The sequence below is a fragment of the Desulforadius tongensis genome (assembly GCF_016907915.1).
GTDB lineage: Bacteria > Bacillota > Desulfotomaculia > Desulfotomaculales > Desulfohalotomaculaceae > Desulforadius > Desulforadius tongensis.
The window spans coordinates 1-96,918 of the sequence record NZ_JAFBCW010000009.1 but is presented as its reverse complement, the minus strand read 5'-3'; the positions used below and the strand labels follow the sequence as shown (position 1 = coordinate 96,918).

At 46.5% G+C, this 96,918-nt stretch carries 99 protein-coding genes and 2 riboswitches; of the genes, 81 read left to right on the top strand and 18 right to left on the bottom strand.

Features of this window, described 5'->3' with window-relative positions:
• Nucleotides 1–292 precede the first annotated feature (292 nt).
• The 8 genes from JOC37_RS05370 (at nucleotide 293) to JOC37_RS05335 (ending at nucleotide 6,547) form a co-directional block, all read left to right on the top strand.
• Complete coding sequence (locus JOC37_RS05370) at nucleotides 293–1,186, top strand: copper transporter (protein ID WP_204616876.1); 894 nt, start codon at nucleotides 293–295, stop codon at nucleotides 1,184–1,186.
• On the top strand, nucleotides 1,179–1,877 hold the full coding sequence (locus JOC37_RS05365; RefSeq protein WP_204616875.1) for a glycosyltransferase family 2 protein: 699 nt from the start codon (nucleotides 1,179–1,181) through the stop codon (nucleotides 1,875–1,877). The genes JOC37_RS05370 and JOC37_RS05365 overlap by 8 nt, the downstream gene beginning before the upstream one ends.
• Before the next feature lie 57 nt (nucleotides 1,878–1,934).
• A complete protein-coding gene (locus JOC37_RS05360; protein ID WP_204616874.1) occupies nucleotides 1,935–2,801 on the top strand; it encodes a hypothetical protein in 867 nt (288 codons plus the stop codon).
• A gap of 401 nt (nucleotides 2,802–3,202) precedes the next feature.
• The gene (locus tag JOC37_RS05355; RefSeq protein ID WP_204616873.1) at nucleotides 3,203–3,883 is read left to right on the top strand and encodes a hypothetical protein; all 681 of its coding nucleotides are present in this window, start codon (nucleotides 3,203–3,205) and stop codon (nucleotides 3,881–3,883) included.
• An 85-nt stretch (nucleotides 3,884–3,968) separates the two neighbouring features.
• On the top strand, nucleotides 3,969–4,187 hold the full coding sequence (locus JOC37_RS05350) for a 4Fe-4S binding protein (RefSeq protein WP_204616872.1): 219 nt from the start codon (nucleotides 3,969–3,971) through the stop codon (nucleotides 4,185–4,187).
• Nucleotides 4,184–5,251, top strand: a complete 1,068-nt coding sequence (locus JOC37_RS05345; protein ID WP_204616871.1) for a 3-methyl-2-oxobutanoate dehydrogenase subunit VorB — start codon at nucleotides 4,184–4,186, stop codon at nucleotides 5,249–5,251. Before JOC37_RS05350 ends, JOC37_RS05345 begins: the two co-directional genes overlap by 4 nt.
• Nucleotides 5,251–6,000: a thiamine pyrophosphate-dependent enzyme gene (locus JOC37_RS05340; RefSeq protein WP_420797276.1), complete on the top strand. Its 750-nt coding sequence runs from the start codon at nucleotides 5,251–5,253 to the stop codon at nucleotides 5,998–6,000. The genes JOC37_RS05345 and JOC37_RS05340 overlap by 1 nt, the downstream gene beginning before the upstream one ends.
• Before the next feature lies 1 nt (nucleotide 6,001).
• A complete protein-coding gene (locus tag JOC37_RS05335) occupies nucleotides 6,002–6,547 on the top strand; it encodes a 2-oxoacid:acceptor oxidoreductase family protein (RefSeq protein ID WP_204616870.1) in 546 nt (181 codons plus the stop codon).
• A gap of 117 nt (nucleotides 6,548–6,664) precedes the next feature.
• Here the strand turns inward: JOC37_RS05335 and JOC37_RS05330 are convergent, their stop codons facing one another.
• On the bottom strand, nucleotides 6,665–6,835 hold the full coding sequence (locus JOC37_RS05330) for an alpha/beta-type small acid-soluble spore protein (RefSeq protein WP_204616869.1): 171 nt from the start codon (nucleotides 6,833–6,835) through the stop codon (nucleotides 6,665–6,667).
• A 238-nt stretch (nucleotides 6,836–7,073) separates the two neighbouring features.
• Here JOC37_RS05330 and JOC37_RS05325 point away from each other — a divergent pair, with 238 nt between their 5' ends.
• Complete coding sequence (locus JOC37_RS05325; protein WP_204616868.1) at nucleotides 7,074–8,189, top strand: M20/M25/M40 family metallo-hydrolase; 1,116 nt, start codon at nucleotides 7,074–7,076, stop codon at nucleotides 8,187–8,189.
• 17 nt (nucleotides 8,190–8,206) lie between these two features.
• Complete coding sequence (locus JOC37_RS05320; RefSeq protein WP_204616867.1) at nucleotides 8,207–9,286, top strand: DUF3866 family protein; 1,080 nt, start codon at nucleotides 8,207–8,209, stop codon at nucleotides 9,284–9,286.
• Nucleotides 9,287–9,292: 6 nt separating this feature from the next.
• Here the strand turns inward: JOC37_RS05320 and mciZ are convergent, their stop codons facing one another.
• Nucleotides 9,293–9,430 (bottom strand): Z-ring formation inhibitor MciZ, encoded by a 138-nt coding sequence (mciZ, locus tag JOC37_RS05315; RefSeq protein WP_204616866.1) that lies wholly within the window; start codon nucleotides 9,428–9,430, stop codon nucleotides 9,293–9,295.
• Between the two features lie 82 nt (nucleotides 9,431–9,512).
• Between mciZ and JOC37_RS05310 the strand changes: the two genes are divergently transcribed.
• The 25 genes from JOC37_RS05310 to ytfJ all read left to right on the top strand — a co-directional run bounded on the left by JOC37_RS05310 (nucleotide 9,513) and on the right by ytfJ (nucleotide 33,741).
• The gene (locus JOC37_RS05310) at nucleotides 9,513–10,175 is read left to right on the top strand and encodes a hypothetical protein (RefSeq protein ID WP_204616865.1); all 663 of its coding nucleotides are present in this window, start codon (nucleotides 9,513–9,515) and stop codon (nucleotides 10,173–10,175) included.
• Between the two features lie 66 nt (nucleotides 10,176–10,241).
• Nucleotides 10,242–10,871 carry a stage II sporulation protein M gene (spoIIM, locus tag JOC37_RS05305; RefSeq protein ID WP_204616864.1) on the top strand — a complete coding sequence of 210 codons (630 nt, stop codon included), beginning with the start codon at nucleotides 10,242–10,244 and terminating at the stop codon, nucleotides 10,869–10,871.
• A 16-nt stretch (nucleotides 10,872–10,887) separates the two neighbouring features.
• Nucleotides 10,888–11,151, top strand: a complete 264-nt coding sequence (locus tag JOC37_RS05300; RefSeq protein WP_204616863.1) for a hypothetical protein — start codon at nucleotides 10,888–10,890, stop codon at nucleotides 11,149–11,151.
• A gap of 81 nt (nucleotides 11,152–11,232) precedes the next feature.
• Nucleotides 11,233–12,123: a site-specific tyrosine recombinase XerD gene (xerD, locus tag JOC37_RS05295; RefSeq protein WP_204616862.1), complete on the top strand. Its 891-nt coding sequence runs from the start codon at nucleotides 11,233–11,235 to the stop codon at nucleotides 12,121–12,123.
• Between the two features lie 106 nt (nucleotides 12,124–12,229).
• A complete protein-coding gene (locus JOC37_RS05290) occupies nucleotides 12,230–13,420 on the top strand; it encodes a phosphopentomutase (protein ID WP_204616861.1) in 1,191 nt (396 codons plus the stop codon).
• On the top strand, nucleotides 13,421–14,731 hold the full coding sequence (locus JOC37_RS05285) for a pyrimidine-nucleoside phosphorylase (RefSeq protein WP_204616860.1): 1,311 nt from the start codon (nucleotides 13,421–13,423) through the stop codon (nucleotides 14,729–14,731). It begins immediately after the preceding gene.
• Between the two features lie 97 nt (nucleotides 14,732–14,828).
• Nucleotides 14,829–16,004: a D-alanyl-D-alanine carboxypeptidase family protein gene (locus JOC37_RS05280; RefSeq protein WP_204616859.1), complete on the top strand. Its 1,176-nt coding sequence runs from the start codon at nucleotides 14,829–14,831 to the stop codon at nucleotides 16,002–16,004.
• Between the two features lie 233 nt (nucleotides 16,005–16,237).
• Nucleotides 16,238–16,576: an anti-sigma F factor antagonist gene (gene spoIIAA, locus JOC37_RS05275; protein WP_204616858.1), complete on the top strand. Its 339-nt coding sequence runs from the start codon at nucleotides 16,238–16,240 to the stop codon at nucleotides 16,574–16,576.
• 17 nt (nucleotides 16,577–16,593) lie between these two features.
• The gene (gene spoIIAB, locus JOC37_RS05270) at nucleotides 16,594–17,037 is read left to right on the top strand and encodes an anti-sigma F factor (protein ID WP_204616857.1); all 444 of its coding nucleotides are present in this window, start codon (nucleotides 16,594–16,596) and stop codon (nucleotides 17,035–17,037) included.
• A 12-nt stretch (nucleotides 17,038–17,049) separates the two neighbouring features.
• Nucleotides 17,050–17,826 (top strand): RNA polymerase sporulation sigma factor SigF, encoded by a 777-nt coding sequence (sigF, locus tag JOC37_RS05265; RefSeq protein ID WP_204616856.1) that lies wholly within the window; start codon nucleotides 17,050–17,052, stop codon nucleotides 17,824–17,826.
• 151 nt (nucleotides 17,827–17,977) lie between these two features.
• Complete coding sequence (locus JOC37_RS05260; protein WP_338017341.1) at nucleotides 17,978–18,172, top strand: dodecin family protein; 195 nt, start codon at nucleotides 17,978–17,980, stop codon at nucleotides 18,170–18,172.
• Nucleotides 18,173–18,184: 12 nt separating this feature from the next.
• A complete protein-coding gene (gene spoVAEA, locus JOC37_RS05255) occupies nucleotides 18,185–18,781 on the top strand; it encodes a stage V sporulation protein SpoVABEA (RefSeq protein WP_274380920.1) in 597 nt (198 codons plus the stop codon).
• Nucleotides 18,756–20,294, top strand: a complete 1,539-nt coding sequence (locus tag JOC37_RS05250; RefSeq protein WP_207754915.1) for a spore germination protein — start codon at nucleotides 18,756–18,758, stop codon at nucleotides 20,292–20,294. The genes spoVAEA and JOC37_RS05250 overlap by 26 nt, the downstream gene beginning before the upstream one ends.
• Before the next feature lie 231 nt (nucleotides 20,295–20,525).
• On the top strand, nucleotides 20,526–21,527 hold the full coding sequence (locus JOC37_RS05245; protein ID WP_204616854.1) for an acyl-CoA dehydratase activase-related protein: 1,002 nt from the start codon (nucleotides 20,526–20,528) through the stop codon (nucleotides 21,525–21,527).
• Nucleotides 21,528–21,550: 23 nt separating this feature from the next.
• The gene (locus JOC37_RS05240) at nucleotides 21,551–22,657 is read left to right on the top strand and encodes a CoA protein activase (protein WP_204616853.1); all 1,107 of its coding nucleotides are present in this window, start codon (nucleotides 21,551–21,553) and stop codon (nucleotides 22,655–22,657) included.
• 94 nt (nucleotides 22,658–22,751) lie between these two features.
• A complete protein-coding gene (locus JOC37_RS05235; protein ID WP_204616852.1) occupies nucleotides 22,752–23,732 on the top strand; it encodes an acyl-CoA dehydratase activase in 981 nt (326 codons plus the stop codon).
• Between the two features lie 323 nt (nucleotides 23,733–24,055).
• A riboswitch (Lysine riboswitch) is annotated at nucleotides 24,056–24,237 on the top strand.
• Between the two features lie 156 nt (nucleotides 24,238–24,393).
• Nucleotides 24,394–25,734 (top strand): diaminopimelate decarboxylase, encoded by a 1,341-nt coding sequence (gene lysA, locus JOC37_RS05230; protein WP_204616851.1) that lies wholly within the window; start codon nucleotides 24,394–24,396, stop codon nucleotides 25,732–25,734.
• A gap of 96 nt (nucleotides 25,735–25,830) precedes the next feature.
• Nucleotides 25,831–28,467 carry a CBS domain-containing protein gene (locus JOC37_RS05225; RefSeq protein WP_204616850.1) on the top strand — a complete coding sequence of 879 codons (2,637 nt, stop codon included), beginning with the start codon at nucleotides 25,831–25,833 and terminating at the stop codon, nucleotides 28,465–28,467.
• Nucleotides 28,460–29,095 (top strand): site-2 protease family protein, encoded by a 636-nt coding sequence (locus tag JOC37_RS05220; protein ID WP_204616849.1) that lies wholly within the window; start codon nucleotides 28,460–28,462, stop codon nucleotides 29,093–29,095. Before JOC37_RS05225 ends, JOC37_RS05220 begins: the two co-directional genes overlap by 8 nt.
• Nucleotides 29,096–29,109: 14 nt before the next feature.
• Nucleotides 29,110–30,096 (top strand): tryptophan--tRNA ligase, encoded by a 987-nt coding sequence (gene trpS, locus JOC37_RS05215; protein ID WP_204616848.1) that lies wholly within the window; start codon nucleotides 29,110–29,112, stop codon nucleotides 30,094–30,096.
• Nucleotides 30,097–30,200: 104 nt separating this feature from the next.
• Nucleotides 30,201–30,962 (top strand): segregation and condensation protein A, encoded by a 762-nt coding sequence (locus tag JOC37_RS05210; protein WP_204616846.1) that lies wholly within the window; start codon nucleotides 30,201–30,203, stop codon nucleotides 30,960–30,962.
• Nucleotides 30,943–31,494 carry an SMC-Scp complex subunit ScpB gene (gene scpB / locus JOC37_RS05205; RefSeq protein ID WP_204616844.1) on the top strand — a complete coding sequence of 184 codons (552 nt, stop codon included), beginning with the start codon at nucleotides 30,943–30,945 and terminating at the stop codon, nucleotides 31,492–31,494. Before JOC37_RS05210 ends, scpB begins: the two co-directional genes overlap by 20 nt.
• A gap of 76 nt (nucleotides 31,495–31,570) precedes the next feature.
• The gene (locus JOC37_RS05200; RefSeq protein WP_204616842.1) at nucleotides 31,571–32,461 is read left to right on the top strand and encodes a Gmad2 immunoglobulin-like domain-containing protein; all 891 of its coding nucleotides are present in this window, start codon (nucleotides 31,571–31,573) and stop codon (nucleotides 32,459–32,461) included.
• Nucleotides 32,462–32,606: 145 nt separating this feature from the next.
• Nucleotides 32,607–33,290, top strand: a complete 684-nt coding sequence (locus JOC37_RS05195; RefSeq protein ID WP_204616840.1) for a DUF2953 domain-containing protein — start codon at nucleotides 32,607–32,609, stop codon at nucleotides 33,288–33,290.
• A gap of 31 nt (nucleotides 33,291–33,321) precedes the next feature.
• The gene (gene ytfJ / locus JOC37_RS05190; RefSeq protein WP_204616839.1) at nucleotides 33,322–33,741 is read left to right on the top strand and encodes a GerW family sporulation protein; all 420 of its coding nucleotides are present in this window, start codon (nucleotides 33,322–33,324) and stop codon (nucleotides 33,739–33,741) included.
• A 59-nt stretch (nucleotides 33,742–33,800) separates the two neighbouring features.
• On the opposite strand, the gene JOC37_RS05185 is transcribed toward ytfJ, so the two are convergent.
• From JOC37_RS05185 to JOC37_RS05165, 5 genes are all read right to left on the bottom strand, one after another.
• Nucleotides 33,801–34,499 (bottom strand): LytR/AlgR family response regulator transcription factor, encoded by a 699-nt coding sequence (locus JOC37_RS05185; protein ID WP_204616837.1) that lies wholly within the window; start codon nucleotides 34,497–34,499, stop codon nucleotides 33,801–33,803.
• A gap of 64 nt (nucleotides 34,500–34,563) precedes the next feature.
• Nucleotides 34,564–34,686: a cyclic lactone autoinducer peptide gene (locus tag JOC37_RS05180; protein ID WP_204616836.1), complete on the bottom strand. Its 123-nt coding sequence runs from the start codon at nucleotides 34,684–34,686 to the stop codon at nucleotides 34,564–34,566.
• A 13-nt stretch (nucleotides 34,687–34,699) separates the two neighbouring features.
• Nucleotides 34,700–35,296, bottom strand: a complete 597-nt coding sequence (locus JOC37_RS05175) for an accessory gene regulator ArgB-like protein (protein WP_204616834.1) — start codon at nucleotides 35,294–35,296, stop codon at nucleotides 34,700–34,702.
• Nucleotides 35,286–36,140 (bottom strand): sensor histidine kinase, encoded by an 855-nt coding sequence (locus JOC37_RS05170; RefSeq protein ID WP_204616832.1) that lies wholly within the window; start codon nucleotides 36,138–36,140, stop codon nucleotides 35,286–35,288. Before JOC37_RS05170 ends, JOC37_RS05175 begins: the two co-directional genes overlap by 11 nt.
• 31 nt (nucleotides 36,141–36,171) lie before the next feature.
• On the bottom strand, nucleotides 36,172–36,630 hold the full coding sequence (locus JOC37_RS05165; protein WP_204616831.1) for a hypothetical protein: 459 nt from the start codon (nucleotides 36,628–36,630) through the stop codon (nucleotides 36,172–36,174).
• A 329-nt stretch (nucleotides 36,631–36,959) separates the two neighbouring features.
• Here JOC37_RS05165 and JOC37_RS05160 point away from each other — a divergent pair, with 329 nt between their 5' ends.
• The 9 genes from JOC37_RS05160 (at nucleotide 36,960) to JOC37_RS05120 (ending at nucleotide 44,789) form a co-directional block, all read left to right on the top strand.
• Entirely contained in the window at nucleotides 36,960–39,065 is a 2,106-nt protein-coding gene (locus JOC37_RS05160) for a PAS domain S-box protein (protein WP_204616829.1), read from the top strand.
• Nucleotides 39,066–39,196: 131 nt separating this feature from the next.
• On the top strand, nucleotides 39,197–39,787 hold the full coding sequence (locus JOC37_RS05155) for a nucleoside recognition domain-containing protein (RefSeq protein WP_204616827.1): 591 nt from the start codon (nucleotides 39,197–39,199) through the stop codon (nucleotides 39,785–39,787).
• Between the two features lies 1 nt (nucleotide 39,788).
• Nucleotides 39,789–40,325 carry a spore maturation protein gene (locus tag JOC37_RS05150; protein WP_204616825.1) on the top strand — a complete coding sequence of 179 codons (537 nt, stop codon included), beginning with the start codon at nucleotides 39,789–39,791 and terminating at the stop codon, nucleotides 40,323–40,325.
• 90 nt (nucleotides 40,326–40,415) lie between these two features.
• Nucleotides 40,416–41,183 (top strand): pseudouridine synthase, encoded by a 768-nt coding sequence (locus JOC37_RS05145; protein WP_204616823.1) that lies wholly within the window; start codon nucleotides 40,416–40,418, stop codon nucleotides 41,181–41,183.
• 84 nt (nucleotides 41,184–41,267) lie between these two features.
• Complete coding sequence (locus JOC37_RS05140; RefSeq protein ID WP_204616821.1) at nucleotides 41,268–41,507, top strand: hypothetical protein; 240 nt, start codon at nucleotides 41,268–41,270, stop codon at nucleotides 41,505–41,507.
• 83 nt (nucleotides 41,508–41,590) lie between these two features.
• Nucleotides 41,591–42,052 carry a hypothetical protein gene (locus JOC37_RS05135; protein ID WP_204616819.1) on the top strand — a complete coding sequence of 154 codons (462 nt, stop codon included), beginning with the start codon at nucleotides 41,591–41,593 and terminating at the stop codon, nucleotides 42,050–42,052.
• Between the two features lie 61 nt (nucleotides 42,053–42,113).
• Nucleotides 42,114–42,584 (top strand): hypothetical protein, encoded by a 471-nt coding sequence (locus JOC37_RS05130; RefSeq protein WP_204616817.1) that lies wholly within the window; start codon nucleotides 42,114–42,116, stop codon nucleotides 42,582–42,584.
• A 164-nt stretch (nucleotides 42,585–42,748) separates the two neighbouring features.
• Nucleotides 42,749–44,020 carry a double-cubane-cluster-containing anaerobic reductase gene (locus JOC37_RS05125; RefSeq protein ID WP_238480766.1) on the top strand — a complete coding sequence of 424 codons (1,272 nt, stop codon included), beginning with the start codon at nucleotides 42,749–42,751 and terminating at the stop codon, nucleotides 44,018–44,020.
• Nucleotides 44,021–44,024: 4 nt separating this feature from the next.
• Nucleotides 44,025–44,789 carry an acyl-CoA dehydratase activase gene (locus JOC37_RS05120; protein ID WP_204616816.1) on the top strand — a complete coding sequence of 255 codons (765 nt, stop codon included), beginning with the start codon at nucleotides 44,025–44,027 and terminating at the stop codon, nucleotides 44,787–44,789.
• A 75-nt stretch (nucleotides 44,790–44,864) separates the two neighbouring features.
• Here the strand turns inward: JOC37_RS05120 and JOC37_RS05115 are convergent, their stop codons facing one another.
• A complete protein-coding gene (locus JOC37_RS05115; protein WP_204616814.1) occupies nucleotides 44,865–47,057 on the bottom strand; it encodes a bifunctional diguanylate cyclase/phosphodiesterase in 2,193 nt (730 codons plus the stop codon).
• Nucleotides 47,058–47,544: 487 nt separating this feature from the next.
• Nucleotides 47,545–47,787 (bottom strand): hypothetical protein, encoded by a 243-nt coding sequence (locus JOC37_RS05110; RefSeq protein ID WP_204616812.1) that lies wholly within the window; start codon nucleotides 47,785–47,787, stop codon nucleotides 47,545–47,547.
• 183 nt (nucleotides 47,788–47,970) lie between these two features.
• On the opposite strand from JOC37_RS05110, the gene JOC37_RS05105 reads away from it, so the two are divergent.
• The 3 genes from JOC37_RS05105 (at nucleotide 47,971) to aroH (ending at nucleotide 49,822) form a co-directional block, all read left to right on the top strand.
• A complete protein-coding gene (locus JOC37_RS05105) occupies nucleotides 47,971–48,876 on the top strand; it encodes a patatin-like phospholipase family protein (protein WP_204616810.1) in 906 nt (301 codons plus the stop codon).
• Nucleotides 48,877–48,979: 103 nt separating this feature from the next.
• Nucleotides 48,980–49,411 carry a HutP family protein gene (locus tag JOC37_RS05100; RefSeq protein ID WP_204616808.1) on the top strand — a complete coding sequence of 144 codons (432 nt, stop codon included), beginning with the start codon at nucleotides 48,980–48,982 and terminating at the stop codon, nucleotides 49,409–49,411.
• Between the two features lie 36 nt (nucleotides 49,412–49,447).
• Nucleotides 49,448–49,822: a chorismate mutase gene (aroH, locus tag JOC37_RS05095; protein ID WP_204616806.1), complete on the top strand. Its 375-nt coding sequence runs from the start codon at nucleotides 49,448–49,450 to the stop codon at nucleotides 49,820–49,822.
• A gap of 20 nt (nucleotides 49,823–49,842) precedes the next feature.
• Here the strand turns inward: aroH and JOC37_RS05090 are convergent, their stop codons facing one another.
• Nucleotides 49,843–50,103, bottom strand: coding sequence for a hypothetical protein (locus JOC37_RS05090; protein WP_204616804.1), 261 nt, complete (start codon nucleotides 50,101–50,103; stop codon nucleotides 49,843–49,845).
• A gap of 273 nt (nucleotides 50,104–50,376) precedes the next feature.
• Between JOC37_RS05090 and trpE the strand changes: the two genes are divergently transcribed.
• From trpE to aroF (JOC37_RS05050), 8 genes are read left to right on the top strand one after another with little or no spacing between them, the layout of a single operon-like run.
• Nucleotides 50,377–51,954 carry an anthranilate synthase component I gene (gene trpE, locus JOC37_RS05085; RefSeq protein ID WP_338017340.1) on the top strand — a complete coding sequence of 526 codons (1,578 nt, stop codon included), beginning with the start codon at nucleotides 50,377–50,379 and terminating at the stop codon, nucleotides 51,952–51,954.
• Nucleotides 51,938–52,507, top strand: coding sequence for an anthranilate synthase component II (locus JOC37_RS05080; protein ID WP_204616802.1), 570 nt, complete (start codon nucleotides 51,938–51,940; stop codon nucleotides 52,505–52,507). Before trpE ends, JOC37_RS05080 begins: the two co-directional genes overlap by 17 nt.
• Before the next feature lie 42 nt (nucleotides 52,508–52,549).
• Complete coding sequence (gene trpD, locus JOC37_RS05075; protein WP_204616800.1) at nucleotides 52,550–53,587, top strand: anthranilate phosphoribosyltransferase; 1,038 nt, start codon at nucleotides 52,550–52,552, stop codon at nucleotides 53,585–53,587.
• Nucleotides 53,584–54,378, top strand: coding sequence for an indole-3-glycerol phosphate synthase TrpC (gene trpC, locus JOC37_RS05070; protein WP_204616798.1), 795 nt, complete (start codon nucleotides 53,584–53,586; stop codon nucleotides 54,376–54,378). Before trpD ends, trpC begins: the two co-directional genes overlap by 4 nt.
• Nucleotides 54,371–55,009 (top strand): phosphoribosylanthranilate isomerase, encoded by a 639-nt coding sequence (locus tag JOC37_RS05065; protein ID WP_204616796.1) that lies wholly within the window; start codon nucleotides 54,371–54,373, stop codon nucleotides 55,007–55,009. Before trpC ends, JOC37_RS05065 begins: the two co-directional genes overlap by 8 nt.
• 32 nt (nucleotides 55,010–55,041) lie before the next feature.
• Nucleotides 55,042–56,232 carry a tryptophan synthase subunit beta gene (gene trpB / locus JOC37_RS05060; RefSeq protein WP_204616880.1) on the top strand — a complete coding sequence of 397 codons (1,191 nt, stop codon included), beginning with the start codon at nucleotides 55,042–55,044 and terminating at the stop codon, nucleotides 56,230–56,232.
• Entirely contained in the window at nucleotides 56,232–57,023 is a 792-nt protein-coding gene (gene trpA, locus JOC37_RS05055; RefSeq protein WP_204616795.1) for a tryptophan synthase subunit alpha, read from the top strand. The genes trpB and trpA overlap by 1 nt, the downstream gene beginning before the upstream one ends.
• A gap of 13 nt (nucleotides 57,024–57,036) precedes the next feature.
• Nucleotides 57,037–57,864 carry a 3-deoxy-7-phosphoheptulonate synthase gene (aroF, locus tag JOC37_RS05050; RefSeq protein ID WP_204616793.1) on the top strand — a complete coding sequence of 276 codons (828 nt, stop codon included), beginning with the start codon at nucleotides 57,037–57,039 and terminating at the stop codon, nucleotides 57,862–57,864.
• Between the two features lie 15 nt (nucleotides 57,865–57,879).
• Here aroF (JOC37_RS05050) and JOC37_RS05045 read toward each other — a convergent pair whose 3' ends face one another.
• Both JOC37_RS05045 and JOC37_RS05040 read right to left on the bottom strand, forming a co-directional pair.
• The gene (locus tag JOC37_RS05045) at nucleotides 57,880–58,461 is read right to left on the bottom strand and encodes a CBS domain-containing protein (protein WP_204616791.1); all 582 of its coding nucleotides are present in this window, start codon (nucleotides 58,459–58,461) and stop codon (nucleotides 57,880–57,882) included.
• 334 nt (nucleotides 58,462–58,795) lie between these two features.
• Nucleotides 58,796–59,986 (bottom strand): pyridoxal phosphate-dependent aminotransferase, encoded by a 1,191-nt coding sequence (locus JOC37_RS05040; protein ID WP_204616789.1) that lies wholly within the window; start codon nucleotides 59,984–59,986, stop codon nucleotides 58,796–58,798.
• 314 nt (nucleotides 59,987–60,300) lie between these two features.
• On the opposite strand from JOC37_RS05040, the gene aroF (JOC37_RS05035) reads away from it, so the two are divergent.
• From aroF (JOC37_RS05035) to JOC37_RS04960, 16 genes are all read left to right on the top strand, one after another.
• On the top strand, nucleotides 60,301–61,323 hold the full coding sequence (gene aroF / locus JOC37_RS05035) for a 3-deoxy-7-phosphoheptulonate synthase (RefSeq protein ID WP_204616787.1): 1,023 nt from the start codon (nucleotides 60,301–60,303) through the stop codon (nucleotides 61,321–61,323).
• A 1-nt stretch (nucleotide 61,324) separates the two neighbouring features.
• Complete coding sequence (locus JOC37_RS05030; protein WP_204616785.1) at nucleotides 61,325–62,422, top strand: prephenate dehydrogenase; 1,098 nt, start codon at nucleotides 61,325–61,327, stop codon at nucleotides 62,420–62,422.
• 32 nt (nucleotides 62,423–62,454) lie between these two features.
• Nucleotides 62,455–63,741: a 3-phosphoshikimate 1-carboxyvinyltransferase gene (gene aroA / locus JOC37_RS05025; RefSeq protein WP_204616783.1), complete on the top strand. Its 1,287-nt coding sequence runs from the start codon at nucleotides 62,455–62,457 to the stop codon at nucleotides 63,739–63,741.
• 272 nt (nucleotides 63,742–64,013) lie between these two features.
• Complete coding sequence (cmk, locus tag JOC37_RS05020) at nucleotides 64,014–64,691, top strand: (d)CMP kinase (RefSeq protein ID WP_204616781.1); 678 nt, start codon at nucleotides 64,014–64,016, stop codon at nucleotides 64,689–64,691.
• Nucleotides 64,692–64,737: 46 nt separating this feature from the next.
• Nucleotides 64,738–65,337 (top strand): lysophospholipid acyltransferase family protein, encoded by a 600-nt coding sequence (locus JOC37_RS05015; RefSeq protein ID WP_204616780.1) that lies wholly within the window; start codon nucleotides 64,738–64,740, stop codon nucleotides 65,335–65,337.
• A gap of 50 nt (nucleotides 65,338–65,387) precedes the next feature.
• Complete coding sequence (locus JOC37_RS05010; protein WP_204616778.1) at nucleotides 65,388–67,436, top strand: bifunctional 4-hydroxy-3-methylbut-2-enyl diphosphate reductase/30S ribosomal protein S1; 2,049 nt, start codon at nucleotides 65,388–65,390, stop codon at nucleotides 67,434–67,436.
• 378 nt (nucleotides 67,437–67,814) lie between these two features.
• Nucleotides 67,815–68,834 carry a coiled-coil domain-containing protein gene (locus tag JOC37_RS05005; RefSeq protein ID WP_204616776.1) on the top strand — a complete coding sequence of 340 codons (1,020 nt, stop codon included), beginning with the start codon at nucleotides 67,815–67,817 and terminating at the stop codon, nucleotides 68,832–68,834.
• A 164-nt stretch (nucleotides 68,835–68,998) separates the two neighbouring features.
• A complete protein-coding gene (gene spoIIP, locus JOC37_RS05000) occupies nucleotides 68,999–70,327 on the top strand; it encodes a stage II sporulation protein P (protein WP_204616774.1) in 1,329 nt (442 codons plus the stop codon).
• A 132-nt stretch (nucleotides 70,328–70,459) separates the two neighbouring features.
• A complete protein-coding gene (locus tag JOC37_RS04995) occupies nucleotides 70,460–71,344 on the top strand; it encodes a DUF1614 domain-containing protein (RefSeq protein ID WP_204616772.1) in 885 nt (294 codons plus the stop codon).
• Nucleotides 71,344–72,585 (top strand): stage II sporulation protein P, encoded by a 1,242-nt coding sequence (spoIIP, locus tag JOC37_RS04990; protein WP_204616771.1) that lies wholly within the window; start codon nucleotides 71,344–71,346, stop codon nucleotides 72,583–72,585. The genes JOC37_RS04995 and spoIIP (JOC37_RS04990) overlap by 1 nt, the downstream gene beginning before the upstream one ends.
• A gap of 80 nt (nucleotides 72,586–72,665) precedes the next feature.
• Nucleotides 72,666–73,571 carry a YIEGIA family protein gene (locus JOC37_RS04985; protein WP_420797278.1) on the top strand — a complete coding sequence of 302 codons (906 nt, stop codon included), beginning with the start codon at nucleotides 72,666–72,668 and terminating at the stop codon, nucleotides 73,569–73,571.
• A 29-nt stretch (nucleotides 73,572–73,600) separates the two neighbouring features.
• On the top strand, nucleotides 73,601–73,783 hold the full coding sequence (locus tag JOC37_RS04980; protein ID WP_204616767.1) for a capping complex subunit for YIEGIA: 183 nt from the start codon (nucleotides 73,601–73,603) through the stop codon (nucleotides 73,781–73,783).
• Nucleotides 73,784–73,842: 59 nt separating this feature from the next.
• Complete coding sequence (locus tag JOC37_RS04975; protein ID WP_204616765.1) at nucleotides 73,843–75,156, top strand: DUF512 domain-containing protein; 1,314 nt, start codon at nucleotides 73,843–73,845, stop codon at nucleotides 75,154–75,156.
• 63 nt (nucleotides 75,157–75,219) lie between these two features.
• The gene (gene der / locus JOC37_RS04970) at nucleotides 75,220–76,542 is read left to right on the top strand and encodes a ribosome biogenesis GTPase Der (RefSeq protein ID WP_204616764.1); all 1,323 of its coding nucleotides are present in this window, start codon (nucleotides 75,220–75,222) and stop codon (nucleotides 76,540–76,542) included.
• Between the two features lie 21 nt (nucleotides 76,543–76,563).
• A complete protein-coding gene (gene plsY / locus JOC37_RS04965; protein WP_204616762.1) occupies nucleotides 76,564–77,163 on the top strand; it encodes a glycerol-3-phosphate 1-O-acyltransferase PlsY in 600 nt (199 codons plus the stop codon).
• A gap of 19 nt (nucleotides 77,164–77,182) precedes the next feature.
• Nucleotides 77,183–78,217: an NAD(P)H-dependent glycerol-3-phosphate dehydrogenase gene (locus tag JOC37_RS04960; RefSeq protein WP_204616760.1), complete on the top strand. Its 1,035-nt coding sequence runs from the start codon at nucleotides 77,183–77,185 to the stop codon at nucleotides 78,215–78,217.
• On the opposite strand, the gene JOC37_RS04955 is transcribed toward JOC37_RS04960, so the two are convergent.
• Nucleotides 78,147–78,812: a MarR family winged helix-turn-helix transcriptional regulator gene (locus tag JOC37_RS04955; protein WP_204616758.1), complete on the bottom strand. Its 666-nt coding sequence runs from the start codon at nucleotides 78,810–78,812 to the stop codon at nucleotides 78,147–78,149. The genes JOC37_RS04960 and JOC37_RS04955 overlap by 71 nt on opposite strands.
• A gap of 439 nt (nucleotides 78,813–79,251) precedes the next feature.
• Between JOC37_RS04955 and spoIVA the strand changes: the two genes are divergently transcribed.
• Nucleotides 79,252–80,730, top strand: a complete 1,479-nt coding sequence (gene spoIVA / locus JOC37_RS04950) for a stage IV sporulation protein A (protein WP_204616756.1) — start codon at nucleotides 79,252–79,254, stop codon at nucleotides 80,728–80,730.
• An 85-nt stretch (nucleotides 80,731–80,815) separates the two neighbouring features.
• On the opposite strand, the gene JOC37_RS04945 is transcribed toward spoIVA, so the two are convergent.
• The 3 genes from JOC37_RS04945 to kamA form a co-directional block, all read right to left on the bottom strand.
• Nucleotides 80,816–81,949 carry a DUF362 domain-containing protein gene (locus JOC37_RS04945; protein WP_204616754.1) on the bottom strand — a complete coding sequence of 378 codons (1,134 nt, stop codon included), beginning with the start codon at nucleotides 81,947–81,949 and terminating at the stop codon, nucleotides 80,816–80,818.
• Between the two features lie 99 nt (nucleotides 81,950–82,048).
• The gene (gene ablB / locus JOC37_RS04940) at nucleotides 82,049–82,921 is read right to left on the bottom strand and encodes a putative beta-lysine N-acetyltransferase (RefSeq protein WP_204616752.1); all 873 of its coding nucleotides are present in this window, start codon (nucleotides 82,919–82,921) and stop codon (nucleotides 82,049–82,051) included.
• Nucleotides 82,908–84,182 (bottom strand): lysine 2,3-aminomutase, encoded by a 1,275-nt coding sequence (gene kamA / locus JOC37_RS04935; RefSeq protein ID WP_204616750.1) that lies wholly within the window; start codon nucleotides 84,180–84,182, stop codon nucleotides 82,908–82,910. Before kamA ends, ablB begins: the two co-directional genes overlap by 14 nt.
• Before the next feature lie 375 nt (nucleotides 84,183–84,557).
• A riboswitch (cyclic di-AMP (ydaO/yuaA leader) is annotated at nucleotides 84,558–84,689 on the bottom strand.
• Between the two features lie 448 nt (nucleotides 84,690–85,137).
• On the opposite strand from kamA, the gene JOC37_RS04930 reads away from it, so the two are divergent.
• The 8 genes from JOC37_RS04930 to JOC37_RS04895 all read left to right on the top strand — a co-directional run bounded on the left by JOC37_RS04930 (nucleotide 85,138) and on the right by JOC37_RS04895 (nucleotide 92,677).
• Nucleotides 85,138–85,590 carry an ACT domain-containing protein gene (locus JOC37_RS04930; RefSeq protein WP_420797277.1) on the top strand — a complete coding sequence of 151 codons (453 nt, stop codon included), beginning with the start codon at nucleotides 85,138–85,140 and terminating at the stop codon, nucleotides 85,588–85,590.
• Between the two features lie 30 nt (nucleotides 85,591–85,620).
• The gene (locus tag JOC37_RS04925) at nucleotides 85,621–86,913 is read left to right on the top strand and encodes a homoserine dehydrogenase (RefSeq protein ID WP_204616746.1); all 1,293 of its coding nucleotides are present in this window, start codon (nucleotides 85,621–85,623) and stop codon (nucleotides 86,911–86,913) included.
• Between the two features lie 6 nt (nucleotides 86,914–86,919).
• Nucleotides 86,920–87,822 carry a homoserine kinase gene (gene thrB, locus JOC37_RS04920; RefSeq protein WP_204616744.1) on the top strand — a complete coding sequence of 301 codons (903 nt, stop codon included), beginning with the start codon at nucleotides 86,920–86,922 and terminating at the stop codon, nucleotides 87,820–87,822.
• A gap of 59 nt (nucleotides 87,823–87,881) precedes the next feature.
• Nucleotides 87,882–89,096, top strand: a complete 1,215-nt coding sequence (locus tag JOC37_RS04915) for an aspartate kinase (RefSeq protein ID WP_204616743.1) — start codon at nucleotides 87,882–87,884, stop codon at nucleotides 89,094–89,096.
• A 152-nt stretch (nucleotides 89,097–89,248) separates the two neighbouring features.
• On the top strand, nucleotides 89,249–89,596 hold the full coding sequence (locus JOC37_RS04910; protein WP_204616741.1) for a DUF134 domain-containing protein: 348 nt from the start codon (nucleotides 89,249–89,251) through the stop codon (nucleotides 89,594–89,596).
• An 81-nt stretch (nucleotides 89,597–89,677) separates the two neighbouring features.
• A complete protein-coding gene (clpP, locus tag JOC37_RS04905) occupies nucleotides 89,678–90,268 on the top strand; it encodes an ATP-dependent Clp endopeptidase proteolytic subunit ClpP (RefSeq protein ID WP_204616739.1) in 591 nt (196 codons plus the stop codon).
• 152 nt (nucleotides 90,269–90,420) lie between these two features.
• Entirely contained in the window at nucleotides 90,421–91,629 is a 1,209-nt protein-coding gene (ilvA, locus tag JOC37_RS04900) for a threonine ammonia-lyase (protein WP_204616737.1), read from the top strand.
• A 112-nt stretch (nucleotides 91,630–91,741) separates the two neighbouring features.
• Nucleotides 91,742–92,677, top strand: a complete 936-nt coding sequence (locus JOC37_RS04895; RefSeq protein WP_204616736.1) for an alpha/beta hydrolase — start codon at nucleotides 91,742–91,744, stop codon at nucleotides 92,675–92,677.
• 43 nt (nucleotides 92,678–92,720) lie between these two features.
• Here the strand turns inward: JOC37_RS04895 and hcp are convergent, their stop codons facing one another.
• Nucleotides 92,721–94,007 carry a hydroxylamine reductase gene (gene hcp, locus JOC37_RS04890; protein WP_204616878.1) on the bottom strand — a complete coding sequence of 429 codons (1,287 nt, stop codon included), beginning with the start codon at nucleotides 94,005–94,007 and terminating at the stop codon, nucleotides 92,721–92,723.
• Between the two features lie 273 nt (nucleotides 94,008–94,280).
• On the opposite strand from hcp, the gene JOC37_RS04885 reads away from it, so the two are divergent.
• Nucleotides 94,281–96,341, top strand: a complete 2,061-nt coding sequence (locus JOC37_RS04885; RefSeq protein ID WP_204616734.1) for a RecQ family ATP-dependent DNA helicase — start codon at nucleotides 94,281–94,283, stop codon at nucleotides 96,339–96,341.
• A 52-nt stretch (nucleotides 96,342–96,393) separates the two neighbouring features.
• Here JOC37_RS04885 and JOC37_RS04880 read toward each other — a convergent pair.
• On the bottom strand, nucleotides 96,394–96,918 hold a 525-nt coding region (locus JOC37_RS04880; RefSeq protein ID WP_238480765.1), incomplete at its 5' end, for a LysM peptidoglycan-binding domain-containing protein.

Genomic DNA, 96,918 nt, shown 5'->3' with positions numbered 1-96,918 from the left:
TTTTAGATTTTTCGTCGATGAAGTGTCGCAAAGACACGCAGTGAAAGTCGGGCGCAGAGACGGAAAACTATTTCAGGTAGAGGTAACACCTCTCTCAGGGTAGTACGGCTGAACCTCGCGTTCAACGGCGGGACATTCTTTGGAATGGCTCACCCTTTGCATATCCGAAAGGGTATGACCTAGCAGTTGAAGCCTGTGACGCTGCCGCCCGTTTTATTCGGAACGGGTGAAAAACTCTATCATTGCTTAACTTTTGTTAGCTTTTGATAGGTTTTAGAAACCAGGTAAAAAAGTGATATTAGACTTCCGCTATCACATTGTTACCCTGGTGGCAGTGTTTTTAGCCCTGGGAATTGGAATTATTATTGGAAGTGCACTCTTAGGTAACGATGCCATTGTACAGCAGCAAAAAGAAATTACCGACCGGTTGGAACAGCAATTGCAGGAAATCCGTTTAGAAAACAAGGCAGTACAGGCTAAGCTGAACGAAATGGAAGTAGACAGAACCATCCAGCAGCAGTTTGAAAAACAGGTACTGCCGGCTCTTGTTTCCGGTAAACTGGCCGGTCAAAACGTAGCCATTATTGAAACCAACAACTACGGGTTAAGAGATGAGCTGCTCAATACGCTGGAAAAGGCCGGGGCTAAAGTTTCTTCTATTACAACGATATTGAACGGCTTAAGTTTGGGGAACCGGAAAGATGAACTTGCGGCCGCTTTAGGTCTGCAGGATGGTAAGGAAAATGATGTGATTAAAGAATTATCCAGGATATTGGCTGAAGGAATTTCCACCGGTGAAAAACAGGTGGTGTTAAACACTTTAGCCCAGGCAGAGCTGATTAAGAGCGTTGGCGAGTATGGGGTGCCGCTGAACGCGGTGATTGTGGTGGGTGGAAGCACCAGTAAGTCACTAATTAAAACAAAAGTGATAGATAATGTGATAATTGATTATTTTCTAGCCCATGGAATACCGGTCTTTGGGGTTGAAGAGTCCGGGGTTACATACTCATATATGAAAGATTATCAGAGATTTAATATTAGTACGGTGGATAACATAGAAACAGCAGCGGGTCAGCTGGCTTTGGTTTACGCCATGAGCGGCAAACCCGGGCATTATGGGGAAAAGCCCACCGCAAAGCGCCTGCTGCCTACCCTGGATAATCCGGAGGCGGTAAACAATGAGTAATTATCCCCCGGTGTCGGTGGTTATACCTGCTTATAATGAATCAAAGTACATATATCACACCGTCAGCGCGGCCAAGAATATTCCGGAAGTTACCGAGGTAATAGTGGTGGACGATGCTTCACAGGATGATACCGCTTTGAAAGCCGAACAAGCGGGAGCCCGGGTAATAAAATTAGCTTCAAATTTGGGCAAAGGCGGCGCGTTAACCCGGGGTGTGCAGGAAGCAGTGGGAGAAGTACTGCTGCTGATGGACGGCGATTTAGGTGATACTGCCCGCCAGGGCAGGGAACTGCTGCTGCCTGTTCTGGAAGGGAATGTCGATATGACGGTGGCTAAGTTTCCCCGCTCCAACAAAAAGGCCGGTTTTGGATTGGTAAAGGGGTTGGCCCGGGCCGGCATCCGGTATTTTGCCGGTATAGAGGTGGAAGCCCCGCTATCCGGTCAAAGGGCTATGACCCGTAAAGTGGCGGAGGATATTATGCCCTTTGCCTCCGGTTACGGGGTAGAAGTTGGTTTAACCATAAAGGTAGCCCGGTTGGGTTATAAAATAATGGAGGTTCCGGTGCAAATGACCCATGCCGAAACCGGCCGGGACTGGGCCGGGTTTAAGCACCGGGGCAGGCAGTTTATACATGTGGCCAAAGAGCTGGCCTTTTGTATGCTGCGGTACGGCAAACTGCCCAGTCGTTAAACCGGTGCCGGCGGTATTTGAATTTCAGTTTAAAGACTAAGGGTAGGTGCTTGATTATTGTTTGCCACTGATAATTTAAGCCCGGCAGTGCTGTTTTTACTGAACCTTATATTGGGCATTGCCGCTGCCGGTATAGTAACCTCACCGGTGGTAAAAATGGTGTACCGTTCTGAATTTGTCCGGCCTAACTTTAAAGGTGACCCCATTCCGGTGGGAGTGGGTTTTATCTTTCTTTTGACAGCTTTAATTGCCCTAACGGTGGATTACCTGCTGTTACCCGGTCTGCTGGGAAATAGGGGAACAATATTTATACTGGGCCTATCTGTTATTACCTTCTTGGGCTTTGTGGATGACACGCTGGGTAACCGTCAGGCATCCGGTTTAAAGGGCCATTTTAAGGCCCTGTTAAAAGGAGAATTAACCACCGGTGGGCTGAAAGCCCTTGGGGGTGGTGTGCTGGCCTTATTGATTACTTTAATTGACTACCGGGGAAAATTTGGTTTGGACGTTTCAATTATTAACATAATAGTAAGCACTTTAATTATTGCTCTTTCTATTAATGCCGTCAACCTGCTGGATTTGCGCCCGGGCAGGGCGGGAAAGGGCTTTTTATTATTGGCGGTGGTGATTATAATACTGTCATGGGGGAGTTATGATATACTGCCCCTGGCGTTGATAACGGGCAGTTTGTTAATTTATCTGCCCTGGGATTTAAAAGCCAAAACCATGATGGGCGATACCGGATCCAATGCTTTGGGATTAACCATTGGCGTTACTGCTGCCTGGTCATTTGACAGTGCCGCAAAATTAATTTATCTCGGCTTTTTGATTTTCTTTCACCTGTTTACTGAAAAATATTCCTTGACTAAAGTCATTGCCGGTAATAAAATACTAAATTACTTAGATAAGCTGGGACGGGAATAGTGTCCGAATACTGGGTGTCAGTATTCGGACATTTTTTAACCAAAATAATTTAAAGGTATTTTCTGAATTCACGTCGAACTTTAGTTTTAAAATAACATTTTTCAGGGTAGACATTCATGCCATAAATGGCACCAACAGAGGATGAAAAGCAGGTGGTCTTTTGTACAAGTGAACGTTTATGGATGAGCCGCTGCCAAACTAAGCGAGGGATGACGGTGAAGGCAGGGGGCCGCACAGGAAGTGCGGCACCGGTATCTGAGTCACGGACGACGAATATGCCGGGGGCCCTGCCGGAAGCGGCAGACCCAGCGCTAAGTTTGGCCGGCGAAGGAATTTCAGCGAACATTACAAAAGCTACCGGCTTAGCAGGATAACATTTTTCAGGATAGTAGGTGTTGTAAATGGAACTTGTACCACGCCCGGTAACTATTTTTACCGGCAATTTAGGCAGCGGCAAAACGGAAATTGCTATAAATTTTGCCTTAAACCTGCTTCGGCAGCAGCAGAAAGTTTCCCTGGTGGATTTAGACATTATTAACCCTTACTTTCGCACCAGGCTGGCCAGGGACTGCCTGGCGGGAGCCGGGTTAAATGTGGTCTGTCCAACAGCAGAGCTGGCCAATGCCGATGTGCCTGCCCTGTCACCGGCCATTCGCGGTGCTCTGCAGGTTGAAGACGGTTACTGCGTCTGCGATGTGGGCGGTGATGATGTGGGAGCCGTTGCGCTGGGTCGGTTTAAACCTTACCTGCCTACCGGACGGTTTAATTTTTACTTTGTGGTTAATGCCTGCCGCCCCCTAACCGGAACGGTGGAGGATATACATAAAATGCTTCATAGTATTGAAAAAAGTGCCCATCTTAAAGCCACTGCTCTGGTGAACAACACCAATTTGGGTGCGGAAACCGACGCCCAGGTGGTATTGAACGGTGAAAAAGTGGTGCGGCAGGCAGCAGACAAGTTAGGTCTGCCGGTGGCCTTTACCGCCGCCCGCAGGGAAATAGTGCCCCGGCTGCGGAAAGAAGGTTTACATAAAATATTACCGCTGGATTTTTATATGCTGCCCCCTTGGAAAAGAGAATAAAGGCAATCAACCGGTTGTCTTTATATAAATAGCAAATTTTTAAAATCAACCAGTTAGTTAACATAATCCAAAGGAGGTTGTACAGTTGGCGCGGGTTACATTTCGAGAAGAACGCTGTAAGGGCTGCGAGTTATGTATAGCAGTGTGCCCCGAAAAAATTATTGTGCTGGCGGAACACATCAACGCCATGGGTTTTCACCCCGCAACGGTGGTAGAGCAGGAAAAATGCAAAGGTTGCGCCATGTGTGCCAGAATGTGTCCTGACGTAGTTATAGAGGTGGAAAGAGAGGTGGCAGAAGCGTGAGTAAAATACTGATGAAGGGTAACGAAGCCATAGGCGAGGGGGCCATCAGGGCCGGCTGCCGGCATTTCTTCGGCTACCCCATTACACCCCAGAGTGAGCTGCCCCACTATTTGGCCAAGCGAATGCCTGAGATAGGCGGGGTGTTTTTGCAGGCTGAAAGTGAAGTTTCGGCAATTAATATGGTATATGGTGCCGCCGGCGCAGGCATGAGAGTGATGACTTCCAGTTCCAGTCCCGGTCTTTCATTAATGCAGGAGGGTATTTCATACCTGGTGGGTGCTGAACTGCCCTGCGTTATAGTTAACATAATGCGTGGGGGCCCGGGATTGGGCAACATTGCCCCGGCCCAAAGTGATTACTTCCAGAGCACCAAAGGCGGTGGCCACGGTGATTACAAGCTCATTACGCTGGCACCGGAATCGGTACAGGAAATAATTGACCTAATGGCCAAAGCCTTTGATTTAGGCGACCAGTACAGAACCCCGGTGATGCTGCTTGGAGACGGTATACTGGGGCAAATGATGGAACCGGTGGAACTGGGTGAAATACAAGAAGTTAAACAAGCCGCTAAACCCTGGGCGGCCACCGGCATGAGGGGACGGGGTAAACCCAATATAATTAACTCCCTGTACATTGACCCGGAAGATTGTGAAAACATCAATAAAAAATTGTTTGCTAAATATGCTCAAATTGCGGCCAAAGAACAAATGTGGGAAGAGTACCAGCTGGAAGGGGCGGAAATTGTACTTACCGCCTACGGTACTGCGGCCAGAATTTGCAAATCCGCAGTTGACAAGGCCAGGGCGAAAGGAATTAAAGCGGGTTTAATTCGCCCCATTACACTTTGGCCCTTCCCTGGGAGTGTAATAGCCCGGGCTGCAGAGACTGCCAAGTGTTTCTTAACGGTGGAAATGAGCATGGGTCAAATGGTAGAAGATGTGCGTTTGGCGGTAAACGGTACGTGCCCGGTATATTTTTACGGCCGGACCGGCGGTGTGGTGCCGTTGGTGTCTGACGTGCTGGCCGAAATAGAAAAACTGGTGGATGGAGGTGACCGGGAGTAATGATGAAAAAAGTATTTACCAGGCCCAAGGCTTTAACTGATAAACCCTTCCACTACTGTCCCGGTTGTACCCACGGCATCATTCATCGCCTGGTGGCTGAAGTAATTGATGAGCTGGGTGTGGCTGACAACACGGTGGGTGTCTGCCCCGTTGGGTGCTCAGTGTTTGCATATAACTACTTTAATGTGGACATGTTTCAGGCTTCCCACGGCCGTGCCCCGGCGGTGGCCACAGGTATCAAACGTTCACTGCCGGATCGCGTGGTTTTCACTTACCAGGGGGACGGTGATTTGGCATCCATCGGTACGGCAGAAATAATACATGCTGCTGCCAGATCGGAAAAATTTACCACTATTTTTGTCAACAACGCTGTTTACGGTATGACCGGCGGTCAAATGGCTCCCACCACACTGCTGGGACAAAAAACCACCACCACTCCCAAGGGCCGGGATAAAGAACAGGCCGGTTTTCCTGTTAAAGTGGCGGAAATGTTAAGTACACTGGATGGTGCGGCCTATGTGGCCAGGGTGTCGGTGCACAATCCAACCCATGTAAATAAAGCCAAAAAGGCCATTAAAAAAGCCTTTGAAGTACAGATCAGCGGCCAGGGCTTTGCCTTGGTGGAGGTACTGTCTACCTGTCCCACCAACTGGGGAATGCCGCCCAACGAAGCACTAAAGTGGCTGGAAGAAAACATGATCCCCTATTATCCATTGGGCATATATAAAGAGCCGGCGGAGGTGAAATAAAATGTTAGAAGAAATTTTAATTGCCGGTTTTGGCGGCCAGGGCGTGCTGTCCACCGGGCAGCTGCTGGCCAATGCCGGAATGATTGAAGATAAACATGTGGCCTGGATTCCTTCCTATGGCCCGGAAATGCGCGGCGGCACGGCTAACTGCGGTGTTACCATATCTGATGAGCCCATCAGCTCCCCGCTGGTTACCGAACCGACCACATTAATAGTGATGACCCGGCCCGCTTTAGAAAAATTTGAAAAGGCAGTGGTGCCCGGCGGGAGAATTCTCATCAATTCATCGCTGGTGGAGCAGGACGTTAAGCGGGATGACGTTACGGTATTAAAAATACCGGCCAACCAAATAGCTGAAGAAATAGGGAATCCCAGGGTGGCCAACAGCGTTATTTTAGGGGCTCTAATTAAGCTCACCGGCATTGTAACCATTGAATCGGTGGTGGAATCGCTGAAAAAAGTGCTTCCCCCCAGAAGGCACAACATGATTCCCGCCAACCGGGAAGCATTGGAGCGGGGTGCCCAGCTGGCAGAGGAACTGGGATAAACGGCACAAAGCGGCATTATCAGAGAATAAAAACACCGGCATCCATTTACAGGAGTGAACGCTCTTGCAAATGGGGCCGGTTTTTTTATAGGAGTGTGTTTTACGCTATTTTTATAATTAAATCATGTTTTCTTCAGCCTTTTGAACGGCCAGCTTTACAAAATACCCACATTCCCGGGAAGTTAAATTGCCGTAGTCTGAAGTGGCCCCCATTATTTTGTGTTCTACACCCATTTCCCTGGCCAGCAGATGTTTTGCTGCCGTGGATAATATTTTTTGCCTGGCCATGGTAATATCACCCCTTTAATAAATAGTTTTTTATAGTATCACAAAAAAACGGAAATAATATATTACTATTTACCTGGATTTAAATATAAAAAGTTCCACTGGTGTAAAAATAATTGAATTGCAGTTTAATAAATGCTAACATTTTCCTATACACTGTTATAAAATCAGCTTTTAATACCCGGAAGTAAATATGGTTATGTTATTATTGATTAGTAAACTTTTACAGGGGTGATATTTTTTGATTAACCGGGAACGAGTAGTGGAAGAATTCTTAGAACTGGTGAAAATTGACAGTCCATCGGGGCATGAAAGGGAAATAGCCCGGGTGCTGAAAAGGAAGTTAACTGATCTGGGGTTTGAGGTATATGAGGATAATGCCGGCGGCCAGGTGGGGGCCTCTGCCGGTAACTTAATTGCTGCGCTGCCCGGTAGCGGTAAGGGACCGGTGCTGTTTTTATGTGCCCATATGGATACAGTGGAGCCCGGGCGGAATATTAATCCGGTGATAAAAGACGGGGTTATTACTTCCCAGGGTGAAACGGTACTGGGAGCCGATGATAAAGCCGGAATTGCCGCCATATTGGAAGCAGTGAGAACCATTAAAGAAAATAATATAGAGCATGGCGGTTTAGAGGTGATTTTTACCATTTGGGAAGAAGGAGGCCTTAAAGGCTCCAAAGCCCTTGATTACAGTAAAATAAAGGCCAAAATGGGCTACGTGCTGGACAGTGACGGTGAACCGGGCACGATAATAATTACTGCGCCGGCTCAAAACTCCATTGTAGCCACCATCAAGGGTAAAGCTGCCCACGCCGGTCAGTGCCCGGAAGACGGTATTAACGCTATTCAGGTGGCCTCCCGGGCCATTGCCAAAATGAAACTGGGCCGAATTGATGAAGAAACCACCGCCAACATCGGCATTATCCGGGGAGGAAAAGCCACCAATATCGTGCCGGATAACATTTATTTGGAAGGGGAAGCCCGCAGCTTGAGCCTGGAAAAATTAGAGGCGCAGACAAAACACATGTGCCAGGTGCTGCAGCAGGAAGCAGAGGCAGCGGGAGCAGAAATCAAAATAGATGTGGAAAAACAATACCATACAATTAATTTAAGTGCCGATGACCGGGTGGTGCAGCTGGCGGTGGAAGCAGCCGAAACCCTGGGGCTGAAACCGGTGTTGACCGGTACCGGGGGCGGCAGTGATGCCAATATCTTCAACGGTAAAGGTTTTGCCTGTGCCAACCTGGGTATAGCCATGAATAAGGTTCACACCACCGAAGAAAGTATTAAAGTGGAAGACCTGTGCAAAATGGCCGAATATGTTACAGAAATAGTAAAGGCTGCAAATAAATAAACCTTGGAGGGGTTGTTTTGATTCGCATTAGGCAGGGTGAGGTGGTGAAAATACTGGCTCAAAGGCCGGAAATCACTGAAATACTGGTTAATGTAGACGGCCGGCATCAAAGGGCGGTTAATTATGATCACCTCACCGGAACGGTTCAGGTTGGGGATACGGTGGTGCTCAATACCACCGCCGTGCATAAAAAACTGGGTACCGGCGGCAGCCATTTTGTAATGGCCAATTTGAACCAGCAAAGTACAGACCCGCCGGAGGCGGGGCATATTATGAAACTCAGGTATACCCCCTGCCAGGTTAAAGTGCTGTCGGTGGAAGAGGATGACAGCCCTTATTCTCAAGTGATGAAACAAATCACTTCACTGGAGGGAATGCCGGTGGTGGCGGCCACACTGCACAGCATGCTCCCCGCCGCTGCCGCGGCCCTGCACAGGTTAGGACGGGGGCGCTGGCGGGTGGCCTATATTATGACTGACGGGGCGGCCCTGCCCATTGCTTTGAGCAGCATGGTAAAGCTGCTGAAAGAAAAAAAGATCATTCATCATACCATAACCTGCGGTCATGCCTTTGGTGGAGATTTAGAAGCTGTAAACATATACAGTGCCCTTCTGGCCGCCAAGGCGGTGGCCAAGGCTGACGTGGCAGTGGTGGCCATGGGACCGGGTATTGTGGGTACAGGTTCTAAATACGGCTACACCGGCCTGGAACAAGGCCAGGTGGTAAATGCCGTTCACACCCTGGGGGGACGGGCGGTGGCTGTACCCCGCATCAGCTTTGCCGACCGGCGGGAACGCCACAGAGGGCTCAGCCATCACACAGGCACCGCTTTGGGTGATGTGGCCCTGGCCAGGTGTACTGTGGCCCTGCCCCGGTTGGAAGGTGAAAAAAAAGCTCTGGTTGAGCAGCAGTTAAAGACCAGCGGTATCAGTGAAAAGCATGACATAATAGAAGTGGATGCCACCCCCGCCATCGAAGCATTAAGGGAGGCCGGGATAAATGTGACCACCATGGGCCGCACCATAGAACAGGACCGGGAATTTTTCCTGGCGGCAGGGGCAGCGGGAGTTGTGGCGGCCCGGTTTTTAAATAAATGAACAACCTCAATTCAGCCGGGTTTTTATTAGTTCGTAAACTGTATCATAACTGCCGGCATATTCAGCCAGCAGCTTACGCACATCCCTTACTTTGCCAATGATAAAGAGGCCGTTACGGTAAACATATACTTCAGTTAAATTCATAACTTAAAGCTCCTTTCACTGGATATGTTCCAGTATATGAACAAGCAGCAAAAGTTATGACCAGAAAGGTTGTTGAAATCAAATGGCAGCGACGGTTAACTTAACTGTTAACGCCAGCGGTGCAGCGGCTGCTGCCCAAAACGGCCAGGTGGTGGTGATTGTAGATGTTATCGACATGTCTACCACCTGTGAAGCAGCACTGGATGCCGGTGCGCTGGCGGTATACGGTGCGGCGCCGGATAATGCCCGCTGCCCGGTGCAGATAAATCCTCAAAATATAGGGGAAATTGCCGGTAGGCGGGCCGTTGAGGCCGGTACCGATATAGTTTTAGTGGCCGAACCCAGAGTGGGCAGTGATTCTGAAAGGTTAAACACCGTGTCAAAGGTGGTTAGCGGCATAAAAAAATCCGGGGCCCGGGTAGGGGCTGTACTGCCAAACCTGGGGGCCGAAACGGCCAAGCTGGCGGATTTAAAAGGACGGGTTTTGGTGGCTGCCACCGGAACCGGTGGGGTGGCCTACGACGCTGCTGTTACCGCCGGTGCTCCGGCGGTGTTAACCGCCACGGTGGCCAGAACCATGCAAAAAAAAGGAGTTACCCCCGCCAGGGAAGGGGCCCGGAGGGCACTGGCCGCGGCCAGAGATTTAAATACCGGCATCACAGTGGTGGCTGCCACCGCCAACTCACTGGAAGACATACTGGCGGCAGAGTACCTGGTAAAGCTCATAATTATGGGACAAGCTTGAGGTTCTATAACCACGCCCCCGTGCATAACATGTATGGACAGGTTATTATGCACAGGGGGCGTTGTTATGTCCAATATTCAGAAAATGTGGCTGGCCTCACTTCGTGCCCACTGGTTATACCTGCTGATAGTGCTGCTGTTTTTTGGCTTTGGCTGCACATTGGGTATATTAGCTGTTGATTATCTTGATAATGATCAAGTGAACAAACTGGGTTCATATTTAGATACTTTTATTGAACAAGCAGCCACCATCAATATAGATTCCCAGCGGGCGGTTAAATCCAGTATAATGAACAATTTAATTGTTGTGCTGGCTGTGTACCTGATGGGTTTAACGGTGTTAGGTATTCCCATGGTATTGGCACTGCTTTTTTTCAGGGGGTTTGTACTGGGGTTTGCCGTTGGTTTTTTAACCAAACAAAAGGCCTGGCAGGGCACGCTGCTGGCAGTGGTATCCATTTTGCCTCAAAATCTATTTTATATACCTGCTTTACTTATGGCCGCGGTGGCATCACTGTCGTTTTCGGTGCTGCTGGTAAAGAGGTACTTTAATACGCAGCTGGCTGTTTGGCCTAGTTTTCTAGGGTATAATTTGTTAATGCTCATTGCTGCCGCGGCGGCGGTGGGAGCGGGATTTGTAGAGGCATATTTCACGCCCTGGTTAATAAAAACTTCTGCTGCGGTATTAACAGGGTAGATAATGGAGGGGTATCATGATTATTATAGTGGCCAAAAAATTAAGATACAGAGTAATACAGGTACTGCGCATGCTGTTTGCATTGGCAATACTGATTGTTTTAGTTGCTCAACTGATAAATACCATTAAATCTGCCGGCATTTCTAAAGAGTTAAACAACCGGTATCCCGGTGGCAGTTCCATAAAAGTGGAACAGGAGGTTATCACAGACCGGGAGGAACATAAAAATACCCTGGATAAACTGTTAGAGAAATTAAAAGCATATCACCGCGGCCAGTAAAAAGATAACAGAGGATTTTAAGCATTTTATGTGGAAATAGTCTGTCAACAGGACTATTTCTTTTTTTAAGGGGGTTGCCGGGTGGAGAAAATAATTAACTCTTTTATACATTATTTATCGGTGGAAAGAGGGCTGTCTAAAAATACATTGTTATCGTACCAAATGGATTTAGAGCAGTATACCGCCTATCTACGTCAGCAGGGCGTGACCGGGCTGGAGAACACCTCTAAAAGCAGCATTATTGGTTATTTAATGCATCTGCAAAAGCAGGGCCGGGCACCGGCCACCATTTCCCGCCGGTTGGCGGCGTTAAAGGCGCTGTACCGCTTTATGCTCAGTGAAGATTTAATTAGTGAAGACCCCGCTGCAAATTTAGAATCACCCCGGCTGAGCCAGCGACTGCCCCAGGTATTAACATTCCAAGAAGTGGAAACGCTGCTGGAACAACCGCAGCTGGATCAACCGGCGGGACAGCGGGATAAAGCAATGTTAGAACTGCTTTATGCTACCGGGATAAGAGTATCGGAGCTGGTGTCATTAAACCTAGAAGATGTTAACTTAGAAATGGGATTTGTACGCTGTTTCGGCAAAGGGTCAAAGGAAAGGATCGTTCCCCTGGGTTCGGTGGCCGCAAAGTATGTGGAAGTATACTTGACTAGGGGAAGGATAAAACTAACCAAGAATAAAAAAGAAGAAAAAGCACTGTTTGTTAATCATCACGGGAAAAGATTAACCCGCCAGGGTTTTTGGAAAATCATAAAAAAATATGCCCGTAAGGGCGGCATAGGTAAATCAATTACACCGCATACCCTGCGGCACTCATTTGCCACGCACCTGCTGGAAAACGGTGCCGATTTGCGCTCGGTACAGGAAATGCTGGGACACTCTGATATAACCACCACACAGATTTATACGCACCTAACCAAGAGCAGGTTAAAAGAAGTATATTCCCAAACACATCCCAGGGCGTGAGTACCCGGCAGTACAGCGGGATACGCCTTTCAAGGCAGGCATTCATGCTCCCTTGCGGCACCATCAGGGGATGTAGACTATTATAGATTTAAGGAGTGTATTATAAATGACTCAATACAACATCAACCGCGTTATATTAATTGTACTGGATAGTGTGGGTATTGGCGAACTGCCAGATGCTGCAGAATACGGCGACAGCGGCAGCAACACCCTGGCCAACACGGCCAAAGCAGTGGGCGGGCTTAATTTACCCAACATGGCCAATTTAGGCCTGGGCAACATTGCCGAAATTGACGGAGTTCCGCCGGCCGCCAGCCCTGCCGGGGCCTATGGCAAGATGGGTGAGAAATCACCGGGAAAAGATACCACCACCGGGCACTGGGAATTATCCGGGGTCATATTGGACGAGCCTTTTCCGGTTTTTCCCAATGGTTTTCCCGCTTCCTTTATTGAACAATACCAAAAACGCATCGGCAGGGAAATACTGGGCAACAAACCTGCGTCCGGAACTAAAATTATTGAAGAATTGGGCCGGCAGCATATGGAAACGGGTAAACCAATTGTTTACACTTCCGCGGACAGTGTGTTTCAAATTGCGGCCCATGAAGAAATAATCCCGCTGGATCAGTTGTACCATTTTTGTAAAATTGCCCGGGAAATGCTCACCGGTGACCTGGCGGTGGGTAGGGTAATTGCCCGTCCATTCCTGGGTCAACCCGGCAGTTTTAAACGCACTGCCAACCGCCATGATTATTCCTTACCGCCTGTAAAAACAACAATACTGGATGTGCTTACAGAAAACAATATTGATGTTATGGCAGTGGGAAAAATAGTGGATATATTTGCCGGACGGGGAATAACTGATTACGTGCGCACCAAAAGCAATATGGACGGGGTGCACAAAACCATAGAGTACATGCGCGGTGACAACAGGGGATTAATCTTTACCAACCTGGTGGAATACGACCAAATGTACGGCCACCGCAACGACCCCCAGGGTTATGCCAAAGCATTGGAAGAATTTGATGCCCAGCTGCCGGAAATTATAAATGCATTAAATGACGACGATATTCTCATAATAACTGCAGATCACGGGTGCGACCCCACCACCGAGAGTACGGACCATTCCCGGGAATATGTACCGCTCTTGGTTTATGGTCCCCGGGTACGGGGTGGGGTTAACCTGGGAGTGCGCAGCACCTTTTCCGATGTGGCGGCAACCATAGCAGAAATTTTTAACGTTCCCTTTACAGTGGGCACCGGTTTTGCCGGTAAAGTATTAAAGGGGGGAAAATAAATGCGCATGTACGACCTGATAATGAAAAAACGGCAGGGTGAGGAATTGTCCGCTGAAGAAATTGACTTTATTGTTCAGGGTTATACCAGGGGTATAATTCCGGATTATCAAATTGCTGCCTGGTTAATGGCCGTTTATTTTCAAAAACTTTCCGCCAGGGAAACGGTAGATTTAACCATGTCTATGGTGAACTCCGGGGAGAAGTTAGATTTAAGTAAAGTACCCGGCCCCAAAGTGGACAAGCACAGCACCGGGGGTGTGGGGGATAAAACAACGCTGGTGCTGGCTCCCATGGTTGCTGCGGCGGGGGTACCGGTGGCCAAGATGTCCGGGCGGGGATTGGGCCATACCGGGGGAACCATCGATAAACTGGAATCCATCCGGGGCTTTAATGTATCATTAACTCAACAGCAGTTCTTCCAACAGTTAGAGAAAGTGAAAGTGGCCGTAGTGGCCCAAACCGGGGAACTGGCTCCAGCTGATAAAAAGTTTTATGCCCTGCGGGATGTTACCGCCACGGTGGACGATATTTCTCTGATCAGTTCCAGCATTATGAGCAAAAAAATAGCGGCAGGGGCGGAATCCATTGTTTTGGATGTCAAAGTGGGCAGTGGTGCTTTCATGCGCAATATTGACGATGCCTTTAAACTGGCCCGCACCATGGTGGAAATCGGGAATAGTGTGGGCCGGAATACCGTGGCTTTGGTCACCGATATGGATCAGCCCCTGGGTTTTGCGGTGGGCAATGCCGTGGAAGTGGCTGAAGCCATTGACACGCTGAAGGGCAGGGGCCCCCGGGATTTGTATACCCTGTGCTTGGAGCTGGGTGCTCAAATGATTGCCATGGCCGGGGTGGTTCCCAATGTGGAAGAAGGGAAAAAACACCTGCAGCAGCTGGTGGACAGCGGTGCGGCATTGGAAAAAATGAGAGAATTTATCACTGCCCAGAACGGTGATGCCGGTGTTGTGGACGACCCGGGTAAACTTCCCCAGGCCAAATATCAAGAGCAGGTATTGGCCGGGGATGACGGTTATGTACAGGCCATTGCTGCCGATGAAGTGGGTAAAGTGGCCATGCAGTTGGGAGCAGGCCGGGCTGCCAAAGAAGATAAAATTGATCATGCCGCCGGTTTGATATTACATAAAAAAATCGGTGATAAAGTGCAAACCGGGGAACCGCTGGCCACTCTGTACACCAATGATTCAAGCAGGATGCCCCAGGCCAAAGAGATGCTGTTAAAAACCTATACCATAGGTGCCCGGCAGCCCGAGCCCAGGAATATTATCCACGGGTTGGTAACCGGGCAGTAATAACTGTTTAATATCCAAAATGTACTAAACATTAAGTTTGTCCCCCTGTACCATAATATTGTCAATAGAAATGTATATTTCCAAGGGGGTAAAATTAATGTTAAAAAAAGCAACATCAATGCTTGTAACCTTAACGCTGCTGTTTGGCTTATTAATTTCCGCTGCCTGGGCCGGGCCCGAAAAGTTGGCGGAAGATAAGAAACCTGCCCTGGAAACCAGCGCTGAAGCAGCTATATTACTGGACTATCATTCCGGGCAGGTAATGTTCAGTAAGAATGCGGACAAAAGACTGCCCATGGCCAGCGTAACCAAACTTATGACCATGCTGCTGGCCTGTGAAGCCGAAGCAAAGGGTGAAGTGAAATTAAATGATGTGATAACGGCAAGCGAACACGCTGCGGGCATGGGCGGTTCGCAAATATATTTGGAACCGGGTGAAGAGTTTACTTTCCAAGAAATGATGATTGCCATTGCCACGGGGTCGGCAAATGATGCCAGTGTGGCGGTGGCGGAGCACATTGCCGGCAGTGAAGAAGCCTTTGTGCAAATGATGAATGATAAGGCTGAAGAATTGGGGCTTAACAACACCCATTTTACCAATCCCACCGGTTTACCGGCTGAAAACCATTACACCAGTGCGGCAGACATGGCGGTAATTCTGAGAGAAGCCCTTAAATATCCGCTGTTTAGAAAAGTTTCCGGTATTTATGAATACGATCTGCGAGATGGTGAATTTAAATTATGGAATACCAACAAACTTCTCAAGTGGTACCGGGGCTGTGATGCGGGAAAAACCGGCTGGACCAGTGAAGCCAAATACTGCTTGGCTGCCTCGGCGGAAAGGGATAACCTCAGGCTGATTTCAGTTGTACTGGGCTGCCCGCAGCCGAAAACCCACTTCCAAGAAACCATTAAGCTGTTTAACTTTGGATTTGCCCGCTACCAGGCAGTGGTACTGGCTAAAAAAGCGGAAAAAATAAAAACCGCAGCGGTGGAAAAGGGCATGGTAGACAGTATTGATGTGGTAACAGCTGAACAGGTTTCCGTGGTGGTTCCCCGGGGCGGGGATAAGGACATCAAAGGAAAGATTAAATTAACCCCTAGATTGGTGGCGCCGGTTGAAAAGGGGCAGGTTGTGGGTGAGTATACAGTGGTAAAGGACGGAAAAGAATTAAAAAAGGTAAACCTGGTTGCCGCAGCCGGTGTGGCCAAAGCATCACCTTTCCGGTTGATGGGCAAAGTGATGAATAAGGTATATAGTATGAATAAATGATGCCGGGGCTTAGTAAGATAACCTTTTCAGGGTAGATACCCGTGCCGGGTACGGCACCATCAGGCAGTAAAAAAGCAGGTGGCTTTAAAACGCAGTGGCGGGCTTGTGCAGGACTTAGGTAAGCCTGCCATTTTTTTGTATTTCGACATTTATTGTAGCGATCCAGGGCAGGAAAAACCGCTCATTAATAGAAAACATTATAAAATATTAATGGTAAAAATTGGGGGATGCTTATGCAGTGGAATTTTGAAGTAGATGCCAATACCCTGGTGGTAAGATTAGCCGGGGAATTTGACCTGGGTGCTGCCGATAAAATAAGAAGGGAATTGGATGATGCCCTTGATTCTTCAGAGGCCAGACATATCATCTTTAACCTCAGCAGCGTTACATATATTGACAGCACCGGTTTGGGAGTAATGTTAGGGCGGTATAAACGTATCTCTCAATACGGCGGGAAAATGGCGCTGGTTAATCCCCAGCCCCAGGTAAAACGGATATTAGAACTATCCGGGCTGCTGAGTATTATCACTGAGTACAGCGATGAAACAGAGGCACTGGCTAAAATTGACTAAGGAGGAAAACAGAAGCCTTGAAACTAATTAATCAATTCAAGTTACAATTTAAAAGTATAGCTGAAAATGTAGCCTTTGCCCGGGTAACGGTAGCTGCCTTTGCCTCTCAACTGGATTATACGCTGAACGATCTGGAAGAAATAAAAGTTGCCCTGTCCGAGGCGATAACAAATGCCATTGTGCATGGCTATGAGAATGACCATCAGCAAATTATTGAATTAACGGTTTCACTGACCGATGCAGGTATGGAAATACGGGTAGAAGACAAGGGAAAGGGCATAGAAGATATAGCCCGGGCCATGGAACCTACATATTCCACCGATCCCGAAAGAATGGGGCTTGGCTTTGTATTTATGCAGTCCTTTATGGATGAGTTTCAGGTGGATTCAGCCCCGGGCAAAGGCACCACAGTGGTAATGTTTAAAAAAGTAAACTCTGCTGCTGCAAATCCGGAGCATTAAGGCGGGTATTAAATGAGCGGAAGACTGCTGGAAATGAACCTACCCCGTTTTCCCCTGCTCAAAGATGAAGAAATGCGGGCATTAATAAAGAGAGCTCAATCGGGAGATACCGAAGCCCGGGACAGATTGGTAAACTGCAACCTAAAACTTGTTTTTAACTTGGTGCAGCGCTTTCAAAACCGTGGTTATGAAATGGAGGATCTCTTTCAAATCGGTACCATTGGTTTAATGAAAGCAATAGATAAGTTTGATTTAAGTTATGATGTAAAATTTTCCACCTATGCTGTACCGATGATTGTGGGGGAAATCAGGCGTTTTTTGCGGGATGACAGTCCCGTAAAGGTGAGCAGGTCATTAAAAGAAGCAGCGTACCGTATTCAAATGGTGAAGGAACAGCTTACCGCCAAGTTGGGGCGGGAACCATCGGTGGGGGAAATTGCCGACGAGCTGGGCTGCAGAAGGGAAGAAGTGGTTACAGCCATGGAAGCAGCCCAAACTCCCACTTCAATATATGAAACACTGCACCAGGATGACGGCGACCCGATATTTATATTAGACCAGCTGAGCAGTGAAGAGGATGGGGAAAATCCCTGGCTGGATACACTGGCAATAAAGGAACTGCTGATAAAACTTCCCGAGCGGGATCGAAAAATTATCCTGTGGCGCTTTTTTGAAGACCTAACCCAATCAGAAGTGGCTCAAAGATTGAATATATCCCAGGTGCAGGTATCGCGACTGGAAAGACAGGCCTTAAAAAAACTAAAACAACTGGCGTCTAACGACAGTTAAAGCGGGATGATGTAATTATTCATCCCGTTTTTTATGTGTGCCGCTAATGATGCTGGAGGATACTTAACCCCACATACCCTGTATAAAAACCACCGCAGAACAAATAATAGCTATGAATTGATAAGCCAAAACAAAGGAGGCAGTTAAGGCAGTGAAGCAGGCATACATAATTGAACTTACCGGCGAATCACCGGACAGCTGGCGTTTGGCAGTGCAAAACGCCATAACTGAAGCCGGTAAAAGTTTTGATAATATTACCGGGGTGGAAATTACCAGTTTAAAAGCCAAAGTGGAAAATGGAAAGCTGGTTAGATACAGTGCCAATATGAAGATAACTTATTTATAAATATTTGGGGGTATGGGATTGGCGGATAAAAAAAAGGTTATTCTTGTTACCGACGGGGACCGGATTGCCAAAGAAGCAGTGGAAGTGGCTGCTAAAAATATTGGTGCCCGCTGCATATCCTGCTCGTGGGGAAATCCCACCCGGTTAACGGGAGAACAGCTGGTGGATCAAATCATCAAGGCTCCCCATGACCCGGTGGTGGTAATGGTGGATGACAGGGGGTTTCAGGGAGAGGGGCCAGGTGAAAGCGCCATGCGCTATATTGTCCAGCATCCCGATATAGAAGTGCTGGGTGTTCTGGCAGTGGCTTCAAATACCGGTGGAGTGAAAGGGGTTTTAATTGATCAATCTGTCACCAACCAGGGAGTACTGGTTAACGGGCCGGTGGATAAAAATGGTTTTTGCTGTGTTGATGGCAGTACCGGCCTGCACGGGGACACCGTTGAAATACTGCGGGAAATAAAACTGCCGGTAGTTGTGGGTATTGGGGATATAGGCAAAATGTGCGGGGAAGATGATGCCAACTGCGGTGCCCCAATTACTACTAAAGCCTTACAAGAAGTATTGAACAGGAGTGGATATTTTGGGAAAAGTGACAATACCCGATGAGGCAAAACTGACAAAACATATAGATAAAAACATTGATACACTGAATGAAGCCCTGGGTGTGGGAAAAAGTTACGATTTAATATGCCGCAAAATGACCATTGCCGGAAAGAAAAAAATAGCACTGTACTATGTTAACGGCATGGTTAAAGAAGATATTATGACCATGATTTTACATAACCTTGATGAATTGGACCGGCAGGATATTTCGGTGCATACCCTGGAAAAGCTGCTTAACGAGCACATCAACCACATTCAGGTACAGAAAGAAAGCAAACTTACCACCATTATTAACAATGTTATGTCTGGGCCGCTGGCGCTGGTGATAGATGGTGAAGATCAGGCCCTGGTAATTGATGTTCGTAATTACCCCGGGCGGCAGCCCCAGGAGCCGGACTTGGAAAAGGTGGTTCGCGGTTCCCGGGACGGCTTTGTGGAAACAGTGCTGCTCAATACCGCCCTGCTCCGCCGCCGTATTCGAGATCCCAGGCTGCGTTTTGAAGTGATGCAGAGCAGTATTCGTTCTAAAACGGATATTATCATTGCCTACATAGAAGATGTGGCCAATGAGGAAACGGTGGAGCGGATCAAAGAACGGATAAAATCAATTAATATTGATGGACTGCCCATGGCGGAAAAGGCTGTGGAAGAATTAATTACCCCGGGCAGCTACTGGAATCCCTTTCCCAAAGTACGCTACACCGAGCGTCCCGATGTAGCTGCAGCACACCTGTTAGAAGGACGGGTGCTGGTGATGGTGGATACATCTCCCAGTGTAATCATCGCACCGGTTACCCTGTGGGATCACATGCAGCATGCTGAAGAATTCAGGCAGAATCCAGCGGTGGGTGTCTATGTCCGGTGGGCCAGGTATCTTGGTATTTTCACTTCAATATTTTTACTGCCTGTGTGGCTGTTATTTGCCCTTCAGCCGGAACTGCTGCCCCCGGATTTAAGGTTTATCGGGCCGAACGAGCCGGGGAAAATACCGTTAATAGGACAGTTTTTAATTGCTGAGGTAGCGGTGGACTGGATAAGAATGGCGGCCATTCACACGCCCACCCCGCTGGCCACGTCATTGGGTATCATTGCCGCGCTGCTGATTGGAGATATGGCCACCCAGGTCGGTTTATTTACTGCCGAGGTGATTATGTATACAGCGGTGTCAATGGTAGGGGTGTTCTTAACCCCCAGTTTCGAATTATCCTGGGCCAACCGCCTGGTGCGTTTGTTTTTACTGCTGGCGGTGGCGATATTCCGTCTGCCGGGCTTAATAATTGCTACCCTGGCTGTGTTTGCATACCTGGCCAACACCAAATCTTTCGGCGTACCCTACCTGTGGCCGGTAATACCGCTGAATTTCCAATACCTAAAAACAATTTTTGTACGCACACCTGTGTCCATGCAAAATACCAGGCCCAGTATCTTAAAGCCTAAAGAAGCAATACGCCAGGGAACAAATCAGGCTGCTCCGGAACCGGCAAGAAAGCCTGAGGAGCGTAAGAAACGCAAATAAAGATAACATTTTCCGTGCCGTTTTGTGAGCCATGGAGGGCGAATATGCCGGGAACCCTGCCGGAACGGACAGGCCGAGCGCTAAGTTTGGCCGGCGAAGGAATCAGGGTAGAATAAATCCCCGTTTAATCAAACCAAACGGGGATTTATTCTACTTTTTTATATCTGTTGCGGGCATATTATTGCGCCAAAATGTTCATACTAACAAAAAACTGTGTTTGGAGGGATATGCATGCCTGCCGGGGTTGGTATACCCAGAGCATTGCTATATTACTACTATTATCCCCTGTGGAAGGAATTTTTCAAAACACTGGGCTGTGAAGTGATAATTTCGGATAAAACCAACAAAGCCATTTTAAACGACGGGCTGAGCCATTGTGTGGACGAAGCCTGCCTGCCGGTAAAGCTGGCCTTTGGCCACGTTTTGAATCTGGCGGCTAAAAAAGTTGATTATATTTTTATTCCCCGCCTGGTCAGTGTTGCCAAAGGGGAATACATATGCCCCAAATTTTTAGGATTTCCCGATATGGTTAAACACAGCTTGACGGGTCTGCCCGAAATTATTGATGTAACCATAAATATGAGGTTAAAACACCGGGAATTAAGTAAAGCCTATACACAGGTGGGAAAATTATTTACCGGCAACCGGGTTAAAATATGGCAGGCTTACCGCCGGGGAGAAAAAGCCCTAAAAAGGTACAATCAGCTGCTTTTGGAAGGCTGCCTGCCGGAGGAAGCCTTTGCAGTTATGGAAGGCAAACAGAAACAGAGCAAATTAAACAGCCATGATTTAAAAATAGCTGTTATAGGACATCCCTACAACATTTACGACCCGTACATAAGCATGAATATCATTAAGCGCTTAAACAGTATGGGTGCCCGGGTGGTGACTGCCGATCAGCTGCCAGAAGAAGTGGTGCGCCGGGAAGCAGCAAACCTGCCCAAAAAACTTTTCTGGACTCTGGGTCAGCGTATGGTTGGTGCTGGCTATAGTTTTGTAAAGGACAATAATATTGATGGCATCATTAACATTGTTGCCTTTGCCTGCGGCCCTGATTCCATGACCGGTGAATTGATAGCACGCAGCAGCAGAAAAGCCGGGCAGACGCCGTTTTTAAACCTTACTTTGGATGAGCATACCGGTGAAGCAGGGGTGGTAACCAGAATAGAAGCCTTTTTGGATATGGTGCGCTGGAAAAAGTCCCAACAGGCAGCCGGGTTAGGCAGTGCTTAAAATAACATTACTGGAGGTAAATAATGAAAGTTACTTTTCCCCATATGGGCAACCTGTATATCTGCGTTAAAGGGATGCTGGAGTTTCTGGATATCGAAGTTATTTTGCCGCCTGCATCCAGCAAGCGCACCCTTACATTGGGAGCAAAATACAGTCCCGAGTTTGCCTGTATGCCGCTGAAACTTAATCTGGGCAATTTAATAGAGGCCAGTGAGTTGGGTGCGGATACCATAATGATGGCCGGTGGGTGCGGCCCCTGCCGCTTTGGTTATTACGCCCAAATTGAGCACTCTATATTACAGGATCTGGGTTATAAGTATAACCTGGTGGTATTGGAACCGCCGGAAAAGCACATTACCGAGCTGACATCCCGGGTTAGACAAATCACCGGTAAAAAGTCTTGGTGGAAAGTTATTCAGGCCATTAAATACGGGTATTTAAAAAGCCGGGCGGTGGATGAAGTTGAATTAATGTCTTTTAAAATTCGCCCCCGGGAGTTGGTAACGGGAGAAACCGACCGGGCACTGGCTGAGGCATTGAAAGAAATAGACCGGGCCGGTAATATGCAGGAATTAAAACTGGCGGAAGTGCGGGGTAAAGAAATAATGAATGACGTGGCCGTAGATTCCCGCCGCCCGGTAATTAAGGTCGCTTTAACCGGTGAAATATTTACCCTGCTGGAACCCTTTGCCAACCTTAATATTGAACGTCACTTGGGACGCCTGGCGGTGGAAGTGGATCGTTCCATTTACTTAAGTGAATGGATTAATGACCACCTGTTTATGGGACTTTTAAAGGGTATACGCAGTACCAAAGAGTACTGCCGCAGCGCGGCCCCCTATTTAAATCATTTTGTGGGCGGCCATGGTTTGGAAACGGTGGGCAGTATTCCCGTGTATGCCCGGCAGGGCTACGCAGGGGTGATTCAAGTGTTTCCCTTCACCTGTATGCCGGAAATAGTGGCGGAAAGCATCCTGCCAAAGGTATCGGCGGCCAACGACATACCGGTGATGACGCTGATTATGGATGAGCATACCGGGGAAGCGGGAATGGTCACCAGGTTGGAAGCCTTTGTAGATCTGCTGGAACGAAGGCAGAACCGGGGGTACACAATGAAGAATGCAAAGTGAAAATTGAGCTTCCGGCGGACTGCTGCCGGGATTACATATCAAATAAACTGCTGTGCGGTATAAATACATAAAATTTAGGAGGCGTTTTCAAAAGGTGACAGGTTATTTGGGAATTGATGTGGGATCGGTAAGTACGAACATAGTTTTTATGAATGAAGATAATCATGTGCTGGAAAGCATTTACCTGCGTACCCAGGGGCAACCGGTAAAAACCCTGCAGCTGGGACTGAAGAAGCTGGCTGAAAGTCTGCCGGCCAGCACCGTTATAAAAGGTGTGGGTACCACCGGCAGCGCCAGGCATTTAAGTGCTGTAATGGTGGGGGCCGATGTGGTAAAGAACGAAATAACCGCCCATGCAGTGGCGGCACTGCAGCAGGTGCCCGGTGTGCAGACGGTATTGGAAATAGGGGGCCAGGATTCTAAAATAATTATCCTGCGCAAAGGAGTGGTGGCAGACTTTGCCATGAACACCGTATGTGCCGCCGGCACCGGCTCGTTTTTGGATCAGCAGGCCGGCCGCTTAAATATCCCCATAGAGGAATTTGGTGCTTTGGCTTTAAAAGCCCGTACCCCGGTGCGCATAGCCGGTCGCTGCGCGGTATTTGCCGAATCGGATATGATTCACAAGCAGCAGATGGGTTTTGAACTTCCCGATATACTGGCGGGATTGTGCGAGGCACTGGTGAGAAACTATTTGAACAATGTAGGTAAAGGCAAGGAAATACTGGAACCGGTGGTATTCCAGGGCGGAGTGGCGGCCAACATTGGCATGAGGAAAGCCTTTGAAAAGGAGCTGGGATTAAAAATTAACATTCCCCGCTATTATAATGTGATGGGCGCTTTGGGTGCTGCACTGCTGGCCAAAGAAGCGGCGGCCAAAGGTAATGCTACCAGGTTTAAAGGTTTTAGAGTAGCCGATATGAATTTCAGCACCGGCAGCTTTGAATGCAGCGGGTGTCCTAACATGTGTGAGGTAATTGAAATCAGCGAAGAGGGCACAGTGATAGCCCGCTGGGGAGACAGGTGCGGCAGGTGGAGTAATGCACTGGCCAGGGAACAAGTTCAGATTAGTTAGTATAGACATTCATGCCGCTTTACGGCACTATCAGGGAATAAAAACCCCGGCACACCGCTGTCAAAAAGGTGGCCGGGGTTTTTCTTTAAAAAAGCCCGGGGGGAGAACCCGGGAAGTACGAAGATGATGTTAAGGGAATACATAATTTAAAATACCATAAAGTAGATGTTAATTCTGCAATGCAGACGACAAATTAGGTATTTTTACCTGGTGCTTCAAGTATACAATATTTAATAGCTTATGCGGTTGAAATAGGGCGGCAAATCAAATATAATTAGGTCCAATAAAAATTAAATAACAGGTACCTCATCTCTCTTTACCACGGGTGGGGTAGAGGTGCGGGCAGGCAATAGTACTCTCGAGGAGAAGCGGTTTGATGATGCGGGAAGAAAGGGCCGTCCGCCGAAGTCCTGCAGTATACCGTATCTGCTGGGCTGGGCCGGTATTCGAACAGGTGCCGGACTGTCACACAGTTTTAACTGCTGTGTGGAGCGCTATCACATTGGTAGGAGAGGTATTCTTAGATCAGTAACGGTCCAATGGATACCTGCCCTTGGGTCGTTTTTGTATTTATGCCAATATTTTCATGGGTTATATGTCTGCTTCCAATGCACAACTTAGTACCTTGTGAGCGTAATATTTCTTTGAGGGGGTCTAACTGATGAAGCTTTATGGTACTATGAAAGTTAACGATAAAGGGCATTTAGAAATCGGCGGCTGTGATACCGTAGAACTGGCCCAAGATTATGGCACACCCTTATATGTGCTGGATGAAGAGCACTTTCGCCAAAATTGTAAAAATTTCTACCATGCCTTTACCCAGCAGTACGGGGCGGAAGTTATTTATGCCGGTAAATCACTGCTGACCCTGGCAGTTTGCCGGATGATTGATGAAGAAGGTTTAAGTTTAGATGTTGTCTCCGGTGGTGAGCTGTATACCGCAATTAAAGCTAATTTTCCAATGAACCGGGTATATTTCCACGGTAATAATAAAACAGCTGAAGAAATTCAGATGGCTTTAGAACATAAAGTGGCCCGTATAATAGTTGACAGCATTTACGAGCTGGAACTGCTGAATAAAATAGCCGGTGAACTGCGCGCAAAAGTTAAAATACTGCTGCGGTTAACCCCCGGTGTGGAAGCACACACCCATGAGTATATTAAGACCGGGCATATTGATTCTAAATTTGGATTGGTGGTGGAAAACGGCCAGGCAATGGAAGGGGTGAAACGGGCCCTGGAACTGGAAAATATTGAACTTCGGGGTTTCCACTGTCATATCGGCTCGCAAATTTTTGAACTGGAATCCTATGCCCATGCCGCTGCAGTGATGATGGAATTTATCAGTGAGGTACAAAAGGAAACCGGCTTTAAAGCATCCCAGTTAGACCTGGGTGGCGGTTTAGGCATTTATTATTATCATGGTGATAAGCCCCAGTCAATAAAGGAATATGCTGATATTGTAATGAATACAGTAAAAAAACAGGCGGAAAAATTCAACCTGCCAATGCCCAAGGTAATGGTGGAACCGGGACGATCCATTGCCGGGCCTGCCGGTATTACACTGTACCGGGTTGGTTCTGTGAAGGACATTCCCGGTGTGCGCAAGTATGTTGCCGTTGACGGCAGTATGGGTGATAATCCCCGCCCGGCGTTATACCGGGCTAAATATGAAGCCTATACGGCAAACCGCATGAATGAAAAGCCAGCGGAGATTGTTTCTGTTGCCGGGAGGTGCTGTGAATCCGGGGATATGTTGAACTGGGATTTGCCCCTGCCCAGGGTTCAACCGGGGGACATTTTGGCAGTTGCCGCCACCGGGGCGTACACTTACTCTATGTCCAGCAATTACAATCGTTTGCCCCGGCCGGCCATGGTACTGGTTAATAACGGCAGGGTAGACTTGATAATCAGGCGGGAAACCTATGCTGACCTTCTGCGCAATGATTTGCTGCCCGATAGATTGAGGAAAAAAGTATTAAATATTGCCAGTGCAAGATAACGAGCTTTCCTGCAGCACCCTGTACGGGTGCTTTTTTTCTTACCTTTATTATGCTATAATGTAATGTATTGCAAAATGGGAGAGGTAGGTTTTTATATGGATATAATTACCACCCACACAAATACAGATTTTGACGGCCTGGCGGCTATGGTGGCGGCTCAAAAGTTGTATCCCGGTGCAGATATAGTATTTCCGGGGAAAATTTCCCGCAATGTAGAAGAGTTTTTAGCTTTACACAAGGATATGCTGAAAATAAAGCCGCTCAAACTGGTAGATTTAAAGAAAGTCCGCCGGCTGATTGTTGTTGACAACCACAATCCCAAGCGCATAGGTAAGCTGGCCAAGCTGATGGAAGATCCTAAGGTGGAGGTACATGTATATGATCACCACCCGGCCACAGAGTGTAATTTAAATCATAAAACCTTTGTGCTTGAACCCCTGGGAGCAGCGACAACGCTGTTGGTGGAACGGATAAGGGGGAAAAATATACCCATTACCCCTTTAGAAGCCACCATCTTAGCTCTGGGCATTTATGATGATACCGGCTGTATGGTCTTTGCCAGCACCACTCCCCGGGATGTGGAAGCTGTGGCCTACCTGCTGGACAAAGGTGCTAACTTAAGCGTGGTGTCAGAGTTTTTAGGGCGCCCCCTTACCCAAGAACAGCAGTCACTGTTGAAAAAGCTGCTGGTATCTTCCCAGCGGCATAATATTAATGGTGTAAAAGTGCTGATAGCCAGTGCCGATACCGGGGAATTTATCGACGGGCTGGCGCTGTTAACCCATAAGCTGTCGGAAATAGACCAGGCAGATGCCGTTTTTGTGGCGGTGGAAATGGAAGACCGGATACACGTGGTGTCCCGGGCTTCGGTGCCGGAAGTAAACTGCCGTGAAATAATGGCCAGCTTTGGCGGCGGTGGCCACGTTGCTGCTGCTTCGGCCAGCATAAAGGGTTTGGCGATAAATGATTTAAAGGCAGAACTGCTGGAGATAATCAAACAGAAAGTACGCCCCATGATGACCGCCCGGGACATTATGTCCAGCCCGGTTAAAACGGTATATCCTGAAACTAAAATTGAAGAAGCCAACCAGGTTATGCTGCGTTATGGCCATACCGGGCTGCCGGTGGTACGGGGGTTGGAATTGGTGGGAGTTATATCCCGCAGGGATGTGGAAAAAGCCATGCACCACGGCTTGGGCCATGCACCGGTTAAAGCCTATATGAATGTAAATGTTCATACCACCACTCCTGATGCACCTCTATCCCAGGTGCAGGATATGATGATTGAGTTTGACATCGGCCGCCTGCCGGTGGTTGAAAACGGCAGGGTGGTAGGTATAGTGTCACGCAGTGATGTGCTGCGCACCTTACACGGAGATTTCCAGGGCCGCTATTACACCATGTTTAATAAGGGTTCTTCCAACCATGTGCGTTATAAAAACATGATGAAAAGGGTTCTGCCTGAAAATATTATGGAAATACTGTACCTGGTTGGTGAATTGGCCCAGCAGTATGGTTATAAAGTTTATGCCGGCGGCGGCATAGTGAGGGATATTATATTAAACGTAGAAAACCTGGATGTTGATTTAATAGTGGAGGGTGATGCCATTACTCTGGCCAGGGCGCTGGGGGAAAAACTGGGCGGCAAAGTGCGGACCTATGAAAAGTTCGGCACCGCCGAGGTTTCCTTAAAGAACGGTTCCTGGATAGATTTGGCCACCGCCCGGGTGGAATTTTACGAATACCCGGCGGCACTGCCCACTGTGGAGACATCATCCCTCAAGCATGATTTGTACCGGCGGGACTTTACCATCAACGCCATGGCCATTTCGTTAAACCCGGGCACCTTTGGTGAACTGGTGGACTTTTTTGGCGGCCGGGAAGATTTGTATGCCGGTATCGTCAGGGTGCTGCACAATTTGAGTTTTGTAGAAGATCCCACCCGGCTTTTAAGGGCCGTGCGTTTTGAACAGCGCTACCAAATGCACATGGACCCCCAAACGCTGCGCCTGCTGGAGGAAGCGGTGCACGAGCAGTTGATTACCAGGGTGTCTAATGAACGGATTTGGTACGAAATGAAAATAATTTTAAATGAACCGGAACCGGCTGACGTGCTGCACCGCCTGTGGGAGCTGGGACTTTGGGAACAGATTTTCCCTGAAGTGACCTACTGGGAGGTACAGCCGGTGTTGGAAGAGATACCCCAGGCATTGATGGTGCTGCGCAACTGGGGCTGGGATGAACCGGCTGAAAAATGGCTCGTTTATTTTATAGCCATACTGCATTGGAATGATGTGCAAACAGCCACCAGGGTTTGTGAAAGATATACGCTGGGGCGGCGGCAGACAGAAAAGGTGCAGGACACCATAAAGCACTGGCGGAATGCTTTGAGAGATCTTTCGTCGCCGGAAAACATGAAAATTTCTCAGCTGGCCCGTATACTGCAGGTACTGCCCCGGGAAGCATACCCCATGTTTTTAGCCCTGATGGAGGATAGAGTGGCCATTCAGCGCTTCCGCAAGGTGATGGAAGCGGTACGCAGCAATAAACCCACTATCAACGGCAAAGACCTTAAGGCCATGGGCTTTAAACCGGGACCGCTGTTTCGCAAAGCGCTGGACGCGGTATGGCAGGCCAGGTTGGATGGTTTGGTTAAAACCAGGGAAGATGAACTGAAACTGGCGGAACAATGTATGTATAAATTGCAGAAAGGGGAACAATCCTGTGTTTAATTTTCCCACCCCTTACGAAATTGGTATAATGCTGCCGGCCGTAGTTATCGGCCTGACATTCCATGAATATGCCCATGCTTGGGCGGCGGATAAACTGGGAGATCCCACCGCCCGGTACATGGGTCGGTTAACCATTAACCCCATTTCCCATGTGGATCCCATTGGGCTGTTAATGCTGTTTTTTGCCGGTTTCGGCTGGGCTAAACCGGTGCCTGTAACGCCCTATAGATTAACGGGCAGCATGAGACGCAGTTTAATGCTGGTATCCATAGCTGGCCCGGCCACCAATATGATAATAGCCATCACTGCTTCGCTGCTGTTTGGCTTGGCGGCTACCTTTAATTCTGTACCGCTGATAGAAATCATGAAGAACATTATTACTATTAATGTGGTGCTGGCAGTTTTTAATCTGCTGCCGGTGCCCCCGCTGGACGGCAGTAAAATTTTAGCCGGCATACTGCCCGGTGAACAGCGTTGGTTGGATTATATGGAACAGTACGGTACAATTATATTACTGCTGTTGTTATTTACCGGAATATTAAGCCCCATATTGTGGACAATTATCAGTCCCATTTTAAGTTTGATGAATGACATCGTGTATTTCAGCAACAGCATATTTTTATATTAGAAAGGAGACCGGATATGGCTAAAGACGTAATTTTAAGCGGCATGCGTCCCACCGGCAGACTGCATATTGGACACTTGAGTGTGCTGGAAAACTGGGTGCGCCTGCAGGAAGAGTACGATTGTTATTACACCATTGTGGACTGGCATGCTTTAACCACCTCATTCCAAGAAACTGAATCCATTAAAGACAACATCAAAGAAATGCTGGTGGATTGGCTGGCAGCCGGGCTGGATCCGGAAAAAAGCACTATTTTTGTGCAGTCCCATGTTCCCCAGCATGCGGAACTGCATCTGATGTTTTCTATGATTACACCGCTGTCCTGGTTGGAACGGGTGCCCACTTACAAAGACCAGGTACAGCAGTTGGGTAAAATGGGCAAAGACATCAACACCTATGGATTTTTAGGTTATCCACTGCTCCAGGCCGCAGACATTTTGGTGTACCGGGCCGATGCAGTGCCGGTGGGCGAAGACCAGCTGCCCCATTTAGAACTGTGCCGGGAAATAGCCCGCCGTTTTAACTATATGTATGACCGGCAGGTATTCCCTGAACCCCAGGCTTTGCTGTCCAAAGTGAAACTGCTTCCCGGGGTAGACGGGCGGAAAATGAGCAAGAGTTATCTAAACGTAATCTCACTGGCTGCGGAGCAGGAAGAAATTAAAAAGCAGGTTAACGCCATGGTTACCGATCCAAACCGGATTCGCAAAACCGACCCGGGCAACCCCGATGTCTGTGTGGTGGACAAGTACCATGGTATCTATGCTGCTGCAGAGCACGAAGACATCAGGGAGCAGTGCCGCAAAGGTGCAATTGGCTGCGTGCAGTGTAAAAAACGACTGGCCCAGGCCCTGGAGGAGCAGCAGGCTCCCTTGAGAGAAAGACGAAACAAAATTTTAAATAACCGGAGCTACTTGGAGGACGTCTTGGCCGAAGGTGCCAAAGCGGCCCGGGAGGCAGCGGAAAAAACAATGGAACAGGTACGGGAAGCGGTAGGTATTTAAGCACTCTTTGTGCTGCAAACAGCATCAGCAGAGGATGAAAAGCCGCCGGCTCAGCAGGATAACTTTTTTAGGGTAGGATCAACTAATTTGGAGGTCAATTTGGCATGGCTTATACCGTGCGGTTACCGGCCTTTGAAGGACCGCTGGATTTGTTACTGCACCTAATTGAAAAAAACCAGCTGGAAATTGAAAATATTCCCATTGCCTCCATTACCGCCCAATACCTGGAGTACCTGGATACCATGAAAGAACTGGATTTAGAAGTGACCAGCGAATTCCTGGTGATGGCCTCTACACTGCTGGCCATTAAAGCCCGCACTTTACTGCCTAAACCCAAACCGGATAACGAAGGGCAGGAAGAAGAGGGCCCGGATCCCCGGGAAGAACTGGTACAGCGCCTGCTGGAATACAAGCGATTTAAAGAAGCGGCAGTGTTTTTAAAAGAACGCCAGCAGGTACACGGCAGAGTGTATACCAGACCCAACAGTATAGAAATGTACCAATCCCTGCTGCCCTGCCCCGAGCCGTTAGCCGGTGTTGATATGCCCAAATTGTTGGATGCCCTGCGGCAGGTGCTGAAACGGGCGGTAAAGGTTGAACCGCCCAAAGTAAGGGCGGCGGAAATAAGGGTGCAGGATAAAATGGCCCAGGTTACCAGGAAATTAGTATTGTATCCCAAAGGAATGCCCTTTACATCTGCTTTTTCTAAAAACGCCAGTCGCGGGGAAATAGTAGTTACCTTTTTGGCTATTTTAGAACTTTTACGCTTGAGACAGGTAGAACTGATACAAAACGGGCATTTTGCAGAGATAATTATACTGCCGGCAAAAGGAGATAACTCCGAACATGACGGTACTGTTTCGTGATCATGCTAAAAGTGTCATAGAAGTACTGCTTTTTGTAACCCCCGAACCGATTTCACTGGCCAGCATCTGCCGCATTGCCGAGCTGGAGGAAGAGGATGCTTTACAGCTGCTTTCAGAACTGCAGCAGGAATACCGGCGCAGCAGCCGGGGGCTGCAGGTGGTGGAAATGGCCGGTGGTTGGCAGCTGACCACAAAACCTGAATTTGCCTCCTATGTGGAAAGACTGTACAAAAAGCAGTCCAGCACAACGCTGTCCCGGGCGGCCCTGGAGACGCTGGCCATCATTGCCTACCGCCAGCCGGTTACCAGGGCGGAATTGGAAATGATTCGCGGTGTAAAGTCAGACAGCAGTCTAAACACACTGCTGGAGCGGGGGTTAGTAGAGGAAAAAGGCCGCCGGGAGGCACCGGGAAAGCCGGTGCTGTACGGCACCACCAGTGTCTTTTTAGCACACTTCGGATTAAAAGATATATCGGAACTGCCGGATTTAGACAGTTTTATACAAGAGGCGGAGCAGTTGGAAACTTTGTAACTGTGCGGCGTACTGTGTATAAATATATCCCCCCGGTTGAAAAATAGGTAACAGCAGGATTACTGGGGGGATTTTTTTGGGTTCAAAAGTGAAATATTTGCTGCAGTTACTGGTGATACCGGCGCTGCTGGTTAGTGCTTGTACCGGGGGAAAAAAACCGGAACAAAAACCGGAAACTTTGATAGTACCGGAAGTGTCCAGCATTCCCTTTGAAACCATTAAATTAGACGAAGCACCACCGGTGGTGAAAAAAATGGCCCGGGCAATGTCTGATCAGGACTATATAACCTGGGCCAGTGTTAATGGCAGTGGATATGTAATTATTTTTCCGGGGGCAAATAATCAAAAAACCACTGTGGAAATAGACAAAATTGAACACCGGGTGCCGGACCGGAATCATTCCTGGTTAAACGTAAAATTAAAATATTCCCACCGGCAGAGGCCGGATAACGGGGCAGAACCCATAGTGGCAAAGTTTGATTTGGAAAACAGTCCCAACGCCATGGGCTTTCAATTGTCAGGCGTGGGCACAATGGCACAGCTAAATCAAGAACAAGTGATAGAAGAAGGGCCGGTTGAAAGAAAAAATGAAGTAAATATAAAGATAAATAAAATAGAAAATAATGAAGTAGAAAACAAGGATAAAAGGAAAGAAATAATCGAGGGCCCGGCCATTAGAATAACCCAACCGGCTGCCGCGGAAGCAGTTACCAGCCCGGTAACAGTAACCGGGGTGGTAGCCCTAAAGTACGGTAATGTTGGTGTACGGGTTAAAAACTCCTCCGGGCAGGTGCTGGCAGAAAAGCCGGTGGAAGTAACAAAATCAAGCTTTGAAACAACAGTATCCTTTTCACCCCCTGCAGAACAACAGCAGGGATTTATAGAAGCCTTTTTAATTGATCCCGAAGACAATACCGAAATAAGCCGGGTTTCTGTTTCGGTGCTGTTGGAGCCTAAGCAGGAATAATGCAGCCGGTGATTAAAACCGCAGCATTTTTCAGGGCAGACTTAAAAATCGAGGTGCTTGCACCTCGATTTTTAATATTCACCATGTATAAGCATTGGTAAATAAGAAAAAATAAGTTAATAGCTTATTTTGGGGAGGGCGGCCAATGCAGTTATTATTAATAATTGTTTTATTAATCATATTACTGCTGGGCACCTTTACCCTTATACCCCTGCGCATTAGAATTCGTTACCGGCAAAAAAACCTTGACAATTTAATAACTGTGGAAATGCGGCTGTGGAAACTGCCGCCCTTTAAATTAGAAACCCCGGTTATAGATCTGCAGACAAAAATGTCCGGTTTGGAATTGAAAATTCGCAGCAGCACCCAAAATTCCGGTGCGGCAGTGCGAAAAATTGTTACTACTTTGTTGAGTATTCCCCATGAAAAAGATGACGTGGCTGATGCAGATAAAAATTTAAAAATACCTTTTAATTGGAAGAAAATACAGCATAAAATTAATAGGCAAAAAAAATCGTATCATCGTTACTGGCCAATAATTAAATACTTATTGAGTCATGTGCACTGCCGGTATTTAAAGTGGTACACAAAATTCGGTATGGGAGATGCGGCCGTCACCGGTGTAACAACCGGCTTGGCCTGGGCCGGAAAAACGGTATTATTGAGCAGACTGTTTAAAATTATTAATCCCCCTCCCAGGCATCCGCAGCTGGAAATTCACCCTAATTTTAACAACAATGAATTAATTATGGATATTGACTGCATATTTGAAGTACGTATCGGCTATATTATGGTTACTGGTACAAAAATACTGTTAGCTAAAAGATAGGTTTTTATAAGTGGAACAGGGGGTGAAGTAATTGAGCGAACATCCAATTGAAGGCTTAATGAAAAATGCCATGGAGAGCATCAAAGAAATGGTAGATGTAAACACTGTAGTGGGTGACCCGGTAGAAACCCCTGACGGCAGTGTGATAATACCTATTTCCCGGGTGGCCTGTGGATTTGCAGCCGGTGGTGGCGACTACCAAGCCGGTGAAGGAGGCAGGGGGCAGGAATCCCCGCCGCCGTCCTTTGGTGGAGGAAGCGGAGCCGGTGTATCAGTTCAGCCAATGGGCTTCCTGGTGGTGGGTAACGGTCAAATAAGATTGCTGCCGGTAGATGGCAACGCTATGTATGACCGTTTAATTGATATGATGCCCAATCTGATCGATAAATTACAGGCAATATGTAATAGGGATAAAAATAAAGAACAGGGGACAGATACACCCGTAATATGAAAATAAGGGGGCATCCCCTTATTTTTTTGCTTAAAATAAGGCAGTTTTGTTGTTAAAGGTTAATTGGTAATCATTGATTTTACAACCGGGGCATAGTTGCGGCTGATTAAAACCTCTTCTTTGGTACCGTTCATCACCGCTAAATATGATTTGTCTCCCCAGGGAATCATTTTAGTTACTTTTTTAGTGTTGATAATAAAACTTTTATGTGAACGAACAAATCCCGCATCTTTCAACTTCACTGCATAGTCACTTAAAGTGCCGTTAATTTTGTATTTTTTTTCTTTGGTATGAATAATCACTTTTTTACTGAGGGGCTCCTTTTCCAGGAAGATGATTTCACTGCTTTTAAGGAGTATTGTTTCACCCTTAATTTTAATGGGTAATCTCTGCACATGATTATTATTAGCCAACCACTTTCTTATACGCTGCAGGGTTATTTTAAACCGCTTTTCTTCAATGGGTTTTAAAAGATAGTCCACTGACCCGATATCAAAGGCATCAACGGCATAATTGTTATGGGCGGTTATAAAAACGATCACTAATTTATTACCAACTTTTTTCGCTACGTCTAAACCGGTAATGCCGGGCATGGTAATATCTAAAAAAGCGGCGTCTGGATTGTATTTATTAATCTTTTCCAGGGCATCCCGGCCGTTAACGGCCTCGCCGATTATTTTAATATCTTTTTCGTTATTTAATAAGTTTTTTATGTATGCCATTTCCCTGGGGTTATCGTCAGCTAATATGATTTTCAATGATTTCCCCTCCCAGATAAGTGCGGGACAAAGGTTTAGATATCCTTTGTCCCTTTTAACGGTGCTATTTGATTAAATCTTCTGGAATTTCGGGTTGATATAAACTAACCCAACTGCTTGGATAAATACCTATATATGCTACCATGCTAGCTAGTCCAACAATAATTTTTAAAAAGTATTTTTTCATAACCAGCCTCCTTTCATAATATTTTATCTACTAAACGAAAGAATTTGTGTCCTAAGTTAGTTAGTGTGAAGGTATGAAAAAGAATAGACATACTGCTGGCTAATATAATATCACTTGAAAGGTTAAAAATATTGAATACAACAAGATAAATAAACGGCATTAAGCAAGAAATTATTTTTAAGATTTTTCTTCTTGTATCACAGCGAATGGGCTTTTCCTTAACATCAACTGGTGCTAACTTAATAAATGTAATAAGTGCAGTTAAAAGTGAAAACCATAAGAAAAAGTGAACAGGTAATTTAAAAGTTACAAGATACTTTGATATTGCTGCAATAAATAGGAATAATAGTAAAGAAGATATTAAGCATCTGTAATAGGCTGAACAATGTACTCCACCTGAGGGAAGTCTTAAAAAAGCAGAGCTTAAAAATGCGGCTATAAACTGAGGAAATATGCCAAACAACCATGGTATAGAAATGAAAACTAATATTTTAATTGTCCCACCAATTAAAACCTCTAAACCGTATGCTATCACCGCTTGTCTGCTTCTATCAAGGTTTAGCTCATAACTTAAATATTTTGCCAATTGTACAGAGTATTTATGTATCATAGCAACTCACCTTTTTTGGTCTTTTGGGTATAATTACAGAAAATCCGGCAGAGTCACTATCATAAACTATTTGTCCATCATAACTTTCCACAGTTTTTTTAACAATTGATAATCCATAGCCCCTACTTTTGTGTTTGGTTGAAAAACCAGGTTCATACATTTTTTTTTGAATATCTTCTGATATAGGCGGTCCGGTATTTGCAATCCAAAAATAATAATGATTTTCTGTTTCTCCAATATCTAGACTAATAGATTTTTTAGAATTATCATCTATTGTTTTTACTGCGTCGATAGCGTTATCTATTAAGTTGCCAAACACGGCAGTAATTGCAGAAGGTTTTAAGATGAAATTTTCTAGGTTGCCTTCAACATTTATTTGTATGTCAATTCCTTTTTTTTGAGCAATTGAAATTTTGTTTTGAAGTATTACACGGAGTGTAGGGTTAGATATCTTTAACAACAGACTGTTTAGTCTGCTTGCTGTAGATATATCTTCTAAATATCTTTTTGCCTCTTCGTTTTCACCGTTTGCAATTAACCCGTATATGGCCTGTAGGTGATTAATAAATTCATGCCTTTCAGCACGCATTAAATTTATGTTCTCATTTATTAAATTAGTATTATCTTTTTGGGATGTTAATAATATATCATGACAATTACTTATAAAGTGTCGAATTGCAATAATGGTAAAAAAGAAATTTAAAGCAGAAATGATGGCGAATAAGAGGTTTATAAGAGAGACTTGCTGTTGATAATAGTTTAAACTTCTAGATGCTAAAGTTATAAAAAAAGTTTCTAGTAAGATAAAAATAATTATAAATTCTAAAATATTTTTTTTACCCATAACTGCTATCACTAACTTTCATAATATATACCTATAATTTAAAATATATTTTTTTCTTGTATAAGAAAAGAATTATTAAAGCCCATATTATAAGATGGGGCCAACCAGTTAATATTCTAAGTACTGTATCACTCCAGAGTTCAGTTAAGTTACCTATATTTAATTTATACTCAATAAAATATAGAGAAATATTTTCTAATGATATTAGTGTACCTAAACTAACAATTGTTACAACAAGGCTATACTTATACGAAACTTTAAGTACTAAAGAAAATATGATAAATACTACAATAACTCCAATTAAAGTATGTATTCCGAAGGGAAATGGCAGCAATCGAACAAAATAAGAAGCTACAACGGAAGTCAATACCGCTGTGGTTACTCTTTTAAAATCAACTTTTTCCCCAATAATTACCAAACCATATATGAAAATTAAATAACTTTCTGGTACAGAGTAAAATATTATTGCCAATAAGGGCATTTTATCCATTGTTATCATACCTTTTTTTTATATACTGTCGACTGATAGTCCTTCCTTTGTGCTTTAAAATGCACTTTATGGGTTTTTACCTGCCCGGGGGATGTAAAATTTTTTCCAATTATTTCATTTCCCGGGCTTTTAATTACTATTTTAAGGCATTATGCGACTATTTAAAAGGAATTTTGCCCATGAAATCAGAAAATTTGAATAAAATTTTTGTATACAAAATCCTGGGAATTTAGTTTGGGGATAAAAAGGAGTTGTAATATTTCACAGGGAATAAAAATTATTAATTTTGGCAATTGGCTAATTGTTAAATATTTTAGGAGGGCGTTCTTATGTCTGGTAGTTATTATGTCAACCTTGAAGATGAAAATGTTCAAGAACAAATTGCTGCTCAAAAGGATAGGTTTATAGCCGGACTGGCGATAGATAAATTTTTTCTAAGGCCGGAAGTTTTACAATCCTGGCAGCGCTGTAAAGAAATGAATGTAAATTGTAAAAAGATAACTAGAAAGCGGTTATATACCAGGCAGGAGCTTGAGGAGGCGATTAATAAAAATAAAGATATGCTGCGGGCGGCCAAGCCTTTTTTAGATATCGTTGAACAAACAGCAATAAATACGTTTCCCGTATATCATTTAGTCATTGCCGACAGCAAAGGGTACTTGCTGGAAGTTAGGTGTGATAAAAAAACATTAAGCAGCCCGGATAGCTATATTGTTCCCGGGGCTTGTTTTACAGAAGATATTACCGGCAACACATCCCTTGGTACAACATTACATACAAAAAAACCAACATATTTTATTGGCCATGAGCATTACATAGAGCAGTTTAAACAGTATACCTGCTTTGGTGCACCGATTTTTAACCTGCATCAGGATTTAATAGGGGTAGTATTGCTTGCTACTCCAAGCTATATCATGCCTGTATTCGGTTTTAGCTTAATAATATCCATAGCCCAGGCAATTACTAATGAAGTTAAATTGATTGAAAATAAAAAAATTAAAGACCGGCAGAGGCGGGAGAGCCTGCAGTTTATATCAAATATGTTTGACAATATGCCGGTGGGTATATTTATATACGACGAGCATGGAAAGTTACAATTTATAAATAAAGCGGCAGCGGATATAACGGGCTATTGTCTGGCCGAACTGCAGGGTAAAAGTGGTTTGGAAATTGCAAAATTACTTTTTCCCAAAGATGATACGGGTTCCCACGTCACCCAAATATTAAAAAATAACTGCCGGATCATTGGTATAAAGAAAAAACTTTGTCAGAAAAATGGTTGTTTCATTGATATAACTGCAGATATTTACCCGCTTAATTACACTGAAGATCAATTAAACGGCGTGCTTATAATTTTCAGGGACCTTTCTTTAGAGCAGGAGGTAGAAAGACTGCAGCTTTTTACCAATGCTTTTATAGATTCTACCAGCTCAATTATTTTAGCTGTTGACCATGAAAGGAAATTAACTATAGTTAACAGGCGGGCTGAAGAGGTACTGCAGATTGATGCTCAAAAATCCATTGGTAAAAATATTGAAGAGGTTATTCCCCACTGGCCGGAGGAAGACAGGCTGATCACTAAATCGCTGCAGTATGGCAAAGGATACAGGCTGCGGGAAGTTAATGTGGAAATTAACGGGGAGAAAAGAGTATTTCTAAGCAGTTCGGAGCTTTTGCACTCTAAAGACGGGCAGTTTTTAGGGGCCATAGAAGTGCTGGATGACATTACCGAGTTAAAGCGCCAGCAGAAAATGCTTTTTCACCAGCAAAAGCTGGCTGAAGTGGGTCAGATTGCGGCCGGTTTGGTGCATGAAATTAAAAACCCCATCACCACCATTAGCGGGTTTACAGAACTAATACGGGCCAAATTAACAAAGGAACAAAAGAAGGAAGCACAGTACCTGGATATTATTTCATCCGAACTGGAGCGGGTCAGACAGATATTGTACAGTTACCTACAGCTGGCCAGCCCAAGGTCTCCCAAATTAGCAGTGCTTTCATTGAACAATATTATAAAAGATATAAGTTTACTGCTTGATGGGCATGCCAAAATACACAATATCAGTATTGTTAATCAACTGGATGATGAGCTGCCCCGTTGTAGTGTGGACAGTAATCAAATAAAACAGGTACTTTTAAACCTGGGCCAAAACGCCATCCACGCCATGGAGAACGGGGGCCGGTTGGTATTTAGAACGGTTTACTTACCTGATTTAAAGCAGGTGCGGATAGATATAGAAGATAACGGTACGGGGATGGATGAAGAACAGCTGGAAAAACTGGGTACTCCCTTCTTCACCACCAAAGAGGATGGCACCGGCCTTGGTATATCTGTATCCTATTCCATAATAGCCAAGCACAACGGTTATGTTGATGTGTACAGCAAACCGGGGGAAGGAACCAGGTTTTCTATATTTTTACCCGCTGCTGAATAAAGTATGGACGATCCGGGAGGGATCGTCTTTTTAAATGTAATACCTGCCTTGTACATTTTTTGTTCTAATTAATACCCCGCAGTCATAGTCTTTTAAAAAGGACAAGACTGGCGAGCAGTGGGGGTGTTTTTTTGGTTAATTACATATGGTTGGGCATGATTGTAATGAGCATAGTTGTGGCCGGAGCCCAGGGAAACATAGAAGTGATAACAAAAGCCGCCTTCGAGGGAGCGGATACAGCGGTTGAAGTTAGTTTGAGCCTCATTGCCATTATGACCTTTTGGTTGGGAATTATGAAGCTGGCAGAAGCCGCCGGTTTAGTCAAGGCACTGGCCAGGCTGGTACAGCCGGTTACTGCTTTTCTGTTTCCCAGCATCCCCAGAAATCACCCGGCGCTGGGCGCCATTGTAATGAACCTGTCGGCCAATGTGCTGGGGCTTTCTAATGCCGCCACACCCATGGGCTTAATAGCCATGCAGGAATTGCAAAAACTTAACGGCAACTCCCGAACAGCATCTGAAGCCATGTGTACATTTTTAGCGTTAAATACATCCTGCTTAACTTTAATACCCACTACAATAATTGGTATCAGGCTGATGTATGGTTCCCAGGATCCCACCGCCATAGTTGGCACCACCATTTTTGCCACCGCCTGCGGAATGACGGTGGCCATAATTGCTGACCGTACGTTTAGAAGAATATATAACTGGCGGAGGAGTTAATATGTTTGAATTAATCAACCAAATATCACGCTGGGCCATCCCCGTTGTTTTACTGGTGATACCGCTGATCGCATTTATCAAAAGGGTGCCGGTTTTTGAAACTTTTGTGGAAGGGGCCGAGGAGGGCTTTTCCACAGCCATAAAAACTATTCCCTACCTGGTGGCCATGCTGGTGGCGGTGAGTGTTTTTCGCGCTTCGGGAGCAATGCAGCTGATGGCAGATTATTTTTCGCCGCTGTTAGATAATGTGGGTTTTCCGGCAGAAGTGCTGCCCCATGCCATAATGCGGCCGCTGTCCGGTGGGGCGGCACTGGGTATTGCCACAGACTTAATTAAAACCCACGGGCCGGATAGTTTTATCGGCAAGCTGGTATCCACTATGCAGGGCACCAGCGACACCACCTTTTATGTGTTAACACTGTATTTTGGCTCTGTGGGAGTGCGCAGGTACCGCTATGCCGTGGCCACAGGTCTTTGTGCGGACATAACCACACTGGTGGCCTCACTGTTTATTGCCCATGTTATGTTTACTACTTGAAGGAATTTATAGTTTGATGTAGAAGTCAGTATGCCCGGTATTAATACCGGGCAGTATATGTTCTTAGGATAGATTGTAATGGGGGATAATATGGAACGGTTACAAAAATTTTTGGCTCATGCCGGGGTGGCCTCCCGGCGGAAATGCGAAGAACTGATATTAGAAGGAAGAGTGAAAGTTAATGGTAAAGTGGTGCGGGAGCTGGGCACCAAAATAGATCCCGATAAAGATAAGGTACAGGTGGATGGCCGCTGGATAAAACAAAAGGAAAAATATGTCTACCTGATGATGAACAAACCCAGGGGTTACGTGAGCACCGTCAGCGATGAAAGAGGACGGAAAACGGTAATGGACCTGCTTAAAGACGTAAAAGAACGGGTTTACCCTGTGGGGCGGCTGGACTATGATTCCGAGGGTTTGCTGCTGTTGACCAACGACGGGGAGCTGACCCAAGCCCTTACCCATCCCAAGCATCAAATTGCCAAAACTTATAAAGTCAGGGTGGAAGGGGTGCCCACGTTGGACAATTTAGAAAGGCTGGCCAACGGGGTAAAGCTGGAAGACGGGGTGACAGCTCCGGCCAGGGTATACTTAACGCACATAAAAGATGGCAATGCGCTGCTGGAAATTACCATCAGAGAGGGTAAAAACCGCCAGGTGCGCCGCATGTGTGAATATATCGGTCACCCGGTAAAAAGACTGGTACGCACCCGCATAGGCCCGCTGGAACTGCGCAACATGTCCAGCGGTGAAGTGCGGGAATTAAACAATGCCCAGCTGAGGGAACTGTTTAAAGCTGCAGGTATTAAAAGATCCAAGCCGAAAGGGAGAAAAAACGCCCGTAATAAAAGGGGATAATCTTTCGGCTGATAAATGTATATCGTATTACAAAAGATGCCATATTATCTAATATCACACCGATTACTTAAGGGAGGATTGCTTATGCCTCGTTGCCGGCGCTGTGGTAATGATAATAGTTTGGCATCTTCTTTATTTCCACCGGCTTCAGATACTGCCAATGCTCCCCCTTACGGTTTGGTGGCAAATTTTAAAAAAGACGGCAGTTTGACCACTATGGAATGCCAGGGGGCCAGTCTTGATGATGCCCAAGAAGCCTATGAAGACCCGGAGCACTACTTTGATACCTGCCCGGTGTGCGGGGCCAAGGATATTGAATGGTAAATGACAGCAGGATTTTTCTTCACCGAACAGAATTACTATATACCTGATTGTTGAAATTAGACGAACCTTAGGGGGGACGTTTTTTGAATAACAACGGAAACGGTGAAGAAAATTTGAAAGGCGGGGTACGGGCGAAAATACGGCTTGATTTTAAAGGGATTGGCAAACCGGGCAGATTATTTTTTGGAGGCAGAAATACCGAAAAAGCGGCCGAAGAAGTTAGAGACCAACAGGTGGCCATGTTTCGCAACGTGCCGATACAGGGCATTTCCATTGAAGATATAGACATGAGTATTGAGGTGTATACAGTTTATGATGACATCAACCATACTGAAATTGCCTATGCACCGGTGGAAATAATGGTGGCCGCAGATACGCTGCAGGATTTGCTGCGCTTTGTAGTACGGGAAGATTTTCGCAAAGTAGAAATATTGGAACCGGCCCAGGTACAGCTTTCTAACTATGAAATAGAGCGCCTGTTGTTCCGTTTTTCCGAAGAAATGAAGGACTACCGCGAATACCTGGAGCGCAAGTACAACCGTTAAGGAATAGTTTGACAAGGCTGTGCATATATAACAACAAACCGCTTAAAAGGAGAGTTGTTATATGCGGCGCGGCAGGTCAACAACGGGAATAATGGAAAAAGCTGAAAAATTTATTATGAGGTTGGTTATCCTCACCGCAGTGCTGCTGGTGGTGGTACAGGCACTGGTGGTGAATGATCCCTTTAGAACGGTAACGGCCATGGTGGGGGCTGATACCGCCGCCACCGTAAATTCCACTTCCGTTCGCTGGAGCGAACCGCACATAACGCTGTACTTGGAAAATTACAGCGCGCTGCCCCGTTTGAGCGTATTGGTGAACGGTGACAAAGCAGGCCAATTTAACCACCGGTATGTGACAATACCGGTGCATGACGGTGATGTGGTGGAAATTGACGGCAGCTTTTACAATCGTGAAGTAATAGTAAGGGTGTTAAATACCACCGGGGAGGTGGTTGAACCGGTGGTGGATAAACAATTAAGAATTAAAGGTCAGCTGACAACTGTAAGTACCGTTAAATTAAAACGAAACTAATATATAAGGGGCTGTTTAACAGCCCCTTATATATTTATAACCAGGGGGCATTAAGGATGGTTTTGTGATTTGTTATAATATTATTTTATAATTTGCATAACAGGTAATTATTCGTTTGTATAGAACATTGTACGGGAGTTAAAAATTTTAGGAGGGGTTTTGCGTTGGCGGATTATCGAAAAATGTGGCAAGACCTGGGTATGGATTTGGAAAAACACGATGAATTTTTGGCAGCGGTACCGGATATTTACGGCGAATTGTTTGTTAGTCAGCAAAAACGTCCTGCGGGAATGGAATACTTTGACTTTGTTATGTCAGAGGTACATGGTTTGAGGGTAAAAGAACTGCTGGACAAAAAGGCTGAAGGTAAAAAAGTGGTTTCTTCATTTTGTGTGTTTGTACCGGAGGAGTTTGTTTTGGCCGCCGGCGGTGCCTGTATAGGTTTGTGTGCCGGGGCCCAGTATTCCGTACCCATTGGGGAAAAGGTTTTACCCCGGTCACTATGCCCGTTAATTAAATCATCCCTTGGTTTTAAACTGGGCGGCCTGTGCCCTTATTTTGAAGTGTCAGATTTTGTGGTGGGTGAAACCACCTGTGACGGCAAGAAAAAAGCCTGGGAAATTTTAGCCCAGTATCATCCCACCTATGTGATGGAACTGCCGCAGAAAAAAGGTGAGGCAGATAAAGAGCTGTGGTTAAAAGAGGTATACAAATTTAAAGAAAAGGTAGAGGCAGAAACCGGTGTTACCATTACTCCGGAAAGTCTCAGCGAAGCAATAAAACTGGCCAACAGGCGCCGGAAAGTGCTGCAGCGGTTATATGACACCCGCAAGCATGACCCGGTGCCGATCAGCGGCAAGGATGCCATGCTGATTACCCAGTTGAGCTTTTTTGACGACCCAGAGCGGTTTATTGAAAAAACAAGTGCCCTCTGCGATGAATTAGAAGATAGAGTGGCTAAAGGTGAAGGTGCAGCGCCCAAGGGTGCGCCGCGGATTTTGATTACCGGCACCCCAATGCCGCTGCCCAGTTGGAAGATGCACCACATTATAGAGAGCAGCGGTGCGGTGGTGGTATGTGAAGAATCATGTACCGGCACCAGGAGTTTTGAAACCCTGGTAGATGAAACAAAAACCGGCTTAAATGAGCAGGTGGAAGCAATAAGCCGGCGGGCATTGAATATTAACTGTGCCTGTTATACACCGAACACCGGCCGCATTGATGACATTCTGCGCCAGGTGAAAGAATATAAGGCCGACGGTGTGGTATATTACTCACTGCAGTTCTGCCAATCCTACAGTGTTGAATACCACCTGGTGGAAAAGGCGCTGCAGGAGGCCGGTATTCCGGTTATGCGCATTGAGAGTGACTACAGCGATGAGGATGCAGGTCAGCTGCAGACCAGAATAGAAGCCTTTTTGGAGATGATTAAGTAACCAGATGATTACAGCAGGTATTGATGTGGGTTCTACCGCAGCTAAGGCGGTTTTACTAAAAGATAAAAAGATTTTAGGCTGGGCAATGATTCCCACCGGTTGGAGTCCCCAAAAAGCGGGAGAAGAGGTTTTACAAAGGGCGGTGGATGCTGCCGGAATTACCGCTGCAGACATTCACAGGGTGGTGGGTACGGGTTACGGCCGGGTGGCTTTAGATTTCTTGGATAAGGCTGTTACTGAAATATCCTGCCATGCCATGGGAGCCAATTACTATTTTCCGGAAAACAAAATGGTAATAGATATCGGCGGCCAGGACAGCAAAGTGATACTGGTAAATAAACAGGGTAAGGTAATTAACTTTTTAATGAACGACAAGTGTGCCGCCGGCACCGGCAGGTTTTTGCAGGTAACGGTAAACGGTTTGGGGCTGGAACTGGATCAGCTGGACCGGTTACCGCCGGCAGAGCCGGTTAACATCAACAGCATGTGCACCGTTTTTGCCGAATCGGAAGTTATCAGCCTGCTGGCGGCGGGAACGGCAAAGGAGAGTATCGTAGCTGGTTTATTAAAATCCATTGCCAAACGCGTATCCACCATGGCTGGTTCGATACAAGAAAATGTCAATGTTACCTTTACCGGTGGCGTGGCTCAAAACAGGTTATTAAGAGAAATGCTGGCCCGGGAATTAGGAGTAGAGGTGATGGTACCCCCGGTGCCCCAAATAATTGGCGCGTTGGGTGCCGCCATTATAGCCCGAAATATTGGTTGATTTTAAAAACCTACCGTACTGCCCTGCGGGTAAAATTACGGTAGGTTTTGTTTTTAAAACACGGGATACCATTTTTCAGGGTAGGTGAGTAGGGTGAGGAACAGGCCTGCCTAGATAATAGCCCTGCCCGTAATCTATTCCCATTTCCAGTAATATTTTCAATATATCTTCGGTTTCAACAAATTCAGCTATTGTCTTCTTGTCCAGGGTTTGAGCTATGGCGTTCATGGCCTGAACCAGCGCCCGGTGGGTGAGGTCTTTATCAATGTTGCGGACAAAAGAACCATCAAGCTTAAGGTAATCCACCGGCAGCAGGCGGAGATAAGAAAACGACGAAAATCCTTTCCCAAAATCATCCAGGGCAAAATTACAACCTAAATCTTTAATTTTTTGAATCCATCGCTCTGTCAGCGATAAATTCTTTACAGCGGCGGTTTCTGTGATTTCAAAACCAACCCGGGAGGGGTCTATACCACTGCTGCAGATATTATTTTTGATAAATTCCAGCAGCGAATCGTCTCCTATGCTGGTGCCGGAAAGGTTAATAAAAAGATTTAAGTTCTTGTTTTGGCGGAACATTTTTATTGACCTCTTTATCACCCAGCGATCTATTTCCGTAATCAGGCCGGAGCGTTCAGCCGCGGGAATAAAGCGGCCCGGGGCAATCAGCTTCCCGTCGTCACCGGGCAGTCTTAATAATACTTCGTGGTGAATTATTTTTCCGCTGTCTATTTTAACAACGGGTTGGAAAAAAAGCGTAAACCTGTTTTCATGCAGAGCTTTTTTAATCAAATCAATTAATTTATTAGCTGTGCATTGTTTAGCGCCGATAAACTTGCCGGGCTGCATAAATATAATCTTGTTTCGTCCCTCTTCTTTGGCTGAATAAAGGGCGTTATCTGCCAGGGAGAGAATTTTTTGCGGGTCAAAATTTCCGTCGATCATAACAATACCGATGCTGATAGTGAGGTTAAAACTAGTCCTATATATCGACAGGCATAACTGGCCGTCATCCAGCACCCGGCGCAGTTTTTCAGCCACTATCTTGGCCTCCTCGGCGGAAGTATTCTCAAGCAGTACAACGAATTCATCGCCGCCAAAACGGAAGAAAAGATCTTTTTTTCGCAGGCTCTTCTTTAAAAGGTTGGTCAGTGTAATTAACACCCTGTCGCCGGCAGCGTGCCCCAGGGCATCATTAACCAGCTTGAAATTGTCCAAATCTATGAAGAGAAGGGCACTTTTTTCCCCCCGTTTTGCCTTTGCCACTGCCCGTTTTAAATGCTTCTCCAGTGAATACCTGTTGGGGATGTCGGTTAAAAAATCGTACATGGCCAGGTGCTGCAGCTGGTTTTCTATTTTTTTGCGCTCGGTAATGTCCCGCATTGTTTCTATAGCCCCAACCAGCTTCCCGCTGCTGTCCAAAAGGGGTGATGCTGCCACCCATAAAAATACTTCCTTTTTTTCAGGTAAGGGCAGATAAGTTTCTGCAAACAATGTATTTCCTTTTTTGGTTACATAATCGTATTTCAATTCTACTTCTTTGTCATTGGAAAATATTAAATCAATTAAGGTTGGCCCTGGTGGATTGTAGAAAGGTAGAGCCTGGGAGTAATCGGTCTTACCGATAATTTCATTTTTATGTACTCCTGTCAGTTCTTCAATAGCCCTGTTCCAGGCAATAATCTTTCTGCTGCTGTCCACGACGAAAGTGGCGTCGGGAAGAAATTCAATGATGTCTAAAAGCTGCCGCTGGGCGGCCCGCAGTTCTTCCTCCGTTCGCTTACGTTCCTCAAGCTCAAGCAGTAATTTCCTGTTGGCCTTTTTTAATTCCGCTGTACGTTCAGCTGCTTTTATTTCCAGCTCTTCTTTAGCTTTTTTTAGTGCTTCTTCTATTTTTTTGTGCTGGGTTATTTCCATTGTGATCTTAAAGATGCCCCTTACACTGCCTTTGCTGTCTTTGACGGGGTAACTCCGGGTGAACCACGCCCTGCCGTCAGGGGTAATTATTTCACCCGTTTGCGGTTGACCGGTCTTTAATGCTTTAAAGGTTGAGCAGTTTGGGCAGGGGTTGACCTGCTTTTGCCATAACCGGTAGCAGTGATGTCCTACTAATTGTTCGGGAGTAAGACCAATGGATTCCCCTGCTGCCCTGTTGGCCCACAAAACTTTCATTTTTGTATCAAAATATATTAACCCTTCCCTGACGCTCATCAGTGTATTATATAACTGACTGATGATTTGTTCTTGGGTTTTGCCTGTATCTTTCATTTTTTCTACCCCCATGGATAAACTATTGGCCATGGGCCTGTAATTTGATAATCACCGGGTAGATACCTTCAGGAAATATGTCGAAATATATTTTATATTTAGAAAATATTATGAGTGATTATTGATATCTATTCTTGATAATCAATAAAGCAGCCGGGGTATAATCAACGAAATAATTGTTGTAACACTTTTTACTTGCCCAACATATGATGTCATTGATTAAAATCAAAAAAGGAGGTCGAGATAATGGGTTACTACGGTGGATATGGTTACGACCCGACCTTTATTGTGTTCCTGATTCTGATTTTGCTGCTGTTAGGCACACCTGGATACGGCTGCGGTTACGGTTCATACGAGCAAAAATAAAATACAGCTTATAAATAAAGGGTAACTTTTTAAAACCCGCCGTAATTTCCCGGGAACAGGAAGAACGGTGGGTTTTAAAATTTTTTAAATTAAACCGTGCTGCTGCCGGTTATTATTTGGGCTATTTCTTCGGCAGGGTAAGCATTTGCTGTTGGGCTTCTTTAAGGCTGGTAAACAGGGCGTCGGCTCCCTGGCGCAGCGTACGTATGGTATTGGATATACCTTCGAGCATGGTTATAGCCTGTTCCAGCTGCTGTTCCATACCGGGCCGGGAAAAAAGAACCAGCATTGTTAAAAACAATTTGGGATCTTGGATAATATTATTCTGTTCCCCGGTTTCCCCTTCTCTAAATTTGTAGTTCATTAATAATCACCTCTTAATTATTATCATCAGTACATGATACGGGTGAACCACCGGTGACGTTAATAAATTTAAGGTTGGTTTTCGGGGAAAGTGCGGTAGTGATTCCGGCGATATGATGGTTGCACAACTGCTTGGTTATGCATAGACTAAAAAAATTGCATTTTAAAACCGGAGTGAAATAGCATGGCAAAGTACAGGATAATGACCTTTGATGGGGGCGGAGTGCGCGGGGCGCTGACAGTCAACCTGTTAAAGCGATTAAATAAACGGTTTCCTGAACTAATAAAAAAAACAAATTTTTTTGCCGGTACTTCCAGCGGATCATTTATTGCCCTGGCTCTGGCCTATGGCTTATCCGTTGATGAACTTATTGACCTGTATTCTGAAGAGACGGCAAGGTATATCTTTACCCCAAAGCATATATTTTTGTTTAAACCCAAATATAACAATGAACACCTTAAAAGGGTGCTCAGTGTTATTTTTCCTCCCGGACTGCGCCTAAAGGATTTAAAGCGTCGTGTTCTTGTGCCTTCCTTTCGGGTAGACGGTGGTAATTTTATCAGGTGGAGGCCTGTTCTATACAATAACTTTCCCTATTCGTATACAAAGGACGAGTATGTAATAGATGTCGCCCTGGCCAGCAGTGCGGCACCAATTTACTTTCCATCCCACCATAATCATATTGATGGAGGTGTAATAGCCAATAATCCCAGTACGGCGGCCATTGCCATGGCCATATGCAAAAATGCCGGTAAACAAAAACTGGAAAACATTTATTTGTTTTCCATGGGTACCGGGTATACCCCCCATAAAATTAATGCCGACACCCGCAGGTGGGGTGCCCTGGAGTGGATGTTTAATCTCCGTCCGCCTCTTCCGCTGTTCAATATTTTGTTCGATGGCGATGTTGAGGCCGATGCCCTTTTTACTTCCCAGTTCCTGGTTGACCAGTACTTTCGCTTAAATCCCATGCTGCCCGGTGTAATTGCCCTGGATGAATACCAAAAGATTCCTTACTTGGTATCTATTGCTCAAAAAATTGATCTGCAGCCGGCCATCAGGTGGATTGCACAAAAATGGTTTGACTAACCGCGGCAGTAATTGATTTTTAACAGCTGCTGTAATATAATAACCTCAGTTTAGCAGCACTCCGTTTATGGAGTGCATTTTAGTTAGGAGAGGTGTGAAGGGTATGTCAAAGGCTCCGTTGCGGGGAAGTCGTAAAGTTGCCAAGGTGGCCATAGAAATGGCCCTTAGTGAAAGCAGAGAACAGGAAAGGGAATATAAAAATAAATACTTAAAGGAAAATATTCATACTGCCGCGGTGGATTATGGCGGGGATTTTGTTTCATCGGTAAGTAAAATTATCGAGAGGGCTGTGGTGGCAGCCAAGCGGGAAGGGGTAATCAGGGAAATTCATGCCGATGAAGGGGCTGTGGCCGGGGCCACCAGGGAAGCCCTGTCAATGGTTATGCCCAAGGCGGTGGGACTTAATGTAGGAGGCAAAATTGGTATTGCCCGGCAGGGGGATCATGTAATTGTAGCGGTATTTTTTGGGGTTGGCCTGCTGCACATGGATGAAGTGGCCATTGGTTTGGGGCACAGGGCTGTTTCTTACAGCTAAAAGGCTTATTTTCAGGGCGTATGAGAGGGTGGTAGTGTGGGAAAGGTAAAGGTTAGAGGTATTCGTGGTGCCATTACCGTAGAAAAAAACACCTCCCAGGATATGACAGAGGCTATTCGGGAACTCCTTAATGCCATAGTGCGGGAGAACCATTTGAAGCTGGAAGACATTTGTAGTGTGTTTTTTACGGTAACCAAAGATTTAAATGCCCAGTTTCCGGCCCGGGCGGCCCGGGAAATGGGTTGGGACAACGTGCCTATGATTTGTGCCCAAGAATTGGATGTACCGGGCAGTTTGCCCCGCTGTATCAGGGTAATGATGCATGTAAACACCGCTGTGGCCCAAGAGGAAGTGAAACATGTTTATTTAAGAGAAGCGGTTAGCTTAAGGCCGGATTGGGCGGGAAAATAAATGCTGCGGGCTTGATGCATTTACTTTTGGTTAACTTTTTCCGCTGCCGGGCTGCCAAGGCCGGGCGGTTTTTCCAACCGGTGTCTTGGGGCGTGTACCACGGTAATACTGTTATAAATGCGTTCTTTTTCCTCCACCAGTTTTCCGTTTTTATATTTCCGGTGGCGCAGCTCTACCCTGGGAATGACAATTGTAACTTCATGCGGCACCGGTATATTGAGCTTTCTGGTTAACTTTATCTTAATGTCCTCCAACTGCAGTTCAATTTCGTCTTCCTGCATGTGAGGGGGCCTGCATTTAGCTAAAGGGGTTTTCCTTTTAGTGATTTTTGGCAGCCATTTTAACAACGAGATCACCCCTGTTTTTTATCCAACATATGGAATGACATAAAATTTGTGACAATAAATGTACTGCTGAATGTTTTTTTAATTGACTGGTAATAACTTTTGTGTTAATTATATAATTATAATTTAGTAAGAACTGAATAAGGGATTTTTTAGTTGAGATGAGTGGAGATTAGTTGAGTTTAGTTGAGCTGAGGTAGAGGGAGAGGTGTGTCTTTTGGCGGAAGACCGGTACTCTACTTGAGTGCTGGTTTTTTTGTTTTTCATTTTAAATCATGCAAGGAGGTGATTGAGCTGCAAATTAATGAGATTGATGAGAGAGAATTTGTTAATTTAAGCAGGCATTATAACCTAATTCCGGTCTGCCGGCAGCTGCTGGCGGATACCGAAACACCGGTAACGGTATACCAAAAGATGAGAGTGCTTAAACCGGTTTACCTGTTAGAAAGCGTAGAAGGAAATGAGCAAACAGCCAGGTACTCCTTTATCGGGCTGAATCCATTTGCTGTATTTCGCAGCAATGGTTTAAGCACAAAGTTTACCTTTGACGGTGCAGTTAAAACGCTGACAGGTAAACCATTGAATTTGTTGGAGGAAGTGTTGGCCCAATACCGCTGCCCCAGCTTACCGGGTTTGCCGCGGTTTTACGGCGGTGCGGTGGGTTATTTGGGCTATGATGTGGCAGCCACGCTGGAGAACCTGCCCCGGCGGGCAGAAAATGATTTGCAGCTGCCGGATGTACTGCTTGTATTTTGTGAAACGATAATAATTTTTGATCATCTTCGCCATGTATTAACCGCGGTGGTAAACAGCAGGGTAAGTGCTGATGCCCGGGAGGATTACCGGAGAGCTGTAAGGGTGTTGGAGCAGATTGAAAAATTGCTCCGGCAGAGTTATTCATTGAAATTACCGGCGCAGCCGGCGGCAGGTCAATTGACGTCTAACTGTACAAAGGAGCAATTTACCGCTGCCGTGCGCCGGGCCAAGGAATATATTGCCGCCGGTGACATTTTTCAAGTGGTACTTTCCCAGCGTTTTGCCTGCCATTACTCCGGTTCTCCTTTTGATGTATACCGCCGTATGCGTGGTTTGAATCCTTCACCGTATATGTATTACCTGGATTTAGAAGACATTTCTATTGCCGGTGCCTCCCCGGAAATGCTGGTGAGGGTGGAAAATAACGTGGTGCAGACCCGGCCCATCGCCGGCACGCGCCCCAGGGGAATGGATGAAAAGGAAGATAAAGCCCTGGCCGCGGATTTGTTGAGCGATGAAAAGGAACGAGCCGAGCATGTAATGCTGGTGGATCTGGGACGCAATGACCTGGGGCGGGTGTGCCAGCCGGGCAGTGTAAAGGTGAATGCGTTTATGCAGGTGGAGAAGTATTCCCATGTGATGCACCTGGTATCCAATGTAAAGGGAAAGTTAAATGAACAAAACACTCCGGTGGAGGCTTTAAAATCCTGTTTTCCCGCCGGCACTGTTAGCGGGGCGCCGAAGATAAGGGCAATGGAAATTATTGACCAGCTGGAACCCACAAGGCGCGGCCTTTATGCCGGGGCCATTGGTTATTTTGGATTTAACGGTGTTTTGGATACTGCCATAGCCATTCGCACGATAGTTTTTTACCGGGGAAGGGCTTATTTCCAGGCTGGGGCCGGTATAGTGGCGGAATCCGACCCGGATAGCGAGTACCGGGAAACATTGAATAAGGCAGCGGCCATGGCCCGCTCGCTGGGGATAATTGATGGTAGAGGAGGGATGATTCCCCTTGCTGCTGGTAATTGACAATTATGATTCCTTTGTTTACAACCTGGTGCAGTATTTGGGAGAACTGGGTCAAAGGGTTGAGGTGTATCGTAATGACCAAATTACTGTCAATGGGGTAAAAAAGTTAAGACCCGCCGGTATTATATTGTCTCCCGGACCGGGTAGGCCGGAAGAAGCCGGCATTTGTTTAGAACTGGTGCAGCATTTAGCCGGGCAGATTCCTATCCTGGGGGTGTGCCTGGGCCATCAAGTAATCGGGCAGGCCTTTGGTGCCGGGGTGGTGCGGGCAGGCAAACCGGTGCACGGCAAAAGTTCGCCCATTATGCACAGGGGTTTCGGTTTGTTTAAAAACCTGCCGGTACCTTTTACCGGGGGACGCTACCACTCCCTGGTTTTGTCACCGGAAAAACTGCCGGACTGCCTGGAGGTTACTGCCTGGACAGAAGAGGGGGAAATTATGGGGGTGGCTCACCGCCGTTATCATGTTTACGGTGTGCAGTTTCACCCCGAATCAGTGCTCACCGGGTATGGGCATCATATTTTAAAAAATTATCTGCAGTTGATCAGTTAGCGTTAGTGAAGCTGAGAATAGATGAGGAGAGGAGAGAAGAGTATGATATCACAGGCAATTAAAAAACTGGTAGCCGGTGAACATCTTACCGAAAATGAAGCGGTGAATGTGATGACTGAAATTATGGAAGGGCGAGCCAGCGCAGCTCAGATAGCTGCCCTGCTCACCGCGCTGCGCTTAAAAGGCGAACATGTGGATGAAATTACCGGGTTTGCCCGGGTGATGCGGCAGAAAGCTGTCCCGGTAAAGAGTAAGCATCCTTTGCTGGTGGACACCTGCGGCACCGGCGGCGACGGTGCGCGCACCTTTAACATATCCACCACTGCGGCCTTTGTACTGGCCGGTGCCGGGGCCAAAGTAGCCAAGCACGGCAACCGTTCTGTCAGCAGCTGCTGCGGCAGTGCCGATCTGCTGGAAGCGCTGGGGGTGAGGATAAACCTAACAGCTGAACAGGCAGGCCGGTGCCTGGATGAGTGCGGCATATGTTTTTTGTTTGCACCGCAGCTGCACAGGGCTATGAAGCATGCCGCTGCCCCGCGAAAAGAAATTGGTATCCGCACAGTTTTTAACATTTTGGGGCCGTTGACTAATCCCGCCGGAGCCCAGGCCCAGGTGCTGGGGGTATATGACGCCGGTTTGGTGGATAAGTTGGCCCGGGTGTTGGCCCGGTTGGGCAGTAAACGGGTCTTTGTACTGCATGGTGCTGGGGGGCTGGATGAAGTATCACTGGCCGGTCCCACAGTTGTGTGTGCGGTATGGGAGGGACGGATAACCGGTTATACCATAAATCCCACAGATTACGGTTTTGCACCGGCTCCGGTGGAAGCACTGGCAGGGGGCACTGCGGAAGAAAATGCTGCCATTACCAGGGAAATATTAAAGGGGGCCGGCGGCCCACGCCGGGACGCCGTGGTATTAAACGCGGCCCTGGGCTTGATATGTGCCGGGAAGGCGGCGGATATAGCCGCCGGTATTAAACTGGCCCAGTGGTCCATTGACAGCGGGGCTGCTGCTGCTAAGCTGGAAGAGTTGGTTAGGTTTACCGCTGCACTGCCCGGCAGAGGAGTGGTCAGCTTTTGATACTGCAGCGCATACTGCAGCATAAAGAACAGGAGCTTAAACATGAAATGCAGCAGGTGCCCTTAGATAAAATAAAAGAGCTGGCCCTTTTGGCACCCGTTCCCCGGGACTTTACCCGGGCGCTGAGAACACCGGGGAGAGTAAATGTGATAGCAGAGGTTAAGCGGCGTTCCCCATCCAAAGGTTTACTGTGTCCCCATTTCGACCATCTTGCCCTGGCCCGCAGCTACGCCGGGGCTGGAGCGGCGGCCATATCTGTGCTCACCGACAGCAAATTTTTTGGCGGACACCGGCAGCACCTGGCTGATATACGCAGGAATACTCAACTGCCGCTGCTCAGGAAGGATTTTATCATTGCTCCATACCAGGTATACCAGGCCAGGGCACTGGGGGCTGATGCGGTGCTGCTGATTGCGGCGGTGCTGGACGATGACAGGCTGCCGGAACTGTGTCTTTTAGCAGAAAGTCTTGGTATGGCAGCACTGGTGGAAGTGCATGATGAAACTGAGCTGCAGCGGGCACTGGCTGCCGGTGCTAAACTTATTGGAATAAATAACCGCGACCTGCACACCTTTGAAACGGACATTGCCACCACCTTTAAATTACGCCGTCAAATCACCGAGCCGGAAATTACAGTGGTCAGTGAAAGCGGCATTAAAAACGCTGACCAAATGGCTGAACTGGCCCACCACCGGGTTCATTCAGTGTTGGTGGGGGAAACGCTGGTGGCTGCTCCCGATCCGGCTGCTAAACTTTCACAATTGCTGGCCGGGGGTGATTACCGTGTATGAGCATAGGGTACGGGTAAAGATATGCGGTATTCAGGACTTAACCACTGCTCTGGCGGCGGTAAAGTACGGTGCCCATGCTTTGGGTTTTGTGTTTGCCCCCAGTTTCCGGCAGGTATCGCCGGATCAAGCCAGGGAGATTAGCCTAAATTTACCTCCCTTTGTCAGCAGGGTGGGGGTATTTGTTAACGCTTCTATTGATGAGGTGCGCCGGATTGCTGCCTATTGTAATTTGGATTTTGTACAGCTGCACGGGGATGAGCCCCCGCGGTACGCCAGTGAGTTGGGGCTGCCGGTGATAAAAGCTTTCCGGGTTAAAGATATTACAGTATTGCGGCAGGCAGCCGAATACCCGGCCCGAGCGGTGCTTTTGGATGCCTACACTCCCGGTGCCGCCGGGGGCACCGGGCATACCTTTAATTGGCAGTGGTTAAAAGAAGTGCGGGTAAAATGCCCGGTTATACTGGCCGGGGGCTTGACCCCGGATAACGTGGCCGCGGCCATAAAAGCTGTACGTCCCTACGCTGTGGATGTTTCCAGCGGTGTAGAAACCGGCAGCAGGAAAGATTTGCAGAAAATTGCCCTGTTTATTAGAAGAGCATACATGCCGCCCTGCGGCACCACCAGGGAATGAAAAGACACGGCAGAAAGGAGTTAATATAAATGATGTCCATACCCGATGAGCGCGGATATTTTGGAGATTACGGCGGGCGTTTTGTGCCGGAAACATTAATGCCCGCCCTGGAAGAGTTAAGCGAAAGTTATCGATTGGCTAAAAAAGATAAGGAGTTTAATCACCGGTTTAAGTACTATTTGCATCAATATGTGGGCCGCCCATCACCGCTGTATTTTGCTTGCGGCTTAACCAGGCACTGCGGTGGAGCGCAAATCTATCTTAAACGGGAAGACCTCAATCACACCGGGGCCCATAAAATAAATAATACCATTGGCCAGCTGCTGTTGGCCGGGCGGATGGGCAAAACAAGAGTGATTGCGGAAACCGGGGCAGGCCAGCACGGGGTGGCCACTGCCACCGCGGCGGCACTGTTTGGATTTCAATGCAGCGTTTATATGGGAGAAGAGGATGTTCACCGGCAGGCGCTGAATGTTTTTCGGATGAGGCTGCTGGGGGCGGAAGTGATTACTGTAAAAAGCGGCAGCCGTACATTAAAAGATGCCATGAATGAAGCCATTCGTGACTGGGTAACCAATGTGGAAAATACTTATTACTGCATTGGCTCGGTGGCCGGTCCCCACCCTTACCCGGAAATGGTGCGTGATTTTCAAGCGGTGATTGGTATTGAAGCCAGGGAGCAAATTTTAGAGCACACCGGGAGACTGCCGGATTATGTAATTGCCTGTGTTGGCGGGGGCAGCAATGCCATGGGTATATTTTATCCTTTTTTGCAGGATAAAGAAGTTAAACTGATTGGTGTGGAGGCTGCCGGGCACGGCCTGGAAAGCGGGCGGCATTGTGCCACCCTTTCCCGGGGAAAACCCGGCGTGCTGCAGGGAAGCTACAGCTATGTTTTGCAGGATGAGCACGGTCAGGTGCTGCCGGTACATTCCATATCTGCCGGGTTAGACTACCCCGGTGTGGGACCTGAACACAGCTATCTAAAAGATATTAACCGGGTCGTTTATACTTCTGCCGAAGACGGGGAAGCGGTAAAGGCCTTTCAGCTTCTGTGCCGCACCGATGGCATTATTCCGGCGCTGGAAAGTGCTCACGCCCTGGCAGAGGCGGTAAAACTGGCGCCGCAGCTTCCGCCGGAATCAATTATCATTGTTAACCTGTCTGGGCGGGGAGATAAAGATGTAAATACAATGGCCAAAATGGTGGGGGCGAAGGTATAATGAATAGGATAGATAACTGTTTTGCAAATTTAAAAGAAAATGGGCAAAAGGCTTTTATTCCCTTTGTTACTGCGGGGGATCCAGATCTTGGCACTACGGTGGAACTGGTGCGGGCCATGACCGGTGCCGGGGCGGATATCATTGAACTGGGAGTTCCTTACTCTGAACCCCTGGCAGACGGGCCGGTAATTCAAAAGGCTGTTCAGCGCTCGCTGGAGCGGGGTACAACACTGGCTAAAATATTAGAGGCAGTGACAATAATTCGTAAGACGGAGCAGGTACCGCTGGTACTGATGTCCTACTATAACCCCATCCTGCAGTACGGCTTGGATAATTTTGTACAGCATGCGGTTGAGGCGGGGGTGGATGGAGTGATTGTACCTGATCTGCCGGTTGAGGAATGCCCTCCTCTGTTCAGCCGGGCGCTGGAGAAAGGTTTGTATTTAATTCAACTGGTGGCACCAACCACTACGGAAGCCAGGCTGAAAAAGATTGCCCGCTTTTCCAGAGGGTTTATTTACTGTGTTTCTGTTACCGGGGTTACCGGTGTTAGGGAGGAAACTAATAATCAAATAGCGAATTTAACTAGCAGGGTACGCCAAGTTACTTCACTGCCGGTGGGAATTGGTTTTGGTGTGTCTGCTCCTGCCCAGGCAGCTCAGATAGCAAGACATTGTGATGCTGTTATCGCAGGCAGTGTGCTGGTAAAGATAATTGAAAATAATTCTGATAACGCGGTTAGTATGGTGGCCGGATTGGTGGCTGATTTTAAGTCTGCCCTGTCCGGTTAGGAGGTGTTTTGTTTTGCCGTCATTTCAGCTGGCAAGTCGCGAATACAAAAAAGAGGATACCGTTATACATTTAGGAACCGCTGCCGTGGGCGGTGGTAACACTTTGATTATTGCCGGCCCCTGTGCGGTGGAGAACCGGGAAATGATGCTGGAGCTGGCCCCGGTATTAAAAGATATGGGTGTACATGTACTGCGCGGTGGTGCCTTTAAACCCCGTACTTCCCCTTATTCCTTTCAGGGGTTGGGGGAAGAAGGGCTGCGCATACTGAACGAAGCGGGCCGCTGTACCGGTCTGCCCGTGGTTACTGAACTTATGGATGTGCGCGACGGTGAACTGGTATATCGTTACGCGGACATCATTCAGATCGGCAGCAGAAACATGCAAAATTATACCCTGCTGCGGGAAGTGGGGCAGATGGATAAACCGGTGATGTTGAAGCGCGGTTTATCGGCCACCATTGAAGAATGGCTGCTGGCGGCGGAATATATTTTAGCAGAAGGAAACCAGCAGGTTATACTGTGTGAACGGGGAATCCGTACCTTTGAAACCTATACCAGGAACACGCTGGATGTGGCAGCGGTGGGGGCGGTGAAAAACTTGTCTCACCTGCCGGTGATAGTTGATCCCAGCCATGCCACCGGCCGAAGGGAACTGGTTGCTCCCGCAGCTAAAGCGGCAGCAGCTGCCGGAGCAGACGGGCTGATGATTGAAGTACACCCCAACCCCGGGAAAGCGCTGTCCGATGGTCAGCAGTCTATTACGCCGCGGGAGTTGGCGGTGCTTCTAAAGATGGTGAGAGCAATTGATCATGCTTTAGACCGGAGTAGGGTTCATTATTGAGCCCTACTTTGGTTGTTAAACGGATTTGGAAGGAAAGGTTATTATTTTGTCATTATCCAGTTCCAGTATGTCGCCGATGATGTTAAATATGTCAATTGTTCTGATAATGCCCACCACTTTATTGTAATTTAAGGGGTATTCACCCATGGTTAACTCCGATGCTTCTGGTTTTTCCAGTACCGGTAATGAGTTAACCTGCTTGCTTAAAATCATGTGCACTGCTTTAGTGATGGTTTCGTTTTCGTACACGTAAGCGATATCAACACTTCTCATAATGTCTTTAACCTGTATATGCACATGCTGTCCAATTTTGTTTTTGGTGAAAAATAAAGCCCAAGAAGCGATGGTTGATAAAGGACTATTTTTATTGGCTTCCATTTCTATGGCTTTAAGCAGTGATCTAAGGGTGAGAATTCCCACTATATCTTTTTTGTTGTCCAGCACAATGATTGACCTGTGACCGGTAAGTATATCGTTAGCTTCTTTTTTGAAGGTTTTCTTTAAAATTTTAATTGCTTCTCCAATGGTGGCGTTCATGTTAATAGTGGAGTATTCGTTGATGGGAACCATTACTTCTTTAACTAACCTGTCATGCATTTATTACCACTCCTTGTTACTGAGATTTAAACGACATTACAATATTATACTATATTATTATACTATGTTTTTTGTTAAATATTAGAAAATATACCTAGTATCTTTGATGAAAGCTGCAGATGATTGCTTCGGTGATTGGAGTAGTTTCCAGTGCCCGAATGGCGCGCCGGGCAGTGAAAACCAGCAGGAGCGGGTGCTTTTAAGTGAGCGGCTGTTGAACTGGGGAAGGTACTTCAGCTGGAACAGCCCATATTGTGGGAATGAAACTGCTCCACAATATGGGCTTTATTAAGTAAGGTTTTATAACCGGCCGGTAGCTGTACTTTGGGGGCGGTTATTTCTTTAATTTTAGTTCACTGGCCAGTGCTTTCCAGGCGGGTAAAGAGTTTTCTATTACCTTTTTATCGATGCAGTAAGCCAGGCGGAAGTATCCCCGCTTGCCGAATCCTGCGCCCGGTACTACTAAAATGTTGTGTTTTAAGGCCAGCCGGGCAAACTCCACATCATCATCCAGCGGTGATTTGGGAAACAGGTAGAAAGCCCCCTGGGGTTTAACCATTTCAAATCCCAACTGGGTGAGATTGTTGTACAGTAAATCGCGTTTTGCACGGTATTCTTCGATATTTACGCTTTCTTTCTGCAAATTGGCAACTAAACGCTGCATCAGGGCCGGGGCATTTACAAAACCCAGGGTGCGGTTGCAGAATACCAGCGCTTCAATTAACAGATCCACATTATCTATGTTGGGGTTTGCTGCCACGTAACCGATTCGTTCGCCGGGCAGGGCCAGGTCTTTGCTGTGGGAGGTAACGATAACGGCATTGTTAATGTATTTAAATACACAGGGTACCTGAACGTCGTAAGCAATTTTGGCATAGGGCTCATCGGAAATTACATATATTGGGCGCCCGTACTGCCGGGATTTTTCAGAAACCAGTTTATCCAGTTCAGAGAGTACGGCCGGCGGGTATACCACACCGGTGGGGTTATTGGGTGAATTAATGATGATGGCCCTGGTTTTTTGGTTCACGGCACTGGAAATGGCTTCTATATCGGGAAGAAAGTTTTCATCGGTACTTACTTCCCTGGCTACCCCGCTGTGATTGTCGATATAAAATTTGTACTCTACGAAGTAGGGGGCTAAAACAATGACTTCGTCGCCGGGGTTTAAAATGGATTTCAGCACTACATTTAAACCACCGCCGGCGCCCACTGTCATTACCACGTGTTTTAGGGTAACGTTCAGACCGCTGCTTTCAGAAAGTATTTCGGCCACTGCCTGGCGGGTTTCCGGGTACCCGGCGTTGCTCATGTACCTGTGCATGCCGGGGATGGGGCTGTCAGCCAGTTTTTTTAGTTCTCGGTGAAACTTCTCCGGCGGTTCGTTTACCGGGTTGCCCAGGGTAAAGTCATATACTTTATCCGCCCCGTGAATTTTACGCAGACGGTCACCTTCTTCAAACATTTTGCGTATCCATGATGCTCCGGATAAAAACTTTTCTATTTTACCGGCGATAACACTCAATAAGACCAACTCCTATACAAATTTTTCTAGTTTACATTGTATAACAATACATCTGCTGTTACAAATACTTTATTTATGGGCCTGAGAATGTTTTGTTAATTTATTATTGCCCGTTGATAAATGCTGTGGTATTATAGTAGCGTAGGATGGTTTACCTTTTAAAAGGTGTTTTTGAACAGGGAAGTACGGTAGTATGGTAGGGGAGGGATTAATATGCTTATTTGTTCTTTTGCGCTCCTCTGAGGGCGTTTTTTGTGTTTAATGGGGTGATAATAACTTGTAAAATTCCATAACGCTCAGAGGAGGGGCTTGCAGTGATAGTTATTATGAATCATTGCGCCGGCCAGGAAGATATTCAGCTGGTGATTGATAAATTGGAACAAGCGGGTTTTCGAGTGCATTTATCCAAAGGGGTGGAGCGCACCATCATTGGTGCCGTTGGGGATCGTACCCAGATAAATGATATTGCGCTGGAAGCAATGCCCGGTGTGGAAAAAGTGGTTCCCATCATGCATCCCTTTAAGCTGGCTTCCAGGGTATTTAAAGAGGAAGATACCGTTGTTAGGGTGGGTAACCTTGAAATAGGCGGCGATCATATTCAAGTGATGGCCGGTCCCTGCGCGGTGGAAAGCCGGGAACAGCTTTTAGAAGCAGCGGAACAGGTGAAAGCGGGTGGGGCCACAATCCTGCGCGGCGGTGCTTATAAGCCCCGCACATCCCCGTATTCATTTCAAGGTTTAGAAGAAAAAGGACTGAAACTGCTGGCCGAGGTCAGGGAAATCACCGGCCTGCCGGTGGTAACGGAGGTTATGGATACCAGTACCCTGCCGTTGGTAAGTGAATATGCCGACATACTGCAAATTGGTGCCCGCAACATGCAAAATTTTTTCCTGCTGCGTCAGGTGGCCAAGGTGGGCAAACCTGTATTGCTGAAGCGGGCTCCCTCTGCCACGGTGGAAGAATGGTTGATGGCTGCTGAATACATTTTGGCCGGGGGAAATTCCAATGTTATTTTGTGCGAGCGGGGAATTAAAAGTTTTGAATCATATACCCGCAACACTTTGGATTTAACGGCGGTACCGGTAATTAAGTATCTTTCTCACCTGCCGGTAATTGTTGATCCCAGTCATGCCATCGGCAATTGGCGTTTTGTAGGTGATATGTCCAGGGCCGCGGTGGCTGCCGGGGCTGACGGTTTGTTGATTGAGGTGCACCCTAATCCGCCGGAGGCGCTTTGTGATGGTAAGCAGTCATTGACGCCGCAAAATTTTAAAGCGCTGATGGCGGAACTGCGAGTTATTGCCTGGGCCGTGGGCAGGGAGATGGAGGAAATTTAAAATGTTTTTTAAGCGGGTTGTTATTGTAGGGGTTGGGTTAATTGGCGGTTCCTTTGGCCTGGCCCTTAATCACCGCCGGCTGGTAAGTGAAGTTGTCGGGGTGGACACCAATCCTGAAAATATTGAATTGGCTCTATCGGCCGGAGCAATTCACAAAGGGGAAAATTCTCTTTCCCGGGGAATAGCAGGGGCGGATTTGGTGGTTTTGGCCACTCCTGTACTGACCACCGAAAAATTAATATGTCAGCTGGCCGGGCAGTTAAAAGAAAACACCATAGTGACGGATGTAGGGAGCACTAAGGAAAGAATAACTGCACTGGCAGAGAGAGTTCTTCCCCCTGAAGTGTATTTTGTGGGCGGTCATCCCATGACCGGGTCTGAAGTGATGGGGATGAGAGGAGCCGACCCCTATTTATTTGAGAATGCCTATTACCTGTTAACTCCGACGACAAAAACCAACGGGGCGGCGTTAAAAGCCGTGCGCTGTTTAGTGGAGTCAATGGGAGCGCGGGTGGTGGAAATGTCACCGGAACTTCATGATCATAACGTGGCGGTAATCAGCCATCTTCCTCACCTGGTGGCCACCGCGCTGGTGAACACGTTAAGGGATATGCCGGGATATACAGATATAATCCCCCTGGCGGCCGGCGGTTTTCGTGATACCACCAGGATTGCCGCCAGCAGCCCGGTGATGTGGAGAGATATATTTCAATGCAATCGCCGCCGGGTGCTGGAGGTAATTAACTGTTTCCGGGCGGTGCTGGAGGAGTATGAACAGTTGATACGGGATGATAACGGTGCTGGGCTGCAGCAGAGGTTGGAGCAGGCCAGGGAAACCCGTTTATCGCTTCCTGCCCGCAGCAAGGGATACCTGCCGCAGCTGTTTGAGGTGCTGTTAAGCGTTCCGGATCAACCGGGAATCATCGCTCATTTTTCCTCACTGCTGGGGGAGAATGGAGTAAACATTACCGATCTGGAAATACTACGGGTACGAGAAGGGCAGGGGGGTACCATCCGCCTGGCTTTTGCCACAGAGGAGGAACAAAAAAAGGCGGAAAAGTTGTTAGCGGGTGAGGGATACCAAGTCCATGTCCGCTAGTTAACAGTAAATTGATAGAACCGGGGGGCAAAATGGAATTAACTGTAAAACAATGCAGAAGTTTAAGGGGAAGGATTAGTGTGCCCGGTGATAAGTCCATTTCTCACCGGGCGGTGATGCTTGGCGCGCTGGCCAGGGGTAAAACGGAAATATCAAATTATTTAATGGGGGAAGACTGCCTTTCCACCATAAAGTGTTTTAAAGCCATGGGTGTGGATATTTCCGAAAATAACGGTGTGATTACAGTGCAGGGCGGGGGGCTGCAGGGGCTTAAAGAGCCGGAAGACGTGTTGGACTGCGGTAATTCCGGCACTACTGCCCGCCTGCTTTTAGGTATTTTGGCCGGTCAGCCCTTTTTTAGTGTTCTTACCGGGGATCAATCACTGCGCCGCCGCCCCATGGGGCGAGTTACCACCCCGCTGGCCCAAATGGGGGCTGGTTTTGCCGGCCGGAAGCAGGGTACCCTGCTTCCCCTGGCGGTTCGGGGCGGTAAACTTAAAGCTATTCATTATAAAACTCCGGTGGCCAGTGCCCAACTTAAATCATCAATACTGATGGCCGGGTTATTTGCCGGTGGCAAAACAGTGGTTGAAGAGCCGGTTAAATCCAGGGATCACACTGAACGCATGCTGCAGCTCTTTGGTGCCCGGGTGGAAGTGGATGGCTGTACGGCTGCTGTACAGGGACAGCCCGAACTAACGGGACAGAAACTTACCGTTCCCGGTGATATTTCTTCAGCGGCCTTTTTCCTGGTGGCGGCGGCCATTGTGCCCGGTTCCGACGTAACCATTGAAGGCGTGGGATTAAACCCCACCCGGAATGGTATATTGGAAGTGCTGCAAAACATGGGAGCCCGTATAGACATTACCAACCGTGGTTTGGAAAGCGGGGAACCTGTGGGAGATGTGCGGGTGCGGGGCGGCATGCTGAAGGGTACAGTTATAGATGGCGATATCATACCCCGTTTAATAGATGAAATACCGGTGCTGGCGGTGGCAGCGGCGGTGGCCCAGGGAAAGACGATTTTCAGAGATGCCGCTGAACTGCGGGTGAAAGAAACGGATCGTATAGCAGCGGTGGCCGGTGAGCTGGCCAAATTTGGTGTGAAGATAGAGGAACAGCCCGATGGTATGATTATTGAAGGAGGCAAACCCCTTACCGGGACGGTTTGCACAAGTCATGGCGACCACCGCATCGGTATGGCCATGGCAGTGGCCGGCCTGGCGGCCTCTGGGAAAACAGTGGTACAGGATGCAGAAATTATCAATATATCATTTCCTGGGTTTGAAAACGTATTAAAATCAATTATAGTAGAATAATACGCCTGAAGACATTTTTTCTTCAGGCTTTTTTATATTACCCCCTATGCAGGGAATGAAAAGCCCCGGCAGCCACTTGCGGGAGTGAACGTTTTTCAGTGAGCAGCTGCTGGGCTTAGTAATATAACATTTTTCAGGACGTTCAAAAGATTTTACCAGCGAAAAAGAGGAATTTGCTGCGGTGTGTCGAAACAACTTAAGGTATTTGAATACTTATTTGAATACTATAGGTATTTGAATATTATAGCATCTTGTAGTTAGCGAGGTATTGTATGAGCAAGCTTAATGTTGCCATTGACGGCCCGGCTGGTGCCGGCAAAAGTACAGTGGCAAAGCTCTTAGCTGATAAGCTGGGCTTACTGTATATAGATACGGGCAGCATGTACCGGGCGTTAACATGGAAGGCCCTGCAGTTGAATTACGACTTTAACGACACTGCTGCCCTGGCAGAGCTTTCATCCGAAGTGATGATAAAATTAATTACCGATAATCAGAATTATAGGGTTTTCATAGATGGGGAGGATGTAACCGGTAAAATACGACAGCCGGAAGTATCCCAGCGTGTTTCCCTGGTGGCCAGGATACCGGAAGTAAGGAAAAACATGGTGCGCCAGCAGCAGAGCATGGCTGCTTCCGGTGGAGTGGTAATGGATGGCCGGGATATCGGTACCAGGGTGCTGCCGGACGCCCAAGCCAAGTTTTTTTTAACAGCCTCCATTGAAGAACGGGCCCGGCGGCGCCAGCGGGATTTAAAGCAGAAAGGTTATCATGTTCCGTTGGAAACATTAATGGCTGAAATTTCCCAACGGGATTATATAGACCAAAATCGCGAGACCGATCCCCTTGTTCCGGCTGAAGAGGCAATAATTATAGATACCACTGGATTAACAATCAATCAAGTTGTAGAGCAGATGGTGCAGCATATTGAAAATGTAAGTGATTGTAAATGACAGTTTTGGGGTAAACTGTGGTTAAAACTTTTTGGAGGTTTAATTAATGTTTTATAACCTGGCCAGGATTGTTATGAGGGTGGTATTGTTAATCCTGCGCCGTTGGGAAGTAACGGGTTTGGACAACATACCCAGCCAAGGCGGTTTAATAGTGGTTTCTAACCATTCCAGTTATTGGGATCCGGTAGCTGTGGGTTGTGCGTTAAACCGTCCTGTTCACTATATGGCCAAGGCGGAACTGTTTAAAATACCGGTTTTTGGTACTGTGATTCGAGCGTTGAAAGCTTTTCCTGTTCAGCGCAGCAGGATGGATCGTGCCGCCCTGCGTAAGGCTGCTGAATTATTAAATAAGGGCCAGGTGCTTGGAATTTTTCCCGAAGGAACGCGCAGTTCCAGCGGTGAACTGCAAAAGCCCCATTTAGGTGCCGCAATGCTGGCTTTTAAAAATAATGTACCCGTTGTGCCCATAGGCATCTGCGGGGCCAAGGGCATTTGTGAAAAGCTAAAGCTGACTGTTGGCGAGCCCATTCTATTACCCCGGTATGCTGGAAATAAACCAAGCCGCCGGGACTTGGAGAGATACAGCTGTAAAATTATGAGTGAAATTGCACGCCTGATGAAACCTGTTAAAGGCGATATCAAATAAGTGAGTACAGGTGCTCTGTTTTAAAAGTACCTTTTTAGAGGTGATTGTATTTGGAAGTGCTTGTGGCTCCAAAGGCGGGTTTTTGCTTTGGAGTTGAGCGGGCAATTGATATGGCCCGGCAGACTGCCAACGAAAAGTCCGGCCCGATTTATACGCTGGGGCCGATCATTCATAACCGCCAGGTGGTGGAGAAACTTGCCAGTGAAGGGATTCAAGCGATAACAAACTTTCGAGATATTCCTCCCGGCAATTTGATTATAAGATCTCACGGGGTAGGCCCGGAAGTGCTGAAAGCAGCTGATGAGTACGGTCACACGGTGATAGACGCAACCTGTCCCTTTGTTCGTAAAGCACAAGAGTTGGCCCGGGATTATACCGCTGAGGGATATCAAGTGGTGGTGGTGGGAGATAAAGAACACCCGGAGGTAAAAGGTATTGTTGGTTGGACCGGGGGCAGCGCCATTGTTGTGGATAGTGCTGCTGAGGCTGAAAAAATTTCCGGTTTTAACCGGGTGGCTGTGGTTGCCCAGACCACACAACCGGTGGAAATCTATAATGAGGTAGTTCAAGCCCTGCAAAACAAGGGCTTTAAAGTAGAGGCTGGCAATACTATCTGTCGTGCCACTGGAGAGCGCCAAAAAGCAGCCCTGGAATTGGCTCAAAAAGTGGATGTAATGATAGTGGTGGGCGGAGTTAATAGCGCCAATACTGGCAAATTAACTAAGCTCTGTAGCGCTGCAGGTACGCCCACCTACCAGGTAGAAACTGCCGCAGAACTAAAGGCCGATTGGTTTGCTGGGGTTGAACGTGCTGGATTAACGGCGGGTGCATCTACACCCAGCTGGGTTATTGAGGAGGTAAAATGTAGGATGAAGGAGTTAGGTGAAACTATGGAAATGCAAGAAGAGGGCATGAGGGAAGCAGTAGAGGTAAAAACCCTGCACCAGGGTGAAACGGTGAGAGGTACAGTGGTTCAAGTAAATCAAGATGAGGTTCTGGTTGACGTTGGAGCTAAATCTGAGGGAGTTATACCCCTGAAGGAATTAAGCAGCTATAACACCAACCCTCAAGAAGTGGTGAAGGTTGGAGATGAAATAGATGTAGTGGTGTTAAAGGCTGAAGACGACGAAGGCAGAACCCTGTTATCTAAAGTACGTGCTGACATTGAAAAGAACTGGGACAGCTTGGAAGAAGCTATGAACAACGGCACCGTTATTGAAGGTGTAGTGCGCGAAGTGGTTAAAGGCGGTCTTTTGGTAGATGTGGGCATACGTGCATTTTTACCCGCATCATTGGTAGAGATTGGTTATGTGGAAGATTTATCCCAATATTTAAATCAAACCATAAAGGCTAAAATTATTGAAATGAACAAAAACCGCAGAAAGGTGATTTTATCCCGCAAAGTGGTACTGGAAGAAGAAGCTGAAAAAGCTCGTGAAGAATTGTTCCAAACTTTGGAAGAAGGTCAAACCGTTAAGGGTGTAGTTCGCCGTTTAACTGATTTTGGTGCCTTTATTGACATTGGCGGTGTTGACGGCCTGCTGCATATTTCTGAAATGGCCTGGTACCGCATTAAGCACCCCTCTGAGGTGGTTAATGTAGGCGATGAAGTAGAAGTTAAGGTGTTAAAGATAGATAAAGAAAATCAAAAGGTTTCCCTGGGCTTGAAGCAGCTGTTACCCAACCCCTGGGATAATGTGGAAGAGAAATATGAAATCGGCAGTGTTGTGCCGGCTAAAGTTGTGCGTCTTGCTCCATTTGGTGCCTTTGTACAGCTAGAGCCTGGAGTGGAAGGTCTGGTGCACATTTCACACCTGGCTGAAGAACATGTGGAAAAACCGGAAGATGTTGTGTCTGAAGGGGATGAAATTAACGTTAAAGTACTTTCGGTTGACCGGGAAGAGAAACGTATTCGCCTTTCTATCCGGGAGGTTAATCGTGAGGCTAAAAAGGAACGCTCTAAACCCAAGAAGCAGGCAGGCAAACCGGAACCCCGGGAACAGCAGGAAACTGTTGTTGAAGCAGATACCGGTGGCGGTGTAAGTTTAGCCGAAGTAATGCCCAAGGAATTAACCGAAATGCTGGAAAAGAACAGATAAAAAGGTAAAAAAATGGCACGTTCAGCGTGCCATTTTTTTAGTATAAAGATAACTGTTAAAGTTAGTCAAAAACCGGGTATGTAAAGACACCGGGCAAAGTTCCAATGAATTTTGAAATACAGTAAATATACTTTCAATATGCAGCTTTAAGTTGTATAATACTGTTACGGATGCAGTCAAATTAAGATGTAATTCACGTACAAGGCCTTCAAGTTTAGATCATATCCATCCAAAGAACAGTCCGATCAACAAAATCGCCGCTTTACTTACCAATGTTTACAGCCACTTCTTAAAAAACCCGTAAAAAATGATAAACCATCACCCGGCTAATTCCCACGGGGGGATTGAATGGGATAAATACGGGGTGAGCTATTGATAATGGAAGAAAAACTCTTAAAACAAATACTTGGGGAACTAAATAAGGTTAATCAACAGTTAGACAGCATTGATAACCGGCTGGGCGGAGTGGACAGCCGGTTGGGTAACGTGGAGAGCCGGCTGGATGGAGTGGACAGCCGGTTGGATGCCATGGGCGGCCGGCTGGATGACATGGGCGGCCGGCTGGATGACATGGATGGCCGGTTGGATGCCGTGGGCGGCCGGCTGGATGACATGGATGGCCGGTTGGATGCCATGGGCAGCCGGCTGGATGATATGGATGGCCGGTTGGATGCCATGGGCGGCCGGCTGGATGATATGGATGGCCGGTTGGATGCCGTGGGCGGCCGGCTGGATGACATGGATGGCCGGTTGGATGCCATGGGCAGCCGGCTGGATGATATGGATGGCCGGTTGGATGCCATGGGCGGCCGGCTGGATGATATGGATGGCCGGTTGGATGCCGTGGGCGGCCGGCTGGATGGAGTGGACAGCCGGTTGGGTAACGTGGAGAGCCGGCTGGATGGAGTGGACAGCCGGTTGGGTAACGTGGAGAGCCGGCTGGATGGAGTGGACAGCCGGTTGGGTAACGTGGAGAGCCGGCTGGATGGTGTAGATGGCCGGTTGGATGCCATGGGCAGCCGGCTGGATGATATGGATGGCCGGTTGGATGCCATGGGCAGCCGGCTGGATGGAGTGGAGAGCCGGCTGGATGGTGTAGATGGCCGGTTGGATGCCGTGGGCGGCCGGCTGGATGATATGGATGGCCGGTTGGGTGCCATGGGCGGCCGGCTGGATGATATGGATGGCCGGTTGGGTGCCATGGGCGGCCGGCTGGATGATATGGATGGCCGGTTGGATAGATTAGAACAAGGTCAAGCGGAACTAAAACGGGAACTTGGTGAAATGAATAGTTTTATGCGTGAAGTACCTGATCATATATTTACTAAGCTGCGCGAGGTAGTTGAAGAAGAAATACCAAAACAAATTGAAAATCTACGTATAGTAGTAAATAAATAGAGCGGTTTAAACCTAATCCGGCATACATGCCGGGTTTTTTGTTTAGGAAGCGATGTTTGAAAATTGCGAATGATTTTTAAGCGCCTTAGGCGCTGCTGTTCTTTTACATGATTGTTTTTCAAAGAGGACAAAATACCAGTGATGTCAGACACCAGGAGGCCGGAATGAATAAAAGGTTTTGCACGGTGGCAGCAGCAATACTGGTTTGCATAACATTTTTATTTGGGTTAGCAGGGGAAGGGTATTCTTCCGCTGTTACCGGGATTTTCACTGCAGACAATACTCATCTGGTGGGGTGCTGTTTTGTGCTGCGGGATGACCAAGGAAGAGTAATTACAGAAGTATCCCGCCGGGTGTATTTCGGTGATGAGGTTATTTTACCTGACGGCAGACATTACCGGGTAATTAAAGTTCGAGAAAATACGGCTGCTGTAAAATTGTTGGGGTATGATAAAAATTACCTCCAGTGGATGCAGTATTTTAAAAATATGTCTGTTAAGGCTGCAGCAGAAAATTGGTACAAAAGACCGGTGGGTATTTACCATACCCATACGGATGAATCATACAAGCCAACCAGCGGTGCAGCCCAGGAACCGGCTGAAGGAGATATTTACCAAGTGGGGCAGCAGTTTGCGGATTCATTGAGGAACAAGGGAGTTAATGTACTGTATTATAAAACTCCCCACGATCCCCATGATAGTAACGCCTACGTTCGTTCCAGGCGTACCGCTGTGGGATTAATAAAGAACAACCCGGTGGCTTTGTTTGATATTCATCGCGATGGTGTTCCAAATGCTGGTAAATACAGGGCGATAATCGACGGCCGTCCGGTGGCTAAAGTGCGCCTGGTGATAGGTAAACAAAACCCCAAAATCTCTGCCAATTTAGATTTTGCCAAACGGTTAATGGCCTATGCCAATCAGCTGCACCCCGGAATTATTAAAGATATTTATTTGGGCAGGGGTAATTATAATCAAGACCTGCTTTCCACAGCTATAATACTGGAAGCGGGCACCTATACCAATACCCTGGAGGAAGCTAAAGTAGGTGTTGCGCTTTTAGCAGATGCTGTGCCGGTTGTATTGGGATTAACAGCTAAGAGCAGAACGACTGCAGCGGGGCCGATGGAGCAGCACGGTAAAAACGGTTGGGCCGCTGCCGGCTGGTTAATAGTGATAACGGTATTGTTGGTAGGAGTATTTCTATTGATTAACAACGGCAGCCTGGAAGAAACACTGGAAACCGCTGCTGCCTGGGTGAAAGAAAAATTATCTTCACCGGAGGTAAAATCAGCACTGCAAAGGCTTGCTGCAGCAGTGGAAAAAATTAACCGGCGGGCAGCCGGGTATGTAATTGAATATAGTAAACACCCGGCAGTACAGCGCTTGTTAAATGGCCTGTATTTTGTTATTCACCGGGCAATTGTGGCAGCGGCTAAACAACCGGCCCGCAAACCGGAAAAAACAGCCGGCACAAAAAAAAATAAAGATTAACAGATAAATAAAAACCCCCGTGCTCCAGGGCGCATTTGGGCCGGCAGAGGGTGAACTTTACGAATAAAGATATCTTGTTTCTGGGTAGTATACAAGTGTAAAAATGTTAATTTTGCTTAAGGAGGCAGGTTTATGACACAATTTCCCTTTGGTCTAATTGCATTAATAGTTGTTTCCTTTTTAATTTATTTTGGATTGGCTCACCGGGTGCTGGATCGAATGAGGCTTAGCGATAAAGCAGCCTTGGGTATTATTGTAGCCCTCATTATAGGCAGCTTTATAACCATTCCCCTGCCCTTGGGCAACATCAGAGCCTCCATTAACGTGGGAGGCGGCATAATACCGGTGGCACTGGCCATATACCTGCTGTCCAAGGCGGGTACTCGCAAGGAGTGGGTGCGGGCAATAGTGGCCACCGTGGTTACCGGTTTGGTTGTTTACTATGTTGGTTCACTGGTGATGAGAGGTTTGCCGGAGCCGGCGGGACGATTTGGTGTAATTGACTCCCTTTATTTATACCCGCTGGTTGCTGGTATCACCGGGTACCTGGCCGGCCGTTCCCGCCGTTCGGCATTTATTGCCGCCACTTTGGGTGTAGTGCTGGTGGACGTGTTTCATTTTGTATGGTTGGTACGCAGCGGTGCCACCGGCGGTACAGTGGCCATAGGTGGGGCTGGAGCATTTGACGTAACTGTATTGTCCGGTATTGTGGCGGTTTTACTGGCTGAAATATTTGGCGAATTAAGGGAACGACTGCAGGGCGGTCCGGCCACCGAGGGTCGGCCGGATGAACTTTTGGCCGGTTTAAAAAAGCCTGAAATTAATAGGCACGATGAAAAGGCTGGAGCTGAGCCAAAACCGGCCCCGGCCATGGAAGCGGCGGATATTGAAGTTGATGATACCATGCCCTTTACCGGGGGAGAAGAAAATGAGCATGATAAAGGCATAGATTTTACAGAACTTGCCGGTGGATTGAACGTAACCAGAGACACGGCAGAAAAAAGGAGGAAAGAATAATGAAGAATAAATTTAGAACTCACCTGGCAGCGGCTATGCTGGCATTGGGTGTGGTACTGCTGGCCATGGCAGTAACGGATTTTGCTGTAACTACCCGGCCTGTATGGAGTCCTTCTGCTGTAATAAGCAGCGACAAGGTGAATCACATTGTGGGTAATACCGTAGAAATTTATGATGAAAAGGGAAACTTGGTTTCTAAGATGTGCCGGTTTGTTGATAGCGGTGATGAAATAATTAAGAATGACGGCCGGCGTTTTAGAATAAGTAAGGTGGACGGCGGCAGGGCCACCGCCAAAATGCTGGGGATGGATAAGGATTACCTGGCCTGGGTGGATTATTTTAATAATCTTAAAGAGGTACCTGTGACCGCCAATAAGCTCCAAAACCGGCCCGTTGCCATTTACCAAACCCATACAGATGAATCTTACGTACCTACAGATGGTTCGGAGTCTAAACCCTTTAGAGGGGGAATATTAAATGTGGGCAAAAGGTTTGCTCAAGAACTGGAAAAAAGAGGAGTTAAGGTAATATACAGTGAAAACAAGCATGATCCCCACGACAACAATGCCTACATGCGTTCCCGGCGTACTGCCACCGAGCAGATGAAAAGAAACCCCATTGCCATATTTGATATTCACCGGGACGGCATACCGGATGCTAATTACTACAGAAGACAAATTGGCAATAAAGAGGTAACCCAGCTGCGGCTGGTGGTGGGCAAGCAAAATCCTAAAATGCAATCCAATAAAGACTTTGCTAAAAGGGTGATGGCATATACCAATCAGAAGCATCCTAAATTGGTTAAAGAAATTTTTGTAGGAAGGGGTAACTATAACCAGGACCTGTTGTCCACTGCAATGCTCATTGAGGTGGGCACCCACACCAACAAACGGGAAAAGGCAGAAGATGGGATTGCTCTGTTAGCTGATGCGGTACCTGTGGTATTGGGGCTGAGCGGTGCTGTCGGTGGACCCGGCACGGAGGTCAGCCGTGATGCAGGCAGCACAGGATGGACAACTTTGGCCTGGATAATTGGTGCTCTACTGGTGGGAGGCGGGGCCTTTCTTTTAATGAGCACCGGCAGTTTGAAGGGTGCCGCTGAAAAACTGGGCGGTTTGGGTAAAGAAATGACCAGTTTCATGGCCCCAGTACGAAAAATGGTGGGTAGCAAAAAAACATCAAGCGAGAAAGAATTATCCCCCGCCAAAAGAAAAGAGGAAAAAGAAACTGAAGACAGGTAGATCAATACTTTTCAAATAAAAATTACCGGCTGGAATTAACTCCGCTGGTCATACCATACAAGGAGGAATAGCTTATGGAACTGCAGGACTATCTATTGGTAATAATTGTTGGTACCCTTACCGGCACCCTTACCAGGATAGTCCTGCTGCGTGTTGATTATCACCAGTATCCCGGTTATCCCCATGGGTATATAGTACATTTGTCTCTGGGGTTTGTGGCCTCTGCCCTTGGTGCAGTGGCGGTTCCCGCACTGATGGACAAGGAGTATACGGCATTTACCTTTTTGGCCCTGGCAGCCCAGCAGTTTTCCGAGATACGCAACCAGGAGCGCAGGACGCTGGAAAGCCTGGAAGAGTCAGAGCTGGTTCAGCGGGGTAAAGACTATATTGAAGGTATTGCCAGAACCTTTGAGGGACGGAACTACCTGGTGATGAGTACCGCTTTTATAACAGCCCTCGCCACCCAGCTGGGCATGAACAGTCCCGTTGGCTGGCTGCTGGGTATAGTGGTGGGAACAATTATGATGATAATAAGCCGGATATTTATGAGCGGTAAAACCTTGGGAGATATATGTGAAGTAAGGCCGGCCAAGCTGCGTTTTGAAGGGGCCACACTTTGGGTGGATGATATAGCCATTTTTAACGTCGGTTTGAAAGACAGGCGGAAAAAAATCCTGCAGGACGGCTTGGCAGTAATGATTCACCCCAAGGATGACAATGCCAGGGCTACAATTCACGATATGGGCCAGCGAAACGTAATAGCCCATACCGTTAGTGTAATATTGGGCAGTAAGAAAGATATCGATATTCCTGATTTTACACCTATCCTGCGTAAAGATCCGGATACCGGTAAAGTTGCCCTGTACGTGATGCCGGTGGAAAAGGATATGCAGGCTTTGATAGAATCGGTAAGACGTACTCCGGTGCTGGAAACGGCGTTTAGAAAACCCCTGGCGACCAAGGCAGGACGTGCCGCCGCAGACTAGTAAAATGTAAAAGTAGGGTGTGGTTTTCAATGACTAAAAAAAGGATCTTTGCGGCAGTTGCCACTGACAAAGAAACTGTGAACGGTGGCGTACCCATTTTTTATGCCCAGGATGACGAACAAAGGGATAAAATGGCCGGCACCCTGGCCAATATAGCCGATGGTATGGTGCATGAATTAGAAAACGGTGTAATGATAATTGTTGAGCACTAGGCTTGACTAAAATTTGCGGGTATTAGATAATTTATGCAGTACGTTATTTGGAGGTCAATATGCCTATTAACGGTTTAACAGTTACTGGCATTGTTCCCGGCAGCATTGGTGATGAATTAGGAATAGAACCCGGAGATAAAATAATAGAAATAAACGGCCAGTTAGTACGAGATATTATTGATTACCGCTTTCTCACCAGTGATGAAGAATTAGTTGTTAAATTAATTAATTCCGACGGTGAAGAGTGGTTAATGGAAATAGAAAAGGATTTTGATGAAGACTTGGGGCTGGATTTTGGCACCGAAACCCTGGGACGTATTAAACGGTGTCAAAACAAATGCCTTTTTTGCTTTGTAGACCAAATGGCTCCCGGTATGCGTAAATCGTTGTATGTAAAGGATGACGACTACCGGCATTCATTTTTGCATGGCAACTTTGTTACCCTTACCAACGTAAGAGAGGAAGAACTACAGCGGATTATCAATCAGCGCTTAAGCCCGCTGTACATATCGGTACATACCACTAATCCCCAGCTGCGCCGGAAAATGATGTCTAATCCCCGGGCGGCTAACATTATGTACCAGTTGGAAACTTTGGCTGAAGCGGGTATAGAAATGCACACCCAGGTGGTACTGTGTCCGGAGATAAATGATGGGGAAGAATTAAGCCGTACAGTTCACGACCTGGTAGATTTATATCCCCAGGTGCGTTCACTGGCGGTGGTACCGGTGGGGCTTACCAAGTACCGGGAAGGATTAGCTGGACTGAGGCGGTTTACACCGAAAGAGGCCGGAAAAATTGTACAGCAAATTGAAAATTGGCAGGATAATTTTATAGCCAGGTTTAATTATCCATTTGTATTTGCTTCCGATGAATTTTACATTATGTCCGGCAGGCCCATACCGCCTGATGAACGTTATGCCGACTACCCGCAAATAGAGAACGGTATTGGATTGACCAGGATATTCCTGGACCAGTGGGCAGAAGCAGAACAAAAATTACCTCAAGAAATAAGCCCGCCTAAAAAAGTGGCATTGGTAACCGGCAGCCTGGCATATACAATTATTGAACCGGTGGTAAAAAGATTGAATAAAATAAAGGGGCTGAAAGTGAACCTTTATAAAATTTCCAACAGGTTTTTCGGGGAATCAGTAACAGTAGCCGGCCTGATAACCGGTAGCGACCTGTTACAGCAATTGCCAGGTAAGGATTTAGGTGATAAAATAATTATCCCAGCGGTAATGCTTAAAGATCAAGAAGGAGATGTGTTTTTAGACGATATTACGCTGGATGAACTTTCTAACAAATTGGGGGTTCCGATACAGCCTGTTAATGACCCCTTGGAGCTGGTAGAAACACTGGTGAAAGATTAATTTTTTAAAAATGCGTTTAAACTTTAATTAAAAACTTACTTAATAGAAAGGGCGTGAACTTTGATGCCCAAACCCATTGTGGCTATTGTAGGACGTCCCAATGTGGGTAAATCTACATTATTTAACCGCATAGTCCAGGGTCGGGTGGCTATTGTGGAAGATGAACCCGGAATAACCAGGGACAGGTTGTACTTTGATGCCGAATGGAACAATGTTGAATTTACATTGATAGATACCGGTGGGTTAGAATTTAAAGACATTGATCAATTTACAGCTCAGATTAGACACCAGGCTGAGCTGGCTATTGATGAGGCTGATGTAATATTATTTGTAGTTGATGGCCGGGCTGGGGTGCACCCTACAGACAAAGAAGTGGCATCGGTTTTGCGGCGCAGTAAAAAGCCGGTGATACTGGTGGTCAACAAAGTAGAAACCTTTGATGCCAGTAAAATACCTTTTTATGATTTTTATGAGCTGGGACTGGGCGAACCGATACCGGTATCTGCAGCAGAAGGCTTAAACACGGGGGATCTGCTGGATAAAGTGGTGGAACTGCTGCCGAAGGTTGAAGAAGATGAATATCATCCCGATACCGTTAAAATTGCGGTCATTGGCAGGCCCAATGTGGGTAAATCTACACTGGTCAATGCCATACTGGGAGAAGAAAGGGTTATTGTCAGTGACATACCGGGTACCACCCGGGATGCCATAGATACCCATATAGAGAGGGATGGCAAACATTATATATTAATTGATACTGCCGGTATGCGGCGAAGAAAAAAAATTGAACTGGCTGCCGAGCGATACAGTGTTATCCGGTCGCTGCGGGCGGTGGACCGGTCGGATGTGGTGCTGATGGTTATTGATGCCACCGAAGGAGTTACCGAGCAGGATAAACGCATTGCCGGTTATGCCGAAGAAAAGGGCAAAGCAATTATTATAGTGATTAATAAGTGGGATTTAATCGAAAAAGATGATAAAACTATGCTGCGGTATAACGAGGATATCCGGGAAGAACTTGGTTTCATCCAGTATGCGCCTACTATATATATATCAGCACTGACCAAGAAAAGGGTAAACAAAATATTGGAACTGGTGGACTTTGTGGCAGAAAAACATAACTTCCGTCTGGCCACCAGCAGCCTAAACAAACTGGTACGGGAAGCGGTGCAGCAAAACCCGCCCCCGTCGGATAAGGGTAAGAGACTGAAGATACTTTATGCTATTCAAGGAGGTGTGGCGCCGCCAACATTTATACTGTTTGTTAATGATCCCGGGTTAATGCATTTTTCGTATAAACGTTATTTAGAAAACTTTTTCCGTTCTGCATATGGTTTTGAAGGGACACCGATCAGGTTTATTTTACGCAAGCGTGAAAAGGAATAATTTTTTAGGTGGAGAAAGCCCGTGTTTCAATATAATATTATTATTTCCTTAATAATTGGATATTTGTTGGGTTCCGTACCGACCGGTTACCTGCTGGCCCGATGCTGGAAAGGGATAGACATTAGACAATATGGCAGTGGTAATATTGGTGCCACCAATGTTTGGCGCACTTTAGGAGCAGCTCCGGGTTTGGTAGTCCTTTTGATTGATATGGCTAAAGGTGCCGCAGCCGTATTGATAGCCCGGTATTTTGGCGGTACCGGTGCTGAACTGGCTGCTGCGGTGGGAGCGCTTTTGGGACACAGCTACCCGCTGTTCCTTAAATTCAGGGGAGGCAAGATAATTGCCACCGGGGCCGGTATTATATTCACTATTTCGCCTTTGTCTGGTTTGGTTGGTTTGGTGTTGTTTGCCAGTGCGGTGATTTTAACCCGGTACGTTTCTGTGGCTTCCATGACGGCAGCTGTATCCATACCGGTATCCTTTTACCTGCTGCATATGGAGCGGCCCTATATAGTATTTGCAGCTGCTGTGGCAGCCTTTGCCATATATAAACATCGGTCCAACATCAAAAGATTAATTACCGGCACTGAATTTAAAATTGGCCAGAAAAAGTTTTAATTACTGGGAGGAAATGTCAATGGGAGAAACTATTGCAGTGGTTGGTGCGGGCAGCTGGGCAACTGCCCTTTCAATACAGCTGGCAAAAAATGGGCATTATGTAAAAATGTGGGGGCGTAATACCCTTGCAGTTGATGAAATTAATAATAACAGGGAAAATAAAAAATACCTTCCTGGGGTAACCATACCTGATAATGTAAGGTGTACTACCGATCTGGAAGAGGCGGTTTCCGGCAGCAGGGTAGTTCTTTATGGTGTGCCCTCCCACACTTTTCGGGAAGTTTTAAAAAACACTTTACCATTTTTAGCCAAAGATTCCACAGTGATAAACGCAGCTAAGGGAATTGAAGAAAACAGTTTAAAACGGATGTCGGAGGTATTTGTGGAAGAAACCGGTTCCCGGGAGAAAAGCAGGTATGTGACCCTTTCCGGACCCAGTCATGCAGAAGAAGTGGGCAGGGATATTCCCACCGCATTGGTGGCGGCATCATGGGATATAAAGCGTGCCGAATATGTACAGGGGTTATTTATGTCCGATAGTATGCGGGTTTACACAAATACTGATGTGGTGGGTGTTGAACTGGGTGGTTCGTTAAAGAATATTATCGCTTTGGGTACGGGTATTGCCGATGGTTTGGGATTTGGAGATAATACCAAAGCTGCTTTAATGACCAGGGGACTGGCTGAAATGACACGACTGGGTAAAGCTATGGGGGCATCACCCCTTACATTTGCCGGATTGACCGGGGTAGGTGATTTGATTGTTACCTGTACCAGTATGCACAGCCGCAACCGCAGGGCCGGTATAGAGATAGGAAGAGGAAAGTCTTTGGAAGAGGCGGTAAAAAGTGTGCGCATGGTGGTGGAAGGAGTGCGTACCACCAAGGCGGCCAAAAAATTGGCCGCCGTGCATGAAGTGGAAATGCCCATTACAGAGCAAACGTATAATGTGCTGTTTAAAGGCTTTTCAGCCCGGGAAGCAGTTATGAATCTGATGGGTCGGGACAGCAAACCGGAGCTTGAAGAGGTTGCCCTGGTGAACTGGCCGATTTAATATGCCGGTAAATGGTTTCCACATATTCGATAACCTCTTTTCCAATTAAATGTATAACGGAGTTTTTTAACCATTCATAAACATCATTATTTTCCAGTGCCTCGCCGGTAATGATCATCAGGCTGTGTTTAAATAATTCCGCTTCCTTGGCCATATAAAGGGCGGCTAACTTTTGCCCCTTGGCGGTGGCTTTTAAAGCTGATGTCTTACCGTCCACAGGGGATATGGTGATTAATTTTTTCTTTTGCAGGGAATGGGTGATGCGGCTGGCGGTGGACCGGTTCCATAAGCATAGTTCAGCCAAATCACTCATAGAAAGTTTTTTGATGGTAATTATGGTTAAAAGGGCGGTAAACTGGGCTGGTGTCAGTACAAAACTTTTTAGTTCTCTTTCAAAGGCCACATCGAGGCTGTGATACAAGCGGCGTAAATACATCCACAAGCGCCAGCGTTCTGCAAGCAGGGGATCATTTTTACAAGGGTGATCCTTAAGTAATGACGCTATAGTTTTATTTAAGTCACCTTGCAGAAACTTCTGGCGTTTTTTTAGTTTGGATTGCTTACGCTTTTGGCGAAAATGTTTTTTCTGCTTCAAAATACTCACCTCTGCAACTTAAGATGTCGGTAAAACAGTGCCTTGCTGCCGTAGATTTTTAAGGTAGTGGGGCATTTTTTTTAGTGTACGTTGCATATAGATATAATGTTCCACAAAATGGAAGTAATTTTTATCAAAAAAATTTATTAATTTATCATTTTTGAGGTTCTATGCATCATACAATTAACCAGTGCGTTAGTAAATTTTTCATGTTTTTATGTTGTACCGTCATAATACTAATTTTCGCTCATATATATATATTGTTATTGTATGCTTTTGGAAAAAAATACACATGAACGGGACTACCCGGTGCCTGGGTTAGGGGCAGTAATTATAATCGCTGTCCTGACCTTGTTTGCTTGGCAGGGGAGGGATGCATTTTTTATATATAGATTAGGAACGTTAATAATTTATATATTTCAAAGGAGGGAGAGTGCGTATGGAAAAAATTGATCTTTTCCGCGATATTGCGGAACGCACCGGCGGAGATATCTATTTGGGCGTAGTCGGTGGTGTGCGAACCGGCAAGTCCACATTTATAAAGAGATTTATGGATTTAACAGTTATTCCTAATATTAAGAATGTACACGACAGGGAACGGGCTAAAGATGAACTCCCTCAAAGCGGAGCCGGTCGTACCATAATGACCACTGAGCCCAAATTTGTTCCCAATGAAGCGGTGGAAATTGTCATCAGTCCCAGCCTGCAGGTGAAGATGCGCCTGGTGGACTGTGTGGGCTACCGGGTGGAAGGGGCCCTTGGTTATGAAGAAGAGGACGGCCCAAGGATGGTTACAACTCCCTGGTTTGAGGACCCCATTCCCTTTCAGGAAGCTGCAGAAATAGGAACACGAAAAGTGATATCTGAACATTCCACCATCGGCGTACTGGTTACCACAGATGGCTCTATAACCGATATTCCCAGGGAAAATTACATTGAAGCGGAAGAAAGGGTGGTGGAAGAACTAAAGGAGCTGGGTAAACCCTTTGTTATATTAATGAACAGTATTCGTCCCACCTCCCCGGAAGTAGAAGCGATGGCCATGGAACTGCAGGAAAAGTATGATGTGCCGGTGCTGCCGGTTAATGCGGCAGAATTAAGCCAGGAGGACATTTTATATATATTAGAGCAGATTCTCTTTGAATTTCCCGTCAATGAAGTTAGTATTTCGCTGCCGCCGTGGGTTGAAGAATTGGATTCCAAGCACTGGTTAAGAGATAATTTTGAAGAGGCGGTAAAAACCACTGTACATCATGTGCGCAGGCTGCGGGACATTGAAACTGCCGTTGAAGCTTTAGCCGGGTATGATTTTGTGGAACAGGTTAATCTTAAAAGTATGGATATGGGAACTGGTTCTGCTTCCATTGAAATGCTGGCCAAACGGGATCTGTTTTATAAAGTGCTGACCGAGGAATGCGGGCATGAAATTAAGGGCGACGAAGACATCTTCCGTTTGATGCGGGAGTTTGCAGTGGCCAAAAATGAATGGGATAAAGTGGCGGAAGCGTTTGCCGAGGTTAAAGAAACCGGTTACGGTGTGGTGACACCGCGGTTGGATGAAATGAACCTGGAGGAACCGGAACTGATTCGCCAGGGAAGTCGTTTTGGAGTTAAGCTAAAAGCCAGTGCTCCCTCACTGCACATTATCAGGGCGGACATAACTACTGAGATAACTCCTATCATTGGCACTGAAAAACAGTGTGAAGAGCTGGTGCGTTATATGCTGGATGAATTTGATGAAGATCCGAAAAAAATCTGGTCATCGGAGATATTTGGTAAGAGCTTGCATGATTTAGTTCGCGAAGGTGTGCAAAACAAAATACACCGCATGCCTGAAAATGCCCAGGCAAAACTGCAGGAAACTCTGCAGCGCATTGTTAATGACGGCAGTGGTGGGTTAATTTGTATCATTATATAGTATGAGAAACCTTGGTCTAAAAAGCGGCCAAGGTTTCTTTATGTCTTTACCGGCATGAGGGTCTACCCTGAAAAAGTTATCTTATTTATCGCAGTAATCTTTTCCCCAGCCAGTGCTGGTGTATCTGCACAGCTTTGTGCGGGCACAGCTCCTGGCAGCAGAAACAGCGGATACATGAATCCAGCGTTAACTGGGGCTGGCCATTTACCATGGTAATGGCACCGGCCGGGCAGCAGCGGTGACACTCTCCGCAGCCCATGCAGAGTTCCGGGCTGAAAACCGGCCTGGGCTGCAGCCTGCTGATAAATCTTTTTAGAAACCCGGGCAGGTTAAAATCAACATTTTTGTGGCTGGGTAATTTGAAAGGCGGGTTGAGCTCCGGTAAAGGGTCTGCTAACAGTTCAATTTCCGCCGGGGGTGGGCAGAGTCCCTGTTCTTTGGCCAGTTGAATGAAAACCAAAGAATCCGGTTTTATACCAATCAAATCGGAACATATATAATCAAGGGCGTAGGGGTTGGTACTGGCCAGCAGCAGGCCTGCTTCCCGGGGAGAACCGGCTGTGGGTCCGTCACCTTCCATTCCCACCACTGCATCCATGATGTTTAGGGAAGCGGGCAGCAGGGTGTTGATGTCAATTAATAGCTGGGAAAATTCCCGTAATTTTTGCATATTAAAGTGATATTCGGCTTTTTTTAGCCCCGGAACGGCCCCGTACATCAGCTTAACCGCCCCGGTATACCTGGTCATGCAGTGGGTTTTAAGTTTAGGCAGTGCAATGATAACATCTGCCTTTGTCAGCACTTTAAGCAGTGTCAGCTGCTTCACCGCTTTGCCCCGGGGGTGGTTGAGCACTGTTTCACTGGTATCAAAATTTAAATCGCAGCCGGTTTTTTCAGCCACTTCGGTCATGCCTGTGGCCCGGTAAACCGAGCGCAGCACCCCCCTGCTGGAGGGTCCGCCGGGGGAGTCGACAATAAAGGGTTTTCCACCTGCCTGCTGAACTAGTCTAACCACTGCCTCTACCACCAGCGGATGCGTGGTGGCAGCTTCGGCGGGTTTCTTTTTAGCAACCAGGTTCGGTTTAACGGCCACCACCTGCCCAGGCTGCACAAATTTTTCTATTCCTCCTAAACTGTTGATCAATTTGTTCAGGGCGTTATTTATTTTTAGTTTGTCATAGGCCGGGCACTTGGCCGCAGCTACGGCTGTTTTTTGCAAGCTATTACTCTCCCTTCACGGGGCATATTTGCCATCCATGGATTAGATACCGGTGCCGCACCTCCTGTACGGCATCCTGTCTCCCCCGGTATTCCGCGCCTAGTTTGGCAGCGGCTTATCCATAAACGTGGCTTTTACCCATAAATGCATGTCCTCCCAGGTACTGCATATGTGACAGTTATTTATTAATGTGCCGCTGTAAGTGTAGCCCATACGGTGAAAAATCAAATTAATGCCCAATTCTGAAGAGCGGGATAAGCTGTATAAACATTTGATACCTCTTTTTGCCGCTGCGTGTTCCAAATCTTGTATGATGATACTCATTAACCCTTTACCCCGGTGTTCGGGGAGGGTGGCGCAATTGGTCATTTCGGCGTTGCTGTTTTCCATATCCATTTCTGCCGCGCCGGCAGCGGCAATTACATTGTTGTGCACTGCCAACCGGAAAATGGTACTGTTTTTCATTAACTTCAATATATAACTTTCTTTGTCCAGCGGTGTGGGATAGGTGGAAAAAATTTTTCCAAACAGCTCGGCCAGCGCCGGGGCATCCCCCGGCCCGGCATCCCTAAAGGTATAACCCTCCGGTATTTTACCGGCGGGCTTAACCGGCAGAGATAATATTTTTTGCAGCTCACTCATTTTCTTTTTTAAGTGTGGACTGTACTGGCGGTTTGGCTCCGGGTAGGCGGCCATAAAGTAAGCGGTTTTGCCGTTTAAAAAGCCTTCTGCTCGGCCTTCCAGTATAAAGCCCTGTTCTTTTAAAGGTTCTAGATCTTTCTCCCTAGCAGGTATTATTATTTTCTGTGCCGAAAATTTGGCTGCATTTTTAAATAGAAATTCAGAGAATGCTGGTATATCTGTAAAGCTGTAATCTGAAACCCAAATACGCTGGTTTATTTTATCAATCATGGCCTTAATTTTAAATGATGATTCACTATGCTGTAATGCAGATTGCTTATCTATTAACAACGTCTATCACTCCATCACTATCCAACTTGCTTTTTAGATTTTTAGATTTTTTAGGTTTACTTGGTATAAGCAGACTGGCTGGGCCAACAGATTTTTCATTATTTTTTTTCATACAGGTCATGCAGCTATCACAACTGCTGGGTTTATCATTTGTTTCTTCATATACAAACATTTTACCTTCATAATTGCGAAGAATTACTTTACTGTCTGATTGCGAAATTATGTACTGGGGGTTAATCGGAATTTTACCGCCACCACCGGGTGCATCCACTACAAATTGGGGTATGCATAAACCAGAAGTGTGTCCCCGCAGTGATTCAATAATTTCAATGCCTTTAGAAACAGAGGTGCGGAAGTGGCTGATACCCCTTGATAAATCACATTGGTACAGATAATATGGACGTACTCTAATTTTTACCAGCTGCCGAACAAGATTTTTATAGATATGTGAACAATCATTAACTGTTTTCAATAATACGCTTTGGTTACCCAAAGGGATGCCGGCGTCAGCTAATTTAGTACAGGCGGTGGTGGATTCTGGTGTGATTTCTTTAGGGTGATTAAAGTGAGTGTTTATCCATAAAGGTTGGTATTTTTTTAGCATACTGCACAGTTCATTTGTAATCCGTTGGGGTAGTACAACCGGCATACGTGAACCGATACGGATAATTTCTACATGCTCAATGGAGCGAAGCTGTTTAAGAATATATTCCAATTTGCTGTCGCAAAGAGTAAGTGGATCACCACCGGAAATAATTACGTCTCTAATTTCTGTGGTTTTTCTTATGTAGTTAATGGCTTTATCAACCTGTGACTTTGGCATAGGTTTATCATGGGAACCGGCCATCCGCCGACGGGTGCAGTGACGGCAGTACATAGCACATTGGTCAGTAACTAATAGCAGTGCTCGATCTGGGTAGCGATGAGTTATTCCTGGCACGGGAGAGTCGACATCTTCATGAAGTGGATCTTCCATATCAGATTGGTTAATTTGTGTTTCCATTTCGCTGGGCACGGCCTGCTTGCGAATAGGACAGTTCTTGTTAGTGGGGTGCATGAGGGAAGCATAATATGGAGTAATAGCCATTCGAAAGTATTTTAAACATTTTTCAATGCTTTTGGTTTCTTGATCAGAAAGAGATATAATTTTTTTCAGTTCGTTGACTGTTTTAATCCTGTTTCTAATTTGCCACTGCCAGTCATTCCAATTATCTTCAGTGGCATTTGAAATTTTTAACAATTTGTTTTTTAAAATATTCATTATTACCTCCTAATTTTAATAATACTTCATACTTAACCTCATAGTACCAAGGACAAGGGCTGACGCCTGCTTTGCACCCTTGACACCATTGCGGCAGCCTGACTAGAAAAACTGAAGGGTTGGTTAAGATTAATATTTTTAGTTTCAAAGAACATTTGTATCATTTGTCTTTACCTCCCTGAAATACATGAGCTGCATATTATGCAAATATGCAAAATGTTTACTTTAAAAAAATAAATACCCACACTCCTTGAAAAATTCCAAGGGGTATGGGCATAATTTAAAAGGCCTGCACAGGGCAGGCATATGTTTTGAATAAATTATCATAATCTGGAATATATATAGAAATACTGGTGTTTTTTATTATATTCCAGTACACTCCCCTTGCCACGCCTACGAGGTTAGCTGACGGGTTCGGGCCGAAGGGTAGCCCTACCAATAAAAAATGGATTCACCCCAAAAGTTGGATCCCCCGCTTCTCGTCTGAGAACTAAGCGTTCTTTTAAAAATATAGAATTTTATAAACTTGTTACAATTGTAGATATTATATCTGCTAATGGGGAAATAGTCTAATACCATGTGGTTACAAATGACATTAATAATAGGGATTTAAGCCTGTTATATAGAATTTGGTGTATGTAAACAACAAATATTATTTTATTGCTTTAAACACCAGATCAAGTCCGAATTTATGTGCAAATTTTTAGCTGGAAAACTGTATACCGGAACAAGCGCCTATATAATTTTTTAGTTTTTTCCAAATTACCTTCTAACTGGGGAATTTGTAAATTGCTCATTTATTTTTTAGAGTCAAATCCTTTTTACACAATTATACGAACTTAACTCTAACTGTATTTTGGGGCATAATAAAATTAATTATTGTCAGCAAAATATTCAAGTGTTATAATGTCTGCATGTGAAGGAATTATATCCTTCACACGGGGACAGGAGGGTGATGTTGTTGCGCAGTAAAGATCCACGTTATTTTTTGGTGCGTGAAGATATATTACCTGAAGCGATACTGAAAACGGCTAAGGCCAAGGAACTGCTGCGTAAGGGACAGGCTATAACTGTTAACGACGCGGTGGAAAAAGTAGGTCTTTCCCGCAGCGCCTTTTATAAGTATAAGGATGGGGTATATCCCTTTTATCAATGGAGTAGGGGTAAAATAGTTACCCTGTCGTTGTTGTTGGAGCACCGTGCTGGTGTGCTGTCGAATATATTGAATAATATTGCCCATGTTCATGGTAATGTGCTGACCATTAACCAAAATGTACCCCAGGAGGGGGTGGCCAATGTGGCTGTGTCTATTGAAACTACCGAACTGGTGGGCGATTTGGAGGAATTGGTAACCCGGCTGCAAAAATTGGACGGTGTACAGCGGGTTGATGTGGTAGGTCAGAGTTAATTTATTATTGTAAACTGTGGAGGTTAAATTATGAAGGTAAAACAGGTGGTAAAAATAGGTTTACTGGGATTGGGTACAGTGGGGCGGGGCGTTTACCGCATATTAACGGAAAATGCCGTCAACATAGAGCGCAGGATCGGGTTAAAGTTGGAAATAAAAAAGGTACTGGTAAGGGATTTAAACAAGGACCGGGGTGTAAAAATAGATCCCGGTATGTTGACAACCGATATTAATGAGATAATTAACGATCCGGAGATAGATATTGTAGTAGAAGTTCTCGGCGGGGTAAATAAAATTTTAGATTATGTATTACGAGCTTTAAATAACGGTAAAAGCGTGGTAACTGCCAACAAGGATATGGTGGCCATGCATGGAAAGGAATTGTTTGCTGCCGCAGAGGCAGGCAGCTGTGATCTTTTCTTTGAAGCCAGTGTGGCCGGTGGTATTCCCATTATCCGTACAATGAAGCAAAGTTTGGCTGCTAATAATATTGAACAGGTTTTTGGTATAATTAACGGAACAACTAACTATATGCTGACCAAAATGACCAGGGAAGGTTCGGATTTTGATACCGTATTAAAAGAGGCCCAGGCTAAAGGATATGCAGAAGCCGATCCCAGTTCTGATGTTGAAGGTTATGATGCTGCCCGTAAGATTGCCATTTTGGCATCCATAGCTTTCAATACCAGGGTAACTTTGGATGATGTTTATGTAGAGGGAATTACTAAGATTTCCAGTGAAGATATTGCTTATGCCAGTGAACTGGGTTATATTATTAAATTATTAGGAATTGCTAAATGGACGGAGGAAGGTATAGAGGTAAGGGTTCACCCCACTCTCATTCCCCGGGAACACCCGCTGGCATCGGTGAATGATGCATTTAATGCGGTATTTGTCCGGGGAGATGCGGTGGGTGATACCATGTTTTACGGTCAGGGAGCAGGGGAGCTGCCCACTGCCAGTGCGGTGGTGGCGGATATAATGGATGCTGCCCGGGATTTGGTGAGGAATGTGCCGGGCATTATTGGGTGCACCTGTTATGATAATAAACCCATTAAACCGATGGGTGAAACTAAGAGCCGCTTTTATGTACGTGCCCTTGTATCTGATAAACCAGGTGTGCTGGCATCAATTGCCCTGGTATTTGGCAATAAGAATGTAAGCCTGGCATCGGTGATTCAAAAGGATGAGGAAGGAAGTACAGCGGAACTGGTGCTGATTACCCATGAAACAAAAGAGGAAAATTTACAGGATGCCCTGGCAGATATCAGGCAGCTTTCATGTGTTAAAGATATACCTAACGTGATACGTGTTGAGGGGTAGAGGATAATGATTCGTGTTCAGGTTCCTGCTACAACAGCCAATCTCGGCCCGGGATTTGACTGTTTGGGAATGGCTTTAAAACTGTACAATACGGTGGAAATGGATGAGACCTCTGCCGGGTTGACCATTGAAGTACATGGTGACGGTGCAGCGAGTATCCCCCGGGATGAAAGCAATATTGTTTATAAAGCAGCGCACAAGGTATTCCAGCATGTGAATTATAATCCCGCGGGGTTAAAAATTAGGCTAACTAACCGAGTACCTGTTTGCCGGGGGTTGGGCAGCAGTGCAGCGGCAATTGTGGGCGGCATTGTTGCAGCCAACATTTTATCCGGCGGCAAACTAAGTAAAGATAAATTGCTGGCACTGGCTAATGAAATGGAAGGGCACCCGGACAATGTGGCTCCTGCTTTGCTGGGCGGTATTATAGCTGCTACCGCTGCTGAGGGGGAAGTGCGGTATCTGTATATTGCCCCGCCGGCGGGATTAAAAACGGTGGTGGCCGTGCCGGATTTTCAGCTGTCAACTAAACGGGCCCGCGAGGTTCTGCCCGGTCAGGTGCCGCTGCAGGATGCAGTGTTTAACGTAGGCAGGACGGCTTTGCTGGTTACGGCCCTGTGCCAGGGTGATTTAAGCAAGTTAAATTATGCCATGGAGGACCGGCTGCATCAAAGTTACCGGGCTTCACTGGTGCCCGGCATGAAGAAGGTGCTGGCTGCCGCCAGATTGGCCGGCGCCAGGGGGGTTGTGTTATCCGGGGCGGGCCCGACATTAATTGCTTTTGCAGATGAAAATTTTGATTTGATTGCCAAAGTAATGAGAGATACCTTCAGGGAAAACGGGATTATGGCTAAAGTGATGGTGCTGGAACCCAGCCCGGTGGGTGCCAGGGCTGTGGAAAGAATGTAGAATTTTTTACAGTTTAAAATTTCAATTTGAATAAATTAGGCAGGAGTGAATAAGCGGTAATGTTAATAGTGCAGAAGTACGGCGGCAGTTCAGTGGCTACCCCGGAACGCATAAAAAGGGTTGCCGGCAGGGTGGCGGAAGGTTATAAAGCGGGGAACAAAATGGTGGTGGTGGTGTCGGCCATGGGCGATACCACTGATGATTTAATCAACCTCATGAAGGAGATTACCAATAATCCTCCTGAGCGGGAAGTTGATATGCTGCTTTCCACCGGTGAGCAGGTGTCCATTGCGCTTTTGGCCATGGCTATAAATGATTTGGGGTGTAATACCGTGTCTCTTACCGGCGGCCAGGCTGGAGTAAAAACCAACCGTGTTTATAGCAAGGCTAAAATTATTGATATTGATACAAAACGCATAGAAAATGAGTTAGATAAGGGTAATGTTGTGGTGGTGGCCGGTTTCCAGGGTGTTAATGAGAATGAAATCACCACCCTGGGACGCGGCGGTTCGGATACTTCAGCTGTGGCACTGGCAGTGGCTTTAAAAGCTGATTTGTGCGAAATATACACCGATGTGGACGGGGTATACACTGCAGATCCGCGGGTGGTACCGGAGGCGAGAAAATTAAAGGCGGTATCTCACGATGAAATGCTGGAATTGGCCAGCTTAGGAGCTAAAGTACTGCATCCCCGTTCGGTGGAGCTGGCCAAATTATATAACATGCCCATTGTGGTGCGTTCCAGTTTTGATTTTAACAGTATGGGTACCGTTGTTCAGGAGGTTAGTGAAATGGAAAAGGATTTAATTATCAGTGGGGTAACCCACGATGACAATGTGGCCAGAATAGGTTTGTATGATGTTCCCGATAAACCGGGTATTGCTTACAGTGTTTTTAGAGCATTGGCCAATAAAAATATTGACGTAGACATGATTATCCAAAGTGCGGTGCGCAACAACGTTAACGATATTTCTTTTACCATTACCAGGGATGACCTGCGCAAGGCGCTGGCGGTGGTGGAAGAAATTCAGCGGGAAGTGGGGTTCAGCCGTTATGCCCATGATGAAGATGTTTCCAAAGTTTCTATCATCGGATCCGGTATGGTTAGCAATCCCGGCGTAGCGGCTACTATGTTTGAAGCTTTGGCGGAAGAAGGAATTAACATTGAAATGATTACCACGTCGGAAATAAAGGTATCCTGTGTGGTAAAAGCTGATCAAGCAGTTAAGGCAGTAAAAGCTATTCACAAAAAGTTTGAGCTGGATGCTGTTTAAAAAGGCAGGACGTATCGCTAATGATACGTCCTTTTAAATTTGTAAAAAACCACATAATATATATCAAACCGAGTTATTAATAACAAATTATGGCTTGATTATAATTGACATACGTTCATTTTGTAACTAGAATATTTTTAGGAGGGGATGCCATGCCGCGACCACCTAAATGCAGGAGAGTGGAGTTCGTTCCAGAAATTACATATTTTAAACCTGCCGGTGTGCCTTTGCTAAACCTGGAAGAAATGGCTTTGACGGTGGAAGAGCTGGAAGCCATTCGCCTGAAGGATTTGGAAGGCCTGGAACAGGAAGTTTGCGCCGAAAGAATGCAGGTATCAAGACCCACCTTTCACCGCATTTTGGCTGCTGCTCGTAATAAAGTTGCCCAGGCGCTGGTACAAGGGAAGGCAATAAGGATAGAGGGCGGCAATTTTCGGCATGTGGGTATGCACGGTGGCAAACGCTGTAGAAACAAAGGCAAACCCGTGAAAAAACAGTGATCCTGTGGTACCGAACATGGGGTAACGTTTTTATAACTAATGTAGTATATCTAATATATACATGAAAAGGAGGTATAAGTTATGCCGGCATTGGTACCTATTGTGGTTGAGCAGACAAACCGGGGTGAGCGGTCATATGATATTTATTCACGGTTATTAAAGGATCGCATTATCTTTATCGGTGGTGCCATAGATGACAGTGTGGCAAACTTGATTATTGCCCAGTTACTGTTTTTAGAGGCGGAAGACCCGGGAAAGGATATCTACCTGTATATAAATTCGCCGGGCGGGGTAGTAACGGCGGGGTTGGCCATTTATGATACCATGCAGTATATTAGACCGGACGTATCTACTATTTGTATGGGGCAGGCTGCCAGTATGGGTTCCTTTTTGCTGGCGGCAGGAGCAAAGGGAAAACGGTTTGCTTTACCCTATGCCCGCATTATGATTCACCAACCCCTAGGTGGGGTACAGGGCCAGGCTACGGATATAGATATTCATGCCAGGGAAATTTTAACAATGAAAGAAACTTTAAATAAACTGCTGGCCTATCACACCGGTCAACCAGTTAGTACCATAGCCCGGGATACCGAACGGGATTTCTTTATGAGTGCAGATCAAGCTAAAAGGTACGGCATTATTGATAACGTTATTACAAGAAGAATTAAATAATTCTGAAAAGACTTGTACCTAATGCGTGCAAGTCTTTTTTGATGTATTATGTTTTTGGGATAAGAAACACGGCGGTTTACCTCAGGTGTACATTAAATGGCATATTTTCGGTAAGCATAAGCATAAAAATTTTCAGCTTAGAGGTGATAACTTTGAACAGCGTATCGCTTGAAGACATCAAAGCTGCTCGCCGGGTTTTGGCAGGGGTGGTTAGAAAAACGGATGTTATTTACAGTCCCATTAACGAATTATGCAGCTGTGAAGTTTATTTAAAATTGGAAAACCTGCAGCAGACGGGTTCTTTTAAAATTCGCGGTGCTTATAACAAAATATATAATCTTACTCCGGAACAAAGAGCAAAGGGTGTAATAGCATCGTCGGCGGGCAATCATGCCCAGGGAGTGGCGCTGGCAGCATCTGCTTTTGGTATTAAGTCAACCATTGTAATGCCGGAAACGGCTCCCCTGGCTAAAATAACTGCCACCAAAGGATACGGGGCTGAAGTAATACTGCATGGCAATGTTTATGACGATACCTATGCCAAGGCGGTGGAAATACAAAATCAGACCGGGGCGGTGTTTATACACCCCTTTGATAATCCGCACACCATAGCCGGCCAGGGAACTATTGCCCTGGAGATACTGGAAGATATACCGGATATTGATGCCATCATAGTGCCCATAGGTGGCGGCGGGCTGATAGCGGGAATAGCTCTGGCTGCCAAGGCCATAAACCCGGATATAAAAATTATCGGGGTAGAAGCCAGCAATGCAGCGTCGATGAAGAAATCGGTGGAAGAAGGAAAACTGGTCAGTTTAACCAGTGCGGCCACAATAGCTGACGGTATTGCGGTAAAAACTCCCGGTAAATTAACATATCAAATTGCCAGCCGGTATGTAGATGATTTTGTGACGGTGGATGAAGATGAAATTGCCAATGCTATACTAATGCTGCTGGAAAGGTTTAAACTGGTGGCCGAGGGTGCCGGTGCCGCATCCATGGCGGCGGTGGCCAGCGGAAAGGTGAAAATGCCGGGTAAAAAAGTGGTGGCGGTAATAAGCGGCGGCAACATTGACGTTAATGTTCTTTCCCGCATTGTGGACAAGGGTCTGGCCAAAGCGGGACGCAAAACAGAGTTAAGCACCATTGTTTTGGACAAACCGGGCAGGCTGCAGGAGATGCTGAAAGTAATATCGGATATGGGAGCAAACATCGTAGAAATTCATCACAACCGTATTAGTTTAGAGGCGGAATTGGGCTGTGCCCGGGTGGACTTGGTAATAGAAACCCAGGATAATGAACATCTGGAGATGCTGTTGAAAGAGTTGAAAAATAAGGGGTACAAGGTGGATAGGGTTTAAAGTTTTTCTTTATTTAAGGGAGAACCAAGGGATAATTTGGTTCTCTTTTTTACTGCATGTTTAAAGAAATCACAGGTTAACATAATAAAAAAACAATCTATGGTGAAATGGGATGAAGAGCGGTCATAGAAAATTATTGTATGTATTTATTTTTTTTACGGTTATAGTTCTGCTGGCTGTTTTAGGAAGGAAAGTGGTTTTTAATTCCCCAATTAACCCTATTTCTAAAACCAAAAACATTTCACAGCGGTATGAAAAGTTGAGCCTTAAAGACAGCAGTACCTATATAGTATTTTTAAACGGTTTAGGGACCAGGTGCAACGGGACACGTTATACCAATATGGGATTTGAACATATTAGAAAAAGGCTTACTTCTTATGGTTTTCATTATAACGATAACCGGTTTCTATTATATAGTTATACCGGGGGAGAAATAAGGGCGGGAAACTGGTTTCCAAATAAATATGGGCCCGAAGATACCGGTCAGCCCATTGAAATAAGTGTAAAACATTTAAATGACTTAATTGATGATTTTTCAGCTGTCCATCCGGATGCCCGGTTTATACTTGTAGGTCACAGTTTGGGAGGTTATGTGGCTTATGATTTTGTAAGCCGGTATTATACGGAAAATAGTAACAGGATAGAAGGGGTAGTAACGCTAAATGCGCCATTAATCGGCTCTGTTTATAATGTACCTGATTTTATTTTAGATGCCCTGGGGCAGACCGGCTCGATTTGGGGAAGTACCGCGGTAAAACGTATAGTTTCGGAAAATGAATTTAGAGAAGAGATAAAAGAATTTAGAAAGGAAGTGGCCAACAGGCTGCAGAAAAAAGGAATACATATCGCAACCTTTGCCACTGAACAGGACTTAATTGTTAATCCCTGTTCGGCTTATTTAATAGATACGAACGATAAACCGGTTACAGAAGGGGACATTATTTCTGTCAGCAGGCTGGGAAAATTACCGGACAGCCTTTTTGGACACAGACAGGTATTAAAAGTGGATTTGATAGCCGATTATATTATATCAATTTTAGAAACGTAATTAAGGGGGAGTTGGAAGAATCCAACTCTCCGGTTGTTATTTGTTACTTCATCATTTCTGCCAGATCTGTTTTGGGGTCACTGATAAGCTTCAGGTTAAAGTTATCCTGCAGTACTTTCAGTACACCCGGGGTGATGAATTCCGGTGGTTTAGCACCGATGTAGATATTTTTAATACCCAGGCTGAACAGGGCGAGCAGAATGGCCACTGCTTTTTGTTCGAACCAGGACAGCACGATGGATAACGGCAGCTCGTTCACGGAGCATTCAAATGCCTCTGCCAGGGCAGCGGCAATTTTAACTGCAGAAATAGAGTTGTTGCACTGGCCCAGGTCGATGTAGCGGGGAATGTTGGTACCCGGTACTGTACCGTAATCCAGATCGTTAAATCTAAACTTACCGCAAGAAGTGGTCAGGATTACACATTCTTTAGGCAGTGACATGGCCAGTTCCCTGTAGTATTGGTTGCCCTTACCCGGTGCATCGCAGCCGGCAATGACAAAGAAACGTTTAATTTTACCGGTCTTAACTGCTTCGATAATTTCCGGCGCCAGCTTTAAAACTGTTTCGTGGTGGAACCCGGTTGCCAGTGTTTTGTCTGACTGTACACTGGCTTCCGGCAGTGACAGGGCCTTTTCAATCAGCGGTGTAAAGTCATCGTTTTCAATTTTGGTTACCCCCTCCAGGCCGGCTACGTCGTAGGAAAAGAAGCGGTGGGAGTAACTGCCGCGGATGGGCATTACACAGTTTGTGGTGGCCAAAATGGCACCGGGGAACTCTTCAAACAGTTTTCTTTGGTCGTACCATGCTTTGCCAATGTTGCCCTTTAGGTGCTGGTATTTTTTTAATTGCGGGTAGCCGTGGGCCGGCAGCATTTCTGAGTGGGTGTAAATGTTAACTCCCTTTCCCTCAGACTGTTTTAACAGCTGCTCCAGTGCAAAGAGGTTGTGTCCGGTAACCACAATGCATTTACCTTCAATTTTATCCGAAGTGACGGTTACCGGTTGTGGAATACCCAGGCGGTCGGTGTGCGCTTTATCCAGCAGTTCCATAACCTTAACGGTGGCAGTACCCACTTTAAGGGCCATGTTAATAGTTTCCTGCAGGTTGAAGTTTACGTTGGTCAATGTGGAGTACAGTGCTTCGTGGGTAATGGCATCCACTTCCGGATCGGTATAGCCCAGCTGTCTGGCGTGGGTGGCGTAAGCAGCTGCTCCTTTGAGGGCAAAGATGATGGTGTCCTGCAGGCTGGCCAGATCAGGGTCTTTACCGCATACACCGGCTTTGGTGCAGCCGCCTTTGGGTGTTTGTTCACACTGGTAGCAGAACATGGCTAATTTTTCTTTTTCTTTATTGAATATTGACAGCATTAAAATAATCCCTCCTAAAATTTATTTAGAGCGTTTTGGGCAGTTGATTAACGATGGTTTGATTATACTCGGTTAAGTAAATCTATTGTATGATATAGGTCATAACTGCGGAGTGAGATTAGTCACATGGGCAAAGGCTGCCAATGGCGGCCGGGGTTGGTAGGATAACATTTATGGACAACCTTAAAATGCTGGGTTACAATGAAAGAAATAAACCATAAGGAGAGTTTTGTATTGGCTGAATTACTGGCTGCTTTACATAAATACTTTGGATTTGAGGATTTTCGACCCGGCCAGCGGGAGATTATCGAAAAAGTAATGGCCGGCAGTGACGTGCTGGCGGTGATGCCCACCGGGCGGGGTAAATCCCTTTGTTACCAACTGCCCGGTTTGATGCTGCCGGGGGTAACGCTGGTTATTTCACCGCTGGTTGCTTTAATGAAAGACCAGGTGGACAGCCTGCACACCAGAAACCTGCACCAGGTTACATTACTAAACAGTCAGCTTACCAGGGAAGAACAGCGGGAAAGGCTGCGGGGCATAAAACGCGGGGAATATAAACTAATATATGTGGCTCCCGAACGACTGCGTACCAGGAGCTTCAGCAGCCTGTTGGCCGATATGCCGTTGACACTGCTGGTGGTGGATGAAGCCCACTGCATATCTCAATGGGGACACGATTTCAGACCGGATTATTTATACCTGCGGGAATTCATAGAAAGTATTGCCAATCGTCCCAGGGTGCTGGCCCTTACTGCTACAGCCACGCCCAGGGTGCAGCAGGATATATTGAAGCAGCTGGGGATAGAAAATGCGGTCAAAGTTGCTGCCGGCAGCGACCGGCCCAATTTATATTTGGAAGTTAGGCGGCTCCCCGGCGGCAGTTCTAAACTGCAGGCCCTGGCTGAGGTTTTAACTGCAGAAAGGGGCAGCGGGATAATATATACTGCCACCAGAAAAGAAACTGAAGAGGTGGCCCAGTTTTTAATTTCTCAGCTGGGAATCAATGCCGCTCCATACCACGCCGGCATGGATTCGGAACAGCGGGCTGAAGTGCAGGAAGCATTTATTAGCGGCAAATATTCTGTGGTGGTGGCCACCAATGCCTTTGGCATGGGCATTGATAAACAGGATATCAGGTTTGTGATTCACTTCAGTATGCCATCCAGCCTTGAGGCTTACTATCAGGAAGTGGGCAGGGCGGGGCGTGACGGGGAACCGGCCAAATGTATACTTTTTTATGCTCCCCGGGACCGGGCCCTTCACCAGTGGATGATTGACAATGACAGTATAACCCGGGAACATATGGTGATTTTTTGGAAAGCATATCAAAGAGATTTGCGCGGCGGCCGTTCGGTGCTGAACCTGGCTGAATTAAATGCGGCGGGACTGGATGAAAACAGATTGCGACTGCTGGTGGGAGCGCTGGAACGCCGGGGGGTGATCTCCTTGATCGAGCGGAATGCAGAGCATTTGGAAGTGGAACCGGGCCCCACCGAGATGGGCCCTAAGATTGCCCGGGACATACTGCAGGAGTCCCAAAGGCGCCGGGCTGACCGGCGCGATAAGTTGTCCGCCCTGGTTAACTGGATTCACAGCGGCCGCTGCCGCCGGGCGGTGCTGCTGGATTACTTTGGTGAAAAAGTGAAGCAAAAACCCCACCTGTGCTGCGATAACTGCAGCGGTAATCATGCAGAAGAAGATGTTTCCTTTGAACCGCTGGAGATACTGCGCTGTGTAAAACAGTTACGGCGCGGTGTGGGACGTAAAAAGCTGGCTGCTATTCTGCATGGTTCCAAAGCTAGGGATATTATCGACCGGGATTACCATCTCCTGCCTAACTATGGCAAATTAAAAAACCGCACTGTCGGTGCCATACTGGCCATGGTGGATAGACTTTTGGGTGATGGTTATTTAATAACCGGCGGGGATCAATACCCGGTGTTGGAACTTACTCCCCAGGGATGGGAGGCAGTTTCAATGGGCAACCCCATGCCTGTGCCGGTTGAAGTGACAAAAAATGTGCCCACTATCAAAGTGCAGGGAAGTATAACCAGCGGAACAAAAGAGCTGGATGAGGAGCTGCTGGCGGCGTTAAAAGAATACCGGGGCAGTCTGGCCCGCCAAAGACAGCTGCCCGCTTTTATGTTTTTTCATGACCGGGTTTTAGAAGAAATTGCCCGGCAAAAGCCTACAACTGTGGAAAGTTTAAGCCGCATTCCCGGCATCGGTCCTAAAAAAGTATCTGAGTACGGCAGAGACCTGCTGGCCATAATAGGGTATCATTGCAAGTAAATAAGAACCGGCCTGAAAAGTACCGGTTCTTATTTAGGTTTAACACGGGTATTTAAGTTCTGGGGATGCAGATAATTTGACCGATTCTTAACCTGTTGGGATCAACACCGGGATTAGCTTTCTTTATAGCCTCTACGGTGGTGTTGTACCTCATCGCCAGTTTGTAGAAAGTGTCGCCCGGTCTTACTCTATACGGGAATGTACCCCGCGGGCAGGGCCCCGGAGGCGGTACAGGCTTACCGGGAATGCAGATGGTTTGACCGATCTGCAGGTTGTTGGGATCGACACCGGGGTTGACATTCATTATGGCTTCTACAGTGGTATTGTATTTTTGTGCCAGTTTATAGTAGGTGTCGCCGGCTTTAACTTTATACGGGAAAGTTCCCGGTGGGCAGGTTGGAGGAACCGTGCCGGGAATGCAGATGGTTTGACCGATCTGCAGGTTGTTGGGGTCGACACCGGGGTTGGCGTTCATTATGGCCTCTACAGTGGTATTGTATTTTTGTGCCAGTTTATAGTAGGTGTCGCCGGCTTTAACTTTATACGGGAAAGTTCCCGGTGGGCAGGTTGGAGGAAC

Excerpts from the sequence above, each read along its gene's own strand:
- JOC37_RS05365 (WP_204616875.1), top strand. The coding sequence starts at position 1,179 with ATGAGTAATTATCCCCCGGTGTCGGTGGTTATACCTGCTTATAATGAA.
- JOC37_RS05355 (WP_204616873.1), top strand. The coding sequence starts at position 3,203 with ATGGAACTTGTACCACGCCCGGTAACTATTTTTACCGGCAATTTAGGC.
- JOC37_RS05340 (WP_420797276.1), top strand. The coding sequence starts at position 5,251 with ATGATGAAAAAAGTATTTACCAGGCCCAAGGCTTTAACTGATAAACCC.
- JOC37_RS05335 (WP_204616870.1), top strand. The coding sequence starts at position 6,002 with ATGTTAGAAGAAATTTTAATTGCCGGTTTTGGCGGCCAGGGCGTGCTG.
- JOC37_RS05330 (WP_204616869.1), bottom strand. The coding sequence starts at position 6,835 with ATGGCCAGGCAAAAAATATTATCCACGGCAGCAAAACATCTGCTGGCC.
- mciZ (WP_204616866.1), bottom strand. The coding sequence starts at position 9,430 with ATGAATTTAACTGAAGTATATGTTTACCGTAACGGCCTCTTTATCATT.
- JOC37_RS05310 (WP_204616865.1), top strand. The coding sequence starts at position 9,513 with ATGGCAGCGACGGTTAACTTAACTGTTAACGCCAGCGGTGCAGCGGCT.
- spoIIM (WP_204616864.1), top strand. The coding sequence starts at position 10,242 with ATGTCCAATATTCAGAAAATGTGGCTGGCCTCACTTCGTGCCCACTGG.
- JOC37_RS05300 (WP_204616863.1), top strand. The coding sequence starts at position 10,888 with ATGATTATTATAGTGGCCAAAAAATTAAGATACAGAGTAATACAGGTA.
- JOC37_RS05290 (WP_204616861.1), top strand. The coding sequence starts at position 12,230 with ATGACTCAATACAACATCAACCGCGTTATATTAATTGTACTGGATAGT.
- JOC37_RS05285 (WP_204616860.1), top strand. The coding sequence starts at position 13,421 with ATGCGCATGTACGACCTGATAATGAAAAAACGGCAGGGTGAGGAATTG.
- JOC37_RS05280 (WP_204616859.1), top strand. The coding sequence starts at position 14,829 with ATGTTAAAAAAAGCAACATCAATGCTTGTAACCTTAACGCTGCTGTTT.
- spoIIAA (WP_204616858.1), top strand. The coding sequence starts at position 16,238 with ATGCAGTGGAATTTTGAAGTAGATGCCAATACCCTGGTGGTAAGATTA.
- sigF (WP_204616856.1), top strand. The coding sequence starts at position 17,050 with ATGAGCGGAAGACTGCTGGAAATGAACCTACCCCGTTTTCCCCTGCTC.
- spoVAEA (WP_274380920.1), top strand. The coding sequence starts at position 18,185 with ATGGGATTGGCGGATAAAAAAAAGGTTATTCTTGTTACCGACGGGGAC.
- JOC37_RS05245 (WP_204616854.1), top strand. The coding sequence starts at position 20,526 with ATGCCTGCCGGGGTTGGTATACCCAGAGCATTGCTATATTACTACTAT.
- JOC37_RS05240 (WP_204616853.1), top strand. The coding sequence starts at position 21,551 with ATGAAAGTTACTTTTCCCCATATGGGCAACCTGTATATCTGCGTTAAA.
- lysA (WP_204616851.1), top strand. The coding sequence starts at position 24,394 with ATGAAGCTTTATGGTACTATGAAAGTTAACGATAAAGGGCATTTAGAA.
- JOC37_RS05225 (WP_204616850.1), top strand. The coding sequence starts at position 25,831 with ATGGATATAATTACCACCCACACAAATACAGATTTTGACGGCCTGGCG.
- trpS (WP_204616848.1), top strand. The coding sequence starts at position 29,110 with ATGGCTAAAGACGTAATTTTAAGCGGCATGCGTCCCACCGGCAGACTG.
- JOC37_RS05210 (WP_204616846.1), top strand. The coding sequence starts at position 30,201 with ATGGCTTATACCGTGCGGTTACCGGCCTTTGAAGGACCGCTGGATTTG.
- scpB (WP_204616844.1), top strand. The coding sequence starts at position 30,943 with ATGACGGTACTGTTTCGTGATCATGCTAAAAGTGTCATAGAAGTACTG.
- JOC37_RS05195 (WP_204616840.1), top strand. The coding sequence starts at position 32,607 with ATGCAGTTATTATTAATAATTGTTTTATTAATCATATTACTGCTGGGC.
- JOC37_RS05180 (WP_204616836.1), bottom strand. The coding sequence starts at position 34,686 with ATGAAAAAATACTTTTTAAAAATTATTGTTGGACTAGCTAGCATGGTA.
- JOC37_RS05175 (WP_204616834.1), bottom strand. The coding sequence starts at position 35,296 with ATGATACATAAATACTCTGTACAATTGGCAAAATATTTAAGTTATGAG.
- JOC37_RS05170 (WP_204616832.1), bottom strand. The coding sequence starts at position 36,140 with ATGGGTAAAAAAAATATTTTAGAATTTATAATTATTTTTATCTTACTA.
- JOC37_RS05165 (WP_204616831.1), bottom strand. The coding sequence starts at position 36,630 with ATGGATAAAATGCCCTTATTGGCAATAATATTTTACTCTGTACCAGAA.
- JOC37_RS05160 (WP_204616829.1), top strand. The coding sequence starts at position 36,960 with ATGTCTGGTAGTTATTATGTCAACCTTGAAGATGAAAATGTTCAAGAA.
- JOC37_RS05150 (WP_204616825.1), top strand. The coding sequence starts at position 39,789 with ATGTTTGAATTAATCAACCAAATATCACGCTGGGCCATCCCCGTTGTT.
- JOC37_RS05145 (WP_204616823.1), top strand. The coding sequence starts at position 40,416 with ATGGAACGGTTACAAAAATTTTTGGCTCATGCCGGGGTGGCCTCCCGG.
- JOC37_RS05140 (WP_204616821.1), top strand. The coding sequence starts at position 41,268 with ATGCCTCGTTGCCGGCGCTGTGGTAATGATAATAGTTTGGCATCTTCT.
- JOC37_RS05130 (WP_204616817.1), top strand. The coding sequence starts at position 42,114 with ATGCGGCGCGGCAGGTCAACAACGGGAATAATGGAAAAAGCTGAAAAA.
- JOC37_RS05120 (WP_204616816.1), top strand. The coding sequence starts at position 44,025 with ATGATTACAGCAGGTATTGATGTGGGTTCTACCGCAGCTAAGGCGGTT.
- JOC37_RS05115 (WP_204616814.1), bottom strand. The coding sequence starts at position 47,057 with ATGAAAGATACAGGCAAAACCCAAGAACAAATCATCAGTCAGTTATAT.
- JOC37_RS05110 (WP_204616812.1), bottom strand. The coding sequence starts at position 47,787 with ATGAACTACAAATTTAGAGAAGGGGAAACCGGGGAACAGAATAATATT.
- JOC37_RS05105 (WP_204616810.1), top strand. The coding sequence starts at position 47,971 with ATGGCAAAGTACAGGATAATGACCTTTGATGGGGGCGGAGTGCGCGGG.
- JOC37_RS05100 (WP_204616808.1), top strand. The coding sequence starts at position 48,980 with ATGTCAAAGGCTCCGTTGCGGGGAAGTCGTAAAGTTGCCAAGGTGGCC.
- JOC37_RS05090 (WP_204616804.1), bottom strand. The coding sequence starts at position 50,103 with ATGCAGGAAGACGAAATTGAACTGCAGTTGGAGGACATTAAGATAAAG.
- trpD (WP_204616800.1), top strand. The coding sequence starts at position 52,550 with ATGATATCACAGGCAATTAAAAAACTGGTAGCCGGTGAACATCTTACC.
- trpB (WP_204616880.1), top strand. The coding sequence starts at position 55,042 with ATGTCCATACCCGATGAGCGCGGATATTTTGGAGATTACGGCGGGCGT.
- trpA (WP_204616795.1), top strand. The coding sequence starts at position 56,232 with ATGAATAGGATAGATAACTGTTTTGCAAATTTAAAAGAAAATGGGCAA.
- JOC37_RS05045 (WP_204616791.1), bottom strand. The coding sequence starts at position 58,461 with ATGCATGACAGGTTAGTTAAAGAAGTAATGGTTCCCATCAACGAATAC.
- JOC37_RS05030 (WP_204616785.1), top strand. The coding sequence starts at position 61,325 with ATGTTTTTTAAGCGGGTTGTTATTGTAGGGGTTGGGTTAATTGGCGGT.
- aroA (WP_204616783.1), top strand. The coding sequence starts at position 62,455 with ATGGAATTAACTGTAAAACAATGCAGAAGTTTAAGGGGAAGGATTAGT.
- cmk (WP_204616781.1), top strand. The coding sequence starts at position 64,014 with ATGAGCAAGCTTAATGTTGCCATTGACGGCCCGGCTGGTGCCGGCAAA.
- JOC37_RS05015 (WP_204616780.1), top strand. The coding sequence starts at position 64,738 with ATGTTTTATAACCTGGCCAGGATTGTTATGAGGGTGGTATTGTTAATC.
- JOC37_RS05005 (WP_204616776.1), top strand. The coding sequence starts at position 67,815 with ATGGAAGAAAAACTCTTAAAACAAATACTTGGGGAACTAAATAAGGTT.
- spoIIP (WP_204616774.1), top strand. The coding sequence starts at position 68,999 with ATGAATAAAAGGTTTTGCACGGTGGCAGCAGCAATACTGGTTTGCATA.
- JOC37_RS04995 (WP_204616772.1), top strand. The coding sequence starts at position 70,460 with ATGACACAATTTCCCTTTGGTCTAATTGCATTAATAGTTGTTTCCTTT.
- spoIIP (WP_204616771.1), top strand. The coding sequence starts at position 71,344 with ATGAAGAATAAATTTAGAACTCACCTGGCAGCGGCTATGCTGGCATTG.
- JOC37_RS04980 (WP_204616767.1), top strand. The coding sequence starts at position 73,601 with ATGACTAAAAAAAGGATCTTTGCGGCAGTTGCCACTGACAAAGAAACT.
- JOC37_RS04975 (WP_204616765.1), top strand. The coding sequence starts at position 73,843 with ATGCCTATTAACGGTTTAACAGTTACTGGCATTGTTCCCGGCAGCATT.
- der (WP_204616764.1), top strand. The coding sequence starts at position 75,220 with ATGCCCAAACCCATTGTGGCTATTGTAGGACGTCCCAATGTGGGTAAA.
- JOC37_RS04960 (WP_204616760.1), top strand. The coding sequence starts at position 77,183 with ATGGGAGAAACTATTGCAGTGGTTGGTGCGGGCAGCTGGGCAACTGCC.
- spoIVA (WP_204616756.1), top strand. The coding sequence starts at position 79,252 with ATGGAAAAAATTGATCTTTTCCGCGATATTGCGGAACGCACCGGCGGA.
- kamA (WP_204616750.1), bottom strand. The coding sequence starts at position 84,182 with ATGAATATTTTAAAAAACAAATTGTTAAAAATTTCAAATGCCACTGAA.
- JOC37_RS04930 (WP_420797277.1), top strand. The coding sequence starts at position 85,138 with ATGTTGTTGCGCAGTAAAGATCCACGTTATTTTTTGGTGCGTGAAGAT.
- JOC37_RS04925 (WP_204616746.1), top strand. The coding sequence starts at position 85,621 with ATGAAGGTAAAACAGGTGGTAAAAATAGGTTTACTGGGATTGGGTACA.
- thrB (WP_204616744.1), top strand. The coding sequence starts at position 86,920 with ATGATTCGTGTTCAGGTTCCTGCTACAACAGCCAATCTCGGCCCGGGA.
- JOC37_RS04915 (WP_204616743.1), top strand. The coding sequence starts at position 87,882 with ATGTTAATAGTGCAGAAGTACGGCGGCAGTTCAGTGGCTACCCCGGAA.
- JOC37_RS04910 (WP_204616741.1), top strand. The coding sequence starts at position 89,249 with ATGCCGCGACCACCTAAATGCAGGAGAGTGGAGTTCGTTCCAGAAATT.
- clpP (WP_204616739.1), top strand. The coding sequence starts at position 89,678 with ATGCCGGCATTGGTACCTATTGTGGTTGAGCAGACAAACCGGGGTGAG.
- JOC37_RS04895 (WP_204616736.1), top strand. The coding sequence starts at position 91,742 with ATGAAGAGCGGTCATAGAAAATTATTGTATGTATTTATTTTTTTTACG.
- hcp (WP_204616878.1), bottom strand. The coding sequence starts at position 94,007 with ATGTTCTGCTACCAGTGTGAACAAACACCCAAAGGCGGCTGCACCAAA.